110 protein-coding genes, 1 pseudogene, 2 riboswitches and 2 other annotated features (2 of these 115 cut by a window edge) are annotated in these 115,343 nt (G+C 45.5%); of the genes and pseudogenes, 24 read left to right on the top strand and 87 right to left on the bottom strand.

Features of this window, described 5'->3' with window-relative positions:
* On the bottom strand, positions 1-216 hold the beginning of the coding sequence (locus M3221_RS06565; RefSeq protein WP_251270717.1) for a cation diffusion facilitator family transporter. It extends 750 nt beyond the left edge of the window; the window shows 216 of its 966 coding nt (coding positions 1-216); the start codon lies at positions 214-216; its stop codon lies beyond the left edge, outside the window.
* A gap of 347 nt (positions 217-563) precedes the next feature.
* Here M3221_RS06565 and M3221_RS06570 point away from each other — a divergent pair, with 347 nt between their 5' ends.
* The gene (locus M3221_RS06570) at positions 564-1,298 is read left to right on the top strand and encodes a hypothetical protein (RefSeq protein WP_251270718.1); all 735 of its coding nucleotides are present in this window, start codon (positions 564-566) and stop codon (positions 1,296-1,298) included.
* A gap of 75 nt (positions 1,299-1,373) precedes the next feature.
* Here the strand turns inward: M3221_RS06570 and M3221_RS06575 are convergent, their stop codons facing one another.
* From M3221_RS06575 to M3221_RS06615, 9 genes are all read right to left on the bottom strand, one after another.
* Entirely contained in the window at positions 1,374-1,541 is a 168-nt protein-coding gene (locus M3221_RS06575; protein ID WP_242232928.1) for a hypothetical protein, read from the bottom strand.
* 433 nt (positions 1,542-1,974) lie between these two features.
* The gene (locus M3221_RS06580) at positions 1,975-2,208 is read right to left on the bottom strand and encodes a hypothetical protein (protein ID WP_251270719.1); all 234 of its coding nucleotides are present in this window, start codon (positions 2,206-2,208) and stop codon (positions 1,975-1,977) included.
* A gap of 84 nt (positions 2,209-2,292) precedes the next feature.
* Positions 2,293-3,177, bottom strand: a complete 885-nt coding sequence (locus M3221_RS06585; protein WP_251270720.1) for a sulfite exporter TauE/SafE family protein — start codon at positions 3,175-3,177, stop codon at positions 2,293-2,295.
* A 17-nt stretch (positions 3,178-3,194) separates the two neighbouring features.
* On the bottom strand, positions 3,195-3,815 hold the full coding sequence (locus M3221_RS06590; protein ID WP_251270721.1) for a precorrin-2 dehydrogenase/sirohydrochlorin ferrochelatase family protein: 621 nt from the start codon (positions 3,813-3,815) through the stop codon (positions 3,195-3,197).
* Positions 3,800-4,549, bottom strand: a complete 750-nt coding sequence (locus M3221_RS06595) for a sirohydrochlorin chelatase (protein ID WP_251270722.1) — start codon at positions 4,547-4,549, stop codon at positions 3,800-3,802. The genes M3221_RS06590 and M3221_RS06595 overlap by 16 nt, the downstream gene beginning before the upstream one ends.
* Complete coding sequence (gene cobA, locus M3221_RS06600; RefSeq protein ID WP_251270723.1) at positions 4,546-5,319, bottom strand: uroporphyrinogen-III C-methyltransferase; 774 nt, start codon at positions 5,317-5,319, stop codon at positions 4,546-4,548. Before cobA ends, M3221_RS06595 begins: the two co-directional genes overlap by 4 nt.
* Positions 5,320-5,406: 87 nt before the next feature.
* Positions 5,407-6,003, bottom strand: a complete 597-nt coding sequence (cysC, locus tag M3221_RS06605; RefSeq protein ID WP_251270724.1) for an adenylyl-sulfate kinase — start codon at positions 6,001-6,003, stop codon at positions 5,407-5,409.
* Positions 6,004-6,017: 14 nt separating this feature from the next.
* A complete protein-coding gene (gene sat, locus M3221_RS06610; protein ID WP_251270725.1) occupies positions 6,018-7,157 on the bottom strand; it encodes a sulfate adenylyltransferase in 1,140 nt (379 codons plus the stop codon).
* Positions 7,158-7,229: 72 nt separating this feature from the next.
* Positions 7,230-7,949: a phosphoadenylyl-sulfate reductase gene (locus M3221_RS06615; protein ID WP_251270726.1), complete on the bottom strand. Its 720-nt coding sequence runs from the start codon at positions 7,947-7,949 to the stop codon at positions 7,230-7,232.
* Positions 7,950-8,142: 193 nt separating this feature from the next.
* Between M3221_RS06615 and M3221_RS06620 the strand changes: the two genes are divergently transcribed.
* A complete protein-coding gene (locus M3221_RS06620; RefSeq protein ID WP_251270727.1) occupies positions 8,143-9,765 on the top strand; it encodes an ABC-F family ATP-binding cassette domain-containing protein in 1,623 nt (540 codons plus the stop codon).
* A 38-nt stretch (positions 9,766-9,803) separates the two neighbouring features.
* Here the strand turns inward: M3221_RS06620 and M3221_RS06625 are convergent, their stop codons facing one another.
* From M3221_RS06625 to M3221_RS06635, 3 genes are read right to left on the bottom strand one after another with little or no spacing between them, the layout of a single operon-like run.
* On the bottom strand, positions 9,804-10,223 hold the full coding sequence (locus M3221_RS06625; RefSeq protein ID WP_251270728.1) for a universal stress protein: 420 nt from the start codon (positions 10,221-10,223) through the stop codon (positions 9,804-9,806).
* 17 nt (positions 10,224-10,240) lie between these two features.
* A complete protein-coding gene (locus M3221_RS06630) occupies positions 10,241-11,563 on the bottom strand; it encodes an FAD-dependent oxidoreductase (RefSeq protein ID WP_251270729.1) in 1,323 nt (440 codons plus the stop codon).
* Positions 11,560-11,841, bottom strand: coding sequence for a GNAT family N-acetyltransferase (locus M3221_RS06635; protein WP_251270730.1), 282 nt, complete (start codon positions 11,839-11,841; stop codon positions 11,560-11,562). The genes M3221_RS06630 and M3221_RS06635 overlap by 4 nt, the downstream gene beginning before the upstream one ends.
* A 151-nt stretch (positions 11,842-11,992) precedes the next feature.
* Between M3221_RS06635 and trhA the strand changes: the two genes are divergently transcribed.
* Entirely contained in the window at positions 11,993-12,649 is a 657-nt protein-coding gene (gene trhA / locus M3221_RS06640; protein ID WP_251270731.1) for a PAQR family membrane homeostasis protein TrhA, read from the top strand.
* Between the two features lie 29 nt (positions 12,650-12,678).
* Here trhA and M3221_RS06645 read toward each other — a convergent pair whose 3' ends face one another.
* The 9 genes from M3221_RS06645 to M3221_RS06685 all read right to left on the bottom strand — a co-directional run bounded on the left by M3221_RS06645 (position 12,679) and on the right by M3221_RS06685 (position 22,281).
* The gene (locus tag M3221_RS06645; protein WP_251270732.1) at positions 12,679-13,626 is read right to left on the bottom strand and encodes a tripartite tricarboxylate transporter substrate-binding protein; all 948 of its coding nucleotides are present in this window, start codon (positions 13,624-13,626) and stop codon (positions 12,679-12,681) included.
* Entirely contained in the window at positions 13,623-14,303 is a 681-nt protein-coding gene (locus M3221_RS06650; RefSeq protein ID WP_251270733.1) for a response regulator, read from the bottom strand. Before M3221_RS06650 ends, M3221_RS06645 begins: the two co-directional genes overlap by 4 nt.
* Positions 14,300-15,583: an ATP-binding protein gene (locus M3221_RS06655; protein ID WP_251270734.1), complete on the bottom strand. Its 1,284-nt coding sequence runs from the start codon at positions 15,581-15,583 to the stop codon at positions 14,300-14,302. Before M3221_RS06655 ends, M3221_RS06650 begins: the two co-directional genes overlap by 4 nt.
* 93 nt (positions 15,584-15,676) lie before the next feature.
* On the bottom strand, positions 15,677-17,002 hold the full coding sequence (locus tag M3221_RS06660; protein ID WP_251271112.1) for a CitMHS family transporter: 1,326 nt from the start codon (positions 17,000-17,002) through the stop codon (positions 15,677-15,679).
* A gap of 257 nt (positions 17,003-17,259) precedes the next feature.
* A complete protein-coding gene (locus tag M3221_RS06665; RefSeq protein WP_242232899.1) occupies positions 17,260-17,619 on the bottom strand; it encodes a helix-turn-helix transcriptional regulator in 360 nt (119 codons plus the stop codon).
* A gap of 100 nt (positions 17,620-17,719) precedes the next feature.
* Complete coding sequence (locus M3221_RS06670) at positions 17,720-19,159, bottom strand: phospholipase D family protein (protein WP_251270735.1); 1,440 nt, start codon at positions 19,157-19,159, stop codon at positions 17,720-17,722.
* Between the two features lie 71 nt (positions 19,160-19,230).
* On the bottom strand, positions 19,231-20,295 hold the full coding sequence (locus M3221_RS06675; protein ID WP_251270736.1) for an acetyl-CoA C-acyltransferase: 1,065 nt from the start codon (positions 20,293-20,295) through the stop codon (positions 19,231-19,233).
* Entirely contained in the window at positions 20,292-21,695 is a 1,404-nt protein-coding gene (locus tag M3221_RS06680; RefSeq protein WP_251270737.1) for an AMP-binding protein, read from the bottom strand. Before M3221_RS06680 ends, M3221_RS06675 begins: the two co-directional genes overlap by 4 nt.
* Before the next feature lie 31 nt (positions 21,696-21,726).
* Positions 21,727-22,281: a biotin transporter BioY gene (locus tag M3221_RS06685; protein ID WP_251270738.1), complete on the bottom strand. Its 555-nt coding sequence runs from the start codon at positions 22,279-22,281 to the stop codon at positions 21,727-21,729.
* A 164-nt stretch (positions 22,282-22,445) separates the two neighbouring features.
* Here M3221_RS06685 and M3221_RS06690 point away from each other — a divergent pair, with 164 nt between their 5' ends.
* Together M3221_RS06690 and M3221_RS06695 are read left to right on the top strand one after the other, a co-directional pair.
* Positions 22,446-23,609: an aminotransferase class I/II-fold pyridoxal phosphate-dependent enzyme gene (locus M3221_RS06690; protein WP_251270739.1), complete on the top strand. Its 1,164-nt coding sequence runs from the start codon at positions 22,446-22,448 to the stop codon at positions 23,607-23,609.
* Between the two features lie 22 nt (positions 23,610-23,631).
* Entirely contained in the window at positions 23,632-24,987 is a 1,356-nt protein-coding gene (locus M3221_RS06695) for a TrkH family potassium uptake protein (RefSeq protein WP_285879747.1), read from the top strand.
* Positions 24,988-25,000: 13 nt separating this feature from the next.
* Here M3221_RS06695 and M3221_RS06700 read toward each other — a convergent pair whose 3' ends face one another.
* The 6 genes from M3221_RS06700 to bioB all read right to left on the bottom strand — a co-directional run bounded on the left by M3221_RS06700 (position 25,001) and on the right by bioB (position 29,049).
* Positions 25,001-25,843 carry a formate/nitrite transporter family protein gene (locus M3221_RS06700; protein WP_251270740.1) on the bottom strand — a complete coding sequence of 281 codons (843 nt, stop codon included), beginning with the start codon at positions 25,841-25,843 and terminating at the stop codon, positions 25,001-25,003.
* 351 nt (positions 25,844-26,194) lie between these two features.
* Complete coding sequence (locus M3221_RS06705; protein WP_311316127.1) at positions 26,195-26,893, bottom strand: LrgB family protein; 699 nt, start codon at positions 26,891-26,893, stop codon at positions 26,195-26,197.
* Positions 26,848-27,231 carry a CidA/LrgA family protein gene (locus M3221_RS06710; protein WP_251270742.1) on the bottom strand — a complete coding sequence of 128 codons (384 nt, stop codon included), beginning with the start codon at positions 27,229-27,231 and terminating at the stop codon, positions 26,848-26,850. The genes M3221_RS06705 and M3221_RS06710 overlap by 46 nt, the downstream gene beginning before the upstream one ends.
* Before the next feature lie 6 nt (positions 27,232-27,237).
* The gene (locus tag M3221_RS06715) at positions 27,238-27,588 is read right to left on the bottom strand and encodes a MaoC family dehydratase (protein ID WP_251270743.1); all 351 of its coding nucleotides are present in this window, start codon (positions 27,586-27,588) and stop codon (positions 27,238-27,240) included.
* A complete protein-coding gene (locus M3221_RS06720) occupies positions 27,581-27,976 on the bottom strand; it encodes an FAS1-like dehydratase domain-containing protein (RefSeq protein ID WP_251270744.1) in 396 nt (131 codons plus the stop codon). Before M3221_RS06720 ends, M3221_RS06715 begins: the two co-directional genes overlap by 8 nt.
* An 80-nt stretch (positions 27,977-28,056) precedes the next feature.
* Entirely contained in the window at positions 28,057-29,049 is a 993-nt protein-coding gene (gene bioB / locus M3221_RS06725; protein WP_251270745.1) for a biotin synthase BioB, read from the bottom strand.
* A gap of 173 nt (positions 29,050-29,222) precedes the next feature.
* On the opposite strand from bioB, the gene yidC reads away from it, so the two are divergent.
* The 3 genes from yidC to M3221_RS06740 all read left to right on the top strand — a co-directional run bounded on the left by yidC (position 29,223) and on the right by M3221_RS06740 (position 31,962).
* Entirely contained in the window at positions 29,223-29,984 is a 762-nt protein-coding gene (yidC, locus tag M3221_RS06730; protein WP_251270746.1) for a membrane protein insertase YidC, read from the top strand.
* A 150-nt stretch (positions 29,985-30,134) separates the two neighbouring features.
* On the top strand, positions 30,135-30,836 hold the full coding sequence (locus M3221_RS06735) for a 5-bromo-4-chloroindolyl phosphate hydrolysis family protein (protein WP_251270747.1): 702 nt from the start codon (positions 30,135-30,137) through the stop codon (positions 30,834-30,836).
* Positions 30,781-31,962 carry a toxic anion resistance protein gene (locus tag M3221_RS06740; protein WP_251270748.1) on the top strand — a complete coding sequence of 394 codons (1,182 nt, stop codon included), beginning with the start codon at positions 30,781-30,783 and terminating at the stop codon, positions 31,960-31,962. The genes M3221_RS06735 and M3221_RS06740 overlap by 56 nt, the downstream gene beginning before the upstream one ends.
* Positions 31,963-32,031: 69 nt before the next feature.
* Here M3221_RS06740 and M3221_RS06745 read toward each other — a convergent pair whose 3' ends face one another.
* The 5 genes from M3221_RS06745 to M3221_RS06765 all read right to left on the bottom strand — a co-directional run bounded on the left by M3221_RS06745 (position 32,032) and on the right by M3221_RS06765 (position 37,003).
* Positions 32,032-33,918 (bottom strand): vWA domain-containing protein, encoded by a 1,887-nt coding sequence (locus tag M3221_RS06745; RefSeq protein WP_251270749.1) that lies wholly within the window; start codon positions 33,916-33,918, stop codon positions 32,032-32,034.
* Position 33,919: 1 nt separating this feature from the next.
* Positions 33,920-34,795 carry an AAA family ATPase gene (locus M3221_RS06750; protein WP_396120262.1) on the bottom strand — a complete coding sequence of 292 codons (876 nt, stop codon included), beginning with the start codon at positions 34,793-34,795 and terminating at the stop codon, positions 33,920-33,922.
* A gap of 89 nt (positions 34,796-34,884) precedes the next feature.
* Positions 34,885-35,319, bottom strand: coding sequence for a Rok-like winged helix domain-containing protein (locus tag M3221_RS06755; protein ID WP_251270751.1), 435 nt, complete (start codon positions 35,317-35,319; stop codon positions 34,885-34,887).
* A gap of 29 nt (positions 35,320-35,348) precedes the next feature.
* Positions 35,349-35,558 carry a DUF6501 family protein gene (locus M3221_RS06760; RefSeq protein ID WP_251270752.1) on the bottom strand — a complete coding sequence of 70 codons (210 nt, stop codon included), beginning with the start codon at positions 35,556-35,558 and terminating at the stop codon, positions 35,349-35,351.
* On the bottom strand, positions 35,555-37,003 hold the full coding sequence (locus M3221_RS06765; protein WP_251270753.1) for an NAD(P)H-hydrate dehydratase: 1,449 nt from the start codon (positions 37,001-37,003) through the stop codon (positions 35,555-35,557). The genes M3221_RS06760 and M3221_RS06765 overlap by 4 nt, the downstream gene beginning before the upstream one ends.
* Positions 37,004-37,194: 191 nt before the next feature.
* On the opposite strand from M3221_RS06765, the gene sda reads away from it, so the two are divergent.
* Positions 37,195-37,332: a sporulation histidine kinase inhibitor Sda gene (sda, locus tag M3221_RS06770; protein WP_242232878.1), complete on the top strand. Its 138-nt coding sequence runs from the start codon at positions 37,195-37,197 to the stop codon at positions 37,330-37,332.
* Positions 37,333-37,372: 40 nt separating this feature from the next.
* Here the strand turns inward: sda and odhB are convergent, their stop codons facing one another.
* Together odhB and M3221_RS06780 are read right to left on the bottom strand one after the other, a co-directional pair.
* Positions 37,373-38,629 (bottom strand): 2-oxoglutarate dehydrogenase complex dihydrolipoyllysine-residue succinyltransferase, encoded by a 1,257-nt coding sequence (gene odhB, locus M3221_RS06775; RefSeq protein WP_251270754.1) that lies wholly within the window; start codon positions 38,627-38,629, stop codon positions 37,373-37,375.
* Positions 38,630-38,701: 72 nt separating this feature from the next.
* Entirely contained in the window at positions 38,702-41,521 is a 2,820-nt protein-coding gene (locus M3221_RS06780; protein WP_251270755.1) for a 2-oxoglutarate dehydrogenase E1 component, read from the bottom strand.
* A 501-nt stretch (positions 41,522-42,022) separates the two neighbouring features.
* On the opposite strand from M3221_RS06780, the gene M3221_RS06785 reads away from it, so the two are divergent.
* Entirely contained in the window at positions 42,023-42,811 is a 789-nt protein-coding gene (locus M3221_RS06785; RefSeq protein WP_251270756.1) for an ABC transporter ATP-binding protein, read from the top strand.
* 70 nt (positions 42,812-42,881) lie between these two features.
* Here M3221_RS06785 and trpA read toward each other — a convergent pair whose 3' ends face one another.
* The 13 genes from trpA to M3221_RS06850 all read right to left on the bottom strand — a co-directional run bounded on the left by trpA (position 42,882) and on the right by M3221_RS06850 (position 57,272).
* A complete protein-coding gene (trpA, locus tag M3221_RS06790) occupies positions 42,882-43,646 on the bottom strand; it encodes a tryptophan synthase subunit alpha (RefSeq protein ID WP_251270757.1) in 765 nt (254 codons plus the stop codon).
* Positions 43,643-44,854 carry a tryptophan synthase subunit beta gene (gene trpB / locus M3221_RS06795; protein ID WP_251270758.1) on the bottom strand — a complete coding sequence of 404 codons (1,212 nt, stop codon included), beginning with the start codon at positions 44,852-44,854 and terminating at the stop codon, positions 43,643-43,645. The genes trpA and trpB overlap by 4 nt, the downstream gene beginning before the upstream one ends.
* The gene (locus M3221_RS06800) at positions 44,851-45,465 is read right to left on the bottom strand and encodes a phosphoribosylanthranilate isomerase (RefSeq protein WP_251270759.1); all 615 of its coding nucleotides are present in this window, start codon (positions 45,463-45,465) and stop codon (positions 44,851-44,853) included. The genes trpB and M3221_RS06800 overlap by 4 nt, the downstream gene beginning before the upstream one ends.
* A complete protein-coding gene (gene trpC, locus M3221_RS06805) occupies positions 45,466-46,236 on the bottom strand; it encodes an indole-3-glycerol phosphate synthase TrpC (RefSeq protein ID WP_251270760.1) in 771 nt (256 codons plus the stop codon).
* Positions 46,233-47,849 (bottom strand): bifunctional anthranilate synthase component II/anthranilate phosphoribosyltransferase, encoded by a 1,617-nt coding sequence (locus tag M3221_RS06810; protein WP_251270761.1) that lies wholly within the window; start codon positions 47,847-47,849, stop codon positions 46,233-46,235. Before M3221_RS06810 ends, trpC begins: the two co-directional genes overlap by 4 nt.
* Complete coding sequence (trpE, locus tag M3221_RS06815) at positions 47,846-49,240, bottom strand: anthranilate synthase component I (protein ID WP_251270762.1); 1,395 nt, start codon at positions 49,238-49,240, stop codon at positions 47,846-47,848. Before trpE ends, M3221_RS06810 begins: the two co-directional genes overlap by 4 nt.
* 51 nt (positions 49,241-49,291) lie before the next feature.
* Positions 49,292-49,500: a binding site (T-box leader), on the bottom strand.
* A 25-nt stretch (positions 49,501-49,525) separates the two neighbouring features.
* Positions 49,526-49,759 (bottom strand) — a binding site (T-box leader).
* Positions 49,760-49,799: 40 nt separating this feature from the next.
* Positions 49,800-50,468: a GNAT family N-acetyltransferase gene (locus M3221_RS06820; protein ID WP_251270763.1), complete on the bottom strand. Its 669-nt coding sequence runs from the start codon at positions 50,466-50,468 to the stop codon at positions 49,800-49,802.
* Positions 50,465-51,334, bottom strand: a complete 870-nt coding sequence (locus M3221_RS06825; RefSeq protein ID WP_251270764.1) for a carbon-nitrogen hydrolase family protein — start codon at positions 51,332-51,334, stop codon at positions 50,465-50,467. Before M3221_RS06825 ends, M3221_RS06820 begins: the two co-directional genes overlap by 4 nt.
* Positions 51,335-51,560: 226 nt before the next feature.
* Positions 51,561-52,451, bottom strand: a complete 891-nt coding sequence (gene thrB / locus M3221_RS06830; protein ID WP_251270765.1) for a homoserine kinase — start codon at positions 52,449-52,451, stop codon at positions 51,561-51,563.
* Positions 52,448-53,512 (bottom strand): threonine synthase, encoded by a 1,065-nt coding sequence (gene thrC, locus M3221_RS06835; protein ID WP_251270766.1) that lies wholly within the window; start codon positions 53,510-53,512, stop codon positions 52,448-52,450. The genes thrB and thrC overlap by 4 nt, the downstream gene beginning before the upstream one ends.
* Positions 53,513-53,514: 2 nt before the next feature.
* The gene (locus M3221_RS06840; protein WP_251270767.1) at positions 53,515-54,813 is read right to left on the bottom strand and encodes a homoserine dehydrogenase; all 1,299 of its coding nucleotides are present in this window, start codon (positions 54,811-54,813) and stop codon (positions 53,515-53,517) included.
* 178 nt (positions 54,814-54,991) lie between these two features.
* On the bottom strand, positions 54,992-56,482 hold the full coding sequence (locus tag M3221_RS06845) for a glycosyl hydrolase family 28-related protein (RefSeq protein WP_251270768.1): 1,491 nt from the start codon (positions 56,480-56,482) through the stop codon (positions 54,992-54,994).
* A 40-nt stretch (positions 56,483-56,522) separates the two neighbouring features.
* Positions 56,523-57,272 (bottom strand): NRDE family protein, encoded by a 750-nt coding sequence (locus M3221_RS06850; protein ID WP_251270769.1) that lies wholly within the window; start codon positions 57,270-57,272, stop codon positions 56,523-56,525.
* A gap of 83 nt (positions 57,273-57,355) precedes the next feature.
* On the opposite strand from M3221_RS06850, the gene M3221_RS06855 reads away from it, so the two are divergent.
* Genes M3221_RS06855 through M3221_RS06865 form a run of 3 tightly spaced genes read left to right on the top strand, consistent with a single transcriptional unit; the run spans position 57,356 to position 61,505 of the window.
* Entirely contained in the window at positions 57,356-58,501 is a 1,146-nt protein-coding gene (locus M3221_RS06855; protein ID WP_285879427.1) for an iron-containing alcohol dehydrogenase, read from the top strand.
* Positions 58,498-60,093, top strand: coding sequence for a GAF domain-containing sensor histidine kinase (locus M3221_RS06860; protein WP_251270771.1), 1,596 nt, complete (start codon positions 58,498-58,500; stop codon positions 60,091-60,093). Before M3221_RS06855 ends, M3221_RS06860 begins: the two co-directional genes overlap by 4 nt.
* 5 nt (positions 60,094-60,098) lie before the next feature.
* Positions 60,099-61,505: a sigma-54-dependent transcriptional regulator gene (locus M3221_RS06865; RefSeq protein WP_251270772.1), complete on the top strand. Its 1,407-nt coding sequence runs from the start codon at positions 60,099-60,101 to the stop codon at positions 61,503-61,505.
* Between the two features lie 54 nt (positions 61,506-61,559).
* On the opposite strand, the gene M3221_RS06870 is transcribed toward M3221_RS06865, so the two are convergent.
* The 14 genes from M3221_RS06870 to M3221_RS26780 form a co-directional block, all read right to left on the bottom strand.
* Complete coding sequence (locus M3221_RS06870) at positions 61,560-61,748, bottom strand: hypothetical protein (protein ID WP_251270773.1); 189 nt, start codon at positions 61,746-61,748, stop codon at positions 61,560-61,562.
* A gap of 105 nt (positions 61,749-61,853) precedes the next feature.
* The gene (locus M3221_RS06875) at positions 61,854-62,210 is read right to left on the bottom strand and encodes a DUF779 domain-containing protein (protein ID WP_251270774.1); all 357 of its coding nucleotides are present in this window, start codon (positions 62,208-62,210) and stop codon (positions 61,854-61,856) included.
* A gap of 57 nt (positions 62,211-62,267) precedes the next feature.
* Entirely contained in the window at positions 62,268-63,785 is a 1,518-nt protein-coding gene (gene adh, locus M3221_RS06880; RefSeq protein WP_251270775.1) for an aldehyde dehydrogenase, read from the bottom strand.
* Positions 63,786-63,877: 92 nt separating this feature from the next.
* Positions 63,878-64,888, bottom strand: coding sequence for an alcohol dehydrogenase AdhP (adhP, locus tag M3221_RS06885; protein WP_251271114.1), 1,011 nt, complete (start codon positions 64,886-64,888; stop codon positions 63,878-63,880).
* Between the two features lie 211 nt (positions 64,889-65,099).
* Positions 65,100-65,768, bottom strand: a complete 669-nt coding sequence (locus M3221_RS06890; RefSeq protein ID WP_251270776.1) for a phosphatase PAP2 family protein — start codon at positions 65,766-65,768, stop codon at positions 65,100-65,102.
* Positions 65,769-65,843: 75 nt separating this feature from the next.
* Complete coding sequence (gene dapF / locus M3221_RS06895) at positions 65,844-66,830, bottom strand: diaminopimelate epimerase (RefSeq protein WP_251271116.1); 987 nt, start codon at positions 66,828-66,830, stop codon at positions 65,844-65,846.
* A gap of 128 nt (positions 66,831-66,958) precedes the next feature.
* Positions 66,959-68,176, bottom strand: a complete 1,218-nt coding sequence (locus M3221_RS06900; protein WP_251270777.1) for an NCS2 family permease — start codon at positions 68,174-68,176, stop codon at positions 66,959-66,961.
* Positions 68,177-68,265: 89 nt separating this feature from the next.
* The gene (gene ribH / locus M3221_RS06905; protein ID WP_251270778.1) at positions 68,266-68,736 is read right to left on the bottom strand and encodes a 6,7-dimethyl-8-ribityllumazine synthase; all 471 of its coding nucleotides are present in this window, start codon (positions 68,734-68,736) and stop codon (positions 68,266-68,268) included.
* Positions 68,736-69,944: a bifunctional 3,4-dihydroxy-2-butanone-4-phosphate synthase/GTP cyclohydrolase II gene (locus M3221_RS06910; RefSeq protein ID WP_251270779.1), complete on the bottom strand. Its 1,209-nt coding sequence runs from the start codon at positions 69,942-69,944 to the stop codon at positions 68,736-68,738. The genes ribH and M3221_RS06910 overlap by 1 nt, the downstream gene beginning before the upstream one ends.
* 12 nt (positions 69,945-69,956) lie before the next feature.
* Positions 69,957-70,601, bottom strand: coding sequence for a riboflavin synthase (ribE, locus tag M3221_RS06915; RefSeq protein WP_251270780.1), 645 nt, complete (start codon positions 70,599-70,601; stop codon positions 69,957-69,959).
* 4 nt (positions 70,602-70,605) lie between these two features.
* Positions 70,606-71,682 (bottom strand): bifunctional diaminohydroxyphosphoribosylaminopyrimidine deaminase/5-amino-6-(5-phosphoribosylamino)uracil reductase RibD, encoded by a 1,077-nt coding sequence (gene ribD / locus M3221_RS06920; protein ID WP_251270781.1) that lies wholly within the window; start codon positions 71,680-71,682, stop codon positions 70,606-70,608.
* A gap of 250 nt (positions 71,683-71,932) precedes the next feature.
* A riboswitch (FMN riboswitch) is annotated at positions 71,933-72,075 on the bottom strand.
* A gap of 43 nt (positions 72,076-72,118) precedes the next feature.
* Positions 72,119-72,796, bottom strand: a complete 678-nt coding sequence (locus M3221_RS06925; RefSeq protein ID WP_251270782.1) for an FTR1 family protein — start codon at positions 72,794-72,796, stop codon at positions 72,119-72,121.
* A gap of 71 nt (positions 72,797-72,867) precedes the next feature.
* Positions 72,868-73,332 carry a Dyp-type peroxidase gene (locus tag M3221_RS06930; RefSeq protein ID WP_251270783.1) on the bottom strand — a complete coding sequence of 155 codons (465 nt, stop codon included), beginning with the start codon at positions 73,330-73,332 and terminating at the stop codon, positions 72,868-72,870.
* A gap of 171 nt (positions 73,333-73,503) precedes the next feature.
* A complete protein-coding gene (locus M3221_RS26780) occupies positions 73,504-73,746 on the bottom strand; it encodes an imelysin family protein (protein WP_396120258.1) in 243 nt (80 codons plus the stop codon).
* A gap of 503 nt (positions 73,747-74,249) precedes the next feature.
* Between M3221_RS26780 and M3221_RS06940 the strand changes: the two genes are divergently transcribed.
* Complete coding sequence (locus M3221_RS06940; RefSeq protein ID WP_251270784.1) at positions 74,250-74,801, top strand: GNAT family N-acetyltransferase; 552 nt, start codon at positions 74,250-74,252, stop codon at positions 74,799-74,801.
* A gap of 129 nt (positions 74,802-74,930) precedes the next feature.
* Here M3221_RS06940 and M3221_RS06945 read toward each other — a convergent pair whose 3' ends face one another.
* Together M3221_RS06945 and M3221_RS06950 are read right to left on the bottom strand one after the other, a co-directional pair.
* Complete coding sequence (locus tag M3221_RS06945; protein ID WP_251270785.1) at positions 74,931-76,631, bottom strand: glycoside hydrolase family 13 protein; 1,701 nt, start codon at positions 76,629-76,631, stop codon at positions 74,931-74,933.
* 407 nt (positions 76,632-77,038) lie between these two features.
* Entirely contained in the window at positions 77,039-77,158 is a 120-nt protein-coding gene (locus tag M3221_RS06950) for an NAD(P)-binding protein (RefSeq protein ID WP_251270786.1), read from the bottom strand.
* A gap of 76 nt (positions 77,159-77,234) precedes the next feature.
* Here M3221_RS06950 and M3221_RS06955 point away from each other — a divergent pair, with 76 nt between their 5' ends.
* On the top strand, positions 77,235-78,035 hold the full coding sequence (locus tag M3221_RS06955) for an NAD kinase (RefSeq protein ID WP_251270787.1): 801 nt from the start codon (positions 77,235-77,237) through the stop codon (positions 78,033-78,035).
* 48 nt (positions 78,036-78,083) lie between these two features.
* On the opposite strand, the gene M3221_RS06960 is transcribed toward M3221_RS06955, so the two are convergent.
* From M3221_RS06960 to gerD, 8 genes are all read right to left on the bottom strand, one after another.
* A complete protein-coding gene (locus M3221_RS06960; RefSeq protein WP_251270788.1) occupies positions 78,084-78,323 on the bottom strand; it encodes a hypothetical protein in 240 nt (79 codons plus the stop codon).
* A gap of 151 nt (positions 78,324-78,474) precedes the next feature.
* Entirely contained in the window at positions 78,475-78,654 is a 180-nt protein-coding gene (locus tag M3221_RS06965) for a YjzC family protein (RefSeq protein ID WP_251270789.1), read from the bottom strand.
* Positions 78,655-78,681: 27 nt separating this feature from the next.
* Positions 78,682-78,840, bottom strand: coding sequence for a hypothetical protein (locus M3221_RS06970; RefSeq protein WP_242233181.1), 159 nt, complete (start codon positions 78,838-78,840; stop codon positions 78,682-78,684).
* Between the two features lie 760 nt (positions 78,841-79,600).
* Entirely contained in the window at positions 79,601-81,724 is a 2,124-nt protein-coding gene (locus M3221_RS06975) for an EAL domain-containing protein (protein ID WP_251270790.1), read from the bottom strand.
* A gap of 28 nt (positions 81,725-81,752) precedes the next feature.
* A complete protein-coding gene (locus M3221_RS06980) occupies positions 81,753-82,577 on the bottom strand; it encodes a CheR family methyltransferase (protein WP_251270791.1) in 825 nt (274 codons plus the stop codon).
* Positions 82,567-85,782: a response regulator gene (locus M3221_RS06985; protein WP_251270792.1), complete on the bottom strand. Its 3,216-nt coding sequence runs from the start codon at positions 85,780-85,782 to the stop codon at positions 82,567-82,569. Before M3221_RS06985 ends, M3221_RS06980 begins: the two co-directional genes overlap by 11 nt.
* Positions 85,783-85,956: 174 nt before the next feature.
* A riboswitch (cyclic di-GMP riboswitch) is annotated at positions 85,957-86,039 on the bottom strand.
* A gap of 996 nt (positions 86,040-87,035) precedes the next feature.
* On the bottom strand, positions 87,036-88,523 hold the full coding sequence (locus M3221_RS06990; protein ID WP_251270793.1) for a sugar porter family MFS transporter: 1,488 nt from the start codon (positions 88,521-88,523) through the stop codon (positions 87,036-87,038).
* A 210-nt stretch (positions 88,524-88,733) separates the two neighbouring features.
* Positions 88,734-89,309: a spore germination lipoprotein GerD gene (gene gerD, locus M3221_RS06995; protein WP_251270794.1), complete on the bottom strand. Its 576-nt coding sequence runs from the start codon at positions 89,307-89,309 to the stop codon at positions 88,734-88,736.
* Between the two features lie 821 nt (positions 89,310-90,130).
* Here gerD and M3221_RS07000 point away from each other — a divergent pair.
* Positions 90,131-90,406, top strand: a complete 276-nt coding sequence (locus M3221_RS07000; RefSeq protein ID WP_251270795.1) for an LSM domain-containing protein — start codon at positions 90,131-90,133, stop codon at positions 90,404-90,406.
* A 718-nt stretch (positions 90,407-91,124) separates the two neighbouring features.
* Here the strand turns inward: M3221_RS07000 and M3221_RS26255 are convergent.
* Positions 91,125-91,253: a hypothetical protein gene (locus tag M3221_RS26255; protein ID WP_285879443.1), complete on the bottom strand. Its 129-nt coding sequence runs from the start codon at positions 91,251-91,253 to the stop codon at positions 91,125-91,127.
* A 141-nt stretch (positions 91,254-91,394) separates the two neighbouring features.
* Positions 91,395-91,613, bottom strand: a complete 219-nt coding sequence (locus tag M3221_RS07005) for a hypothetical protein (RefSeq protein ID WP_251270796.1) — start codon at positions 91,611-91,613, stop codon at positions 91,395-91,397.
* Between the two features lie 143 nt (positions 91,614-91,756).
* Here M3221_RS07005 and M3221_RS07010 point away from each other — a divergent pair, with 143 nt between their 5' ends.
* Positions 91,757-92,527 (top strand): SDR family oxidoreductase, encoded by a 771-nt coding sequence (locus tag M3221_RS07010; RefSeq protein ID WP_251271118.1) that lies wholly within the window; start codon positions 91,757-91,759, stop codon positions 92,525-92,527.
* 189 nt (positions 92,528-92,716) lie between these two features.
* On the opposite strand, the gene M3221_RS07015 is transcribed toward M3221_RS07010, so the two are convergent.
* From M3221_RS07015 to M3221_RS07060, 10 genes and pseudogenes are all read right to left on the bottom strand, one after another.
* On the bottom strand, positions 92,717-92,887 hold the full coding sequence (locus M3221_RS07015; RefSeq protein WP_251270797.1) for a hypothetical protein: 171 nt from the start codon (positions 92,885-92,887) through the stop codon (positions 92,717-92,719).
* Positions 92,888-93,262: 375 nt separating this feature from the next.
* Entirely contained in the window at positions 93,263-94,096 is an 834-nt protein-coding gene (locus tag M3221_RS07020) for a 3'-5' exonuclease (protein WP_251270798.1), read from the bottom strand.
* Positions 94,097-94,977: 881 nt separating this feature from the next.
* Positions 94,978-95,991: an S-layer homology domain-containing protein gene (locus M3221_RS07025; protein WP_251270799.1), complete on the bottom strand. Its 1,014-nt coding sequence runs from the start codon at positions 95,989-95,991 to the stop codon at positions 94,978-94,980.
* Between the two features lie 343 nt (positions 95,992-96,334).
* A complete protein-coding gene (locus M3221_RS07030) occupies positions 96,335-98,116 on the bottom strand; it encodes a GDSL-type esterase/lipase family protein (RefSeq protein ID WP_251270800.1) in 1,782 nt (593 codons plus the stop codon).
* 206 nt (positions 98,117-98,322) lie between these two features.
* Positions 98,323-98,448 (bottom strand): annotated as a pseudogene (locus tag M3221_RS07035) (hypothetical protein); the annotation flags it as partial.
* A gap of 5 nt (positions 98,449-98,453) precedes the next feature.
* Positions 98,454-99,620, bottom strand: coding sequence for an aminotransferase class I/II-fold pyridoxal phosphate-dependent enzyme (locus tag M3221_RS07040; RefSeq protein WP_251270801.1), 1,167 nt, complete (start codon positions 99,618-99,620; stop codon positions 98,454-98,456).
* A 1,331-nt stretch (positions 99,621-100,951) separates the two neighbouring features.
* Positions 100,952-101,395 (bottom strand): HEAT repeat domain-containing protein, encoded by a 444-nt coding sequence (locus M3221_RS07045; RefSeq protein ID WP_251270802.1) that lies wholly within the window; start codon positions 101,393-101,395, stop codon positions 100,952-100,954.
* A gap of 182 nt (positions 101,396-101,577) precedes the next feature.
* A complete protein-coding gene (locus tag M3221_RS07050) occupies positions 101,578-101,769 on the bottom strand; it encodes a hypothetical protein (protein ID WP_242233738.1) in 192 nt (63 codons plus the stop codon).
* 282 nt (positions 101,770-102,051) lie between these two features.
* On the bottom strand, positions 102,052-103,059 hold the full coding sequence (locus M3221_RS07055) for a tyrosine-type recombinase/integrase (RefSeq protein ID WP_251270803.1): 1,008 nt from the start codon (positions 103,057-103,059) through the stop codon (positions 102,052-102,054).
* A 146-nt stretch (positions 103,060-103,205) separates the two neighbouring features.
* Positions 103,206-104,399 carry an acetate kinase gene (locus tag M3221_RS07060; RefSeq protein WP_251270804.1) on the bottom strand — a complete coding sequence of 398 codons (1,194 nt, stop codon included), beginning with the start codon at positions 104,397-104,399 and terminating at the stop codon, positions 103,206-103,208.
* Between the two features lie 272 nt (positions 104,400-104,671).
* Here M3221_RS07060 and M3221_RS07065 point away from each other — a divergent pair, with 272 nt between their 5' ends.
* The 7 genes from M3221_RS07065 (at position 104,672) to nirD (ending at position 112,749) form a co-directional block, all read left to right on the top strand.
* Complete coding sequence (locus M3221_RS07065) at positions 104,672-105,970, top strand: globin-coupled sensor protein (RefSeq protein ID WP_251270805.1); 1,299 nt, start codon at positions 104,672-104,674, stop codon at positions 105,968-105,970.
* A gap of 79 nt (positions 105,971-106,049) precedes the next feature.
* The gene (locus M3221_RS07070) at positions 106,050-106,304 is read left to right on the top strand and encodes a hypothetical protein (RefSeq protein WP_251270806.1); all 255 of its coding nucleotides are present in this window, start codon (positions 106,050-106,052) and stop codon (positions 106,302-106,304) included.
* A complete protein-coding gene (locus M3221_RS07075) occupies positions 106,301-106,882 on the top strand; it encodes an HAD hydrolase-like protein (RefSeq protein WP_251270807.1) in 582 nt (193 codons plus the stop codon). The genes M3221_RS07070 and M3221_RS07075 overlap by 4 nt, the downstream gene beginning before the upstream one ends.
* A gap of 130 nt (positions 106,883-107,012) precedes the next feature.
* Entirely contained in the window at positions 107,013-108,971 is a 1,959-nt protein-coding gene (locus M3221_RS07080; protein WP_251270808.1) for a methyl-accepting chemotaxis protein, read from the top strand.
* 552 nt (positions 108,972-109,523) lie between these two features.
* Complete coding sequence (locus tag M3221_RS07085) at positions 109,524-109,883, top strand: DoxX family protein (protein WP_251270809.1); 360 nt, start codon at positions 109,524-109,526, stop codon at positions 109,881-109,883.
* A gap of 144 nt (positions 109,884-110,027) precedes the next feature.
* Positions 110,028-112,439 (top strand): nitrite reductase large subunit NirB, encoded by a 2,412-nt coding sequence (gene nirB, locus M3221_RS07090; RefSeq protein ID WP_251270810.1) that lies wholly within the window; start codon positions 110,028-110,030, stop codon positions 112,437-112,439.
* Position 112,440: 1 nt separating this feature from the next.
* Positions 112,441-112,749 (top strand): nitrite reductase small subunit NirD, encoded by a 309-nt coding sequence (gene nirD / locus M3221_RS07095; RefSeq protein ID WP_251270811.1) that lies wholly within the window; start codon positions 112,441-112,443, stop codon positions 112,747-112,749.
* Positions 112,750-112,858: 109 nt separating this feature from the next.
* Here nirD and M3221_RS07100 read toward each other — a convergent pair whose 3' ends face one another.
* From M3221_RS07100 to M3221_RS07110, 3 genes are all read right to left on the bottom strand, one after another.
* Positions 112,859-114,298 carry a DEAD/DEAH box helicase gene (locus tag M3221_RS07100; protein WP_251270812.1) on the bottom strand — a complete coding sequence of 480 codons (1,440 nt, stop codon included), beginning with the start codon at positions 114,296-114,298 and terminating at the stop codon, positions 112,859-112,861.
* A gap of 74 nt (positions 114,299-114,372) precedes the next feature.
* The gene (locus M3221_RS07105) at positions 114,373-114,567 is read right to left on the bottom strand and encodes a tautomerase family protein (protein WP_242233731.1); all 195 of its coding nucleotides are present in this window, start codon (positions 114,565-114,567) and stop codon (positions 114,373-114,375) included.
* Between the two features lie 19 nt (positions 114,568-114,586).
* A protein-coding gene (locus M3221_RS07110; RefSeq protein WP_251270813.1) for an NADH-dependent flavin oxidoreductase crosses the window boundary here: on the bottom strand, positions 114,587-115,343 show its 3' portion. 347 nt of this gene lie beyond the right edge of the window; 757 of the gene's 1,104 nt are visible here — the last part of the coding sequence; its start codon lies beyond the right edge, outside the window — the gene reads right to left on this strand; it ends in the stop codon at positions 114,587-114,589.

A 115,343-nucleotide genomic window follows, 5' to 3' on the forward strand; every position in this document is an offset into this window, starting at 1 on the left:
AAATCTTTTTGAAGGCCGCATTTCAGCCAGTGCGCTTCCGAAATAAACAAATCCTTGATTAATGGCGTCTGCCAGTGAATGCATAGCAGAAGCAAACATCGTTCCGCTTCCGCTGAAAGCAGCGGCAATAAATTTCAAAACCGCTAACACCGTATTGCCCAGTGCTGCAATACCCGATGACGTGTTTCCTTTTCGCATTAAAGAACCAATTCCCATAAGCTGCCTCCTTTTTTCTATATCTATACCCGATAAAAAGGATACCTACTCTTGAAAGATAAACAGCACACTTCCATCCTTTCTTCTTTAGAGAAATGATTTTTACGGACATATAATAGCCGGCCACCGGCGTTGCAAAATCGAAAATAAATTTCCTGCATTCTTTTTTCATTTCATATCCCCGCCATTCTCATGAGTCAACATCCGTATACGAGCTTTTGATGAAAAGGAAGGGCCATTCTGAAAGAACCAAGCCTCCATTCTTTTAAAAAGGACAGCGTTTGAGTGGAGTTCTTTAAGGTAATAGGGTAAGAAATAAAGAGCTTTGAGAAGAAAGAAGGGATAGGATGTTTTTTTGGTGGAGTTTCGTTTTGGCCATTGGATTGGCCCTCCTTCACTTTTTTTCGAAAAACATGGCGTTTCTATCAGTGAAGCCGCGCAGCCGGTTTCTTTCTATTGCTGGCGGAATTGCCGTCGCGTATGTGTTTATTCATCTTCTTCCCGAATTACACCGCTACCAAAATGAAATCGAAGAAGAGGTGAAACAGGGCGTGCTCGGCTATATGGATAACCATATTCTGTTCGTTTCCCTGCTGGGCCTTGTCGTTTTTTATGGATTGGAGCGCCTCGTGAAAGTGTCCAAACGGAAAGGAGCAGGCAGGGAAGCGAATAAAGCGTCTGCCGGTGTATTTTGGCTTCATATGGCTTCATTTTTTCTTTATAACATGGTGATTGGCTATCTTTTAATTCGTGAGGAGTATGACAGCACTTGGGGGATGTTCTTTTTCTTTTTAGCCATGGGTGTTCACTTCGTTATTAATGACCACAGCCTTCGTGAAGCCCATGAAGCTGTTTATGATCGATATGGAAGGCTGCTTTTAACAGCTGCTATCCTGATCGGATGGTGCATCGGCGCCGTAGCAGAGGTGAATGAATTAATCATTTCGCTCCTTGTTGCTTTTATTGCCGGAGGCGTGATTTTAAACGTAATGAAAGAAGAGCTGCCAGAGGAAAGAGAAAGCAGCTTCGGTGCTTTCAGCATGGGGATCGCAGCGTATACTGCGCTTTTACTGCTCATTTAAGGAAGCAAAGCCGCCGGGTCATTTCTTTTGGACGTGATCCAGGCGGACACAAAAAAGCCGGGAAAACCCGGCTTTTTATTTTACGATATTTGCTTTTTCCAGCGTGTTCATCATACTTTGTATGTAGCTTGCCTGCTGCTTTCTTGCCTGTTCTTCCTTGCTGCTTGTACTAAAAGCAGCGTACATTGCGACCTCGTCATTCACAGCGTCCTTTAGTTCTTCCCACATTTTTTTGTAATCCATTTTCGAACCACCTTTTGTATGGTAATAAACTGTTAACTTATTTTATAACGGACCCCCTTATGCTCGCAATCCCTTTTTACTGTTTATGCCAGATTTCTTTCCTGTTTTTTTATAAAAATGCTCGTTAAAATAAGCTTTCTTAGCGGGTGTCAGCCGTTTCCCCAGGGGTGGATAATTGGGTGTATTTTACGATTAGAGTTCGGGAAAATGGAAAGGTACATACAGAACCTATACCATCTGTCCAACCACTGGAAATAAAATCAATATCGTGTGTCGTGTAATGGTTTAGCGTATATAGTTCTACCGCCAGCCCGCTGACGACTACAGGCTTAATCCGAATGCACTCATATATTCCGTTACAAGGCCCGCAAATTCAAATATGCGCTCACGGATCGGCAGCTGCTTTAAAGTCTCTAATTGGACGCGCAAGACATCAATAGGCATCCAAATAAATCTTCCCCACTTCTTTAATAACAAAAGTGCCTTCCTGCACAGCCTGTTGTTTTTTGGCCAAAACAAGAGCGGTAAGCGCCTCTGATTCCCCTTTAGAACGAACGCGGGATCGTTTAATAGAAGGACCGCTTTTTTGAGCTGTATACAGCTGTGCGTTCACCGAAGGGCATTTTTCATTGACAAACGACTCCAGTGCAGCAAACTGAATTTTCATGCAGCTCCTCCTTTGTTTACTTTTGGTATACCCGATTTTTCTGATTTGGTTATAAAAAAACAAGACCTATGACAGGTCTTGTTTTTAAGATACTCTTTTTTGTTCACTGCGGGCGATTTGCTTTTCTTTTCGAACCATATAAACCGTTAGTGGAACCCAAATAATAAGGAGCGCAATAAATACCGCCGATTGGGCTGAACCAGGGATATCCGTATATTTAAAAATGGCATTTAAATTTGTAAAAATCAGCATGCCGCTTACAATAACCGCTAACACACGTGTTGGCAGGCTTTTCACAATATAGGCAGCAATAGGCGCTGCGATAATACCGCCAAGCATAATCGCCCCTGCCCACAGCCAGTTGATTTTCTCAGGGCCAAGTGAAATCATGAATCCAATTGTGGCGGACATGGCAACAGCAAATTCACTGGCTGCTACTGTCCCAATAGCGATTCGGGGCTCCATGCCTTTTTGTGAAAGTAAAGCTGGTGTTGCAATAGGTCCCCAGCCTCCGCCTCCACTGGCGTCAAAAAAACCGCCGATAAGGCCTAGAGGGATAAAAAAGCGATTTGTTGGCGCTTTTGGTGCTTGCTTTTGTGCATTCTTTAATAAAAGGAAACGGCCTAATATAAATAGCCCGAGACAAAGCAGGAACGTAGAAACGTAAAGACGTACATATTCTCCCGTCAAGTTGCTTAGAAAAGTTGCACCGGCAAACGCACCAATAGAGCCAGGGATAATAAGTTTTTTCAGCATGGCTTTATCGACATTTCCAAATTTCCGGTGACTAATGCCCGATGCTGCCGTTGTCACGACCTCTGCCATGTGAACAGAAGCCGATGCAACCGCCGGAGCAATTCCCGCAGACAAAAGCAACGTTGTTGATGTCAGGCCGTAGCCCATTCCAAGGGCCCCGTCCACAAGCTGGGCAGCAAGCCCGACGAGTGCAAAAATGATAAAACGTTCCATACCGTTCCTCCTGTAGTCTACAAGGCGGGATACTCCTCTTTAAGATCCGCCATGTATTGTTTTCTTTTCTCTGGATATTCCAAATAATCATTCTCTACTGCCCTTTTCAGCCACTTTCGCCGTTCAGGGCGTTCAGGAATATGCCGTTTAATATACTGGCGGACCTCATACAAAAAATCTACATACGCTTCATAACGTTCGTCAAATTCTTCTTCCAGCTGATTACGGATTTGAGTGGAGAGAGATGGGCTTGCGCCGCTTGTAGACACACTGATCATAAGCTTTCCGCGCATCATGACAGCAGGAATCTGTGCATTGCCAAGATCATTATGCTCTGCATGGACAACGAGTTTTCCATGGCGGACAGCAAGCTCAGCCATTTTGGCATTTGCCTGCTTGTCGTCTGTGACAAGCATAATTAAAAACGCATCCTCAAGATCGCTCCACTCGACTTTCTTACGATGAAGCACTACTTTTCCTTCATGAGCCAATTGTTCAATAGACGGGTGAAAATCGGGGCTGACAATGTGCGGCTGTATGCCGAACCGAAGTAAATTCTCGGTTTTGTGAAAAGCGATCGGACCGCCGCCCGCAATCACAACCTTTTGTCCGCTCAAGTCAATCATGATGGGAAACATACAGGCTCCGATTGGGCAGCTTCTGCTACACGCTGTGCTAAAATACGGCCAATAACCGGATCATACCCGAGATGGCGGCAAAGATGAATCTCGCTGGTTGAATTCAGCTTTTTAACAGCTCGTTCCATCGTTTTCGTCAATATACCGGTAAAAAGCAGGTAAGGCACGATAAACAGCTGATGAGGCTGCTTGTCTACCGCCTGGCGAAGAGCGTCTTCAAAAGAAGGTTCACAAGCTGCCATATAACCAATAGTCACATCAGTTAACTTGGTTTTAGATTGAAAAAGATCGAGAATGTGGCCGAAGTCTTCCTTTGTTGCCGGATCACTGCTTCCCCGTCCTACAAGCAGAACCGACGCATTCGCTGAAATCGGCGCGGCTTCTTTCATCCGGTCGATTAACACATCGATAATTTGTTCCTGTACACCCAGCGGGCGTCCGTAACGAATCGCAACATCAGGGAAAAGCTTGGCTGCTTTTGCAAGCTCTTCTGGAATGTCTTCTTTTGCATGCCCTGCTGTCAGGAGGAGAAACGGAATCGCAGTGATATCCGTTGCTCCTCTTTCCACACAGGTACGAAGCCCTTCTTCAATAGAAGGGGCTGAAAGCTCAAGGTAGCAAATTTCCTGGATGGGCATGTCAACAAGCGGCATGGTTTCACGGATAAAATCCGCCGCCTGCTTGGCGCCTTCTTTTATGCGTGTTCCATGGCAAATGTAAAGAACTGCTTTCATCCTTTTGCGCCCCCCTGTACCTTTTCCGCATTTTCTTTAAACCATTGTAATTCCCCTCGCATTTTCACCACTTCACCAATGACGATCATGCTTGGATTGGTAATCCCTTCTTCTTGTGCAACATCATAAATGTTTTCGAGTGTGCCTGTTACCGTCTGCTGCTTTTCCGTTGTTCCCCAATGAATCAGAGCTGCCGGTGTTTCGGGCGATTTTCCATAGCGAATTAATTTTTCCTGAATGTAAGGAAGATTTTTGACACCCATATAAATGGCAATCGTGTCAATTCCTTTTGCAAGAGACGCCCATTTTGTTTCTTCATCTGCGCCTTCTTTGCGGTGGCCGGTTACGATGGCAAAAGATGCGCCGTAATCACGGTGAGTTACAGGAATACCGGCATACGCAGGCGCTGCGATACCAGATGTGATACCTGGAATCACTTCAAAGTCAACGCCGTTTTGTACAGCAAACGCCGCTTCCTCGCCGCCACGGCCAAATACGTATGGATCGCCGCCTTTTAGCCGGACAACCTGCTTGCCCTGCTTGGCATGCTCCACAAGAAGCTCGTTAATGTTTTCCTGCTGGACAAAATGACGATCTGGCAGCTTTCCGCAAAAAAGAAGCTCCGCTCCTTCTTTGGCATGGTCAAGAAGCTCCATGCTGATCAAGCGGTCGTATAAAATCACATCTGCCTCCTGTATTGCCCGTAACCCTTTTACCGTAATTAAATCCGGATCCCCCGGACCTGCACCGACAAGCCATATTTTGCCCATCGTGCCACCTCCGTTCATCATGCATTTCTCTCTATCTGCTGCTTTTTATCATAGCCTGAATGAAGAGCTCAGGCAAGGTGCTCTTTTTTACAGCCAGTTGTTTTTCTTTAAGTACTCAACAAGCTGCTCCACGCACTCTTCAACGGAATATTGATCCGTATTTAACACAAGCTCCGGTTTTTCCGGTGCTTCATACGGAGATGAAATGCCAGTAAACTCAGGAATCTCGCCTGCTCTTGCTTTTTTATACAAGCCTTTTGGATCGCGCTGTTCACATTTTTCAATCGGGCACTCAACGAATACTTCAATAAACTCGTCGTTTTCAAGCAGTGCGCGAACGGTATCACGATCTTCACGGAATGGAGAAATAAAAGCTGTGAATACAAGCTGGCCTGCATCTACAAACAGTTTAGATACTTCCCCAATACGGCGGATATTTTCTTTGCGTGCTTCATCTGAGAAACCAAGATCTTTATTTAAGCCGTGGCGCACATTGTCGCCGTCTAATACATACGTGCTTACGCCAAGATCAAACAAGCGGCGGGCCGCAGCATTTGCGACCGTTGACTTGCCGGAACCGGACAGCCCGGTAAACCATAATACCGCGCTGTGGTGTCCGCTTTTCTTGCGTCGTTCTTCTTTTGTTAGTGACTGTTCATGCCAGACGATATTGTTGTTCGTCATGTTTCTTCTCTCCCTTATGCGTTTGATGTTTCTTTCATTCCACGGATTAGAACTTCTACCACTTCTTTACGGCTGAATTCTGCCGGTGGAATTTCTCCTGCACGAAGCATTTCACGCACTTTCGTACCAGAAAGAATCACATGGTCTTCTTTTGAATGCGGGCATGTTTTGGAAGAAGCCATGTTTCCGCACTTTTTGCAGAAAAAGCTGTGTTCAAAGAACAGAAGCGTAATGCCGATTTCTTCTGCTGTGAAGTTTGAGAATATTTCTTGTGCTTCATACGTACCGTAGTAGTCACCAACACCTGCATGGTCACGGCCAACGATAAAGTGTGTGCAGCCATAGTTTTTGCGGACAATCGCATGGAAAATCGCTTCGCGCGGTCCAGCATAGCGCATAGCTGCCGGGAATACAGCAAGCTTCACACGGTCTGCCGGGTAATAATCGCGAAGAAGCACCTGATAGCTTTCCATACGGATATCAGCTGGAATATCATCGGATTTTGTTTCGCCAACAAGCGGATTTAAAAGAAGCGCGTCTACAATTTCAAGCGCTGATTTTTGAATGTATTCATGTGCACGGTGAACCGGGTTGCGTGTTTGGAAGCCGACAATTTTGTTCCAGCCATTTTCACGGAAGATACGGCGTGTTTCGGATGGATCAAAGTAAAACTCTGCGAATTGCTCGCGCTCAATGCGTTTCACAAGTGTAATCGGGCCGCCCAGGTAAACCGGACCGCGGCTGTATACTTTTTTCACGCCTGGATGTGCTTCTTCTGTTGTTTTATATACATTTTGTGCTTCAAGCTTTTGATCAGGCTCATAAATGTCTTCAATGTTCAGCACACCATATACCGTGCCGTTTTGTTTCAATAGGACTGTGTCCCCTTTTTCATATCCAGATGCATCCTGTACAGGGAGCGTAATCGGAATGCTCCAAACTGTGCCGTCTGCGAGGCGCATATCTTTTACGACGCTGTCATAGTCTTTTTGTGTAAGGAAGCCAGTAAGCGGGCTGAATGCGCCCGTGGCGATTAATTCAAGATCACTTAAAGCCGTCGCATCAAGTTCGACTTCTTTTGAAATGCCGGATAGGTCAAAATCCGGTTGGTATTGGTTGATAAGTTGGCCTCCATGGGCAGCAATGTTCGTCATGTATAGGTCCCTCCGAATAGGTTAAAATTCATAGATAAACACTTGGTATTATTTTTAAAAAAATTTAAGATCTTACGGATTGGTTGTATGAAGACCGCATTCTGTTTTACCGGATCCGCTCCAGCGTCCGGAACGAATGTCCTCCATTGAAAAAGCAGGCTTTGTGCATGGTTCGCAGCCAATGCTTGGGTAACCCTGGTCATGCAGTACATTATAGTCAAGCTCATGCTTTGTTACATAACGCCACACTTCTTTCCACGTCCAGTGAATCAGCGGGCACACTTTAATTTTTTGGAATCGGTTATCAAGATTTAAGTAATTTGTGTTTGCTCTTGATTCCGATTGCTCACGGCGCAGCCCGGAAATCCAAGCTGTTGACGGAGCCAATGCTTTTTGAAGCGGAATGATCTTCCGGATTTCGCAGCATTTATTCGGGTTTGTAGCAAACAAGTCTGGTCCAAACTTGGCCGCTTGTTCTTCAATCGTCATCTCTGGCTGCTGCATACGAATATTCAGCTGAGGATAACGAGCTTTTACTTTATCGATGGTCTCGTATGTTTCTTTAAAATGATAATGCGTATCAAGAAAAACGATTTCTGCATCCGGCTTCACTTGAGCAATCAAGTCAATTAAAACAATGCCTTCAATTCCGAAGCTGCAGGCATAAACAAGCTTGTCGCCATACGTATCATATGCCCACCGAAGCACTTCAAGTGCTCCTTTTGTTTCTGAATCAGCCGGAAAGTCAGGGATCTGATCCTGCATATCATTCCATGATTCAAAGGTAATCATTGATGTCCCCCTCTTTATTATCTGTTCTTTTCGAATGAGTTTAGTTTATCAGAAAATAATGCAAAGTCAATCCTATTTGCTTACTCGGAATTAAAAAAGATTTGCTCGCTTTTTCAATTTACTGTTTATTCTTTTTTTCTCCCAAGAATGATATAATCAGAGGTGATGAATTCATATTGGGAGGAAAAAACATTTGATTACAGTACAAGACGTCAGCCTGCGCTTTGGCGACAAAAAATTGTTTGAAGATATTAACTTAAAGTTCACACCGGGGAACTGCTACGGACTCATCGGCGCAAATGGTGCCGGCAAGTCTACATTTGTTAAAATTTTATCCGGTGACCTGGAGCCGCAGACCGGTCATGTGTCCATGCCAAAAGATGCGCGTCTTGCCGTATTAAAGCAGAACCACTTCGAATATGAAGAGTTCGGTGTAATGGAAACAGTTATTATGGGCCATGCCCGTCTTTATGAAGTAATGAAAGAAAAAGATGCGATCTACATGAAAGCTGATTTTACGGATGAAGACGGCATGCGCGCAGCGGAACTCGAAGGTGAGTTTGCTGAAATGAACGGCTGGGAAGCAGAATCCGAAGCCGCGATTCTCCTTTCTGGTTTAGGTGTTCAAGAAGCACTGCATGACAAAAAGATGTCAGAGCTTGATGGATCAGACAAAGTAAAAGTGCTTCTTGCCCAGGCCTTATTCGGCAAGCCGGACGTTCTTTTGCTGGATGAGCCGACCAACCACCTTGACATTGAAGCGATCCGCTGGCTGGAAGAATTTCTAATTAACTTTGAAAATACTGTTATTGTCGTATCCCATGACCGTCATTTCTTAAACAAGGTATGCACGCACACGGCAGATCTTGACTTTGGAAAAATTCAAATTTATGCCGGTAACTATGATTTCTGGTATGAGTCAAGCCAGCTTGCACAAAAATTACAGTCAGATGCGAACAAGAAAAAAGAAGAGAAAATCAAAGAACTTCAAGCATTTATCGCTCGCTTCAGCGCCAATGCTTCAAAGTCAAAACAAGCGACCTCACGGAAAAAGTCTTTGGATAAAATCACGCTCGATGATATCAAGCCTTCTTCCCGTCGTTACCCATATGTACAGTTTACGCCTGAGCGTGAAATTGGGAACGATGTCCTGCGTGTAGATGGATTGTCCAAAACAATTGATGGTGTGAAAGTGCTTGATAACGTAAGCTTTATTATGAACAGAGAAGATAAAATTGCGCTTGTCGGCACAAATGAAGCAGCCAAAACGGCGCTGTTTAAAATTTTAGCAGGCGAAATGGAGCCGGACGAAGGCTCATTCAAATGGGGCGTAACGACATCACAGGCTTACTTCCCGAAAGACAACTCCGAATACTTTGAGGGGTCAGAAATGACGCTTGTAGAATGGCTGCGCCAATTTTCGCCGGCGGATGAAAGCGAAAGCTTCCTGCGTGGATTCCTTGGCCGGATGCTTTTCTCTGGTGAAGAAGCATTGAAAAAAGCAAGCGTGCTGTCCGGGGGCGAAAAAGTCCGCTGCATGCTGTCTAAGATGATGCTGTCCAGTTCAAACGTTCTTTTATTGGATGAACCGACCAACCACTTGGACTTGGAATCTATTACGGCCCTTAACAACGGCTTGATTGCGTTTAAAGGCGCCATGATCTTCGCGTCTCATGACCATCAGTTTGTTCAGTCAACAGCGAACCGTATTATCGATCTTACACCGAAGGGAATCATCGATAAGATGATGACGTATGACGAGTTTTTAGAAGATACAGAGCTTCAAAAACGCGTAAAAGAGATGTATGCTTCCTAAATAAAAAAATGGCACCTCCCTATGGAGGTGCCATTTTTTTATTTTACGATCATCACGGGACAGTTCACCCGTTTCATCACTTTGTGGCTTACGCTGCCAAGAACGAACTGCTGAAGATGGTTCAGTCCCCTGCTGCCGAGAATAATCAGGTCCGCCTTTTGGGCATTGGCGTACTTCACAATAGCGGGACCTGGATCTCCTTCCCGTACCAAGACGGAATATGGAATTTCCTTTCCTGTAAAAAGGGCTTCGTGACGAGCCAGTTTGTCCCGCCGTTCCCACTGAACCGCATTCATGCGTTCCTGCTGCAAAGAAGCTCCTTTTGATTTATCAGGCCTTGGAACAAACACAATCGTAACCGTACATGAAGAAGAAGCACCCGCTATCGCCGCAGCATGCTCGGCAGCACGATACGAATGCTCTGAACCGTCCGCTGCCAAAATAATATGTGAATACATACGCGCTCCCTCCCGCTTTATCTGGCCCGGCGCGCCGCTTGCTGAATAGGATCCCATACACTGTTAACCGGCGGAGAATAGCTTAAATCCAAATCTTCCAGTTCCTCGATGGTCATGTTGTTAAACAGGGCAGCCGACAGCACATCTATATGCTTCTCCGCCCCACGCTCGCCCACAGCCTGGCCGCCAAGCAGCAGCCTGGACTCCGGATCATATAAAATTTTCACACGAAGAGGAGAAGCATCCGGGTAATAGCCGGCTCTGTTTTTTGTTTCAACCGCAGAGACCTGGTAGGAAACCCCTTCCCGCTTCGCTTCCCTCTCCGTTAAGCCGGTTGATGCAGCTACCAGGTTAAAAAATTTAAAAACGGACGTACCGGTAACGCCTTTAAAGGATCTTGTCCGGCCGGCCATGTTCAGTCCGGCAACTCTTCCCTGCTTGTTAGCAGTTGTGCCGAGCGGAATATAATCAGGTTTTCCTTTTACGAGATGAAAATGTGTGGCACAGTCACCGGCTGCGTATATACCGGGTACCGAGGTCTCCATTCGATCATTGACGATAAGCGCTCCGTTTTCAAACATATGGATGCCTGTTTTCTTTAAAAAAGCGGTATTAGGACGAATACCGACAGCAGCAATGACGAGATCAGCCGGATAAGCAGCGCTGCTCGTTACAACCTGTCCTGCTTCAATTGCCTCAACGTGTTCATTCAACGATAGAATCAGACCGTGCTGCTCGGCTTCCTGATGAAGCGCCTCGGTCATATCCGAATCAAGCATGCCGGCAATTTGGCTGCTTCTTTGAACAATCCGGACCCGCTTTTTGAGCCGGTGAATGTTTTCAGCCATTTCAAGGCCGATATATCCTGCTCCGATAATGACAACTTCGTTTACCTCTTTTGAGCTGAGATGGCACATTAAACGCTCGGTATCCGGAATGGTTTTGACGACGTGCACCCTTTCTACACCTGCTCCTTTCCAGGACGGCAGAACCGGGCTGGCTCCGGTTGCAATTAACAGCCGGTCATAGGAAACTGTAAACGTTTCTTTTGTTTCGTGATTCACGCCGGATACAGTCCGTTTTACCGGATCTACCGCTGTAGCTTCATGCAAAATGCGGGCATCGATCCCATACTTCGTGCGAAATGTTTCAATACTTCGGGCAATCACTTTATCCGTTGAGGGAATAAGACCGCCGACCACATAAGGAAGCCCGCACTGACCATAGGAATAAATAGATCCCTTTTCAAGCACAGTAACCTCTGCTTCGCTGTCATTACGCACGATTTGCATGGCAGCACTCATGCCGGCCGCGTCTCCTCCAATCACCACATATTTCATGTAGACAGGGCATTCACATCATCATATTTGCCGCCTCTTGCAAATTTTGCGACGACATAGGAGCAGGAAGGAATAATTTTAAGGTTTTCTTCTCTTGCATAATCGGCAAGCGTATCAAGCAGCTGTTCAGCTATACCACCGCCGCGAAGCTCGTTTGCGACATACGTATGGTTGGCATTGATTTTTCCTTCCCCAGCCGGGACGTAGGTAATTTCCGCAACACGCCGGCCGTCTTTCTCCATGTAAAAAATGCCGTTTTCATGTTTAATTGGTTCCATTTCAAAAAAACCCCTTTCATCCATTGTCTTTATCAGTATACCCGTTTTTCCGGTATGTCCTAACCTTTTTGAAAGGCGGAACGAGAATAATTCGAAATGAATATGCTACAATACGACTGTGACATTTACCCAATGGGAGGAGCTGCCGCATATGAAAGAATCTTCGACTACACATGTATTTTCCAGGGGTGAGGAAATTGCCAACTCCATTACCCACGGAATTGGCGCCCTGCTCAGCTTAGCCGCTCTTGTTTTATTGATTGTTTTTTCGGCCATTTACGGAACCGGCTGGCATTTAGCAGGATTTATGGTTTTTGGCATTACGATGCTGCTTTTATATGTGTCTTCTACGCTTGTTCATAGTTTTCCTCAAGGAAAAGTAAAAGACTTGTTTGAAATTTTTGATCATGCGTCTATTTATTTGTTTATAGCAGGTACGTATACGCCATTTTTATTTGTGGCCGTCCAGGGAGCGCTCGGCTGGACACTGTTTGGTTTAATATGGGGAATGGCCATAGCAGGCACGGTGTTTAAATGCTTTTTTGTAAAGCGGTTTGTCGGGCTGTCTACCCTTTTGTACGTGATGATGGGCTGGCTCATTGTTTTTGCCTGGGGGCCGCTTACAGCCGCTCTGTCACCCATGACGATTTCTTTTCTCGTTACCGGGGGGATTTTATACACAGCAGGCGCCATTTTTTACGTCTGGCGCGGTTTTCCGTATCATCACATGATCTGGCACTTGTTTGTACTGGCAGGCACCGTATTTCACTTTTTTGCGGTTCTTGGCCTTTTGCCGCAAACAGCGTAAAAGCTGTCTCTAATGATTAGAGACAGCTTTTATTTTTGATTCATTATATAGCGGTATTTTTTCGTTTCAGACCGGAGCAGTGCCTCTGTATCCTCGCTGTTCCGATAAAAGTGAGTCCAATGGTTTTTCTTCAGCTCTTCTTTCCAATAAGGAGAAGATTGAACCGCGTTTAAAAGTTCGCCCCACCATTTCTGCTCCGCTTCTGTTAAATCGCCAGGTCCCATCACTCCGCGCCAGTGCGGAAACACGACATTAATGCCTTGTTCCTTCCATGTTGGCACATCCGGGAGATGACCAAGCCGCTTTGGCGAGGAAATGGCGATAATGCGGACGTTTCCATTTGCCGCAAAATCTTCTGACTGAGAGGAAGACAGAGAAGCGGCAGCGATTTTGCCGGTTTGAAGCGCTTCGAGGAGCGCTTTTCCGTCAGGATAGCGAAAAAAACGAAGGGAAGCCGCCGATATGCCTTTTGTACGTGCTGCCTGGGCAAAAGCAATTTGATCATCGTTTCCAAATTGCGGCTCAATGCCAATGGGATAGCGCCCGGGCTCTCTTTTAAGCTTATCCATTAAGTCATTAATTGACTGGATAGAAGAATCACTAGAAACGATCACTGCCTGCCACTCGCTGGCCATCGTGGCAAGCGGCGTAAAATCTTCGTATTGAAGTTTGCTGTGCCCAAGCAAGTTGTTTGTGAGCAGCAGGCTTGAGTTAATGGCGATTGTACTGGAGTCTTCTTCGTTTAAGCGGGCCCAGCCGTCATTTCCGCCATCGCCTTCTTCGTACACAATATGTATGGGCTGTTTGATAAGCTGCTCCCTTTCAATAACCGTTTTAATCGATTTGGCGAGTGCATCCCAGCCGCCGTTTGGAGAGCCGGGGACAATAAAGGTCAGGTCCTTTTCTTCAAGCGGTGGAGAAGACGCCGTACAGCCGGCTGTAAAAAAAATCAGGACAAGCAAAAGAAGCTGCTTCATGACCCAACCTTGAAATAGCGGCGTTCCGGTCGCCCGACGATGCCGTATTCGTGTTCAACCCGGCATTTCCCCACTGTAACAAGGTATTCAAGATAGCGTCGTGCCGTCGTCCGGGAAGCGCCAATCCGGGTGCCCATTTCTTCAATCGATACGCCGTCCCGGAGGTTTTCTAATACTTCCGACACCCGGTTTAGTGTCACGCTGTCGATACCGGTCGGCAGCTGGGCCGCTTGAGGCGATGCTTGGACGTTCCCGGCAAAATAAGCGTCGACTATATCCTGGGTGACCTGGCTTGTGTCCTGGAGCAGCTGTTTTTTCTTTTTATACTCGTTTAACACGGATGTGAACTTCTCAAGCGAAACCGGCTTGATTAAATAATGAAAAACGCCGTAACGAAGTGCTTCTTCAAGCATTTCTTTTTCCGAAGCTGCGGTAACCATAATAATATCGATTTTCGGGAAACGGTTCTTTATGATCGGCAGCAGCTCCGTGCCGAGCATATCCGGCATATAAATATCCAGCAGCAAAACATCCACTCTCTTTTTTTGGAGCAAGGCAAGCGTATCTTCTGCATTCAATGCTTTTCCTGCAAGCGTAAACCCGGTTAATTGTTTAACAAACTCTTCTTGTATACTGGCAATGCGAAAGTCGTCTTCTGCGATCGCAACGTGTATCATCCACGTCCATCTCCTTTAACTGTGTTCTTCGGTATGTAAATCGTAAAAATAGTACCGGAAGGGTCATTTGGCAGCACCTCAATCACGCCTCCGTAAGCATCAACGGCTTCTTTTACATTATAAAGGCCAAACCCCCGGTTTTCCCCTTTTGTCGATACTCCTTTTTCAAACAGGGACGAAACCGTTTGTTCATCAATCCCAGTCCCATTGTCGGTCACTTCGATAATTAAAGTTGGACTCGCATCTGTGATCAAAAAAGAAACACCAGGGTTTTCTTTTTGCCTGACGGCTTCAAATGCATTATCAATTAAATTGCTGATAATGGTTAAAAGAGCATGGCCGTCCATATGGGAAGGAATGCCGGACAGCATGCTTTCCTGTTCGATCGTAAAGGAAATCTTTTTTTCTGATGCTTTAGCGGTTTTGCCGAGCAGCACAGCTTGAATCAAGTCGTCTTTAATTTGTTTAAAAACGATGTGCTGCTGCAGGGAAACACTATCTGCTTCCCTTTGAATAAATTCAAGAGCAGCTTCATGGCGGCCAAGCTGCAAAAGGCCGGATAAAACATACAGTTTGTTCATAAATTCATGTGTCTGAGCCCGGAGCTCGTCGGAATACAGCCGTATTTCATCAATCGTTTTTTTATACAGGGAGGCAATTTTTACAGGCTCAAATCCAAGTGTATCAGATAAAATGCTTCTCGTGAGCCATAAACCGCCGGCAATCCCGACTAAAAGTGCTAACGCGGCAGCAATCAGGATATTTCCCGTTTGGGAAGCAATTTGGGCCGCAATTGATTTTTTGGAAAACTCAACAGAGACGGTGCCAATCACTTCTGAACGGCCGTCCGCTGTTTGCACAATCGGTGCTTTTCCGATAATCGCTTCGCCGTCTGTTCCCTTTTCCTCTACGGTGTAGGAACCTCCGTAAATAAGAGACCGGCTGTCTGATTCATGAAGCGGCTGTGCTTCTTGAAACGTAGATAAAGCGGTTCCGTTTCGGCCCGCAATCGAAATGGACTGCGCAGCGGTTCTTTCCTGAATATGCTTTAAGACGGGAAGCAGCGTATCTGATTTGCGCTCGTCGGTTAAGAAAGCACTCGTTTCCGGCATAAAAGAAATTGTTTGAGCAGTCTGCAAAGAGAGCTGGTGTACCTGATCGGCGGTTTCTTTTGCCTGAATCCAGTAAAAGACTGCAGACATGCCGGCTACGATGAAAAAAAGCAGACAAAAAACGAGTATAAAAATTTTCGTTCGAAGCGGCACGGTTTTTCTTTTCATGTGAACTCCTATCTTCTTTTTACCAAATTGTACGAAAAAAAAGGACAGAATAAAAGAAAAAATCCCGGATTCGGTTTGATCCGGGATTTTTTCTTATAGAGAAATAACACCTAGCAAAATAGCAGCCACCGTCATGACAACGGCTGTTCCGACTGTCCATAAAAGCGTAAAGCGCTGATATTGTCCAAAATCTACTTTTGCCATTCCAACAAGCAGATACGTGGAAGCGACAAGCGGGCTGAGCAAGTGAACCGGCTGGCCTAAAAGTGAAGCACGTCCAATTTCAACAGCACTTACACCGTAATTGGAAGCAGCCTCTGCGATAATAGGCAGAACACCGAAGTAGAAAGCATCATTAGACATAAAGAATGTAAATGGCATACTCGCAAGCGCTGTGATAACAGGAAGATGCGGTCCCATTGAATCTGGAATAATGGCAATCAGGCTTTTCGCCATCGCATCAACCATTTCTGTTCCAGATAAAATGCCTGTGAAAATACCGGCTGCAAACACAAGTGATACGACGGCCAGCACATTACCTGCATGTGCCGCAATACGTTCTTTTTGATTGGCTACATTCGGATAGTTTACTGTGATGGCAACAGCAAAAGCAAGCATAAACAAGATTGGCAGCGGCATAACGCCTAGAATAAGCATCACCATAAGTGCAATAGTCAGCGCAAAGTTAAACCAAAGAAGCTTTGGACGCTTCCATTTTGCGTCTTCTTCTGAAACAGCGGCTGTTCCAAAAAATGTTAAATAGCTTTTTCCTTCAACTGGCTGATTGAGTTCTTCCAATGAAAGGACACCAAGGCGGTTCCGTTCTTTTTTCCCCATCCAGTAAGCAGCAGCAATTACCCAAAGAGCGCCGGCAGCCATAACTGGAATAAGCGGATTAAACAGCTCCTGCATATCAAGGCTCAGGGCACTTGCTGCACGGGCAGTCGGCCCACCCCAAGGCGTAAGGTTGGTTACCCCTACAGCCATAAGCGCTACAGCCGGAAGAATAAGCGGATTCATTTTTAAACGCTGGTAAAGCGGAAGCATAGCTGAGATCGTAATCATGTAGGTTGTTGTTCCGTCTCCGTCCAGTGAAACAATCATAGCCAGTACAGCGGTACCGACCACAATTTTCATTGGATCTCCTTTAACCGCTTTTAAAATTTTTCCTACTACAGGATCAAACAAGCCGGCATCGATCATAATTCCAAAGTAAAGAATCGCAAACATCAGCATAACACCGGTTGGTGCAAGATCCGTAATACCCGTTAAAGCCATTTCTCCAATCTTAGATCCAAATCCGGCAAAAAGAGCAAATGCAGCCGGGACAATCATCAGTGCGATCAACGCGGATAATCTTCCGCTCATTATCAGATACATAAAAACAGCTACCATAGAAAATCCGAGAATGGCGAGCATTGTCATGGAAACCAACTCCTTTTTTTCTTTTTCTCATTTTTTTCATTTTTTACATTCGCTTTTTTGAAAACGCTTTATTAATGAATAATTTAAATAATTTAACTAGAAACGTATATAAAAAGAAAAATAAAAACATTTTATTTTTAAAGTGAATTGTGTTCATAAAATCCAAAATAGATCACTTTTCCTGCTAAAATACGACAAAAAACCGCTTCTCTCTTTAAAAGAAGCGGTTTTTTAACAGATCGTTATTCAGCTTAATAAACATCCTCCAGCGCTTTCCGTAACAAAGACATGCTGCGGTCGAGGTCGGTTTTCACTTGTTTCTTATATAACTTTGCTTTTTCATAGTCGGCAAATTGATAGATGACGATTTCTTTGTATTTTGCCCCTTCCTGCACTTTTTTCTGGCGCTTTAAAATGCCATCATCAATCAGTTCATGAAGAGAACGGTAAATTTCCGAATGGTTTGGCTCGTATCCAAATGCTTTAAACGATGCTTTCAGTTCATCCATTGCCTGCATACCGTACATTTTATGTTCTTCCACAAAACGAATCATATACAGTTTTAAGAATGCACGCTGCTTGATTAAAAACTTCCCTTCACCTCTTGGCATTTTGTCACGACCTTTTTTCTTTTATTTTAATTCTTTCTTTTAAAAATGTCAAATTTGAATTTTGCACATAGTGTAATTATTCAAAAATTTTGTTTTCTTCTTAAAAGGTTGTAAAATGAAGCAGTTTTTGAAATGAATAAATGGTTCGTTTCATAATAGATATTTTTTCGTTATGCTTTTCATATGGATCTGTGTAAATAGCTCCTTTATTTTCCCAAAGCATATGCATATACGCATCTACTTCTTTTATAATAGGTTGACTGTGAGCAGCTCTTATTTTCAGGTCTGTTTCCGGATTATAATTGTTTAAGTTGCGGGACGTATGATTGGCGGACCCGCTGATGACAACCGATTCATTTTCATGCCTTATGTACATCATTTTTGAATGAAATTGCTCCGGCGACTGGGCGAACCAGCGCACTTTTACCCTGTTATGTGTGTCTTCACGCAGTTCAGCTGCCATTGGAATATTGGGCAGGCCTGTTTTTTTGCGTCCAAACGAATTTTTATTTGTATCTAAAATTAAGCGGATATCTGCTCCCCGCTCTGCCGCGTCTGTCAGTCCTTCAATCACATTCCGGTCGGCTAAGTAAAACATAGCCAGCCAAATTTCGTCTCCTTTTTGGGCACGATCCAATTCTTGTTCAATTGCTTCTTGTATTTTTCCTTCCGTTAAAAGCTGGACACGAACTTCCCCACCTTTTTCGGCCGCATTCGTCCATTTTGGAAAAGAGATGTTCCCGCTTGTATCGGCAACGGCTTTTTCGCTTTGCAGCATATCTCCAACGAGCGCTCCTTTTACTTCAAACGCTGTATTCGCGAAATAATAGCTTGCGTCATGCGGGTTTGCTGAACTGATCAAGGTCGTTTTTTCGGTTGTAATGGTTTTTCGGTGATTCGCTTTTACATTCATTAGCTTCAAGTAGGAACGCACCGTCATATCCGGCGCCATATCCGTTAATCCATTCGGCAGCCAGCCTTCTTTGCTCTCACCCCACCACGTAAACAGCATGCGGTAAAATCCGCTGTAAATGGGATTCGGGTCCCGGAACGCATCTAAGTTTGTTTCAACAACCTCGATCCCTGCTTTTTTCATCGCTTCAAACTCGGGTACGGTATGAGAGCCATACGATGAATTTACTTCATCTGTAATAAAGATAATCGGCATGTCCGGATTTTCCGCTCTTTTTGCCAGCAGTGCATCCGTTGTTTTCTTTGTTATAGTTGGGTATTCTTTTTCTTTTTCATGGTAGGAATTAAATAAAAAGAAGTCCAAAACGATAAATTGTTCTGCTTCGTCTATAATGTCGAGGGTCCTTGTGAAAATTTCTTCCTTATAAAATTTCTCCCCGTTTTTTTCACCGGACAGGTTGTAGAAAAAATCAACATCTTCACTTGGAACGGCCCATTCTTTGCCCGCATACGAAATATGTTCCGGCAGCGGCTGGTATACGTTATACAGCATGATCACTACATATAAAGACAAAAAAAGAATGGCGAACAAGCGCCATTTCCCTCTCCGATCCAGCTCTTTTTTCATCCTTCTTTCCTCCTTCTCTTTTTTCTCGTTTTATACCCGTGCATGTACTGGTAAAAACCGATTTGGAGGTTTTAAACGCGTTCAAAAAGCATGGCTACTCCGATGCCGCCTGCACTTCCTACTGCGGCAATGCCGAATTGTTCATTCCGCCGCTGCATGCCGTAAAACAGCCGCAGTGCAAGCATGGCGCCGGATGCTCCGTACGGATGGCCAAGTGCCAATCCGCCCCCGTCCGGATTTATTTTCTCAAAAGGAATACCGAGCTTTCGTGCTGAGTAAATGATTTTCACAGCGAATGCTTCGTTTATTTCCCATACATCAATATCTGATACAGAGAGCCCCGTTTTCATCAGCAGCTTTTCAACCGCTGGCACAGGCGAAGCGGCTGGAAAGTTCGGATCGGCCCCACTGGCAGCGCTGGCTATCACTTTCAAGCCTGGTGCTTCTACAGACGTCATAAATATTGCACAAGCCGCATCATTAAAAGCAGATGCATTCAATGCGGTTACCGTTCCCCCTGGCTGAAAAGCTGCTTTTGCCCGCGGAGCCATTCTTTCAATCGGCCGTTTTTTTAAAGCTGCCTCATCTACTGAGTATCCGCCGACCGGGACGATTTCATGAGTGAACCGCGCTGCCGCGATCGATTCGGCAAACCGCCGATAACTTAATACAGCGTAATCATCCTGCTCCTTTCTTGAAATTTCTTCTCGACCAGCAAGCCATTCTGCTGCTATGCCCATTTCCGGATCTCCAATCGATTGCGGAGAAAACACCGCTTTTTCCGGGCGCAATGAGGTACTGGAGCTTTCACAGCCGCCGGCAATCACGTGCTGTGCCTCGCCGGAAGCAATCAATGCGGCACCAAGCCGAATCGCTTCCAGCCCTGATGAACACTGCCTGTCCACTGTGAAGCCGGGTACCGACTGGGGAAGCCCGGCTAACAGAGACGACAAGCGCGCAATATTTCCGCCCGGCCCCGTGACATTGCCTAAAATCACTTCGTCGGGCAAAGCAGCGGAGCAGTCTGCCAGCGTTTTGATAACAGGTGCTGCAAGATGGGCTGCTTCTATTGTTGAAAAAATCCCATTCTTTACTCCTACCGGCGTTCTTTTCGCATTCGTAATGTAAACAGTCACTGCAGGACCTCCTTTGCTTTTTCCTGAAGGGCTTTCCGGTCGATTTTCCCATTCGATGTGAGTGGAAGACTGTTTGTTTGAATCCAGTGTCTTGGCAGTTTTTGGACAGATAGAAACTGCTTGGTAAAAAAGCGGACGGCTCCCTTGTCTGCCCCGCCTGTATAAAAGCAGACAATCCGGTCGCCAAGGTGCACATCTTCAATAGACGTAACCGCTGCCGCATGTACATCCGGACATCTTACAACGATCCGCTCTATTTCTTCCGGATAAACATTTACGCCGCCTGTAATCATCATAAACTGCTCTCTGCCCACCACGTATAAACAGCCATCTTCATCCACATAGCCCGCATCTCCGACCGTATAAAAGCCGTCTTGATCGATATCAAGCTCGTACCGGCCTTCGTGCACATAGCCGCTGAACAGCATCGGGCTTTTCACATAAATGGTCCCGATCTGTCCGGGAGAAAGACTTTTACCTCCTGACCGGATATCGATCGTTACACCAGTGCTCGGTTTTCCGGAAGAAGCAGGCCTCACTCTGTAATCCTCTGGTGTCATATAAGACACAAAGCTGAGCTCGGAGGCACCGTAAAACTCATAAAGCGGTGCCGCTGGATATGTATCAGTCCATTGCTGTTTCCGCTCCGCTGTCCACCCTGCACCGGATAAAAAAACAATTCCTTTCGAAGCAAAGTGAAAGCGATTGTACAGCGCTTCAAGCATCGTCGGAACCGCGTAAAAAACAAATGAATCCAGACGGCTTAATGCTTGAGCCGTGTGCTGCGGCACAAACTTATCCATTAAAAGAATCGGCTGTCCGCTAAAAAAAGCAAATGCGGCTCCATATAAAAACAGTGAATGGTGAATAGGACCGGCAATCACGGCCGTTTCCTGCCCCGTTAGCGGAAAATCGGCCATCCCTGCTTCAAAACTTTTCAGCCAGGACCGCTGGCTGCGGATAAATTGCTTTGGCGTACCGCTTGAACCAGAAGTGAATCCAGAGTAAAACATACAATGAACATCTTCATGGCAATACGAAGAAGGGGTGGTTTGCTCGATCAAAGAACCGGTTTTTTCAAGCTGCTCTGCCGGAATGAACAGCACCGGCTTTGCGAGCCGAAGCCGCTCGGCCCGTTCTGCTTCTGTCATCCGCGGATCAAGCGGCATAAAAACAAAACCGGCCCGCACCGTACCACAAAATAAAGCAAGCGTTTCCCATCTGTTTCGAGCGGTTAACGCAACAGTCTCTCCCGGCTGCCCATGTGATAAAAGCCAGGCGGCAGCGCGCATCGTTATCTCCTCCCACTCCCAGTATGTAAAGGTTCGATTCGGCGTTTGTAAACAAATATGCTCCGGACACGAATGTGCCCGGAGCGATTGTGTGGACGTTAAATTCATCTTTTATCCCCCCACTGTACTATAGCAAAATTTATGCGGCGCGGCGAAAAGACGGTACAGCCTGCAGGGCGGTACGCAGTCTCGGAACAAGAAGTGCCGCCGCCGCTGCTTTTAGCAGGTCACCCGGAATAAAAGCGGCACTTGCCAGCACGACTTCTTTCAGCCCGACTCCTGTCACAAGTGACTGAACGGGAATACCAATGATATATAAAACAAGAACGCCTCCGATGACGTTAGCAGCAAACGTGCGCTTAGCTGATAATTTTGCGGCGCGTTCAACCAGGAAGCCGACAACAAATGCGCCCGCAATCCAGGAAATCAGAAAACCGGCACTTGGTCCTGCAAAAACAGCGAGACCGCCCCGCCCTCCGGCAAGAATAGGAGCTCCTGCTGCGACAGCGAGCAGAAAAATAACCTGGCTGAGTGCACCCAGCCGGGCACCGAGTATGCCCCCTGCAATCATTACACCGATTGTTTGAAAGGAAATCGGCACAGGCGTAAAAGAAAGCGGAATAGGCGGCAGGAATCCAAGCACAGCCATAATAGCAGCAAACATAGCCGCCTGCATCCAGTGAACTGTTTTCATATATGTAACCCTCCAGTGAATTGTTTTTTTCATTGTAAAAGGAGGCTTCCCTTATTGTCAACCTGTTTTTAATATAGTTAACAAATCAGGCCGCATACTTTTTTGATTTGATGTGGTAAAATAGGGCGCATACATACATATTTTCATGCAACGAGGTGCTTGTCTTGAAGATTCAACCTTCTAAAAGAATGGCGGCCTTTGGCCCATCCATTTTTAGTGACTTAAAAGCCTATACGGATCAAAAAAAGCAGCAAGGCGATATTTTAATTGATCTAAGCCTTGGCAGCCCGGACTTACCGCCGGATGAACGCGTTCGGACCGTTCTAGCCGATGAAAGTGCGAAAGCGGATGCCTACGGCTATACACTAGGCGGAACCACGCAGTTTTATCAATCCGTAGCCGATTATTACAAGCGGCGCACACGCGTCCTTTTAAACCCGCAAACAGAAATCGTTCAAACGATGGGATCTCAGGAAGGACTTGTGCATCTTCCTCTGGCTTTTTGTGATCCCGGTGATATCGTGTTAACGACAAATCCTGCTTATGTTGCGTATGAAGCCGGCATTTCTCTTGCTGGTGCGGTGCCGTACTTTATGCCGCTTCTGCCTGAAAATCAATTTCTGCCGGATTTATCTCTTATTCCAGAAGATATCGCTCAAAAAGCAAAGCTGATGCTGCTCAATCTGCCTGGCAATCCTGTACCGGCGATGCCGAATCGCGCATTTTTTGAGCAGGTCATTGATTTTGCCAAAAAGTATCATATCATTGTGCTGCATGACGCAGCTTATTCAGAGTTTTACTTTGAAGGCGGGGAACCGTTTAGTTTTCTTTCCATTTCCGGTGCAATGGAGGTAGGGATGGAAATCAATTCTCTTTCTAAAACCTTCAGTCTGGCCGGGGCACGCATTGCGTATATTGCCGGAAATGCTGACATGATTCGTGTGCTGAAGCAGCTCAAATCCAATTTGGATTACGGGGTGTTCGCTCCGGTTCAGAAAGCAGCTATTTTTGCCCTCGATCATGCGGAGGAAATCACAAACAAGCTCCGGATAGAATTCCGGGCACGGGCTGAAGCACTCTCATCAGGGCTTCAACAGATCGGATGGCCCGTTGAGCAGCCTGGGGGCGGCATGTTTTTATGGACGAAAATTCCGTCCGGCAGCGATGACCGCGCCTTTGTTTTCGAAGCGATTGATAAAGCCGGCGTTGTAATGGTGCCGGGAAGCGCATTTGGCACAGCGGGCAAAGGCTACGTGCGTATCGCCCTTGTACAGCCTGTTCCCTTATTAAAGCAGGCAGCAGAGAGGCTTAAAAAGGTGATTGTATGACGAAGAGAAGCACACAATGGGGATGGTGCCGGGCATGAAGTTAAAACAGCTGCGGCTTTCTCCTTTCCAGGTTATTTTCCTGCTTTATTTAAGCGGTGCTGTGTTTGCCAGTATTTTATTGCTGCTGCCGGCCGCTCACAAACCAGGCGTAGACATTTCGTTTATAGATGCGGTTTTTGTAGCTGTTAGTGCCCTCAGTGTAACGGGCTTGACCCCGGTTAGCACCATTGACACCTTCAGCACGACCGGGTACTTTTTTATCCTGCTTATCTTACAGGTAGGCGGTGTCGGCATTATGACGTTTAGTTCCATGGTGTGGCTCCTTTTTGGTAAACGGATTGGCATGCGGGAGCGGCAGCTCATTATGGCAGACCAAAATCGGACCGATTTAAGCGGCCTCGTTAAACTAATGAGGGAAATTTTTCTCCTTATTCTTGCTATTGAAGCAGTTGGAGCTCTCGTACTCGGCATTCATTTTATTCAGTACTACCCGACGATTAGCGAAGCGTTCCTGCACGGCCTGTTCGCTTCGGTCAGTGCGACAACCAATGGCGGCTTTGATATTACCGGCGCTTCCCTTATTCCGTACGCAAATGACTATTTTGTTCAAGTTGTGAATATGGTGCTGATTATTCTTGGGGCGATCGGATTTCCCGTATTGGTTGAAATCAAAGATTTTTTAACCTACCGCGGATCGCGTAAATTTACGTTCAGCTTGTTTACAAAATTAACCGTTACCATGTATGTGCTGCTGGCTGCCATCGGCACAGCGGGACTGCTTTTGTTTGAGCGAAACCATTTCTTAGCGGATAAAGTATGGCACGAATCGTTTTTCTATGCTCTTTTTCAATCTGTTGCCTCGAGAAGCGGCGGTTTGGCCACATTGGATTTAAATGACTTTTCGCCGCCGTCACTGCTGCTTTTGTCGGTACTGATGTTTATCGGCGCCTCACCTTCAAGTGTAGGCGGCGGTTTGCGAACCACGACCGTCGCAATTGCAGCACTCAGTGTATTCACATTTGCACGCGGAAAAAACACCATTAAAGTGTTTCACCGGGAAGTACATCCCATTGACGCGCACCGGTCGTTTGTCGTTCTTGTGACCGGAACGTTTATCTGGGCTGTTTCCGTTATTGCTCTTTCTTATTTAGAGCCGGAGCTTGCACTGCTTCCTATTATTTATGAGGTTTCATCCGCATTTGGTACAACGGGTTCAACTCTTGGCGTGACAAGCGTGATTGGCACACCGGCTAAAATGATTTTAATTATGCTCATGTTTATCGGCCGGGTAGGGCTGTTTTCCCTTCTTTTCCTCATTCGCGGCAAAGAAATTAAAGACCCTTACCATTATCCGAAAGAACGCATTTTAATTGGTTAAAAAAAGCCGTCGCTCAGCGACGGCTTTTATTCATCTCAAGAAGTTTAACAGTAATGCGTTCTTTTGCTTCTCCCGGTATGCTTTTTTGGACCGGCTTTGCCAGGTACATGTATACCATGCCGACAAATACGCTGCCGCCAATGATGTTTCCTAAAGTAACAGGAATTAAATTATGAACAGCGCTCGCTACAGAAATTGCTTCAGGATGCGGCACCGCCAGAGCCAGGCTGAACAGAACCATATTAGCCACACTGTGTTCAAAGCCGGCCACAACAAATGTCATAACGAACAGCAGCATTGTCACGATTTTCGCCATGTCCCCTTTCATCTGCATAGGAATCCAGACAGCGAGACAGACGATCCAGTTACACAAAATGGCTTTAAAAAACAATTGAGACGCAGGGTAATGCATTTTATGAGAAACAACATCCATTAAATATTGAGAATTCGCCGGATCATTATAAATTCCTGCCCCACTGATAAATAGGGCGAAGCATAAAGCGCCAAGCAGATTCCCTGTATAGCACGCTCCAAGAACGGCCAGTGCTTCTTTCCAATTTGTTTTGCCGCTCATTGTACTCATTGTGAAATACATAGTATTGCCAGTAAACAGCTCCGCTCCTCCGTAAAGAATTAACACAAGGGCAATGCCGAAAAACGCACCGAGCATTAAGACTGTGGCCGGTGATCCTGCATCAAAAAAAGGTTCCGCCAGTTTAAAGGAAAGCATAATGCCAAAGCCGATAAAAAAGCTGGCCAGCATCGCTTTTACAATATATTGAAGGGGGTTATGGCGCAAAATCGCTGATTTTTTAACCGCCCATGCATTTATTTCCTCATACGCTTCTTTATTCATTGTTCTCACTCACCATTCAGAGTAATTTGTGAAATATTTCACAATTGATTTATACTTTTATTATACGCCCTCTTTATGGAAAGTCTATAGAAAAGTTGTCACAACTTTTTGTCTGTTTTTAAAGCGTTGTCACCTTTATCAGATAAAAAAAGATGACGAGCATAGCTCGTCATCTGAGAGTGTAGACAAAGTAAGAAAGCAGGCTGGTTGAAAACACTTGTCTTTCCAGGAACGCCGCCGGCTGGGAAGCGGAGTGACCTTTTCGGGTCATGAGCATTCGCAGACGGCAAGTGACGCCGAAAGCGAGCGTTTGCGGGCAGCCTGAGATGACGAGCATGGCTCGTCATCTTGTTAAAGAAAAGGAAACATCCAGGGCAGAACAAGCGAGGTAATAATGGCAGAGACGCCCATTGCAGCGCTGGACACCGTTCCTTGAATGGGTCCTTCCTGTACAGCCTGGCTTGTTCCGATACCGTGGGAAATGGTGCCGATACCGAGGCCTCTTGAAAAAGGATCATGTATGTTAAACATCGTTAACAAAGGCGGGCCAAATACAGCTCCGAAAATACCGGCTGTGCTGACAAAAGCCGCGGCCAGGGCCGGATCTCCGCCAATAATCACAGCGGCTTCCATCGCCACGGTCGTTGTTACAGCTTTTACAGCAGCGGTCGCTTGAATAGTTCGGGAGAGGCCAAATGCAGAAGCCATCCAAACAGCCGATACAATCGTTGCGAATGTACCAACAATCAAGCCAATGGCAGCTGAAAGAAAGCGCTCACGCAGTACAGCCCGGTTATGATACAGCGGCAGGGCCAGTGCTACGGTTGCCGGACCGAGCAAAAAGGTCATGATCTCTTTTGCCGGTGTATATTCTTTATACGATACGCCCGAGGCAGCCAGCAGGCTGATGATCACCACAGTCGATGTAAAAGAGGGTGTTGTGAAAGGGGATGGAAACCGCAAAGCGGCCCATCGCGCCAGTCGATAAACAGCAATGGTTACAATTATGTAAATAATAGTCCTGCTTTTTCCCTGCTTCTCTTCGCCAATGCACTAGACAGTCCAGAGGTAATCAGAAGGCCCATAACCGAACTGCCGGCAATTACTGCCATAAGAGCAGCACCGTCTGATCGGATCAGATCCCCGTATGTGATTAATCCGGCTGCAATTGGAATAAAAAAGAAAGCTAAATGCTTGTTTAAAAAAGCAGCTCCACTTTGAATGATTTGAACAGGCACCCAGCCTTTTGATAAAAGAAAAAGCAGGATCACCATGCCGGTAACACTGGCTGGAATCGGGATATGCAGCCAGGAAACAAGAAACTCAGATCCATAATACAAAGCGGACAGAAACGCAAGCTGAATAAGAAAAGCGGCCGCTTTTTTCATCTTTCTTCACTTCACTGTAAAGGTGCCTTTCATTTTTATTTCGCCTTTCTCGTTTTGGACTGTTACACTGCCTTTGCCTGCTTCCTCATCCATCCAGCTGCCTTTGACCACAAGCGGCTCGTCGGGATATGTCATAGCCTGAAAGCGGGCCTCGTAGGAGGTTAAATTGCCTGTCCCCCATTCACGGATCGCACGGCTTCCAAGCGCCATTACAAGCATTCCGTGTGCAATACAGCCCTTCAGACCGGCTTTTTGTGCATAATCAGGGTCCGTATGAATCGGGTTAAAATCACCTGAAGCGGCTGCATACTCACGAATTTCTTCTGCGGTAATTGTCCAGTAAAGGGGTTTAAACATGGGTTGCTCCTTTCTGTTCAATCAAGGTCGAACGCGATATAACGGCTGGATGGTTTTCTTTTAAATAAACCGTTTCAAGCTTTGCAAACGCCATGCCTCTTTTGGACGTCCGTCCTGTCATATACACAACGGCTTCAATGCGGTCACCTGGGAAAATCGGTTTTATGTATTCATAAGACTGGCTGCCGTGCAGCACACAAGCGGGGTCAAATTCGAGAAGCTCTGTTAATTTTTGAAAAGACAACCCGCCGTGAAAATCGAGTACAGTGGTGAACGTCGGCGGGACCTCACTCCCCGTATCGGCTGCCGAAATCGCTTGTTTAAATACAAAAACTTTCTTCTCATCCACCGTGCAGGAATACCGGTACAGCTCTTGTTTTTCTTTCATACTCTCACCCTTTCTTTGAATGATTTTACCATATCTGTATGTAAAAAAGGTCCATGAATTCATGGACCTTTTTTGGTCTATTAAACAGGAGCCTGCTCGTGCGCCTGCTCTACTTCAAATCCCATATCCTCAATCATTTTATGATCTGCTGTGACCTCCTGGCCGGGAGTCGTCAAATAGCTTCCTAAAAAAATAGAATTGGCAGCGTACAAGCCAAGCGGCTGGACGGAACGCAAATTCACTTCCCGGCCGCCTGAAATCCGGATTTCTTTTGATGGATTGATAAAACGGAACAACGCAAGTACTTTTAAGCAAAAAAGAGGCGTAAGCGGCTTGGCGTCCTCAAGCTTTGTACCCGGTATGGCATGCAGGAAATTAACCGGAATCGAGTCGGCATCAAGCTCCCTCAGGCTAAAAGCCATATTGATAATATCTTCATTCGTTTCACCCATGCCGATAATGACGCCAGAGCATGGTGACATGCCGCTTTCTTTTACGCGGCCGACTGTTTCTGTACGATCGTTGTATGTATGAGTAGTCGTAATCGACTCGTGATGGTTTTTGGATGTATTTATATTATGGTTGTACCGGTCCACTCCTGCTTCTTTCAGTTGTACAGCCTGCTCCGGTTTTAGGAGTCCCAGGCATGCACAAATGCGCATTCCATATTTGCTCTTTATCTCTTTTACCGCATCTGTGACAGTGTCGAGTTCTTTTTTAGAGGGTCCTCTTCCGCTCGCCACGATGCAGTAGGTATTTGCGCCAAGGGAATGGGCTTTTTCGGCACCGGCCACAATTTGTTCACGGTTCATCATCCGGTATTTTTGGATTGGAGCCGTTGACCGGGATGATTGAGAACAATAGCCGCAATCCTCCGGACATAAGCCGGATTTTGTATTGATGATCATATTCAGTTTAACTTTCTTTCCGTAATAATGGCGCCGAAGATGAAAAGCGCCCTCGAGCAGCTGCAAAACCTCCTCATCGGGACACGTTAAAATATTCTCTGCTTCCCCTTCTGAAAGCTTGTAACCTCCTAAAATCTGTACAGCTAATTGAGTCCATGTTGACATGGTAACCCCTCCTTTTTTTCCAGATTAAAGGATTGGCCTTCACTTTGTCAACCTAATAAAATTAAAGGTTTACATTTCGCCTTATAATTGATTAATTGTTTTTGCAGGAAAAAAGGAGTATACTTTTTTTGTCTAAAGCAACTAGCCTGCTAGCAGGCGCAGGAGGAACGAATTTGAAAAAACAATTAACGATTGCGCTTACTGCTTTATCGGCCGTTTTGTTATCCGGCTGTCAAAGCGCACAAACAGAAGGCCATTTTTTCCATGATTACCTCGTGAATCCGTTCGTTGAACTGATTCACTGGCTCGGCGAAATGTTTGGCAGTTATGGAATGGCAATCATCGTCATTACTATTGCGGTACGATTGATTCTGATGCCGCTTATGCTGAATTCGATGAAAAAGCAGGCCGCCATGCGCCACAAGATGGAAAAAGTAAAACCGCAGATGACTGATATTCAAGCACGATTAAAAGCGGCTAAAACACAGGAAGAACAGCGGAAGATTCAAATGGAAATGATGACTCTTTACAAAGAAAATGACATCAATCCAATGGCCATGGGCTGCCTGCCGATGCTTTTACAGCTGCCGGTCTGGACAGGCCTTTATTACGCCATTACCGTCTCAGAAGATATAAAAACGCATGAATTCCTTTGGTTCCGTCTGGGACAGCCTGACATTGCCATGGCGGTTATTGCGGGTATTATGTACTATGTTCAATTCCGTCTGTCCATGCAGACAATGCCGGCTGAACAGCAGCAGCAAATGAAATTTATCGGCCTGCTGTCGCCGATTATGATTTTAATTTTCTCTTTTAACGCACCAGCTGCCCTTCCTATTTACTGGAGTGTCAGCGGACTGATCCTTATTTTCCAATCATGGATCGGGCGCAAATATTATCAGAACCACCCGCCGGCTGAAGAATCAGCAAAATAAGAAATGCCCCTTTTTTCAAAAAGGGGTTTTTTCATAGAAAAAAACGTAAACAATGGACTATAGATGAAACTTTTTCTGCAGCTTGTCCGTATAAAGAAACAAAACACGCTCATGTAAAAGAGCAAAATGATAAAATGGAGTGGATGAACGATGCGATATTCTTTTTATTGGTCCCGCCGCCTGGCCGTTTCACTCGCAGCAGCTCTCTTGCTGACAATGCCGTTTGATGGCTGGCTGGCATGGGCGGCATTCGCAGCCGGTTTTGCAGGAATGTTTATGCTGTATACCAATTTCGGCAACAGACGAATCCAAAAAAAATATGGATTAAGCCGTAGAGAATATTACTATATACTTGATCAGCTAAAAGAAGCGAAAGCGAAGCTGTCCCGGCTGCAGCATTTGTTTTTAAAGGTACGGAGCCTTCGTTCCCTTAAACAAATGATTGAATTAAACAGTCTGGTAAAGCGTATTTATTCGGTTGTCAAAAAAGAACCGAAGCGATTTTACGAGATTGAGCCTTTTTTCTATTCTCATCTGGATTCAGTGGTGGAGCTGGCTGAAAAATCAGCGCTTCTCTCAAGCAAAAAAGTAAAAGGCCCGGACATGAAACGATCCTTGCTTGAAACGACTGAAACACTTGGTGATCTGTCCCAGACATTAGAAGCGGATCTTCGTCAAGTGCTCGCCCGTGATATTGAGCATTTAACAATCGAACTTGATGTTGCCCGGCAGCGCACGACTCAAACGAAGAAACTAATCGAACCTGAACAACCTGCTTTGAAAGGAGACAACGAAGATGAACAACGAACTACAGTCACAACAGGCACCCGTTACGGGCGCAAAAAACGATGATTTATTAAATGACCTGCTTGCCGATCCATTTGGGGACATGCCTTCTGCCCCAAGCGCAGCTGCCCCTTCTCCACAATCTAAACGGCTTGTCGATCTGCTTCCGGCTGAACACCGCCAGAAAGCAGAGCAGCTGGCTTCGCAAATTGAAGCTGGAAATCAGCAGGCCGTTTTTTCCTTCGGGACTGCAGCCCAAACAAAGCTGTCTGATTTCTCACACCATATGCTTGATCACGTACAGCGCAAGGATATCGGGCCGGTTGGCGATATTTTAAATGATTTGATGAAAAACTTAAAAAATGTAAATCCAGATGAACTGCGGGAGGAAAAGCGAAATGTATTTTCCCGTATGTTTGGCAAAGTATCGGATTCAGTACAGGAAGTGATGACGCGCTACCAAAAAGTCGGTGCTCAAATCGACCGCATCGGGGTCAAGCTTGAGCATTCCAAGCGCGGACTCATCGAAGATATCCGGATGCTTGAACAGCTCTATGAAAAAAACAAAGAATATTTTCAGGCGCTCAATATTTACATTGCCGCTGGAGAATTAAAGCTCGAAGAAATCGAAACGAAAACGATCCCGGCACTGCGCCAAAAAGCAGAACAGACGGGTGATCAAATGGATTTCCAGGAAGTCAATGATATGATCGCTTTTGCGGACCGGCTTGAAAAGCGCCTGCACGACTTGAAGCTGAGCCGCCAGATTACGATTCAAAGCGCGCCGCAAATCCGTTTGATTCAAAATACAAACCAGGCACTGGCTGAAAAAATCCAGTCTTCCATTTTAACGGCTGTGCCGCTCTGGAAAAACCAAATCGCCATTGCTTTAACGCTGGTCCGCCAGCAAAAAGCCGTAAAGGCACAAAAAGAAGTATCGAAAACCACGAATAACCTGCTTCTGAAAAACTCTGAAATGCTGAAAGTCAACTCGATCGAGACAGCTCGTGAAAATGAGCGCGGCCTTGTTGATATTGAAACATTAAAGAAAACACAGGAAAACTTGATTACAACGCTTGAAGAAACAATCCGCATCCAGCAGGACGGGCGTGCAAAACGAAAAGCAGCGGAAGACGAATTACTTGTGATGGAAGACGATTTAAAACAACAGCTGCTGCGTTTAAAACAATAAATTCAAATACAAAAAAGCTGCCCCATTATGGAGCAGCTTTTTTGTATTTAAATTTAATCAAACGATGGCTTAAATACTTTCAAACAGCAGCTTTTTTAAAATAGGCGTTAACACGTGTGGAAGCTCTGACACATCAGGAGCCATGATAGAGCCGTGCCCGTAAATGGTCTTCATTGTCTGGCGGCGTGCTTCATCAAGCGCCTCTTCTCCAATGAACAGATTAAACACGGTCATCCCTTTTTTGCGTGCCATCATTACGGCTTCATGGGTATCAAGTACACCGTTTTTATCGTAATCAGCAGCGGACGGCTCTCCGTCTGAGAAAACAATGAGGAATTTTCGCGCTTCACTCCGGCGTTCCATTTTTTCAATGGCCAGTCGGAGGGCAAAGCCATCCCGGTTGTCTTCTTCAGGCCGAAGCTGCATAATGGCATAGCCTGCATCCTTTTGGTGGGATGCTTGAAAAGGCACAGCCGTTAAGAAATAATTCGGCTTCACTTCTTTTGATAGAGGAGACGTATCCTCCCAAAAACCGGTAATTTCATGCGGCACTCGAAGAGAAGACAACGTTTCATGAAACAGTACGGCACTTTTTTTCACATCATCCATTTTATCGTACATAGACGCAGAACTATCAATCAATAAATAAAAAGCAGCATCAATTTCACGGGACGGCTCCTGCTTTTTGTAAAACAGCCGTGGATTCTCATCGGTAAAATAGCGCGTCAGCTTACGTCCCAGGCGTCCTGTTAACAAATCCGTACGCGGACTTGTTTTTTTCTTTTCAATCGATTTTTGAATCATCCGTTTCAGCGTCTGGACAACAGGTGCCGTTTCATCTCTCATCCGGCGGTACTCTTCCCGTTCTGTATCACTTGCTGTACGCGGCTTTTCGTAAATCGCTTTGGCGCCAATGTTTTCTTTTCCATAATGGGCTTCATCTGCCTTGCTTTCTTCGTCGCGCCGCTCGGCAAGCAGCCGGTTATATTGCTCACGCGAGGACTTCTTAGAGCGTCCCTGCACGGAAGCAAGGGCTGCATCCCCTTCGTCTCCTTCACGTGCTGTGTTGCCCATCATCGGTGTTTTCGTTCCCTGGTCAAGATCAAACTGCATAAAAGTACCGCGTGTTTCCTCTGATTCGCGGTGCCAGGTAGAGAACTGTTCGTCAAACTGCTCGTTTTCTTTTTCATCTGCCTCATCATCATTTACAAGCGGATCCTGCCGCTTTCCTGGATCCACCACGGCTTCATCCGCCGACGGCTCCCGGTAATCCGGAAGATGGCTGTACTTATTTACCATGCTGCGCAGCTCGAGCTCTTCTAATACCTCCGCGATCTCCCCGGCCACTCTGGCTGCATCTTTTGTCGACCGTGCATCAAACAGCTCTCTGGCAGTACGATCGATAAACGGCACGGCACGGTCTACAGCTGGATGAATAGCCGGCCATTCAAAAGGTGCATCTGCCTGCCATAAAACAAACAGAGCATTAAAAACGGCATCCATGTAAAAGCCTTTGGATTGATTTACCGACAGCTGTACTTCATGGTAACGCCGCAGCACCTGGCGGCGGATATGAAAAGCTCTTTTTGTTCCAGGGCGCGCCCCTGTACACATAGGCTCTAAGCGAATATCTTCGGCAGCTGCAAGCAGCTGCCGGGCGAAATCTCCTTTAAACCGAGCCATGAATGACCGGATGACCGCTTCGTCCGTCCACTGAATCGTGCCAAGTGCACGCAGGTAAACGTCCGTTTTTAATCCCGCTGTTTCTTCTTCTTTGGAACGATGGTGCCAGAAATGGCTGGCAAACAGAACGGCCGGCGTTTTTTGCAAATAAGCAAGCGGGCCAAATTCCACTTTTAAATCCGGATTTTGAGACAGAGCCGCAGCAAGGTCAGACAGTTCCATCCAAAAAGCGGAGTTGACTGTTTCGTCATTAAACTGTATGAACCGTTCCATGTTAGGCGAACCATGTTTCCGCCGCGTTTAGGACTGCAGCTTTTTCGCGTTCATCGTCAAGCTTGCCGGCAATCGCGCTTTCCACGGCCCGCATTGGCGGCATGTAAAGAGCCAGGTCGCATGCATCCACCAGTGCGCGGATCGAAGAAGCTTCTTCCGGCAGACGGCCGCTTTCGACAAGTGTCGTTAAGTCACCGGACAGAGAAACGAATTTCTCAAGCATCGCCTGATCCTGGAGAACAGACTGCTGCTTTAATACCTGCAGCAGGACATCTCCTGAAATGTACGGAATCTCAAATACGATAAAACGGTTTTTCAGCGCTTCATTCATCGGTGCTGTACCTGCATACCCTTCATTCACAGCGGCAATAACACTGAATGTCGGCTTTGCAGTCACGACTTCTCCTGTGAACGGATTCGTGATTTGACGGCGATAGTCCAATACACCGTTTAAGATCGGCAGCGTTTCCGGCTTCGCCATATTAATTTCATCAATATATAAAAGATGTCCTTTTTTCATCGCTTGAATAACAGGACCTTCCACAAAATCAATTTGTGTTTTGCCATCTGCCTCGACAATCGTTTTAAAGCCAAGCATCGCCTCGGCGTCCAGATCAATGGAACAGTTAATACTGTGAACCGGCTGGCCAAAAAATGCAGCAAGTGATTCTGACAGTTTTGTTTTTCCGGAGCCTGTTGGCCCTTTCAACAAAATGTTTTTGCCAAGCGCTAAAGAAATCACCGTATCTGATACGATCTCTTCACTTTCGGCTATATAAGAATTGGACTGTGTATCTTCTTCGAGTCCAAACTGTTTTTTTCTTTCATGAATGATCGACTGAATCGATTCTGGCAAGGTTGTAATGTTCAAAAAAATCTTCCTTTCTCATAACTGTGCACGCTTTATCATACACCTGAAAAGGCATACAACGCAAAAAAGCGGACTGTCCGTCCGCTTTTTTTGCATTATAAATCATATTCGTAAATGTAAAGACCCCGCCCAAGCTTGCGGACATGTGCATTTTCGCGCTCAAGACTATTCATAAAAGTGGTCATGTTTGCAATTTTCTTGCCGGACTGCTCCTCTACATAACGCTGCAGCTCGATGCCGCGAATAGGCGTATTCTGCTTTTTCAAAATGCGGATGGTTGTATCGCGAAGCTCCGTTAACCCTTCGCTCCGGCGTCCTCTCCGTACTTTTGGCGGTGCCCCAACTGTCGTAACAGCTGTTATATCAGCCGCAGCTGTTATGTCAGGCGTGTGATTCTCTTCTGTTTCATCCAGCTCCTGAAGCCGCGCAAAAATCGCTTCCCGTTCTTTTTTAAATTCCTGCATTACTCGAACTTCCGCATCCGCTAATTGATCCAGCCTGATCTTTAAGGCCATGCGCTCGTTAAACATTTTTCTGCCCCCTTACAGCTAGCATTCGTTTATCCCGTTACTTCTTCAAAATAATCTTTGTAAAAGCCGGAAACACGGCCTTTATTATCTACTACAAAATAAAATTCCTCGGTTTCGTTTTTTACCTCATAAACGTTTCCTTTTGTCAGCGCATTTTCAACAACATACTTTTTGGCGTCTGTATGAACGCATTTTACCTGTTTAATCGTTTTTGTTTTGTCCCAGTTTAAATGAATCATGTTTCGTTGGTCTCCTTTATTATTTCATTTATTGCATTCGGAATCAGCTCGTGAATACCAAGGGGGCGCATCGCTTGGGCCGGACGAAACTGTTTCCAATGATCCGCACATTTTCCGTGCAGATAAACAGCATCCGCGACAGCGGCCTTAAGATCAGGATTACGCATGATAAGCGCCAGCATCACACCTGTCAGTGTATCGCCACTTCCGCCTTTAGACAACCCTTCATTTCCTGTTTGATTAACAAAGCCGCTTCCATCCGCGAATGCTATGACGGTATATTCCCCTTTTAACACAACCGTTACGCCGTGTTCGACTGCATATGCCGAGGCTTCCTGCAGCCGATTTTTTTGAATAAAGCCAACCGGTTTTCCGGTTATCCGCGCAAACTCACCAGGATGCGGCGTTACTACTACCGGGCACCTTGCTTCCTTGTAGCTCCGCGGCCCCAGTGCACCTGCATCTAAAATGACCGGCTTCTCCTGCTGCAATAAATGCTGAACGATCTCTTCCATTTCTCCGTCTGCTGCTCTGCCACAGCCGGCAGCAATCGCCTCGTATGGATGATTGTCGTCTATTCCTTTTTTAAAATGATACATTGCTTCTGGCACATGAGAAGCAATGACCGGGACTGCTTCTTGATCCGTCTGCACGGTCAGCTTTCCTGCTCCGCATGACACAGCTCCTAATGCAGCAAGCGCTGCACTCCCAGGCATTTCACCGGTTCCGGCTACCAGGAGGCCATGGCCAAATTTGCCTTTATGGGTATTATGCGCAGGATGATAAAAAGAACGGGAACGAGGAGCCGGCTCGTACACCTTCCAATTTGATGTGTGTATGAGTCCAATGTCGACAATTTCAGTTTCTCCATAACAAGCCGCCGCCGGGTATAAAAACCGGGATGGCTTATACCCGTGAAGGACGTACGTTTTGTGTGCATGAAGGACGGATTCATCACAGTCTCCATTATCAGAAGCTGTACCCGTCGGCAGGTCAATCGAGATAACATGCGCCTTTTGCGCATTTATCCAATCCACACAATCCCGGATTGATTTTGATAGCGGCAGCCGCGTGCCAGCGCCTAAGAGCGCATCGACGACAATAGAGGCCGAAGTAGCCGGCAGACCCGTTTCATAGGAGTAGCCGCATGTTTCGTAATACGTTAAATGCTGCTTTGCCGCACCCGTTTTTGGCAGTCCGTCTGGAAAGAAAAGATGACAGGCAGCCCCAGCCCGTTTCAAGTAACGTGCGAGCACAATACCATCACCGCCGTTGTTTCCTTTCCCGGCTAAAATAAGAAATGAATGATCATTTATTTTGTAAGAAGAAGCTATTTTTTGCCATAAACCAGCTCCGGCAAGTTCCATTAACGTAAAAAAAGACATCCCATTTTCATCGGCCAACTGGTCTGTTTTGCTTATATCACTACTCTTATAAATATACAACAAAATACCTCCTTTATCATGGTTTTACTTAAAAATTTTCAAAAACTAGTATATTATTTAGGAATATTATAGCGTTTTTTCTCCTTTGACTGTTATCATTTGCCTTTTATTCTATTGCTAGTATAATAATCAGAAAATAAAGAGAAACTCTTTTCTCTTTATTTAAACACCATATCCAAGGAGGTCATATAATGAAAATTATGAGTGACGAGATGCTGGTGGCTGCTTACAGGGATGCATTGAAACAGGACCGAAACAAATCTGAAATTGAAACATTAAAAACAGAAGTGAATAAGCGAGGCCTTTCTCCTAAACTTGAAAAGAGCTAATAAATAAGAAAAACCCGCAGCAGGCGCTGCGGGTTTTTTCTTATCCTTCAAGAAGAAGGTCTTCTGGATTTTCAATTAACTCTTTAACCATTTTCAAGAATCCAACCGCTTCTTTTCCATCAATAATGCGGTGATCGTATGAAAGAGCCACATACATCATCGGACGGATTTCGACCGCGTCACCAATCGCAACCGGGCGTCTTTGAATCGTATGCATACCAAGAATACCCACTTGCGAGCCGTTTAAAATTGGTGTTGATAGAAGGGAACCGAATACACCGCCGTTCGTGATTGTAAACGAACCGCCCTGCAGGTCACCAAGCGCCAGCTTGTTGTCGCGTGCTTTCAAGGCCATATCCATAATAGAGCCTTCGATTTCTGCAAAGTTTTTGCGGTCACAGTCACGCACGACCGGTACAACTAAGCCATCGTCTGTTGATACGGCAACGCCGATATCATAAAACTTCTTCAAGACAATTTCGTCTCCGTCAATTTCCGCATTTACATATGGATACTTTTTCAGCGCCGCTACAACTGCTTTTGTAAAGAACGACATAAAGCCCAGGCGAACATCATGATCATCAAAGAATTTGTCTTTTTTACGTTTACGAAGGTCCATAATATTCGTCATATCGATTTCGTTAAACGTTGTCAGCATCGCTGCTGTCTGCTGTACTTCCACCAGGCGTTTTGCAATCGTCTGACGGCGGCGGCTCATGCGCTCGCGCTCAACCGGCTTGCCGTTGTCCTGTGCTTTCGGTGCGGCAGCAGCTTGTTTTTGTGGAGCAGCCTGCTTTGGTGCCGAAGCCGGTGTGTTTTGATGTGATTCTACATCCTGCACGCGTACACGTCCAAGTGGATCAACCGTTTTAACAGCATTTAAATCGATGCCTTTTTCACGTGCAAGCTTACGAGCAGCTGGTGAAGCAACCGTACGGCTTGCTGCTTCTTCCTGTTTTTGAGCAGGCTCTTCTTTTACGATATCTTCTTTTGCTTTCGCCTCTGTTTGAACAGGCGCAGCTTCCGTTTCAGCTGGTGCAGACGTTCCTGCAGAACTGCCCGCTCCTGCTTCTACGATGGCGATTACCTGGCCTACTTCGACCGTGTCGCCTTCTGCCGCTTGCAATTCTTTGATAGTTCCTGCTTCTTCAGAAATAACTTCTACATTGACTTTGTCCGTTTCAAGCTCAACAATATATTCGCCTTTTTCAACGTAATCACCCGGTTGTTTCAGCCATTGCGCAATTGTACCTTCTGTAATTGATTCTGCTAGTTCAGGAACTCTAATTTCAGCCACGATAAAATCCTCCTCAGTAATTTCCATGTCGTTTTATGTACATTTCCGGCTCCAGAGTGGAGCCGGTTATTTTTACTGTTCTTTCGTTAATACAGTACGCAGAATACGAGCTTGTTCTTTCTTGTGAACAATCGCATCGCCTTCTGATGGACTAGAACGGCGGCGGCGGCCTACGTAACGGACGGTTGCGCCTTCTGGAACTGTATCACGCAGTCTTGGATCCATATATGTCCACGCGCCCATATTTTGCGGTTCTTCTTGAAGCCAGATGACTTCTTTTACATTCGGGAAGCGTTCGAGAATAGCCGTAATTTCTTCTTTCGGGAACGGATATAACTCTTCTACCCGTAATACGTGAAGCCAATCAAGATTTTCTTCTGACTTCTCGATCTGCTCAGCAAGGTCAATAGACACTTTCCCGCTGCAAAGTACAATGCGCTCTACTTTCTTCTGCTTGCTGCCTGTTCTCGGCTCTTCCACAATAATGTTGAAGTTTCCATTTGAAAACTCGGAAGCTTTAGATGCAGCCAGCGGATGACGAAGCAAGCTTTTCGGTGTCATAATGACAAGCGGGCGAACTTCTTCTTTTTGCAGGATAGAAGCCTGACGGCGCAAAATATGGAAATATTGGGCCGTTGATGACAAATTCGCTACCGTCCAGTTGTTTTCAGCTGCAGACTGCAGGAAGCGCTCTATACGGCCGCTTGAATGCTCAGGTCCCTGGCCTTCATAGCCATGCGGCAGAAGCATAACCAAGCCTGATTTTTGCCCCCATTTCGCCCGTCCTGAGGAAACAAACTGATCGAACATTACCTGGGCCATATTGGCAAAATCTCCAAACTGCGCTTCCCAAAGAACGAGTGTTTCCGGAGAAAATACGTTATAGCCATATTCAAATCCGACAACAGCTGTTTCTGTTAAAGGCGAGTTAATGACATCAAATGAAGCGGATACGTTGCTTAAACCATGCAGCGTATTGTATTCTTTGCCATTGTTTTCATCATGCAAAACAAGATTACGGTGCGCAAATGTTCCGCGCTGTGAATCTTGACCTGTTAGTCTGATCGGTGTGCCTTCTTTTAGGATAGAAGCAAATGCCAGTGTTTCAGCATGACCCCAGTCAACCTGGCCGTCTTCCACAAACAGCTGCTCACGGCGTTTTAAAATCCGTTCAAGCTTTTTAAACGGCTGGAATCCTTCCGGCCATTGAAGAAGCTCTTGATTGATCGCTTTTAAGTCTTCTTCACTTACACCTGTTTTATGGCACGGCAGGTCCTGCTCCACGACTTGCGGCGGATTCATAATAATATCCGGATTATCGTCTTTTTTCGGAACCGTTTCAAACAGGTCTTTCAGCTTTTGCTCGTTTTCTTGGTACACTTCATCTGCATACCCGTTTTCAATAACTCCGCGGTCAGCGAGTTTTTGTGCATACAGTTCACGAACTGTTTTATGTTTATGAATAATATTGTACATGTTTGGATTTGTTGTCATCGGCTCATCCATTTCGTTATGGCCGAAACGACGGTATCCAATCAAGTCAATTACAAAGTCTTTACCGAAGCGTGACCGGTAGTTGACCGCCATAAATGCCGCAGCCACACATGCTTCCGGGTCATCCGCGTTTACATGGACGATTGGCACTTCAAAGCCTTTGGCTACATCGGACGCATACCGTGTAGAACGTGAGTCATAGCTTTCCGTTGTGAAGCCGATCATGTTATTCGCAATAATATGAATCGATCCGCCCGTTTTATAGCCATTAATCTGGCTCATATTGAACGTTTCACCGACAATTCCCTGTCCAGGGAATGCTGCGTCTCCGTGGATGATAATAGACATCGCTTTAGAAACATCTAACGCTGGTTTTCCATTTTGTGTACGGTCTTCCTGTGCGGCGCGTGTATAACCGGCGACAATTGGACTAACTACCTCAAGGTGGCTCGGATTGTTCGCAAGGGTAATACGCGCTGTTTGTGTATCTTCTTCTTTATAACTGCGATCTGCACCAAGGTGATACTTTACGTCACCTGTCCAGCCGTAATAGTTCATTTTCATAGAACCAAGCGGCAGCATTTTTTTGCTTGGTGCGTGAGCAAATTCCGCAAAAATCATTTCGTATGGTTTACCGAGAATGTGGGCAAGGACGTTTAAGCGGCCGCGGTGAGCCATCCCGATATTAATCGTTTGTGCGCCTTTTACGGCCGAATGGTGAACAAGCTCATCTAAAAGCGGCACCATGGCATCTAAGCCTTCAATAGAAAAACGCTTTTGGCCGACAAATGTTTTATGAATGAATTTCTCAAATCCTTCAACCTGTGTAAGGCGTTTTAACAGCTTTTTCTTGTCACTGTCTGTAAACGTTGGATAGTAATCTGTCGATTCGATTTGCTGGCGAAGCCATTGTTTCTCTTCCAGATCATGTACTTGCGCAAATTCAAAAGCCACTTTATCCGTGTATACTTTTTTCAAGTGCATAATGGCATCATATCCGTTTTGAACGTGTGCCGGGGCGCCTGGACAAATATACTCTACCGGTATTTGACGAAGATCCGCTTCTGTGAGTTCATATGTTTCAAGATCAATACGACGCGTGTCTTTTTTGCTGTCATCCAGCGGATTAATGTCTGCTGCCAAATGACCATAAATACGAATGCTGTCTGCAAGCTTAACTGCACGGAACAGCTTGTCAAGATCACCCGCCGATGCGGTATGCTGCGCTGTATTTCCAGTTAACGACTCCGGGGGACCCCATTGATCAAATAACTGGCGCAGCTCCTGGTCGATTACATCTGGATCGGCCAAATACTGTTCGTACACTTCCATTACATACCCAAGGTTTGGACCCGAAAAGTTTTTCCACGGGTTGCCCTGGCTAATCTGCATGTTCATACTGAAAAACCTCCACCTGTTGCCCATTTGATTTTCGTGTATACGTTCGCTTTTACCAAAATATGTACAAAAAAATCTAAAAACGCTTTCAGAACATCCTTACCACTCTGAATGCAATTTAAACGAAAAAGGCTGATTTTGTTGACAAGTTCCATTTGACTGGAGACTGCCTTTTTCAAGTACAATCTTACTACTGTTTTTTCAAAAATCCAAGCTTTTTTGCAAATTTACTTAATTATTTTTCATATTTTATGAAAACGCTCCAATAGGCGCCGTTATGCGGTTTTTTTCGCCTCAAACCGATAAAAAAGTGTTATAGAATACCCTCTGTTCATTAGTGAAATCTTATACTAAAATCCTTTCAATTTCGGCATCAATTTGATGCCGAAACAGCATATCAAAGCATCTTGAAAATTCCTGTATGAGATAACCGGGTTTCTTCTTTTACTGTTTATAGCATCCATTTTTTTCTGTTACAATAAAAAATGGGAGTGATACATAATGACAGAATTAATTTCATATGAGCAAGTGCGCTTCGTCCGGCAGGACAAAGTCATTTTAAACCATGTAAACTGGACCGTAAAAGAGGGTGAGCATTGGGCTGTTTTAGGGTTAAATGGATCAGGCAAGTCAACGATGCTGAATATGATGGGCGGGTATGAATTTCCTACAAGCGGCACAATTCGGGTTTTTGGGCACGAATATGGGCGTTATAACTGGGAGTATGTGAAAAAGCGCCTCGGCTTCGTCGGCAATACATTAAACCGTTTTTTAGAAACGCTGAATACGGAGAGCGCCCGGGAGATTGTCGTGAGCGGCCGTTTTAATTCCATTGGCCTTTATGAAAAAACAGAAGCTGCAGATTGGGAAAAAGCAGATGAACTGCTGGCATCGCTTCGTTTATCTTATTTAGCGGACAAGCCGTACCGGTTTATGTCCCAGGGAGAACAGCGGCGGGTGCTTATTGCCCGGGCTTTTATGGCTGAACCCGATGCGATGATTTTAGATGAGCCATGCTCCGGCCTGGATGTAAGAGCGCGGGAAGAGCTTCTCACGGCGCTCGAACAACAGGCCGGACGGCATCATACGTCTCTTTTATACGTTACGCATCATATTGAGGAAATTTTTCCGGCTATTACACATGTTGCTGTTTTAAAAGAAGGAAGAATGCTCGCAGCTGGCGAGAAAAAAAGGGTGCTTACCAGCCGTATCCTTTCCGAGGCATTCGGCCTGCCGGTTGAGCTTGAGTGGCAGAACGAGCGATGCTGGCTGAAAGTGCTATCCAATTAAAAAAACCACCCTTTTTCGGAGGAAAAAGGGTGGTTTTTGATTGCTTGCTGTCCTGCTTCTAAAAAGGGATTTAAGGGATAAGCTGTTTGATTTCCTCGCCTTTTCCTTCATGAAGCAGCTGGACAATTTTACTGCCGACGATGACGCCGCCGCATGCTGCGCCCAGCGTTTCTGCTTGTTCTTTTGATGATACACCAAATCCGGCCAGAACCGGGACAGGGCTTTGCTCCGCAATACGGGACAGATGAACACTGAGATCGTCTGCAAAGCCGGCACGTGCGCCGGTAATGCCATTAACGGTGACCGCGTAAATAAACCCTTCTGCATCTTTTACCGTTTGGGCGATGCGCTCGTCTGAGCTGGTTAGTGTCACAAAGCGGATCATCGCGATGTCCCGCTTCGCCAGCGGCTCCCGAAACTCCGCTTCTTCCTCCATTGGCACGTCCGGAATAATCACGCCTGATACACCTGCTTGTTCGCACAATTCGGCAAAACGCTCCGCCCCTACTTTAAACACTGGATTTGCATAGGTCATAATCACAATCGGTACGCTGATTTCTTCTTTAAAAGAAGCAAGCTCTCCCAAAATTTGAGTAAGGGTGACTTTTTCTTTGAGCGCCCGTTTGCCGGCTTCCTGAATAACAGGGCCATCGGCGACAGGATCGGAGAACGGTATACCCAGCTCAATCACGGTTACGCCGGACTTCTCTAAAAGCAAAATGGTATCTTTTAGTGTATGAAGCCCGCCATCACCCGCCATAATGTAAGCGGTGAATGCTTTTTTTCCTTCTTGCTCTACTTTTTCAAATGCTTCGGCCATTTTAAACTTGGTCATGCCTGCTTGCCCTCTCTTTCAAACCGCTCTTTAATTTGCGCCACGTCTTTGTCGCCGCGGCCGGATAAACAAATGGCAATAATCTCATCTTGATTCATTTTCGGTGCAAGCTTCAGGGCGTACGCAATCGCATGAGAGCTTTCAAGTGCCGGGATAATGCCTTCTGTTTTTGTCAGTGCTTTAAATCCTTCAAGTGCTTCTTCATCAGTAATATGTTCATAGATGACCCGTCCGGAATCTTTTAAAAAGCTATGTTCCGGTCCAACACCCGGATAATCAAGACCGGCTGAAATTGAATGAGCTTCCTGGATTTGGCCCGCTTCATCCTGCAGCAAATACATTTTACTGCCATGCAGGACGCCGACGCTGCCCATCGTCATAGATGCGGCATGCTTGTCTGTATCGATTCCGCTGCCGGATGCTTCAACACCGTACATTTTCACACTTTTATCTTCAATAAATGGATAGAACATACCCATCGCGTTGCTGCCGCCGCCAATGCAGGCTACAACAGCATCCGGAAGACGCCCTTCTTTTTCCTGCAGCTGTTTTTTTGTTTCCTGCCCAATGACCGCCTGGAAATCACGCACAATCTGCGGGAATGGATGCGGACCCAGCACCGATCCCATAATGTAATGGGTATCTTCAACGTTCGTTACCCAGTAGCGAAGCGCTTCATTAACAGCGTCTTTCAGTGTGCCGCTGCCCTGGGAAACACTTTCAACGCGCGCGCCAAGAAGCTCCATGCGGAACACGTTTAGCTCCTGGCGGCGGATGTCTTCTTCACCCATAAAAATGACGCACTCGAGGTTTAAAAGCGCACATACAGTTGCTGTTGCGACTCCGTGCTGGCCGGCACCGGTTTCGGCTACGACTTTTTTCTTGCCCATTCTTACAGCAAGCAAAGCTTGTCCGATCGTGTTATTGATTTTGTGGGCGCCTGTATGATTTAAATCTTCCCGCTTCAAATAGATTTTCGCGCCGCCTGCTGCTTTCGTTAGATTTTCGGCAAAATAAAGCGGATTTTCGCGTCCGACATAGTCAGTTAAATAGCGGTTAAGCTCCGATAAAAACGCTTCGTCTTTCATCGCTGACTGGTAAGCTTCCTCTAATTCTTTTACGGCACGCATAAGAGATTCCGGTACGTACCGGCCTCCATATTCTCCAAAATGCCCTTTTTCATCCGGCTGGTTATATACGTTACTCATGATTGATGGGCTCCTTTCGCACGCTCTACAAATTGAAATATTTTTGTTTCATCTTTTCGTCCATCGGTTTCGACCCCGCTTGATATATCAACAGCAAATGGACCAACCGACTGGACCGCTTCCTTAATATTATCAGGATGCAGACCGCCTGCCAAAATCAAGCGGGATTTATCTACACCTGGGTTCTCTAAAATGGACCAGTCAAACGTCCGGCCGCTTCCACCCCGGAACGCTGCAGGCGGGCTGTCGACTAAAATTAAGTCGGCCGGGAAGGCGAACATCTCTTCAAAAGAAAGATCATCTTTGGCAGAAAAAGCTTTAATGACGGGCACCGGCATCCGGCGCGCAAATTCCGCTGTTTCGTCGCCATGCAGCTGTACATAATCAAGTCCAACTTCTTCGACAATCGAGCGAATCGTTTCTTCGGATTCATTTACAAAAACGCCGACTTTCTTTACATCCGAACCTACTGCTTCTGCAAGCTGGCGTGCAAATTCGGAAGGAATTTTCCGGCTGCTTTCCGCAAAAACAAAGCCGATCATATCCGCACCCGCTTCCCTGGCCCAGCTTGCTGCTTCAAATGATTGAATGCCGCAAATTTTTACGTTCATTTACAGCCCCACTTTCAGTGAGCGGACCGTTTCCGCAACATTACCCGCTCTCATTAATGTTTCCCCTACAAGCAGGGCGCGTGCCCCTGCTTCTTTCATGCGAACGGCATCATCCGCTGTCTGAATGCCGCTTTCGGAAACAAAAAAGGCGTTTTCCCGTCCATATGAACGAAGCAGCCGCTCTGTCACAGCCAAATCAATATCAAATGTTTTTAAATTCCGGTTGTTAATCCCAATCAAGTTTGCGCCAAGGCGGAGCGCCCGTTCCATTTCGGCTTCATCGTGTACTTCTACAAGCACATCAAGCGATTTTTCCTTTGCATGTGTGTACAGACGCTTCATATCGTCGTCTTCAAGCGCCGCTGCAATTAATAGAATAATATCCCCGCCTGATGCAAAAGCACGGTCGATCTGGATAGGGTCAATGATAAAGTCTTTGTTCAGTACAGGAATCTCAATACTTGCTTTTACCGCTTCTAAATCGTTCATCGTTCCTTTGAAAAAGGGCGTATCCGTTAAAACCGATACAGCATCTGCACCGTTTTCGGCATAAATAGATGCTTGTTGGACAGGATCCACACCGATATTTATATCCCCTTTTGAAGGCGATGCTCTCTTTACTTCCGCGATCAGTGCCATTGTCTTGGAAGCGGCAATTCGTTCGTAAAATGAAACCGGCTTCCGGTCCGCCACATAGGACAGACCGGCTGTTTTCAGCAGGGTCACTTCTTCTCTTTTTTTATCAATAATTTTATCTAAAATGGTTGTCATCCGAATACCGCTTCTTTCTGTCTGGATTTTGAGTAGTTAACAAGGTAGTTCAGCTTCGAGAGTGCAGCACCCGAGTCAATGCTTTCTCTCGCCATATCTACACCTTCCTTCACCGTTTTCGCTTTTCCGCAGGCAAACAATCCAATGCCGGCATTGAGGAGAACCGTATCCCGGCAGGCACCCTGTTCTTCCCCTTCTAAAATACGCTTTAAAATTTGTGCATTTTCAACCGCTTCGCCGCCTTTGATTTCATCGAGTGAATAAACAGGCAGGCCGACAGATTCCGGTGTAATAATCATTTTGTTCACCGCGCCGTTTTCAAGCACAACCAGATGGTTTTCCCCTGCTAAAGACGCTTCGTCCATGTAGCCGGCACCGTTCAGCACAACGGCCCGCTTGCGTCCAAGCCGGTTTAATACATCTGCCATCATCTCAAGCATATCACGACGGTAAATGCCGAGCAGCTGTGTATCAAGCTGAACCGGATTCGTTAACGGTCCGATCAAGTTGAAAATGGTCGGAATTTTCAAATCGCGCCGTACTTTCATAATCCGTTTCATTTTCGGATGAACGTGCGGGGCAAACAAGAAAGTAATCCCGTTTTCATCTAAAAGTTTATCGGTTTCACCCGCTACAAAGTCCAGTGACACGCCAAGGTGCTCAAGCACGTCGGCACTTCCAGTTTTGCTCGATACGCTCCGGTTGCCGTGTTTCGCCACTGTGACGCCCGCACCAGCCAGGACAAAAGCGGAAGTCGTCGAAATATTAAAACTTTGAGAGCCATCGCCCCCCGTTCCACAGTTGTCCATGACATTTTTCCAGGCGGTGCGAGTGGATACGGCATTTTGGCGAAGCACGTGCACAAGTGCAGCAATTTCGTCGACCGTTTCGCCTTTTGCTTTCAGCGCCATTAAAAATGCAGCGATTTCACTGTCAGAAATATCTTCCTGTAAAATTTCCTCAACCGCATCCGTCATTTCATCAAATGAAAGAGACTGGCCTTCCGCAAGCTGCAATAAATATTTTTTCATATTTTTCTCTTTTCGGTAAGAACGGAAAAATTCAGCAATCAGCTCATCCCCGATTTCCGTACCGATTGATTCCGGATGGAACTGCAGGCCAAATACCGGATATTCCTTGTGGCGGAGAGCCATAATTTCATTGTCATCGACCGATTCCGCGATCACTTCAAGTTTTGGGCTGAGCGTTTTCGGGTCTGCAACTAAAGAATGGTAGCGCATGACTGGTACCGGGCCCTGTACAGCCGCAAACAACCCTTTTCCTTCATGGCGGACCATGGATAGTTTGCCGTGTTTAATTGTTTTTGCTTGAATAATATCCGTTCCAAATGCCGCCGCAATCGCCTGGTGTCCAAGGCAGATGCCGAGTATTGGAATGCGGTGGTAAAAAGCATGAACCACATCAATTGAGATGCCCGCTTCTTCCGGTGTGCCAGGTCCAGGAGAAATGACGATCGCTTCCGGCTCAAGAGCTTCAATTTCATCAATCGTTATTTCATCGTTTCGCACAACCCGGACGTTTTTGCCGATCCGGCTGATTTGCTGATATAGGTTATAAGTAAAAGAGTCATAATTATCAATCAATAAAATCATTTTTGCACCTCCAGTAATGCTTTTGCTTTGTGCATTGTTTCTTCGTATTCGGTTTCCGGCACTGAATCATACACAATTCCTGCGCCAGCCTGTACGTGCGCTTTGCCGTCTTTAATGACCATCGTACGGATCGCCAGCGCAAAGTCCATGCTGCCGGTTGCGGATAAATAGCCGACTGCACCCGAGTAAACGCCTCGTTTTACCGGCTCCAAATCGTTAATAATCTGCATCGCGCGGATTTTTGGTGCACCACTTACAGTTCCTGCAGGCAGGCAGGCGGTTAAAGCATCAAGCGGATGATAGTCTTCTTTTAATTCGCCCGATACTTCAGACACGATATGCATGACGTGCTTATATCTTTCAATCTTCATATATTTATCGAGTGTAACAGAACCAATTTCAGAAATTTTTCCTACATCGTTACGGCCAAGGTCTACAAGCATACGGTGCTCGGCGATTTCTTTTTCATCTGCGAGCAGCTCTTCTGCCAGGCGCGCATCTTCTTCCGGCGAACTGCCGCGCGGGCGTGTGCCGGCAATTGGATTGGTTGTAACCGTCCGGCCGCTTACCTTTACAAGGCTTTCTGGTGACGTCCCAAGAACGGTATAGCCTTCAAAATCAATATAAAACATATACGGCGACGGATTAGACGTCCGCAGACGGCGGTAAAGCGTAAACGGATCGCCTTCGAACGGAGAAGATAAGCGCTGAGAAAGAACGACTTGGAAAATGTCTCCGCGAATAATATGCTCTTTCGCCCGTTCAACCATTTGGCAGAAGGTATTCCGCTCAAGGCTTGAGCGGAACATAAGTGCCTGTGTTTCTTGCCCGTTATCCGGCTTTTGTCCGGTATGAATATCATTGTAAATCGTCTCGATCGCCGTTTCCATTTCTTCTTCTGTCCGGCCGCCGAACAAGTCAACTGCAGCAATCGTTACACGCTGCATCAAGTGATCGTAGACGACGAATGTATCGTAAAACATCATGTGCACATCCGGCATGCCGAGCTCATCTGTGAGCGGCTCACCAATTTTTTCTTCAAAGAAAACCGTATCATAGCCAATGTAGCCGGCTGCTCCTCCGAAGAATGGGAACGGATACGGCTGCTCTTCCTGAACAGGCATAATAGACTTGAGCTTGTCCATAAATTTGCCCGACCCGGTTTCCTTTGTTCCATCTTTTTTGCTCAATTCATATCCGGCTGCATCCGCTTTGAACTCGGCGATTGGATCTACTGCAATAAAAGAGTAGCGCCCGCTTTCTTCATGTTTAGCCGATGATTCAAACAGCATTTTTTTAGAGCCGGAAAGCAAACGATAAATAGAGATCGGTGTAATCATATCCCCTTCTATTTCTTTTAGTTTGTAGGCTAGCGTTGTTTGTAAATTCATCTTCCATTCTCCTTTCAAGGCATAAAAAAACTCCATAGATGATCATCATCTATGGAGGACGGTTTCCCGCGGTGCCACCTCTCGTTGAAGCAAATGCTTCCCCTTAAAATCCGGTTAACGGCCGGCTGCCGGGCGCTCTACTTTCTCGTTCAAGCTGCCACTCACGGACCCATTCAAGCAGAGGCTTCGTACCGGTTTCCACCATCCCGGCTCTCTTTAACGCGCTTTTCTGCTTTACTTTTTCCGATCAACGTATTTTTATATACAAAAAGGCCCCCTCATCACTAAAAGGACGGGGAGCCGTGGTACCACCTTTATTGGCCGCAAACTGCAGCCCACTTTAACAGCAGAATTCATTTCTGCCTGTTCCTTGTAACGTAAGACGGACGCCGGAGCCTACTCATCATGTTCGGTCCGGAGCTCAGAAGCCCATTCACACTGTTTCCCGCACCGGCTTGCACCAACCGCCGGCTCTCTTTAGCATTTCACAGCGCTACTCTTCTTCTTCAACGCTTTGTTATTTGACTGATTATTATCATAATACAATCAATTTAAAATATCAACCCTTTCGGAAAGGATTTTTCCATTCCATAAGAGCTGCACAGTTTTTGGATTCCTCATCATCCAGGTAATTGTGCAGAACGCCGATAGGCACGCGGCCGGCACGCATCAAAAACGTAACGACTGTGTCATAAATCTCTCCGGAGACGACTTTTTGGAGATACTGCTCCGGTGTGAGCGTATCTGCATAAAGATGATAGCCGGGCATCCGTCCGCCGCCAAGCAGCCGTTCAAGATTTAAGTGAACAACGGTTTGGTACATGGCCTCGACCATTTTTTTCGCGAGGCCCAGCTTTCGAAAAGCCGGCTTGACGCAAATATCGACAACATACAGCGTATTGCCGTCTGGATTATGATTACGGATATATCCATTGTCCGTTACCTTTTCCCATGAATGTGTATCGCCGGGCTCGTATTGAATGATCAATGCGGTCATCGAACCGGCTATCTCTCCTTCGATCTCGACACAAAGTGCTCCTTCCGGAAACAGGTCAACATGATTTTGCAATTGCTCGGTATTCCACCATAGCTCCGGCGGGAATGGCGGCGGAAAAGCCGCTCTTTGCACATTAAGCAGTCCGTTAAAGTCCTGCTTCGTATAATTACGGAGAATGGCTTTTATCGGCTTTTTATCCTGAAATGCAAAATATTCCTGGTAATAGGTCAATCCTGATCCCACCAATCTGGATATAAGTCTGTCCGCCGGTCACGCCATGTAGTAACGGACCCTCTTTTGCGTACTTCGTACAAAAGCGCTAAATCCAGATCAGCTGTAATAATCATATCATCATTCATAATCCCTTCTGCGACAATGCCGCCCGGCGGGAATGGAATGTCGTTCGGTGAAATCACGACCGCCTGCCCGACATTCGACCGCATTAAGTCAACCGTTGGCAGTGAGCCGACCGTGCCGGCGCCAACCACATAAATTTGGTTTTCAACCGCCCGGGCGTGGCTCGTATAGCGGACACGGTGAAAACCGTGCATGTCATCTGTACAAGACGGGCAAAAAACCACATCTGCACCCTTCGCTTTTGCCATGCGGACCACTTCAGGAAATTCAATATCATAGCAGGTCAGGATGGCAATCGTTCCTTTTTCCGTTTCGAAAATACGGAACGTTTCACCCTGCTGCATATTCCAGCCTTCTACTTCGGCCGGTGTAATATGCAATTTCGACTGCATTTGATACGAACCGTCCGGATAAAACAAATACGCCGTATTTTGAATGCCGCCTTTCCATTCTGTTACGTGCGTGCCGCCGATAATATGGACGTCATATTCTTTGGCAAAACCTGAAAACAGCCGCTCATACCTTTCTGTAAACAGCGGCAGATCGGTAATTTTAAGCGCTTCACCCGTTTTCTCATCGCCGATGGACAAAAGCTGTGTTGTAAAGAACTCCGGAAACAGGATAAATTCTGCTTCAAATTCCATCGCTGTTTTTATGTAGTGTTCGCATTGTTTTGCAAACTCATCAAATGAATCAATGGTGTGCAGGTGATACTGCACGGCCGATACTCTCATTTTCATGCTCGTCGCTCCTTTCATCTTTTTCTACGGTAGTAGAAATGGGCGTTTTTTGCAAGAAAAAAAGACGGCTCGAAAGCCGTCACAAGTCGGATGTTTAATTCATACTCATAAGAGGGGGTTAATGAGAATGAATCTCAATTTCAATTATAAAGTGTTTTATGAAAATGTCAACTTCTTTGTCTGCCCTTTTTCATGCAAAAAACCGGCGGAACACTCCGCCGGTTTTTTACTGCCACACTGGGCCATTTGCTTCTACATTTAACTGTAAAACATCACAGTCTGAAAACTGCTCCCGGAATGCCGCCGCAATGCTTTCACCTTTGCCGCGCGGGGCAAGTGTCAGCACGGTTGGGCCTGCACCGCTGATCACCGTTGCGTAAGCACCTAATGATTTCGCCAATGTACGTGCCGGGTGAAATTCTTTAATGAGTGCAGCACGGTACGGCTCATGAAAAACATCACGCTCCATCATGCGTCCGGCTGTTTCGTAATCGTGCTGCATAAAAGCCGCGACAAGCATGTTTGAAACCGCGCTCGCTAAAACCGCATCTTTACGGCTGAACGAATCCGGCAGCGCATTACGTGCATCCTCGGTTTTCAGCTCATACGGCGGCACAAGTGCAACCAGATCTACATCTGGTGCAGGAAGTGTTAATAGTTCGGCATGCTCGCCAAGAGACACCCCGCATACCATTCCGCCAAACAAAGACGCACCAATATTATCAGGATGCCCTTCAAATTGATCGCCAATGTTTAATTTTTCTTCATCTGATAACCCCAGGTTTGCAAAACGGTCTGCAATTTCAATACCTGCCGCAATCGCTGCCGCACTGCTTCCAAGCCCGCGTGCAAGCGGAATTTCACTTTTCAGCACAGCTTCTACCGGTGTCATCTCGACGCCGCGCAGGGCGGCTGTTTTCTTCGCTACGACCGCAATTAAATGGCGGTCATCTTCCGGAAGACCGGCAAGCAGATCGGATTCGTGGGAGAATGCCCACTCTTCCGCCTGCTTGACGTCCACCGTTAAATAAAGGTTAAAAGCCAGGCCGATCGAGTCAAATCCAGGCCCTAAATTGGCCGTTGATGCCGGCACTTTCAAAGAGCCGGAAAACATCATGCTTCGACCACTCCACGGATAAAGTTGAACACCGCTTCTTCATTGTTTGGCAGAACTGTTGGTTTTTTCTCGATTTGAGAAATCGCTGTTTGCGGATCTTTCAAGCCGTTTCCAGTCAGTACAGCGACAATGTTTGCTCCCTGCTCGATTTCACCTGATTTTACGTGTTTGATGATACCGGCGATAGAAGCATTTGAAGCCGGCTCAGCAAAGATTCCTTCTTCGCGTGTCATCATTTCATACGCTTCTAGAATTTCTGCATCTGTTACAAAATCGATTTTACCGCCAGACTCATCCCGCGCTGCTTCTGCAAATTTCCAGCTGGCCGGGTTACCGATACGGATTGCCGTTGCGACTGTTTCCGGCTGTGCAATTGGTGCACCCTGAACGATCGCTGCCGCTCCTTCAGCTTCAAATCCGTGCATGCGTGGAAGACCTGTGCCGAATTTTTCATTGTATTCTTTAAAGCCTTTCCAGTATGCCGTAATATTGCCGGCATTTCCAACTGGAATCGCTAAAACGTCCGGTGCTTGTCCAAGCTGGTCGCATACTTCAAACGCCGCTGTTTTTTGTCCTTCGATCCGGTACGGGTTTACTGAGTTTACAAGCGTAATCGGTGATTTTTCACTGATACTGCGGACCATCGCCAGTGCTTCATCGAAGTTTCCTTCAATCGCAACAATTTCTGCTCCGTACATCATCGCCTGCGCTAATTTACCAAGCGCAATTTTGCCATCCGGAATAACTACGATTGTTTTCATTCCGGCGCGGGATGCATAAGCAGCTGCTGCCGCTGATGTATTCCCTGTTGACGCGCAGATGACCGTGTTGCTTCCTTCTTCTTTTGCTTTGGCTACAGCCATAACCATACCGCGGTCTTTAAAGGAGCCGGTCGGGTTGGCACCTTCTACTTTAACATGAATGTTCACACCTAATTTTTTAGAAATGTTCACAAGTGGAATAAGCGGTGTGTTTCCTTCCATTAATGAAAGTGCCGGTGTATTTTCGGTAACCGGTAAGAATTCTTTGTACTGGTGTAATAAACCTTCCCATTTTGCCATGATTATGCTCCTTCTCCTTCAACGCGGTAGAAACTTTCAATTGAACGAACAACCGCCAAATCTTTAATTTGTTCCTGCATTTTTTGATAGCTTTCATCTGATGCTTTATGTGTCACAATCACAATTTCAGCTACACCCTCTTCTTCAAGCGGCAGCTGAAGAATTTTCTCGAAGCTGATGCCGTTGGCTGAAAACAGCTTTGTAAGCTCAGAAAACGCGCCCACTTCATCCTGTACATGAAGACGTACAAAGTATTTTGCAAACTTTTCTTCTGATGATTTCAGCTGCTTTTCAAATTGCGGCACCGTAATGCTTTTTCCGTTTACACCAAGTCTCATGTTGGTAATAACGGCAACCAGGTCACTTACGATTGATGTTGCTGTTGGAAGTCCGCCGGCCCCTGGCCCGTAGAACATTGTTTCACCGACTGCATCTCCGTATACGTAAACGGCATTATACTCATCATTTACCGATGCAAGCGGATGATTGTTTGATAGGAACGTTGGCTGCACGCTCACTTCAGCTCCGCCGTTTTGCTGATCTGCATATCCAATTAGTTTCATTGTATAGCCTAGTGTCTGGCCGTGCTTTAAATCGCTGTCTGATACTTTTGAGATGCCGCTCACATCTACATCTTCAAGTTCAATATCCATTGAGAAAGCAAGGCGCGCTAGAATCGCCATTTTACGTGCGGCATCAAGCCCTTCTACGTCAGAAGTCGGATCTGCTTCTGCAAAGCCAAGATCCTGTGCTTCTTGAAGTGCGGCTTCATAAGACATGCCTTCTTTGTTCATTTTCGTCAGGATAAAGTTCGTTGTACCGTTCACGATTCCCATCATCGTTCTAATTTTATCAGAAGCAAGTCCGTCTGCAAGGCCGCGGATAATTGGAATACCGCCGGCTACGCTTGCTTCGTAGTAAAAGTCACAGCCGTTTTCAGCCGCTGCTTTCATCAGCTCTGATCCGTACAGCGCGACAAGGTCTTTGTTGGCAGTGACCACGTGTTTTTTCTGATGAAATGCATCAAGCAGCAATTTTCTCGTTTCATCTACGCCGCCCATTACTTCCACGATCACATCTACGTTCGGATCGTTAATCACTTCATATGGATCAAGTGTGAGGGACTCTTTTGGCAATTCTACTTCACGTTTTTTATCTACGTTTTTAACCAATACTTTTGTTACTTCAACCGAGCAGCCAACGCGGTGAGCAAGCTGCTCCTGATGATCCTGAATCATCTTGACAACACCTGTTCCGACTGTCCCGAGACCGAGTAATCCTACCTTTACATTCTCCTTCATCCTAAACGTCACCTCAACTATGTATTTTTCTGATGTACATTTGTTTTTGTATAGTAGACATTATATCGGTCTTTCGAGTGGAATACAACCCTCTCTTTTGGAAAATTAAACGGAATTGTTTTTTTAATAAAACAATATTTTCATACTATTCTTATATTATAGAAAACAACCGCTTGTTTCAAGCGGTTGTCGTGTTTTTCGGAGAAGCACTTTTCATATCCACTGCAATCGAGAGCGGGCATGCTCCGCAATTCGCAAAGCGGGCATTCTCTATCGTTACATAATCCGCTCTGTTGTCGCCGCCAAATACTTTCAGCGCAGCCCCGGCCGTCGCAAAGTCACGCATCTCTATGTCCCGAATATGCACATATTTTGCTTTATATTGAATACCCGCGACAGGCAGATTTTGATAATCATAAGCCGGATCACCGACTGCACGCAGTCCGTTTACGACAACATGCCGGTAAGCGGACACAGTCAAAACACGCGGCTTTGATACAGTATACAGCTCTGTGTAAACAGGCCGAATGGAAACGATACGTGTGGCAGTGATAAAGCGGGCTGTTTTAGAATCCGGGTCTTCTGCTGTATGATGGCCGATATGCCGGAAATTAAATGACCGGTTATCATTCTCAGACAGGTGGCCGATAATATGAACATTCGCTGCTGCTGAACTTGTTGCATGGGCTTTAATTTCAACGCCGCCGAAGCAGCGGGCCGACACATTATTAATAAGCCAGACGGTGCGTGAGCCGTCATCGACTTCAAAGCCATTCGAATTGGAAACACCTTTTTTATGACTTCGTCCGGACGGGTCACACATAAAGCAATTAGAGATTAAAATATAGTCACTATGGTGAGTTGTAATACCGTCATCCCCAAAGCCAGAACCCGTACACCCGTCAATCCAGACAAAACGGCTGCCGCCCCGGGCACGGTGTCCGTCCCCTGAATAATCATATAACGTTGAAGACACATCATAGCAGTGAAGGCCGGGATTGATGGCGTCACAGTTTCGTATCCAGCCATAGGCCACATTCGCAAAAGTTACGCAGCTTGAGCGGTTATTGCCGCTTGCTGATTTTTCATCCGGATGCAGCCGTTCAAGCGACCAATCGAGCGTCATGCCTTCTATTAATATGTGATGATTGCCTTTTACATGATTTTCATTTGTGATCACAAAGCTTCTTTTTGGCGCCGTATCCCGCAGCTTTAAAATCGTTTTGCCTGCTCCAGCCCCCTTGACGATGGTATTAGACGGCACATGCAGTTCATCCACAATGTACGTGCCTTCTGAGAGTTTAACGGTTTTGCCCCCTCCGCCCAGAGCTGCTTGAATATCCTCTCCCGGTTTTACGTAAACGGTATGGGCGGCCCGTTCTTCAAGTACTCCGTATTCCCGGTCTAATACCGGTTTCCAGTCCGGATAGGCTCCTGTCTCATCAACAAGCGTGTGATGAAGTTTCAGCGGCTCTTCACCTCTGGTCCATAACCGTTTGAGCCGGTCGAACAGCGATCTTCTTTCTTCAACTGGCTTCCACCCTGCCGCTGAAGCGAAAAAAAGCGTATCTGTTTCCCGGACAGCTTCTGACAGCGGGACACAGCCTTTAAAATAGGAGTCAATAAGCTGGGCATTCATCCTCGGATCATGGTTTCTTTTAAGAGACATTCTTTTTATCCTTTCTATTTGAATTTTGCACATTTTGTTATTAGTAAAAATCAAATGTAAAGGTCCGTTCTTCAAATGGCTTGCCCGGTGTAAAGGTCCGTTCTGTCCAAACGGCTCGCTTACGGCTGTTTACTTCAAGAACGGTGGAGCAGCGTGTGCCGTAGTGGGCACTTTCAATAAAAATAGAAGACAGCAGCCGTTCCCATTCGAGAGATACGCCGGTATTGGGAAGGTCTTCGTCTGCTGCTGCCCTTCCATCCTGCAGCATCGAAAACAGCTTCTCTTTACTGTCCATTGATTGGGCCATTTTTTTCTTGATTCTTACGGTTTTTGGCCACGGTGTATTTAAAAAGGCATTGCTGATCGCATGAATTCCCGGCGGCAGCCGAAATGGACGGCTTCCGGAGCGGCTGCTGTACACCCATATTGCTTCAGCCGTACCGGCAATCACATTAAAACCTGGATAACGATTTTTTTCCCGGTCAAGTTCATTCAAAAACAACTCTGTTTTCAGGTTGCTTTCTAGAAACGAACGGACAATATGGCCGCGTGACCGCTTTTCTCCTCCTTCTTCCCCCGGGTCGCGGTAATTGGTGAGTGCGCAGAAGCGCCCGGTTTTAGAAATCCCCATCCAGGTCCCGCCCCTTTCTACATCACGGCCGGCTAATATGGGCGCTTCTTCCCACCAGTGAGAAGGCAGAGCAGGCCGCTCCCAAAACTCATCCCGGTTTGCTGCTACAACGAGTGGTTTATCCCTGTTCACCTGATGAGCAATGGCAATTAAACACATGCACTTTCCTCATTTCCTTTTTCTTCATTATACGCAGGAGTGTTACAATAGAACAAACAAGGAAAGAAACGGATGTGAACTGCATGTACAAATTTGTGATGCCCGAAGTGATTTTTGGAAGCGGATCCATTTCACAGGCAGGTGAAAGCTGCCAGCGGCTTGGTGCCCGTCATGTTCTTGTCGTAACAGACCGCGGCGTCGTGGACGCCGGCTGGGCAGAGCCTGTGATAGCGAGCTGTCACAACGCAGGACTTGCAGCTGTTTTATTTGATGAAGTATCTGTAAATCCAACCGATACCGAAGCGGCTGCCTGTGCCCGTGTTTATAAAGAGCATGGGTGTGATGCCATTATGTGCGTAGGCGGCGGAAGTCCGATTGATGTGGGAAAAGCAGCAGCCGCTCTTGTAACAAACGGAGGGCATATTCGAGATTATGAGGGAGTGGACCGCATCCTGCATCCTCTTCCCCCGCTTGTGATGATACCAACAACTGCGGGTTCCGGATCAGAAGTTTCCCAATTTTCCGTCATTGTGGACAGTGAACGCCAGAAAAAAATGACGATTGTCTCGAAGTCGCTCGTTCCCGATATTGCCCTGATCGATCCGGACGTTCTGGCCACCAAAAGTGCGCGCCTGACCGCAACCACGGGCCTTGATGTGATTACGCATGCGATTGAATCTTATGTGAGTATGGCGGCTACTCCCATGACAGATGTGCAGGCGAAAAATGCCCTGTTTCTTGCATCTCAGTATTTGCGCCCGTCCGTTGCTTCAAAATACAGCAAAGAAGCAAAAGAAAAAATGGCGATGGCCAGTCTCCAGGCAGGGCTTGCTTTTTCCAATGCCATCCTCGGCGCCGCCCATGCGATGAGCCACACGATCGGCGGCCGCTATCCGTTTTTGCATGGTGACATTAACGCCGTTCTGCTCCCCCACGTGATGGAATTTAATTTAATTGCCTGCCCGAAAAAGTTTCGGGAGATGGCCGTTTTAATGGGAGAAGACGTAACCGGACTTTCTGATATCGCCGCCGGCGAAAGGGCCATCCAGTCCGTTCGAAAGCTTGCCGTTGATATCGGGGCTCCGCTTTCTCTTTCAGAGATGGGATTTGAAGAAAAAGCCATCGCGGAAATGAGTGAAATTGCCCTGACGGACGCCTGTATGATTACCAATCCACGCGATATTTCAGCGGAGGAAGTGGCCGCTCTGTTAAGAAGGGCCCTGTCATGAACCGGCCTGATATGATCCGGCTGCTGACGGGCGTCCAATCATCCAAACGGAATTATTATACAGAGTTAAAGCGGACCGTTGACGAGCTACAAAAGAAAAACAGCCAGCTTGAAGTCATCAATGAGATGATGCGCAGCTTTAATGTTGATATGTCCGTTCAAACGATGCTGAAGCATACGCAGGAAAAGCTGGAGAAAGTATACCGGATTGACCGGCTCAGTCTGGCTGTCTGGGAGGATGGCTCGCTTCGAATAGCCGATGTACACCCGGAACAAGCCGCTTTTTTGCCGGAAGGAACGGCTTTTCCAGCTGATGGCTCGCTTTATTCAAAAGTATTTTTAAGCGGACAGGATGTTCTTTACGTCCCAAGTGATGCAGATTCCTTTTTTGAATGTGAAGCGTTTCAAGCGCTCTCGCTTCGCTCTGTCTGGCTGTTTCCGCTCAGAAGCCGCGGCGTGATAACCGGCGTCATCGGGCTTGCCTCACGTGAACCGGCAGCTTTCTGTCAGGAGGACCGGGCTTTTTTCAGTCATTTATCCGGACAAATCGCCGTTTGTATTGAAAATGCCCGGCTTTACCATGAGGTGCTGCTCAGCAAGTCCAGGTGGGAATCGACTTTTCGCGCGGTAGCGGACTCTATTGTCATAACCGACCTGAACGGAACCATTTTAACGAAAAATGACAGTGCCGCTGCGAACTGGCCCCAAGCCAAAAGCGTCTTCTCTTTTTTAGCAGCGGAGCTTTTTGAACAAACCGTTCAGGAAGTAAAACCTCATATGGAGGAAGTATCGATCGGAAGCCAGATGTTTGAATGTGCCCTTTATCCGCTGCTTGACGATGGACAAATAGACGGTGTGATTGTGTATTTAAAAAACATTACAGAAAAACAGCTGATGCAGGCGCAAATTATTCATTCCGGCCAGCTGGCGGCAATCGGCGAAATGGCTGCGGGCGTAGCCCATGAATTAAACAATCCGTTAACCGCAATTATTGGCAATACCCAGCTTTTACTTCGGCTTTCCACGAATGAAACAAAGCCGCTTCTTGCAGACATCGAGGAATGCGGCAAGCGGTGCCGGTCGATTATTCGCAGCCTTCTTGCTTTTTCCCGCCAGGAACCCGCTTCTTTTATTCCCTGCTCCTTAAATGATGCCTTGTATGAAGCATTGCGCCTGACCGGCCGGCAAATGGAAAAGCAGCGGATTGAATTAACGGTTGAGCTGGATGAACAGCTGCCTCTTATCGATGGAAGCATTCAGCAGCTCAGCCAGATCGCCGTTAATCTGCTCCTAAACGCGAAGGACGCCTGTTTAGAAAGAGAAACGGCGAAACAAGTGTCTGTCTGGACTGAGTCCGATGAGCATTCAGTTTATATGCGGGTGGCAGACAATGGCTGTGGCATCCCGGCCCAAAAATTGGATGATATTTTCCATCCGTTTTTCACCACTAAATCCGCCCATCAAGGAACCGGGCTCGGGTTATCGGTGAGCCTTGGTATTGCCGAATCACACGGCGGAACGTTAACGGTGACAAGCAGGCTGCATGAAGGCAGCACATTTACCCTGGCCATTCCAAGAAGAAAGGGGAGGTAGACAGCATGGGTCATATTTTGGTTGTCGATGATGAGCAGGAAATCGGCCGCTTTTTAACAAGGCTTTTTAAAATGAAAGGAATGGAGGTGACGTATGCAGAAAGCGGCGCTGCTTTTGACCGGCTTTCCCGCCTTGACCAGTTTGATGTGGCTTTTTTAGATGTACGGCTGCCCGACCGGAATGGCCTTGAGCTTTTAAAAGAATTGAAAAAGCGAGCTCCGCTCTGCAAAGCGGTGATCATGACGGGCTACAGCACTGTCAGGATGGCAGTAGAAGCCATCCTGCTTGGTGCAGAAGATTTTTTGGAAAAACCGTTTGAACATATTGAAGCCCTAGATGAGCTGCTTGATAAGTTAACGGCACAAAAAGAGGAAGAAGATTACATACAGGCTGCACTGGCCGCCGGTGCTTTTTTAGGAACAAGTTCAGACATGCATGATTTGTACCGCCTCGCTTTTAAACTCGCTGCCAAACAGATTACCATTTTAATTGAAGGAGAAACCGGCACCGGCAAAGAAGTGCTGGCCCGCTTTCTGCATCAATCCGGCAGCCGGGCTGAGGCACCTTTTATCGGTGTGAACTGCGGGGCCATTTCCGAGTCACTGCTTGAAAGTGAGTTGTTTGGCCATACAAAAGGCGCTTTTACCGGTGCCGCCTCCGACCGGGCGGGATACGTGGAAACGGCGGGAAGCGGAACGCTGTTTTTAGATGAAATTGCCGAGGCCTCCCTTGCGACGCAAGTAAAGCTGCTGCGCGTACTGGAAACAGGCGAATTTTTTAAAATCGGCGACCCGGCACCAAAGCGTACAAATGCCCGCATCATTGCCGCGAGCCATACGAATTTAGAGCAAGCGGTGGCAGATGGCGCTTTCCGGGAAGATTTGCTGTACAGGCTCGACGTTGTGAAACTACTGATCCCTCCGCTGCGTAAACGGCAGTCAGATATTCCGCTTCTTATCGAAGCATACAAACAAAAACAACGCCTCCCTTTTTCTTTTTCACCAGAAGCGATGGAGGTATGCATGCGGTATAACTGGCCCGGCAATATGCGCGAGCTGGTGAATCTTCTGCAGCGTTTGGCGGCGCTTTATCCAGAGGAGCCGTTTGTTACGCCAGAGATGCTGCCTCAAAAAATGACAAAAACGCTTTCTCTGAAAAGAATGGCTGCGGTCCCCGCGCCGTCATTCGACCAGGAATGGCGCCGGTTTTCTGATTACATAGCCCATTTATATGCGGGAAACGATCCCATTTCGCTTGATGAACTAATACAGGAAATGAAAGGGATGGAAAAAAGAGTGGCTGAAGCGTTTATCCAAAAAACGCTCCGGGAGACGGCCGGAAGCCGGGCACAGACCGCTGAGCGGCTCGGTATTTCCAAACGGAAAATCCGCTATTATTTAAATGAAACGTAACATCGTCAATGGCTCAGCAGCCAAAACCCCAAAAGCCTCCTTTCTATGGGGGCTTCAGACTTTGGACAAATGATATGGATGACCGTGCACATAAATGGAATGGATCGGCGGCGTCCAGGCAGCTCCGCTTTCCATGGGGCAGGCGCTAAGCCCGACTCCGCCTGGCGGCTCCACCGGTCTCAGCTGCCCGCTCGTCCCATAGGAGTCTGCGCTGCCCTCCCGCCGCCAAGTGGCTTGCGACAAGATGGTATAGTGCTGATAAGGTCGTATCTATCTATTTAAAAAGAGAAAATTTCTATTCGATCTTTGCTTATTGGTCTTCCATTTCTATGGAGGCTTTTTCTTCATTTATTGATTCAGTTCCCGTCTCTCTTCTTCTGTAAATACGCGTGACCTTGTCAGAAATCTTTTTCCTTCCGGTCCTTCGAGAGAAAACATGCCTCCCCGCCCGTCTACAACATCGATAATAAGCTGGGTATGTTTCCAGTATTCGTACTGGGCTTCGCTAATATAAAAGGGTGCCCCGCCAATTTCACCAAGCTTTTTATCCGCATCACCCGTTATAAATTCCCCGTCCGGGTAGCACATCGGCGAGCTGCCGTCGCAGCACCCGCCAGACTGATGAAACATAAGCGGTCCGTATTTTGCCCTCAATTGATCTATTAAAGCCAGAGCAGCCGGTGTTGCGGTAACACGGTTAACCATCCTGTTTTTCCTCCTACGAAAGAAACGCCGCCGCTAAAGCGGCAGCGCCTTTTTAATTTAAAAGAATCCAAGGGCATCTTCTGAGTAGCTGACAAGCAGGTTTTTCGTCTGCTGGTAATGATTCAGCATCATCAAATGATTTTCACGGCCAATACCGGACATCTTGTATCCGCCGAACGCCGCATGTGCCGGGTACTGGTGGTAACAGTTTGTCCAAACGCGGCCCGCTTGAATGTTCCGGCCAAACCGGTATGCCCGGTTTTGATGGCGGGACCAAACGCCGGCACCCAGTCCGTACAACGTGTCATTGGCGATTTCAAGCGCCTCTGCTTCATCTTTAAACGTTGTCACCGATACAACAGGCCCAAAAATTTCTTCCTGGAATATGCGCATTTTATTGTTGCCTTTAAAAACAGTCGGTTTGATATAATAGCCGTTTTCTAGTCCCTCAACCGTATTTCGCTCACCGCCCGCCAGGCACTCAGCACCTTCCTGCTTGCCGATATCCAGGTAAGAAAGGATTTTTTCCATCTGCTCGTTTGAAGCCTGTGCCCCCATCATCGTATCCGTATCAAGCGGGTTGCCTGTTTTAATTTCATTCACCCGCTTGATGACCCGCTCCATAAACTGGTCATAAATGTTTTCATGAACAAGTGCACGGGATGGACATGTACACACTTCTCCCTGATTGAGCGCAAACATAACAAACCCTTCAACCGCTTTGTTTAAAAACGCATCATCTTTTTCCATAATGTCTTCAAAGAAAATATTCGGTGATTTCCCGCCGAGTTCGAGCGTAACTGGAATCAAGTTTTGCGATGCATACTGCATAATCAAGCGTCCGGTTGTTGTCTCGCCGGTAAAAGCAATTTTAGCAATTCGTTTGTTCGAGGCCAGCGGTTTTCCGGCTTCAAGTCCAAAGCCGTTGACAATGTTTACGACTCCAGGCGGGAGCAGATCTTCAATCAGCTCCATAAATACAAGAATAGACGCTGGAGTCTGTTCAGCTGGCTTTAAGACTACACAGTTTCCAGCAGCTAGAGCTGGTGCAAGCTTCCACACACCCATGAGGAGCGGAAAATTCCACGGAATAATCTGCCCGACTACACCAAGCGGCTCGTGGAAATGATACGCAACGGTATCGTTGTCGATTTGTGACAAGGACCCTTCCTGAGCCCGGATTGCTCCGGCAAAGTAACGGAAGTGGTCAATGGCCAGCGGTAAATCAGCATTTAATGTTTCACGAACCGCTTTTCCGTTGTCCCATGTTTCCGCAACCGCCAGCATTTCCAAGTTTTCTTCAAGACGATCGGCAATTTTATTTAAAATGTTGGCACGCTCGGCCACCGACGTTTTCCCCCACGCATCTTTTGCGGCATGGGCGGCATCCAAAGCCAGCTCAATATCCTCAGCCTGGGAGCGGGCGACTTCACAAAATACTTCACCTGTAACAGGCGTGATATTTTCAAAGTATTGGCCGCTGAGCGGCGCTGTCCACTCTCCATTAATATAATTCTCGTATCTTTTCTTGAATGTAACCTTTGATCCTTCCTGCCCTGGATTTGCGTAAATCATATACCCTTCCCCCTTTGAATGATGGAAACCGTTATATAAAACGCTTACATTTCCAAAATAACGGTTCCCAACTTGAATGTCAACCAAGACGCTTACAAAGTCAGCACAATGCGGCCGTTGATTTTTCCTTGTGTCATTTTATCGAAGACGGTGTTAATCTCATCAAGCGGCGCCGTTTCCACCTGCGCTTTTACTTTACCGCGTGCCGCAAACTCAAGCGCTTCTTTCATATCGAGACGTGTTCCGACAATGGAGCCTTTCACGGATACACCATTTAAAACCGTGTTAAAAATAGGAATTGGCAATTCATCATTTGGAAGGCCGACGACAACAAGTGTGCCTCCGCGTTTAACAGAACGGTATGCCTGCTCAAATGCTTTTTTCGTCACCGCTACACTGATGGCCGCCTGTACACCGCCCACTTTCTCCTGTATGGCATCGGCAGGATCTTCGTTCATACCGTTTACTACCTCATCCGCTCCTAAGCTTTGGGCGAGCTCTAGCTTTTCATCTGCAATATCGACGGCAATGACGTTAAAGCCCATTGCTTTCGCATATTGAAGCGCAATATGGCCGAGGCCGCCAATTCCGTAAATCGCAACCCAGTCGCCTGGCTTTGCTCCTGATACTTTTAAGGCTTTGTACGTTGTTACACCTGCACACAAGATAGGAGCTACTTCGACTGGATCGAGGCCATCTGGAATTTTGGCTACATAATCAGCGGGTGCGACACAATATTCAGCATAGCCGCCATCAACTGAATAGCCGCCATTTTCCTGATGAGGGCAAAGCGTTTCTTGTCCCTGCAGACAGTACTCACATTCGCCGCATGCGGAAAACAGCCAGGGGATACCGACCCGGTCTCCTGTTTTTAAAGAGGTGACCCCTTCACCAATTTCTTCGATAATCCCTACACCTTCATGGCCTGGAATAAGCGGCAGCTTTGGCTTGACCGGCCAGTCGCCATGGGCTGCGTGGAGGTCGGTATGACATACACCGCATGCTTCAATTTTAACCAGCACCTCTCCGCGTTTTGGCGAGGGCTTGGGTACGTCTTTTACTTCGAGCTGCTGGTTAAATTCATTTACGACAGCTGCTTTCATATTTGTTGTTGCTTCAGGCTGCTGGTTCGGTTCATTTACGGCTGTTGTTTTCATTTTACTTCCTCCTTTTAATTGGCCATTCGTTTATTTTATTGCAAGCACTGTGCCAACGATGAAAACGCTGACATAGAAGGGAGTTGTTTGGATATCAGCCGATTTTTCGGCCCATTCAGCCAAAAGATTGGCTCTTATAAACGAAAAAACGGCTTTCTCAATGAGGAGAAAGCCGGCGGGCCAGCCGATATTCAGTAAAATGAAACAGCATAATCCAAAAAAACAGCCAGGCAGCGCCTATGGAGAAGCCGGCCGCTACGTCACTTGGATAATGAACACCGAGATAAATGCGCGATAAGCCGATTAAAAAAATCATAGAGCCGGCCGCAAGCGCCGATACGGTTTTTTTCCACTTTCCATCTAAAAGCCGGAACAGCATAAAAGAAAGTGCCCCGTAAAAAATAAAAGATCCCATGGAATGACCGCTTGGAAAACTGTAGCCGCCCTGTTCAATTAACGGCAGAATATCCGGCCGCTGACGCTGAAACAGCTCTTTTAAAAAATGATTAAACGCGCCGCCAAGGCCATTTACCAGTACAAAAAACAGCGCCCATCCATATCGTCTGCGGATCACGAGAAAAAGAGAAATAACCCCGGTTGCCACACTGAAAAACATGACGGAACCAAGATTGGTGAAAAAGATCATCCGCGCTGTCCGGCCTTCGTTGATCCATGACTGTACCTCGTTGATGATTTTCGTGTCAAACGCCGCCACTTCATTTCTTTGAAGGGCCTCGACCACTTCGAAAAATCCCCACGTAAACAGGACGAGAAACAGCACAAGTGAGCCGTAATAAGCGTAGGCGCGCCGGTTTTTTTGCTGCAATCGCAATCTTCCTTTCTTAGCTGTAAAGGTTTTTCAAGCCTCGTCCGTTCAAAAAATCCAGGAAACCTTCCTGGATTAAAAAACGGTTGAAGCCAGATACAATTCTACTTCCTCGCGCAATTGCTCATAGGCGTTTTGTTCAGCGAACGCCTCCTGGTTATGAACGGTAAAATGAGCCGGCGTATCAAGATCAATGCTGATTGTACCCCCGAACATATACGTTCCGTTTCCGATTAAATCAATAGAGTATTGTCCGTCTTCATGCACATGTACTTCGCAGCGGACTTTTCCCCCGTTGTTGTATACATCAATAGGCGTTTCCATTTCATTTAAACCGAGCTGGCATGTGGTCAGCGTAGAAGCGGACATCGCTGTACCGCATGCATTGGTGAAGCCAACGCCGCGCTCAAACGTCCGCACATACAGCGTTCCTTTTTGGATTGGATACACAAAGCTGACGTTTACACCATCTGGCGTAATGTCGTTTTTCCCGTTCAGCATTTCTGAAATCCGTTTTTGCTCATCTGAAGCAATGAGCTCCCGGTCTGCCACAACAATTAAGTGAGGGTTCGGTACGGCGAGCGCAGAGAACCGGATAGAATCAGACAGTTCAGGCACCACTTCATTAAACAAATGTTCTTTTCCGATCGTCATTGGCAAATCCGCAAGATTAAATAGGACCGGTGAAATTTGAACACGGTATGCCGGCACGCCTTCATAAATATCGCCGTCCCTCTTTACATAAAGATCGGCTTTGTTTGTCTCAACGATAATCTCATTTTCTCCAAGTTTATCCAGCACATACCGTCCATGCAAACGCAGCCCGTTGCCGCACATAGACGCTTCCGAACCGTCACTGTTAAAAATACGCATTTTCGCATCGGCATGCGCGCTTTCCATCACAAATACAATTCCATCCGCTCCAATGCCCTTTTCCCGATCGCAAAGCGCTAAAGCGAGATCGCGGCGGTTCTCTTCTGTAAATGTATATGCATTCGTCCACTCATCGATCAAAATAAAATCATTTCCCGACCCATGGCCTTTAATATACGAAATCTCCAACATAACTCCCTCTTTCACAGCTGATTTGTTGTTTAGTATAGCAGATTTGAACCCATTGGTGTTGCATTTCGAAAGGGTTTGTGTCATTTTTAACAAAAGAAAAAACCCGCCTCCTGCAGGCGGGTTTTTTAGTGAACAATTGTATTCATTAGGAAAAGCACCGCGATAATATACATCGAAACAGGCACTTCGCGGAATCGCCCGCGGGTCACTTTTAAAATAGGATACAAAATGAAGCCAGCCGCAATACCATCTGCAATGCTTGAGGTAAGCGGTATGATAGCGATAATCGCCAAGGCTGGAATCCATTCAGTCCAGTCTGAAACAGACAGGCGGCGGATGTTCATCGCCATCAGCGTACCGATAATGATCAAAATCGGGGCAACCGCAGAGCCCGGTACCATATTTAAGTATGGCGCTGCGATAAAAGCGAGCGGAAACAGCAGTCCAGCCGTCAGCGGCACTAAACCTGTCCGCCCGCCGGATGCAATCGACGCTGCGCTTTCCACAGCCGATACATTCGCGCTTGATCCGGCCAGACCGCTTGCCACAACAGAAGCAGCATTGGCCTGGATAGCACGCTTGAATTTTTCCGGCTGCCGGGCCAAATTCAAATGCCCGTGCACAAGCCCGATGTTTTCAAACACCAGCACCATCGTCAACGAAAAAACCGCTGGTATAAAAACAAACGGGGACAGGCCTTGAATCGTCCAGGCACCCCATACCTCCCCATAGCTTTTGATCCCAACACTTCCCGATGCCTCCGGGAGACTGCCGAACAGCCAGGCAATGCCGGTTCCGGCTGCAATCACCCAGATGAATGTTCCCGGCACCTTGCGCAAATAAAGAATTACTGCTACAAGAAGCGTCAGCAGAGCAGCCCAGGAAAATCCGGCTTTCTCGACGCCGATCACAATCAGAAACAAACCGAGGCCGATCGTAATCGCTTCTTTTAAGGATGCCGGCACCACGCTGTTTAACTTGGCGGCAAGCGGCGTGAATGTCACGACGGCAAATAAAAGACCCGATGTAACAGTAACGCCAAGTGCCTGCTGCCATGTCATGCCCATCTCCTGGACAAACGTATACGTGAACATGGCATTAATCCCCATGCCCGGCACGATAATGATCGGGGCATTTGCCCAGAGCGCCATAATCAAGCATCCTACAGCCGCTGACACGATTGTTGCGGCAGCAGCAGCCTCAAATGGCATACCTGCTTCAGATAAAATGAGCCCATTCACTGCGATAATGTAAATAACGGTTAAAAAACCCGTTACACCCGCAGACCATTCCTTCGCGAAGGTTGTTCCGTGCTCGCGAAGCTTAAAAATTCCTCCATTCATTGTTAAAACCTGCTTACTGTGAAGCGCCCTCTCCCTACCCGCTGTGCTGTCAGATGAATGTCTGGCAGCCAGCCACAAAGGCCATTATATCACGCGTCAAATGAGCGGAGCAAGTTCGCCATTTCAATAGCAGACATCGCTGAGTCCCAGCCTTTATTGCCCGCTTTTGTACCGGCGCGTTCAATCGCCTGCTCAATCGTATCTGTTGTTAAAAGGCCAAAAATTACAGGTACTCCCGTTTGCATGCCAGCCTGGGCAGTTCCTTTTGCTGCTTCATTGCAGACATAATCAAAGTGAGCAGTGGCTCCGCGAATAACAGCACCGAGTGTAATGACAGCGTCATATTTTCCGCTTTCCGCCATTTTTTTTGCAACGAGCGGCAATTCAAATGCCCCCGGCACCCAGGCGATGTCAATGTTGTCTGCGTCTACACCATGGCGGATAAATCCATCTTCTGCTCCTGCGATGAGTTTGCTTGTAATAAATTCATTAAAACGGCCGGCAACGATGCCTACTTTCAATCCTGCTCCAATTAAATGTCCTTCAAATGTTTTTCCCATTATTTATTCCCCTCTTCTACATGTAATAAATGGCCAAGCTTTGAGATTTTCGTTTTTAAATAACTGCGGTTATCATCATTGGCCGGCATTTCAATCGGCACACGCTCGACAATATCAAGACCGTACCCGTTTAAGCCGGTAACTTTGCGCGGGTTGTTTGTTAACAGCCGCATTTTGGAAATGCCAAGGTCACGCAAAATCTGGGCGCCAATGCCGTAATCACGCAGATCGTCTTTAAATCCGAGTTTTACGTTTGCTTCGACCGTGTCATAGCCCTGCTCCTGAAGCTCGTATGCTTTCAGCTTGTTAATCAGCCCGATACCCCGGCCTTCCTGACGCATATAAAGCAGCACGCCGCGGCCTTCTTCTTCGATCTGTGCAAGGGCAGCATGAAGCTGCGGTCCGCAGTCGCAGCGGTGTGAGCCGAAGATATCGCCTGTCAGGCATTCTGAATGAACACGGACAAGCACCGGCTCATCACCGGAAATATCTCCTTTTACGAGAGCTACATGATCCTGGCCTGTTAAATCTTCCTCATAGCCAACTGCGCGGAACTGCCCAAAATCCGTTGGAAGCTGAATATCCGCTTCGCGGCGGACAAGCGTTTCACGACCGCGGCGGTAAGCAACAAGCTGCTCAATCGTGATCATTTTTAGGCCGAATTTTTCCGCCATTACTTCAAGCTCCGGCAGGCGGGCCATCGTTCCATCATCATTCATCACTTCGCATATCACACCAGCCGGCTTGTGTCCGGCAAGCTTGGCAAGGTCTACGGCAGCTTCGGTATGGCCGGTTCTGCGCAGCACACCGCCTGACTTGGCAATCAGCGGGAAAATATGTCCCGGCCGTTTAAAGTCAGCAGGCACAGCCGCATCGTCCACAATCGCTTTTACGGTATCCGCTCGTTCAAATGCACTGATGCCGGTTGTCGTATTGATATGGTCAACACTCACTGTAAACGCCGTGCCATGGCTGTCCGTGTTGCGTTCCACCATAGAGTGGAAATGAAGCCGGTTCGCAATTTGTTCTTCAACCGGCACGCAAATAAGGCCGCGGCCCTCTTTTGCCATAAAATTAATCATGGCACCGTCCACAAGTTCGGCGATGCCGACAAGGTCGCCCTCGTTTTCACGGTCTTCATCGTCTACTACAATGATGACTTTACCTTCTTTTAAATCCGCAATCGCTTCTTCAATTGTCGAAAACATGGATATTCCTCCTTACAAATAACCGTTCTCTTTTAATAAATCCATCGTAACGCCGCGTTTCGGCGCTTCTTTTTTCTCCAGCATACTGCCGACATATTTCGCGAGCATGTCGCACTCGATATTCACTGGATCACCCACACTTTTAGAAGCTAAAATGGTCTCGTCCTGTGTGTGCGGGATAAGAGATACGGTAATTCCTTCGTCTGTCACCCCAAAAAGTGTTAAAGAAGTACCATCCAGAGCGACGGAGCCTTTATACAAAAAGTAGCGGCTCAGCTCTTCTGGATACGAGATCGTCACGTACAGGGCATTTTCTTCGTGCTTTTTTGAAACAATATGACCGACACCATCCACATGTCCGGAGACGAAATGTCCGCCAAACCGGCCATTGGCCGCCATCGCTCTCTCTAAATTCACACGCGCTCCCGGCGTAAGAGCAGCAAGAGCGGTAGATGTAAAGGTTTCAGGCATTACATCGGCGCTAAAGTGAGTTTTTGTAAAAGTCGTAACGGTTAAACAAACACCGCTGACTGAAATACTGTCGCCAAGGTGAACATCCTCCAGCACTTTTTTGGCAGCAATGGTAAGCTGCAGCGACCGGCCGCCGCGCACAATTCGTTCGACTGTGCCAAGTTCTTCTATAATTCCTGTAAACATAGGATCACCTTTTTTCCATGACAATTTTCAAGTCCGGCCCTACTTGCTCCATTGAAACAAAAGCAAGGTCGAGTGCTTCATCCATCGACGATCCGCCCAATCCTCCAAACGAAGATGGAGCCGATTTGCCGCCGATCAGTTTTGGCGCCATATACATAATGAGCCGGTTAAACGCACCGATGTCTAAAAAGGAGGCGTTCATTTCAGCCCCTGCTTCTACAAACAGTGTCATAATGTTCATTTTGCCGAGCTCATCCAGCACCGCATCAATCGACATATGAGGCAGGCGGATTACCGTAACCCCTTCATCTTCTAATGCACGCTGTTTTTTTGTCTGGGCATCGGACGCACAGAAAATAATCGTTTTTGCTTCTTTGTTTTGAACAATGTGAAAATCAAGCGGAACGCGCAAATGCGTATCCAGTAAAATTCGAATCGGGTTTTTTCCTCCCTGGGGCAGTCGGGAAGTCAAGAGCGGGTTGTCAAGCAGGACCGTGCCGATACCTGTTAGGATGGCATCATGACGGCTTCTGAGAAGGTGTACGTCTTCTCTGGCGGCTTCACTTGTGATCCAGCGGCTGTGCCCGGTATGGGCAGCCGTTTTGCCGTCGGCGGTAACAGCAGTTTTAATCGTCACATAAGGCCGTTTTGTTTGGATAAAATGAAAAAATGGTGTTAATACTTCAAGTGCCCGTTGTTCACAAACTCCAGTTTCAACTTCAATACCAGCTTCCTGAAGCTTTTGAATACCCTTGCCGCCTACAAGCGGATTGGGGTCAACCGCAGCAATAAACACACGGCGCAAACCTTTTTTAATAATAAGATCTGCACAAGGCGGTGTTTTGCCAAAATGAGCACACGGTTCAAGTGTTACATAAATATCTGCTCCCTGTGCCGCATCACCCGCCTGCATGAGCGCATTCACTTCTGCATGAGCTTCTCCTGCTTTTAAATGAGCACCCATTCCGAGAATCCGGCCGTCTTTGACGACAACGGCGCCCACAGGAGGATTTGGTGATGTTTGGTAAGCCGCGCTTTCGGCGAGCGAAAGAGCAAGATTCATATATTGTTCTTTATTCACGAGAAGAGCCATCCTCCTTAGTCAAAATACCGCCTGTACACAAGAAAAGCACAAGGCGCCCGCTTATCGGCGACCAGCATAAGGCGAGCACTGAAGGAGGCGCTTTTTGCCTCCAGCAGAGCTTGACTTATGACCTTGAGCCGATGGCGCCTGGAGCTAGACAAAAATAAGCCCCGCATTGACAGTCAATACGGGGCTTTTAGCATCAAGAAATAAACGTTTCCCTTCCAAAAATTCAGAAAACGTACACTGTCCTTTCCTCCCATCCAGACTTTCACTGTCGGCTCCGGAATCACACCAGATCCACCGCATGCACGTGATGCGGGTCACGGACTGAGGGCCTCAAGGCCCAACACCGCCGGTCGGGAGTTGCACCCTGCCCCGGAAAGGTTTATTCGAATGTTGTTACCATTATGAACTTTGTTTCGATCTACTGTCAAGCAGCTGATTCCTGTTTTTTAAACCAAAGCGCCGAAATGCCAATGATAATAAGTAGAATAACTTGTGGCAGCATCGTTTCAAGCGTCGGGTACAAGCCAATTATATCAATAAACGGCACAGCTGGAGCTGTATGAGTATCAATGACTCCTGCCACCTGCAGGGAATGAATGCTTTTACCCAAAATTTTAAAAGCCAATATATAGATTAACAGAGCTGCGCCTGTGAAAAAAAGACGTATCGGCACGCGAACGCTGTATTTGATCACGATCAGCCCAACGGCTGACACAATGAGAAAAGCAAGAGCAATACCGGCGGCAAGTGCCCCTGCACTCATATCCGGCGCCATTCCGGCATAAAAAATAATCGTTTCGGCACTCTTTCTAAATACCGATAAAAAGCTGATAAACGCAAATGACAGGATGCTTCCTGACGCTGCGGCTTTTCCCATCGACTGCTTCACAAAAGCGTTCCACTTTGCAATATTTGACTTTCCATGCAGCCAGGTGCCAACCCCCATCATCACAACAGCGGCGATGCCCGTCAGCCCTTTTATCATCGCCTCGCCAACCGGCACAAATAAAGCGTCCGCATCGGTTGCTGCCGATGCACTTTGTATCTCTATTCCGCATATAATAACGAAAACAGCAGCCCCTTTAAGAAAGAAACGTTTCACCGAGCCCGCCTCCCTTTTTCACACCAGGCAGGCAAATATGGCAATCCCTCGGCGGATCGTCGTTTATTCATTCAGCTTATTGCTATTTGCCAGGCTTGTTTCGATGGCCTGAATTGCTTTCGAATGCTCCGCTGAAAACCCATAAACAAAAGCCCTGCGTCAAAGCTGCCTGTTTTTGGATCCAATCTATCCACGTACGAATACGGTCGGCGCAAAATTTTGATGCTTCCATCTCCATGCGCAAGCGCTGTATGGGAATTCGGCGGTATTTGCTTTTGCCCTGTTTCGTCTCTTTTAGAAAGATTCATTTTTTCAAATTCGTCTTTCCCTCCCAGCGGTGCACCGCTGGAGCGGCGGCGCCCAAATGTCGCTTCCTGTTCTTTCAATGTTGTCCGAACCCACACTTCGATAAACATCTGTACACGGCGCACAACTATATAGGTGCCTCCAGCCATCCAGCCATCTGCTGCCCCTGTATCTTCAGGCGGCATAGGTGCATTTTCAGCCGGCCGGCTGATCGATTTCCCTGCGTCCATTCACTTCTGCCCGCTCTGTTGTGGTTAAGGTTTTGGTCAGGCGTTGTAATGCCCGTCTGGTGTGTTCCGTAAAAGGGCACTGTGCCTGTGCTTTTTTCTGATTGTTGGGCAGAGTATATACGTCATCGAATTTTGGTTCGGTTTCAGTCGACGGCGCTTCATCTTTTTTCTTCAGTTCCGGCTGCAGCAGGGAAAAGATTTTTCCGCTCCCTCTACATTTGCTGCAAAATCATACAAATCCGTATGTGAATACCAGTCTTCTTCACCTGTTACTTTTGATGTCGACACTTCATTTAATAAATCGACGGCTCCTGTAATGAAAAGATCCGGCGTTACTTCAACCGTTTTCACTTTTGCACGAAGCAGCTTCGTGTTACCAATCAGCTGCTTGGCGTATTGTGCGCAGCCTTTCATTGTACCATCAACCTACAGTCCTTTTTCAATCCGTTGATAACCTGCCAAATCGGTTTCGGGATCATCACCTTCACTCTCATCCATTTTCGGGTCGGTATCACCAAGCACTTCGGCAATCGGATCTGCATATTCCTAGTGCATACGAGCCGGTGCATACTTGATTTTCCTATCATCACAGGGTAAAGAAAATCATTTTCAATTAAAATTTAAAATCGTGTCGAAAAAATTTTTAATTTGCGGTTAAAATCTATTTTCAAATGGGTAAAAATTTTATATGATGTGATTAACGACGACATTTTAATGCTAGTTGTATTGGGAAGGCAAATGGTGCGCCACCGGTTTCTTCTATCGGTTCTAATGGGTTCGATTCCCATCCCGGAATTTTTTTATGGACAGGCTGCAGTTGTGACGGTCTTGTTTGTTTTTTAAAAAATTTCGAGGGTGGATCGGGACACGTATGAACCGCTATGCCCTCGTTTTGTAAAACAGAGGAGGGAAAGAAAATGTTGAAGAAACGCGATGTTCATGAAAGTCATGCTTTATTTGATTTGATGACGCACCCGGATGTGTTCCCTTTTGTGCGCCAAAAAGTCCACTCATACGAGGAGTTTGTGTTTGCCACCAAGCAAACGATTGAAGCGGAAGAACGGGGTGAACTGATTTCGCGGACGATTCTTGACGAATGGGGCAGCCCAATCGGCACAATCAACTTGTATGATATTGAAAATGGCGCCGGCTTTCTCGGCACGTGGCTCGGCAAGCCTTATCACGGCAAAGGCTACAATGCACCAGCCAAAGAAGAGTTTTTCAGAGAGCTGTTTTATGAAATGGGCATTGAATCGGTTTACATGTCCATTCGCAAAGTCAATATCCGCTCGCGCAAAGCGGCAGAAAAACTGCCTTATGTTGTTTTGGCTAACGAAACACGGCCCGATGTGTATGCTAAATTAAATCAAAACGAAGCTGTATTCGATTTGTATGAAGTACCGAAAGACCTCTTCACGCTTTATTTAATGCGCAACGATCAGGAAAACGAACAGGCAATGGAAGCGTAACAAACAATTCCAATTATCCTCGTCCACATACTCCTTCACTAGTAAAGCGTTGAGTTTTTACCGTGACGCTCATTCAACTGAGACAATTTAAAATCCCAAAAAAAGCCGGCTGCATCAGCAGCCGGCTTTTTATCGTTCTTTTTCCCTTTCTTTAAACAGATAAATTCTTGTTTCATACGGACGCAGCTCAATAGGCTTCTCCAGGACTGACACGTCGTCCTCCACTTTGTAATTAGATAAAAGCAGGTGACCCGACAGGCCGCTTATCTGCTCCCTGTCTACTGCAAAAGAAACCGGATTTTTGCCAAAATGACTAATGACGAGCAGTACTTCGCCCCCTCCTGTCCGCGTATAAGCAAACACCGACGGATGATCCGGCGCCATTAAACCAAAGGTTCCTTCGGTCACAACCGATTTTGTTTTCCGAATGTGAATCAGTTTATGGTAAAACCAGAAAACCGATTCCGGGTCGTCCAGGTTCTGCTCTACATTCACACTTAAATAGTTATCATTGACCTTAATCCACGGCTCTCCCTCCGTAAAGCCGGCATTTTTTCCGTCATTCCACTGCATGGGCGTTCTTGCCTGATCACGGCTTCTTTTATTTAAGTCGGCCAGCACGCTTTCTTTGTCCTCATTTTGTTCATAATGGCGCTGGTGAAATTCAGTAATGGACTTGCTGTCGCGAAACTCGTCTATTCCTTCAAAATCTGCATTTATCATGCCGATTTCTTCTCCCTGGTAAATATACGGTGTTCCTTTCATCATATGTAGTGTTGCGGCCAGCATTTTAGCAGACGCTGCACGATGCTCGCCTTCGTCTCCAAAACGTGTGACAATGCGCGGCTCATCGTGATTGCACCAAAACAGCGTATTCCAGCCCTTTTCCTCCAAGGTTTTCTGCCATTTTTCCATTACTTTTTTTAACTGGACCACATTTACTTTTACATCGGATTCCGGGTCCTCTTCCTCAACCTGCAGGTGGTCAAAGGAAAACACCATATTCACTTCGCGCCGATCCGGATCGGTATACAAAAGCGCTTCTTCCGGCGTAGCCGAGCCGCTTTCTCCAACCGTCATTACGCCGTATTTTGAAAAAACGGCTTTGTTTAAATGATGGACGTACGGATGGGCTCCTTCATCTTTAATAATTTCAAAATGGGGATCCGCTTTTTTGTCTACATATTGTTCGTATGACGGCAGTGATTTCTTTTTGTTAATGTGGCCAAGCTGGTCGATCCGAAATCCCGAAACGCCTTTTCGGATCCAGAAAATCATCATTTCTTTTACTTCATGGATGACATTCGGGTTTTCCCAGTTTAAATCCACCTGCCGCCGGCTGTTCATATGCAGATAATACTCACCCGTTTTTTCATCAAATTCCCATGCACTTGTATGATAGGTAGACATCCAGTCGGACGGCGGGCCATCGGGAGTGCCGGGGCGCCAATGATAAAAATCGCGAAACCGGCTCGTTTTCGACTTTTTCGCTTCTAAAAACCAGCGATGCTGATCTGATGTATGATTGTAGACAATGTCTAAAATCACTTTTAGCCCGCGTTGATTTGCTTCAAAAATCAATTCCTCCATATCCGTCATCGTGCCATAGTCTTCTGATATGGAACGGTGATCCGATACATCATATCCATAGTCGACATTCGGCGACTTGTATACCGGTGAAAGCCAAATTGCATCCACTCCCAGCTTTTTCACATAATCCAGCCTCGAAATGATGCCCTGTAAATCACCAATCCCATCTCCGTTACTGTCTTGAAAACTGCGGGGATATATGTGGTAAATGACTGCCCTTTTCCACCATTCGTTTGCCAAGCTGTTTCCCTCCTGCGCTTACTTGTTTAGTAGAAACGTTCCCTTTCCATTCTTTTCTAAACGCGTATGCAGCGCATTACCTGGCGGGATGACAGGGTCGGCAGGCAAAGTCATTTCTTCCTTTTTCTTAAAAAGCTTTAATAAAGATAAACGTCTTCTGCTGAAACCGGAGCATGCATTTTACTGTCCGTCCCTTTACGGGTACGGGTGAAACCATTTTTAGAGAGAGGACTTTTCCGTTCTCCGTTAACACATGGATGCCTATGTGTTCCAGAGCCATCTTTCCGATTCTCAGTAATGGTTTTTGGAACATTTAATGAAAAGGCACATTCAGTCCGCTTAGCGTAACCGCCCGGGTGGGTCGTACCTCCGGTATAGTAAATGAAAGCCTTTTGCATCGACACTCGTCATTTTGCCGCCTGCGTGCGGTTTTCGTCAAAAAACGTTGTATGTATGCCTCTTGACTGTAATGTAACAGCGGCAGCCAGGCCCCCGATTCCAGCACCGATCACAATTGCTTTTTTCACCTGGCGTCCTCCTTTACTATTGCCGCCCTTATACATTAGAATGGAAGTATCTTGTACGATAAAGGAGTTTTAGCCAATGGAATCAAGAAGAAACATGTTTTTTTCGTATAAAAAAAATCCTGAAAAACTGCCTGACATTCAAAAGCTGATTACACTTGCTGAAGAACAGGGATTTGTCGTAGTGGATGATTATAAAGAAGCCAATATTATTGTGGGGGTTGGCGGCGACGGAGCGTTTTTGCAGGCGGTCCGCAAATCCGGATTTCGTGATGACTGCTTATACGTCGGTGTAACAGACGAAGTGGAAGCAAGCTTGTATTGTGATTTTCACATTCACGATACGGAAAAAATGATCGAAGCGATTCAAACGGCAGGAGTGGAAGTGCGCCGCTATCCAGTGATAGATGTGCATATCGACGGTGAATCCCATTTCAAATGCTTGAACGAGCTGTCAGTCCGCTCTTCCATTATTAAAACACTAGTCATGGACGTACATATTGATGACCTTCACTTTGAAACGTTCCGCGGTGACGGCATTGTTGTTTCTACACCAACGGGAAGCACAGCTTACAACCGGTCCTTAAACGGAGCTGTTGTAGACCCTCGCATTCCGTGTATGCAGGTGAATGAAATGGCATCTCTAAACAATAACCAATTCCGTACGCTCGGTTCATCATTTATCTTACACAGCGACCGCAAGCTGACGCTGAGCATCGCACAAGACGGCAATAACTACCCGGTGATCGGCCTGGACAATGAAGCGCTCAGCATCCAAAACATTCAAAACATTGAAGTAGAAATGACCGGCAGCATTATTAAAACGGTTAAATTAAAAAACAATTCATTCTGGCATAAAGTACAGCGAACATTCCTTTAATCAAAAACGGATCCCATAAAGGATCCGTTTTTAATTGCTTGTCCCCCGCTACTTGTTGGCAATGGAAGAGAGCGTCTCATATTCTGACTTCTTGGCTGGAGGCGGATTGTTTCTGCCCGCTTTATCTCCTTTTTGAATCGACTGGCTGAGCAGACTTTGAAGGCCGATAGCAAAGGTTAATTCCACTTTAGGGCTGAGCGTCCCGCCCATTTCAATCACGTCATTTAATTCCTCAATCTTATCTACCATAATATCACTTATAAATTGAATGTCTTCTTTCATCTCCATTCCCGTCCCCTCTCCTCTTAAAAAACATTTGCTTCTCATGATCAAATGTATGCGGCTTGTCCCTTTTATATGCAAACAAAGTAATAAAGGCTTCTTTTTTCACACGCCAAAAAGCCCTCTTAGAGAAGAAATCTAAGAAGGGCTGCTCGCTTTATGATTTTGTATGCCTTGTCCAAATTCGATCTTTATTCTTTGTATCTGGAAAATCATCGCCTGCTTTAAGCTCAACTTTTTGAGGATCGTTGACCGAAGAACCTGTTTCACCGATTTCAATGTAAACACCATTATTCGGCGCTTTTTGTCCCGGCTTAAATTGGTTGTTTTGTGACAATACCCTTTTCCTCCTCTTTTCTTATGGTTAGCTTCTGCCTTTTCGTCCCAATTTTGAATTGCGGTTTGCCCCTTTCATCGGGTCCTCCCCGCGGGCAAATTCAACGGAATAATCGGTTTCTTCAACGTTTTTCTTTGGTGTTTTCGCATATTTTTCCACCGCATCTTTTGTGGCTTTCCGCTTCATGTTCTCTCTCCTTTCGCCTTGCCAGCAATCATCGACAGTTTCCCCGGATTTGTGCTTTGTATACACGTTCGGTCGATTCCAGCGTTTTAAAAAGCGCTTTTAGAGTACACGATCCATACAAAAGTGAAGTACAAACAAATGTAAAAAACACAAATCAAAAAACGCGCTGAATCAATAGAGCAATGGCTATGGAATGGTGAAATACGAATATAATGAATAAATGAAAGCGAACAATAACTAAAAGAAAAAGAACGCCTATTTAGGCGTTCTCAGTGTGTAGAAAAAGCCTTTCGCTTTAAAAAAGAGCCGATAAGTGAAGCCGGCCGGACTTCGCGTTCCGCGGGCAGTGCGGAAGCCTCCTCGGCTGCGCCTGCGGGGTCTCCCGACTCACTGTACTTCCCGCAGGAGTCTTCGTCCGGCAGGCTTCACTAAGTGGTGTGGAAGATCCATAAGCAAGGACTGAATAGACGTTTTCTCTTTTTCAAACAAAAAGATACGACCTTATTCGCTTTATACCATCTTGTCGCAAGCCACTTGGCGGCGGGAAGGCGGCGCAGACTCCTATGGGACTAGCAGGCAGCTGAGACCGGTGGAGCCGCCAGGCGGAGTCGGGCTCAGCGCCTGCCTCATGGAAAGCGGAGCTGCCTGGACGCCGCCGGTCTATCCCATTCATGTGCACGGTCATCCCTATCATTTGTCTACAGTCTGAAAGAATGCCTGTTCAAGCTTTCTTTTTCTCCCTGTTTGTATACAGTGTCTATTATATTAAATTCACTTTTCTCACTTTCCAAGACGATTTTTCCAGTGATTGAAAAATCTGATCGGCAGGCAAAGGCTTGGTGATGAAATACCCTTGGGCTGTATCGCATTCAAACTCTCGAAGCTTTTCTAGTATTTCCCCGTTTTCTACTCCTTCTGCGGTTACCCTTAACGATAGGTTATGCGCTAGATGGATAATGGATTTAACAATAATCATATCATTCCCATCATGCATCATATCCATCACAAATGATTTATCGACTTTAATTTCATTAACAGGCAAATGCTTTAAGTAAGCTAAAGAAGAGTAGCCGGTACCAAAATCATCGATAGACAGCACTACCCCCATATGATGTAATTGTGTCAGTACCTGCATCGCTCTCTCGGGGTTCGTCATAATCATGCTTTCTGTAATTTCAAGGGTAAAACATTGAGGAGGCACTTGGTACTTATCTAAAACCGCTTTGAGCTTTTCTGGAAGCCCCTCATCCTGGAGATTGCGGGCAGAGAGGTTGACGGAAATAGTGAGATTTAATCCATTATCCAGCCATTGTCGAATTTGGCAGGCAGCCTGGTCAAACACATTAAGAGTAAGCGAATGAATTAATCCTGTTTGCTCCGCCAGTGGAATAAATTCATCAGGAAAAACCAATCCTAATTTCGGATGCTTCCATCGAACAAGCGCTTCCACCCCTACTACCATATTCAATTGAATATCCACTTTAGCTTGATAGTACAACTGCAGCTCTTTATTTTGAATAGCAGAGCTCAATTCCCCCATCAGCATCACTTGATTAAGATTCGATTGCTGCTGTTGATCGTCCGTATAAAAAGAATAGCCGCTGCCGTTTGTTTTAGCTGTATACATAGCGATATCTGCTTTACGGAGCAGAGTTTCTTCATCAATCCCATGTTCAGGAAACAGAGCAATCCCTGCACTGTAATGAACGGTAAGAGGTTTTCCTTCAATCATAAATGGCTGAGATAAAACGCGCTGGATGCGCTGAATAACTGCCATTATATTGTCCTTGGACGCATCCTTCACCAGCAGGGCAAACTCATCACCGCCAAGCCGGGCCACAATGTCTCCGGTGCTGCTTACATGTCGGAGGCAATATCCTACTTCTTTTAAAAGCTGGTCGCCCATGTGATGGCCAAGCGTATCATTAATCGTTTTAAACTGGTCCAAGTCCAATAAGATAAGGGCAAACGATGGTTCTTCCGCATAATTCCCCTTAACCATTTCTTTTAAATATTTGTATAAAAAATACCGATTGGGCAAGTTTGTTAAAGAATCGTGTGTAGCCTGGTATTCTAATTTTGCCACTTGCTCTTTTCTTTCCGTGATATCACGCATGGCACAAACGAAAATTCGCTCTTTTCCCTGCTCCACATATGCCTGTGCCACTTGCAATTCAGTTGAAAAAGTACTGCTGTCGCGTTTCTTCCCCTTTTTTTCAACTAATTTTTCTGTTTGTCTATACCCCTCTGCTTGAAAAAACGGAAGGAGCATTTCAATCGGCTGACCTGCCAGCTTCATCCCTTCATACTGAAAAATCTGGTGGGCGGCAGGATTTGCCATGATAATTTTGCCTTTTTCATTAAAAACAATAATGGCATCTAAATGGGTTTCACTGATTACCTCATATAAGGATTTTGTTTTTTCCAATTCTTTAGCCAGAGACGAAAGCTCCATGTGGGCTTGCTGCAATTCTTCATTTTTCTTTTTCAGCACTTTCTGGTTTTGATAAATATCCACAAAGCGGCTGACTTTAGCCCGGAGTGTTTCCGGTTCAAACGGTTTAAACATATAATCAATGGCACCCACAGAGTAACCCGTATAAACATGTTCGACCTCTTTATTAATAGCTGTCACAAAAATAATGGGAATATGTTTCGTTTTTTCCCGCATTTTAATAATCTTGGCTGTTTCAAAGCCATTTATCCCGGGCATTTGCACATCCAGCAAAATAGCGGCGTATTCTTCCTTCAATAACAGCTTTAAGGCTTCTTCTCCGGAATACGCACTCATAAGCTCATAAGAATCATTTTCTAAAACAGATTTCAAGGCAAATAAATTTTCTGGACGATCATCAACTAATAAAATTTTAATTTTCTTATCCACGTTAATTTCCCCACCTTCTTGTCTGCATTTACCTTATTTTTCGATAGATCTTTTCTTGAACATCCACGTCCCCATACTGCTGTGCATGTTTTGTAAAGCGGATGCTTTCTTTGTTTCCCAAGCCTAAAAATCCAAAAGGGCTTAAGCTGTTGTAAAACAAATCATGAACCTCCTCCTGGAGCGTCCGGTTAAAATAAATCAAAACATTCCGGCACAAAATAAGGTGAAATTCATTAAAAGACTTGTCTGTCACTAAATTGTGCTGGGCAAACACAAGGCATTCTCTAATCCGCGAATGAAACACCGCTTCGTTTGATCTCACCGTATAGTACTCAGAAAATGCCCGTTTTCCGCCTGCTTTAATATAGTTATCTGTGTTATCTTTCATTGTTTTCAGTGAAAACTGCCCTTCCGCAGCTTGCTTTAAGACGCGGGCATTCATATCTGTGGCATAAATTCTAGACTTCGCGAGCAAACCCTCTTCCTCTAACAAAATAGCCAGCGAATAAACTTCCTCGCCGGTCGAGCATCCCGCCACCCAAATGCGGATAAAAGGATAGGTCCGTAGCAGCGGCATCACGTTTTCACGCATAGAAAGAAAAAATAATGGATCGCGGAACATTTCTGTCACATTGATGGAAAAATCATAAAACAGCCGGTTCATACAGGACGGATCATGAATCACTTTTTCTTGAAGCGCCGCGATACCCGTCAGTTTTTCTGCAGCAATTCGATGCCAGGTACGCCGTTTAATCGATGGATATGAATAATTCCGGAAATCATATCCGTATCTTCGAAAAATCGCTTCTAGCAGGAGCTCTATTTCCAGCTTTTCTATTTCCTCATGCCTCATGCTGCTTTTCACCCTGTCCGTATAGCCAAACTTTCAACAGCGAAATGAGCTGTTCCGGGTCGATCGGCTTTGCTATATAATCAGATGCTCCGGCTTCTATGCATTTTTCCCTGTCATCCTTCATCGCTTTAGCCGTTAAAGCGATCATTGGCAGTGACCGCCAGGTTACTTTCCGGCGGATATGCTGCATCGTTTCATATCCGTCCATTTCCGGCATCATAATATCTATTAAAATCAAGTCAAATGACAGGCCTTCTTCCAGCAGTCGGAGAGCTTCCTTTCCATTTTCTGCAAAAGTCACATTCATATCATGATCTTCTAAAATGCTCGATACAGCAAACAAATTGCGAACGTCATCGTCTACTAGTAAAACCTTTTTCTCTTTTAACACATTGTCTGTTATGGAAGCTGCGGCAGATGGTACTTTCTGCGGCAGGGAATCCGCCGGCAGCTGAAAGATGGCTGCCGTTTCTTGAAGAAGTCTTTCAGGCGACATCGTGTCTTTGATAATAATCGTGTTTGTATACTTGTTTAAATGTATTTCTTCTTTTATCGTTACCTCCCTGCCTGTATAAATGATCATATGGGCAGGTTTGAAGACCGGCTGTTTTTCTAGTTGTTGAAGAAGGTCAAGCCCTGAGACATCCGCAAGTTGTAAATCTAAAATCATGCAGTCAAAACGAGTGGCTGCTAAGGACTGCATCGCGTCCGCTCCAGTTCCCGCTGTATAGATATCAATTGGATAAACGCTCATCAGCTCTTTTATGCTCATCCTCTGCCCCTCTTCATCCTCTACAATGAGAAGCTTTTTTCTTATCGAGTTGTCCTGTTCCTTTTCCAGTATGCCAGCCGGTTTTTCCCTTACTGGCACAGCCGCCTCAGCTGCGGATGCCAGCTGTCCCTCTGTCATTAACAATGATGCAGGTACTTGAATTGTTTGGATCTCGTTTGCTTCTTCATACGGCAAAGACAAACGGAATGTGCTTCCTTTTCCTTCTTCACTTTCTACATGAATTTCTCCAGAAAGCAGGCGGGCCAGCTCAAGGCTTATGGATAATCCAAGTCCTGTGCCTCCATATTTGCGGCTTGTCGTGCCGTCTACCTGCTGAAAAGCCTCGAAAATTAACGACAGCTTATCTTTAGGGATCCCGATTCCTGAATCACTGACAATAAACGAGATATGGTCATCCTCCCGTTTTATGTTTACTGTTACATGTCCCTCCTCTGTAAACTTCAAGGCGTTGCTGATCAAATTGTTTAATATTTGATGCAGGCGCATAGGATCTGTGAATACGTGAGCAGGAACGTTTTCCTCTACTGCTACTTTAAAATCAATTTCTTTCTGTTCAGCCATAAAAGAAAACTTGGCATGAAGCGTTTCAGCCACTTGGGCGAGGGGAACCGATTTCGCATCTGTTTCAATTTTCCCTGATTCGATCTTGGCTAAATCCAGGATTTCATTGATTAAATGAAGGAGATCCGTTCCCGAAGAGTGGATCGTACGGGCAAATTGCAGCTGCTTTTCTGTCAGGTTATGCTGTGGATTATCAAGCAGCAGTTGGGATAAAATAAGCAAACTGTTTAACGGCGTCCGCAATTCATGAGACATGTTAGCTAAAAATTCTGACTTGTATTTTGAGCTCAGGGCAAGCTGCTCTGCTTTTTGCTCCAAATCCGCCTTCGCCATTTCCACTTCTCTGTTTTTCTGTTCATATTTGCTGTTTTGTTCTTCCAGGTCTGCATTCATATACTCGAGTTCCTGCTGCTGCTGCTGAAGAGATTCCTCCGACGCTTTTAATTCCATTGCCTGCGCTTCTAGTTCTTCATTTAACTTCCGCAGTTCTTCCTGCTGCACTTGCAGCTCTTCTGTTTGAACCTGCAGCTCTTCTGTCATTACTTGGGATTCTTCAAGAAGTTTGGCTAATTGCGTTCTGCTGTAGATGCTGTCCAGAATGATTCCGAGCGTCTGTGCGGTTTCTGTCAGCAATGATTGCTGAATGGCTGTAAAACCTTCGAAAGAAGCAATCTCTGCCACCCCCCACAGTTTTCCTTCAAATACAACGGGAAGAGCCATAATGGAAAGAGGAGCTGACTCCCCGAGCCCTGACCGGATTGTGATATAGTCAGATGGTACTTTTTTCAGCAGAATGGTCTGCTGTTCAAGAGCGCACTGACCGATAATGCCTTCGCCAACAGAAAACCGATTCTCCATATGCTTTCTTTCCTTAAAAGCATAAGAGCCGGCCAGCTGCAGATCCTCCTGCTCCTCCTCTTTTAAATAAAATACTCCTTGAACTCCCCCAACAAGCGGTGTAATGGTTTGGATATAGGTATTGGCTACACTGAAAACAGACTCCATCCCTTGCAGTTTCGTCGCGATTTCAGCCAGGTTGGCTTTTAACCATCCTTGCTTTTCAATTTCTTGTACATGTTCCTCCAGTGATTGAGCCATTGTATTAAACGCTTTGGCTGCATCGCCAATTTCGTCTTTGCGTTTCAGGTGAATTCTCGTTGAGAGACCGGCTTTTCCATCCGCAAAGCTCAACATTACATTTGAGACATGTTTTAAACCGCCTGTAAGCGTGCGCTGCATCCAGGTCAGAAATCCAAGCACGACGATTAAAGCGGACAAGCTAAGATAGCCCATGTAACGTAAAGCCTTGTTGTATTCATTTAAAGACGCATTCAATTTTTCTTCCATTCCTGTTTCATATAAATCATTTAACTCGTTAATATTTTCAAAAAAGCTTTTTTCGATCTGCGCTCCTGTTCCTGCTAAATAACTCGAAGCTTCCGCCATTCTGCCAGCTTCAACATCCGACATGATTTGGTTGCTCAGGCCAATAAAAGATGCATAGTTCTTTTCAAGGTTTTCAGCGGCAGCTTTTGTATCATTCTTTGTCGTAATAGAAGCTAATTCGGATAGGTTTGTATCCATTTTTCTTTGCGTGTCCTCGATTTTATTTATGAGCTGCTCTTTCGTGGCAGAAGAATCAACGAGAAGCAGATCACGCATAGATTTCGCAATGGCATTTCCTTCACTTCGAATCGTGGTCGTTAAATCGAGTTTCTTGTATTGGCTGCCGGTTAAATCGTGCAGTGTATCCTTAAACTGAAAAAACTGTCCAAAGCCTAATAAAACAATGATACTGACAAAAACAAGTCCTATACTAAACCCTGTCCATAGTTTCGCTCCAATTTTCAACGATTCTCTACTCCTTGCTGGTATGAATTTAAACGAAGCCGGCCCTGTAAAGATGCATAAAAGTCAGAATGCAAAAAAAGCTTCCTAAAAAGATTAGGAAGCGTCAATAAATAAAGAGTTTTATCTGCTATAAGCATGATATGATACCCTGTTGACTTCAATAATCCAATCCTTTTCGGTAACCGGCTGTCATAGTTTAAAACGTTAGACCCTTGGCTTTGCGTCCTTGCCTTTCGGAAAGTTTGCCTTTATCGGAGATTTTGATTCTATTGCTCATTTACAGCAAACCGCACACAAATGATACAATGGTATTGTGATCATTATATCATATTTTTCAGAAACGCTCCCATTAAATAGGAATATTTATTTATTTCCCGGCTATATGAATGGCTTTTCAATAGCTATTTCATTTAATTCTCTATTCAACTTTCAGCATGTAAACATAAAAAGAAAATGTCCCGCTGAAAAAACATATGGGAATCAATTAGGTAATCAAAACAAAAAGCAGACAAAAATGAAAGAAGGCCGCCGGTGCATAAACACCAACGGCCTTCCGATAGAGTTTTGTTCAAGAGGGTCTAATGATGAGCTGGTTAAAAAGTAAACGAAAGAATCTTCATCCCTTGATAATGATTCTTTGAAGAAAACGAGGATGTTTTATGCAGCAGGATAAAAAGCAGGAAGCTGCTAATAGAGATTTTCTTTCACAGCAATCTTTGTGTTTATAAAACCTTTTCATCAACACATTATATTAGTCTGCGGCCATTCCCATTTATATTTCGGATAAAAAGCGCTTAAAAGCAGCATCATCTGCTCTCTCAATAAAGCATGTGTTTCTTTATCTCTTTTGCTTTGGCCTGCGGCTGTTTTGTTCAACATATTTTAAAAGTCTCTCTTTCTTTTTCATCCGCCTTTCTATGCATTTTCATTTTAAAAAACGATTTCTGATGCAGCTTGCATATATCGCTTCCTCTGGTATCAGCCCCGCCTACGCTAAATACCGTGATGGCCACGCGTGCCATCCAACCCAAGTTCTACTATAAAAGAAAGCGTTTACATAATCAATCTTTTTCGGTCGTCAAATAACGACAATCACATGAATCCACTCTTTTTGCTCGAAATAGCACGAAGCGCCTGCTTGTATACTATTCCGCTTTATTGCCCCTATCTACATATGGACGCGACTACAAGTAGAGAGAAATGAAAAAACCCCTCCTACCTTTTGAAAAGGCATGAAGGGGAAAACGGTGCGTTTATTTTCTTTTTGCTTTAGCCAGATAACGTTCTTCCGATACTTGGAAGGAATGCTCAATTTCCTCAAGTGTACGCCCTTTTGTTTCCGGTACAAACCGCTTAATAAACAAAAGAGATAAAATACCGAGTCCAACAAAAACGAAGAACGTATTCGATAATCCAAATGCGTCAAACAAAACCGGAAACAGCAGTCCCACAAGGAAATTCATCGTGAAAAGACAAAAAACAGTAATCCCCATTGCCAGCCCTCTCAAATGAAGCGGGAAGATTTCCGACTGCATCAGCCAGGTAACCGGAGAAACCGCAGCCTGCTGAAAAGCAAGGAAAACAACGGTGAGTCCAAGAATAATGTACGGCAGCATGCTGCTGTCTTTCAGCACCATTGACAGAATTCCAATTAACAGCAGGGATGTACTTGTTCCCGCCATGCCGGTAAACAGCATCGGGCGTCTTCCTACTTTATCAAGCAGTGCAATACCGACAAAAGTTGCTAAAACAGAAATCACACCGTTGGCGATATTGCCGACCAGAGCCGCTTCTGTGGAAAATCCTGCATCTTTTAAAATTTCGGTTCCGTAATACATAATCGAATTGACGCCTGTTAACTGCTGAATCATCGCAATACCAATTCCAATCAAAACGAGTCTGCGGACGTGAGGCAGCTTCAAATCTTTAAAAGTCGCTTTTTTGATTTTGCCCTCTTCCTGAATCGTATGTTCAATTTCATTAAATTCCGTTTTTGCCCGCTGCGCTTCTCGAATTTTTTTCAGTACATTCAATGCCTCGACTGATCTTCCTTTTGAAGCGAGCCAGCGCGGGCTTTCCGGAACTATCAGCATCCCGATCCATAGAGCCACCGCTGGTAAAGTCGCAATGACAAGCATATATCTCCACACATGAGCAAGTTCACCGAAAGAATTGGCTAAAACGGCATTAAATATGTATGCAAGCAATTGGCCTGTGACAATCATCAACTCGTTTTGGGTAACCACTCGCCCCCTGCGTTCAGCAGGTGCCATTTCCACTAAAAAAGCCGGAACGGTAACCGAAGTGGCTCCAACAGCGAGACCCAATACAATCCGGCAAAAAACCATTATTTCCACGTTTGGTGCAACGGCGCAGCCGATTGTAGCAAGTAAAAAAACAAACGCAACACTTAAAATGGTTTTTCGTCTTCCTTTTTTATCAGACATTCTTCCGCCAAATATGGCTCCAAACGCGGCTCCAAGAAGCAGTGAGCTGGTCACAAGCCCTTGCGTAAACGGCGTTAAATTCAACTGGTCTTCCCTGGACATAAAAGGAAGTGCTCCATTCACCACGCCTGTATCGTATCCGTACAGAAGACCACCGAATGTTGAAATGAGCGTAATGAGCTTTAAATAAGCTTTTTGAGACAATGACTGTTTTTTCTGCGGCACTTCCGTTTCGACAGAAGCGCCATCCGCAGATACAAGCCTTCCCGTACTATTTTCTTTCGTTGTCTTCATTTTATCCCTTCTCCCTTTCATGATCATTCTTGTTTATATGTACCTAGGTGCAAAGAAGTGCAGGAGGTAAAAAACATCTACCTCTCTTTTTCCTTGTATAAACATGCCCAAAATGGAAAAGAAGAGATTAAATCGCTTACATTTGTAAATAAGAAAAAAGCCCCTTTAAAAAGGGACTTTACGGCAAAAAAAACAGGAAGCTAAAATTTCTTAGCTCCCGCCCTGCTCTTTTTTCTGCGCTTCTTCCGCCGCTTTCTTAATCGCTTCTTCCATTTTTGCTTTATACAAAGGACTGGCCAGCGTTTCCTCTACGACCCCTTGGAGATATTTTCTGAATTCCTGGCTTTTCATCGCTGTCTGCATCGTTTTCTGCATTTCAGGGTCTTTCATAACGTCGATCAGCATTTTTTGATAATCCGGGTCCTTCATCAGCTCTTTGAGGAGTGCTTCATGTTCCTTTTTCATGCTTTTGGCGAACGTTGCGGCAAATTGGGGATCTTCAAATGCTTTTTGCCAGAACTCCTTGCCTTTATCAGACGTTAACGTCGTTTGAACCGTTTCTTTGATCACTTTTTCATCCATGATCACTTCCTGCCGGACTTCTTTGTCTTTTATGGCTTCCTGCAGCGCTTTTTTTCCTTCATCGGTTTTTAATATATCCACAACCATTTTTTTCGTTTCTTCATAATCGAGTTGGTGAGCCTCTTCATTTTGATTGGCACAGCCGGCAGCCAGCATGACCACAACTGATAATAACATCATCCTAAGAAGTGCATGTTTCTTCATCTTGCCCAGCTCCTTTCGCTTTACAGTCCGCTCTTTATATTTTGAATGAGCCAGGCGAATGTATACGCGGAAAATGCTGGCGCCGCAAAAAGCCCCTTCCTTTTGTGTGGCGATTTGCTTTACAAATAAAAGGGGCTGAATGAATATGTCGTAAAGGTGAACGGGATACCAGCTAACTGAAGCACGCCGTGAGTGACCTCGACCTTCGTGTTAATCAGAATAACTTTTTTAAAATGATTTTACTTTTTGATTTTCTTTTGGCTTCTTGCTTTATGGTGCATAATTTCGATCAAATTATCCCTATAATATTTGTGTAGTCTCAATCATCACTGATCCAATTTAATTTGATGTTATTCCTTTTTTGTTTTCTTATCTTCATACATATTTTTTATCAGCTTCAGCAAATAAACTTTCCATTTCTCCTATAGAATGGCACTAACTTCATACCCAATCGAGATTTTGATTTTTACGTCTCTTTTTTTATATTATATTCTTTCATTTCTTCAGGAAGCTTTTTACAAAGGATTCAACTTGTGCTTGATCTGTATTTACTAAAATGACAGCGGACTCGTTCCCGCCAATCCATGAAACAATAGCACTCTCCAAGAAATATTACTTTAGTAATTTAACGGTTTCTTTTATTAAAGCCTCGCCTTTTTTATGGCTATAGTTATCCTTCAAATATTGTAATTCATCCATGGCCCCTCAAATAATGCCTGCGGATACATCTATATCTTCAAAAAACAATTTAAATCTAGGTAATTATCGTTACAAACCTAAACACTTCTTCATAAGTTATTAAAGAAAGGAGTGTTTAAGGTATGTCTTCCTCTTCACACGAAGATCAAAATATGGAGCAACAAGAGAAACGGTGTGACTGCTGCTGCATCCCCGGACTCGAGAGTGAATTAAAAAAATTAGAAAGCCAAGTTATTTCGGTCATCACTAAAAGTGATATTGAATTTACCGGTAGATTAATAAGGGTGGATTCCCATATCCTTGTACTGAAAGATATAGATGAACCTACTCCTACATTCATTTATATTTCGTTGTGTGAAATTAGTGCCTTCATCTTTATAACACCGCTTAATTCTTAATTTAGCACGTTGAGGTCGGGTTAATATTTTCCGGCTTCTTTACATTTATCCGAGCTTTCATTTTGGGGTTAGCCGGTGTGTCTTCGTTCTCCATAAGTATACGATTCTGTTCGCCGAGTACATAACGGTCCAGCATCCTATTCAGCAAGCTGCTGAAGAAGCCTGGCAGCTTGTGAAGGCGCTTCTTTTTTTGTCGTCATCACAGACGTATACAAAGCGGAGAAAGTGATGTTTTTGACCAACGATTTGCTAACGTATTGAATACCTCATCAATCGTTGCACCATATCCAGCTGGTTTTTGGTTTTGCTGCGGATTTTCCGCAGCTTTTTTTATATATTTGGTTTAAATTCTCGCCGTAGCGGGTAAAGGATTAACCGTGGTAACCCTACCACCTCCTAATTTCTCTACATACGTGTCACTATTTGCTGCGGATTTTCCGCGGCTTTTTTTATGTATAGCGCCCGTTGTAGCTTTATTTCGCAAATTTCATACTTGCTGTTTATCGTTTTGTAGAGCGGGTAACAATAAGCAAGGTTCTTACCACCTATCCTTCATCACTCATCTGTCTTTTGCTGCGGAGTCGCGTCCGCAGCTTTTTTTGTATGCGGTTTATTTTATTGCCAAAACGGGTAGCGATAAACATAGTTTTTGCATTAACTAATTACCCCCTATTTCTTTCCGCTGCGGATTCATCTCCGCGGCTTTTTTTTGTGCGATTCACGACGCTGCTTCCGCAAGCATACGCTGACTATCTTCATACACAAAATGGTCCAGCATCCGATCGCCGTTACCATATCCAGCTAAATTCCGAATCTGCTTCCTCTTAGCCGTCATTACAGCTGCCAATAACGCTTCATATCTGGCATGTTCAACGTCTGCCTGTTCGAAATGCTCCGTACTTAGCCAGAGCGTAGAATGTGTCTTGTATGTACCATATAATCGGCTGAAAACGCCTGGTGATCTCCGATTGCTGATGAAATCGGCTCTTTACATTTGCAGCAACATGGACGGCACAGTGAACACGTATACTCCGGGCCCCTTTCCGCCGGGTTTACCATCTAAACACTTTATCTTGTAAACGCCAACTGGCTCGTATAGTTCTTTTTCGTAGAATCGATTCACTTGTTTTATAATTTCATGGAAGGCTGTCCAGCCTCTGGCAAAACATGTTAGAGGTGTATCCATTTCTGCTTTGCTGCCGGTCATTTACACACCTCATAATATAATTTTTTATAAAGGCTCTGTTACATGTTGCGGCTGATTTTCTTGTTGAACAAGCGGGGCAGATTAACTGAATAAAGCTCCCGACATCTGAATATTACAATACAAAGATAATCCAGAAAATGGGGGTGTTGCAATTGAGGATATTAGTTACAGGTGCAACAGGACAACTGGGTACAGCTTTGCTAAATCAACTTAAAGGTTCTGATTATAAAGTTAAAATAACTTCGAGAAGAAAACCTGAAGAAACAGGACATTTCGAGTGGGTTTATAGCGATTTATTGTCTTTTGAAGGTATAGAAGAAGCAGTAAATGAAGTAGATGTCATTATTCACGCAGCAACAAGCCCGATTAAAAATTCAAAAAACGTTGAGGTTTCAGGTTTTGAGGAATTTTTAAGAAAGATTCAACACATAAAACATTTTATTTACCCATCAATTGTGGGCATAGATGAAATACCATTCAATTATTATAAGCTAAAATATGAAGCAGAAGGTTTATTAAAGAATAGTTCTATCCCTTATACAATTGTACGTGCGACTCAGTTCCATCACTTCGTTGAAAATTTATTTTTATCAAAACCTTTCTTTAAAAGATATATTGTCCCTGGAAACATTAAATGTCAAAGTGTCGATGTAAGTGAATTTGCCAGTCATTTAATAGGTTTAGTCGATAAAGGTCCACAAGGAAGAGCGAATGATTTTGGCGGCCCGGATATAATGACATTAAAAGAAATGGCTGAACTCAAAATCAAAGTAAATAATGAAACAAATAAAATTTTAAACATTTCCTTACCAGGAAAACTATATAGATCTTTCCTCGATGGAAAAAATACTAATACTATTCAAAAAGCAGGGAAAATTACATTCGAAGAATATTTAAGTAATAAGATAGAGTGAGGATGTTTTATATGTGAGGTTGTTGAGGCTTTCTTAAAAATTGTGAAGAAATCTACTCAAATAAACGGGGGCCTTAGTTAAAGAAGAGGTAAACAAAGGGACCCAAGAACAGTCCTTTTTCTTTTGATCAACTATCAACACTATCGTTTAACGAGCCTTTATATAAAAAGAACTAACTCCTCAAAAGAGTCAGCTCTTTATTTCAACAACTTTATGGATTGTATAGTGCCCTACATCGAGCTGGTTATCAAGCCTGTCCATTGCTACTTCTTTGGCTTTAGCAGCAGTTTCTTCTGCGACCTCAATGGTTTTTAAGTCTAATGGTATTTTTTCATAGTATTGAACTTTGTAATTGGGCATTTCTGTCCCTCCTTTTTTAAGGATATTACCACAACCAATCACAATGAAACATTACGTTATGTAACACTGCGCTGCTCCATTTTGGCGACTTTCTTCGATTGGCTTTATCCAGATATACTCTGAGGTCCATAAACGCTAACCGGCTTGTACAGCCCCTTTTCGTGTAATCGAGTCAATGAGTAGTTAAAAGTTTAGAGGCTAGAAAGTTAATGAATAAAACTTCTTCTTTAGAGCATTCATTCATTTCATGAAATAGGGGAGCTGGCTTTTACAAGTAAATTCCAAAAATGCGGCTGTAAGGCGCATAAGCGTGACCAGCAAAAAGAGATGCCTTATTAGGACACCTCTTTTTAAGCAGACTATCGTTTTGACATTTCATCTTTTGGTAAGCAGCAATGCTTTGTGGGATACATATTTCTCGGATGCCTTTTGTTTTTGCGCGTCAAAATCAGTTTTAAAAACCGCCGTTACGTGTTCATTCAGATCAAGTGCAGCGGCCCGCTCCAGCCAGATGGGGCTCGTAAAGAAGGCATCGAATGCCACATCGTCTACGTCATGCTTTTTCATATACGCGAAGATGCATTTCATTAATTGCTTTTTTCCGCTGGATTTCAGTGTATCCTCATGTAGATACCGTTCTTCAGGTGTTTTGTTTGATTTGTACGTCGCATGAACATCCAGTTTTCCGTGAAGATAGCGAAACACTTTTAAGGTATTCATCGAATCATCTAAGCTGTTGTGTGCCTGCCCGTCTGCTTCGATTTGGAACACCTCCATGGTTTTAGTCAGGCTGGGGGTGTTGCCGTTAAAGGTATCATACAGGCCAAACTGAAGAATCGGCAATATGTCAATATAGGTGGACAGGTTCAGGGAAGGAAGCCGGTAACGTTTGCATTCCTTTTCCAAGAACCGAAAATCTTCTTTCCCCCATGTCACAAAACAAGATTCCTCCGTTCCAAGAAACACCTTAAATTTCTTTAATACATGCGGAAAAGACGGGGCTGAAGACACATCCCGCTCCGTGATGCCTGTTAGTTTTTTCGTAAACGGTGTTAACCGTTCTGCCGGCTTCACCAGGGATGAAAAGACATCGACCACGTCCAATGTAGCGGGCGACACTTTCAGAGCCGAGATTTCGATAATTTCTTCCAGGTGGTGTGGATTCCATTTTGACGCATTCCATTCAATATCAAGTACGATGTAATTCACAGTATCCTGCCTCTCTCATTGTCTATTTCTCATTATACAGCCATTTGAGAAAAGAAACAGGGATACAAATAAAAAAGCAGAACTGCATCAGATAAAATTGAAAAATACGTGAACGAAATAAAACGTCTGATATCTGGCCTTGTGGCAGCGTGTTTGTTAGCGTACCTGCAAGGGCAGACCCTGTTTGCCAAGATTGCGGAAACATGGAAAGCCCTTATAGATGCAATTCTCTTCTTCGTCTCTCCGTATGAACACGCTCTTTCCCCTGCCCCTTGTCGATTGTCCACTGCCTTTGGATACAAGTCATGGTTCATCATCCGCAAGTCAATAAGATATTTTATGAAATAGAGTCCTGTTTTGCCAAAAATAAATATATGTGGATAACTTTTCAGTTGGTAACGCAAGAAGATTTCTAGAATGGCAGCTTACAGAAAAACAGCAGTTCCAAGGCGTAAGGTGGGAAAGAGAAAAGAAGACAGGTGTTTCAAGGGGTTCTGCCAACTCATACTTGCGCTGGCAAAGCGAGCATTCTCAAAAAAAAAGGACGAACTTCACAAGTAGGTTCAAAAAAGAACATAAGGGACTCTAGGTTATGAAATAACTTGTTGTAATTGGAAATGGTATGTTCAGATAGTCTCTCCATTTTCTTTACCCTTACCACAATTTTCCTCACTTTCTCAACAGACAACCCGCTTTGAATTTTTGTTTTTTTAGCCACAATAAAAAACCTCTTTTCAGTGTGGAAACTCACACATCCAAGAGGGCAAGGGGTCAAATTCAGTTATCGCTGCTGATGACCCAAATGTTTAATTTAAATGGATAATTAGCCTTATAAACGACTTATGATTTGAATGCTGCCTAATAACTCACTTTTCTATCCTTTATTCTGGAATTGTAAAGTAAACTGCTACTTTAACTTTAGATGGATTTGCATCAGCTTTAGGAAAAACTCCGTGGGTAACTCTGTACTCTCCTGCTGTAAGAGGATCTCGGAAGTATTCTTGCTCAAGAATGACGCTATACTTAAATTTCTCGCCTGGATTTATTATTTCAACGACTGTAGGGAAATAAAGGTTGCTCCGAATGGGTTTCCATTTGCCCCCAAATTTCTTTGCCAGCGAGAAGCTATAACCAGTTCCAACCGGGTTCTCTGAGTTATTAGTAATCGTGTACGCCACGCCTTCACCCATTTTGTAACTTGTCCTGTCAGACTCAATTACAATGCCGTCTTTTGAAGATGGGATTTCCTCCACAAGATTAGCAAACAGCCCAATTCTTGCCAGGGTAATGGCAAAGTCTCCTCTTGTAATGCGAAAGCTTGTTCCAAATGTAGTCGCCGTCATTCCGTTTGTAATCCCACTGGCTTGCAGTCTGTAAATGGCTGTTTCATAGCGACCTGTAGCATCTGTAAACTTGGCAGTAGCCGCTTCTGCTGGCTTTAGTATCCCGTCATATGCCCTTGACGCCATGATCGCAAATTCTCCTCTTGTGATCGGATCGTTTGCACCGAATGAAGCAGATGTTTTGCCATTGACAATCCCTTCAGCTTGAAGAGTTGATACAGCTGTAACAGCACGAGATGGAAGGTCTTTAAACGTTGTTTTTTCATTGGATGGTTCAAGACCTAAAGCATTATAAAGAGCGACTGCGGCATCTACACGTTTGATTTGATAGCCGAATCCAAATAGATCAGATTTAATTCCACTCATAATCTTTTCCCCGTAAACATACTCGATTCCCTCCTTGCGATCTACCGGGACGTCAGTAAATGGGAATTCAGCTGTAGGTTTTGCATAAATCGGCATGAAATCTGCCGCCTGTGCTGCTGGAAGTGCCGCTGAGAATACTGCTCCTGCAAGCAGAGTCGTTGCTAAAAGTTTACAAGGCAATTTCATGTCTTTTTTCTCCTCTTCTGTAATTTAATACAATTAAATTATAACAGATGAATATTGATAAACTTATCCTCCAATAAACTTTTGCAAAGAGGCTACCACGATCTTGAGATTAATAGAGACAAAAAAGTTGCTTGATTAAGACATCTCTTTTTCTTCGCAGATTACCGTCGTCCTATTACACTCTCTTTCCTGCTTCTTGTGACTATTTATTGTCTTGCCGTGTGCAGATCGATACAAACGCTGCCTCACAATGTGAACTTGTCCCGCTAACATTCCAGTGTGTTGAGGTAAACCTTTACGAATAGTTGAATTTAATACAAAAAGCGGCCTATAGCCGCTCTCCTTATTCCGGAATATTTGTGATATTAAAGTAGTCCGTTGACAGCTTTACGCGGCCTTCCTTGCTCTCAAATTCCTGAATGATACGGTACCTTCCTTCTGTAACAGGAAGATACATTTTTAACGATATATTTTTTGATGCACTTTTGTTTGCTTCAATAGAATACATCTCTTTCTGGGGAACAAATCCGGGACTGTAATCAAGCGTAACCCAGTCAGATCCTGTCAGTTTTTGAATGGTGAATGCAGGCTGGTAACGATACGTGACGTCACTTTCATTTTTAATCGTAACCTTTATCGGCATAGCTCGGATCTCGCTAAGTTGATAGGATGTTTTTTCTATGTTCATGGATAAACCATCCTGTTTCGATGGAAAATATTCATCCACGGCTAAGACCTTTTTTACTTCTCTCGCAACGATGTCATTAGCCTTTGGCGTCATGTGAATACCTGTTACACCATCAAGGTATCCGCTCTTGATTAGCGCTGAATCCGTTGATGCTCCCGCTTTGGCAACTAAGATATTGTGAACGTCTACAACTGGAACATACAGCTTTTGGCCAACCTCACGGATAATGTCATTGTAGCTGTTAACCCAGCTGCGCAAGCCGCCCAGCTTTGCATATAAAGGAGCAACGTTTCTCCCATCCTCTAGCTCAAGAGCATAATACGTTTTTTCAACAATTGGTGTGTTGGTCATCAGAACAACCTTTATATCTCTTACTCGGAGCTGCTCAATCATATAGGTAAGATTCTGTTTAAACTTCTCTTTGTCTACCTGTGGCTGACCATTAGGCTTCAGCAGGGCATCGTTGATTCCAAACATGAGTGTGACGGATTGAGGTTTTGCGTCAAGTACTTTCGCTTTGAAGCGCGCCATTGCATCGTCCGTCTCGTCTCCGCTGGCCCCTGCATTATATACCTTATCATCCCTTCCATCTCCATAAACAGACGCTACCTGGTCTGTCCACTTTTTCCCTAAAGACGCTGGAAACTGTGCGTCAAAGTATGAGCCAGATGTATTGCTGTCTCCAAACGCAACAAATCCGGATTTCTTTTCATTGCGCAGTTTTTGCTCCTGCTGAAAAATCCGATGAATTAACATGGCAAATTGACCACGAGTAATGCTGTCGTTTGTGCCAAACTTAGTGCTGCTGATGCCTTTGATGATTCCAGCTCCATGCAGGACACGAACAGGCTCTGCATAACGAGACACAGCGTCTGTAAATGGATTTTTAATTGCTTCAGAATCATCGAAATAGCCCTTAAACGCATTGTATAGCATGACAGCCGCTTCCCCACGAGTGATGCTTTCTGCAGCACCAAAATATGTAGCAGTCTTACCGTTGGCAATTCCTTTATATTTAAGCGCTGATACGATCCTCACAGCACGCGCCGGAAGGTCTCTGAAGCCAGCATTCGGAACACCTGTGTCAATTGGCATATATGTACCAAGAATCACAGCGAAATCCACCCGTTTAATCGGATCGTTTACTCCGAATACTGTCTGGTAGTCTTTTGTGTAGCCCCTTGCAATCCCGTTCTGGTCAAGAAACTGTACAGCATAAGCCAGCTCTGTTTTAGAGGGTACATCTGTAAATCTTGTAACCCCTATACCTAAATCCAATGGCGGCAGGTCATCTGTCGGCTGTGACGGTTGTGGTGCATTTTCCTCTGGTACAGGAACAATGTCCTCTTCTGTTTCTGCAAATGCTGGAGACATGGACGATGCGAAAACTACCCCTGCTACCAGGGATGCAGCTAAAACATTTAATGGCTTTTTCATGGTTTCTTTCTCCTCTTATGTAAATTAATAGATTTCCCTTCATTATATCAAAAGAATACCAAACAAATTTATCTTTTCAGAAAACCTTCTAAAAAGTATGTATCACCATCCCAAGGCTGATAAAAAGAAAAGAGATGCCCTATTAGGACATCTCTTCTTAAGCAGACTATCGTGGTCACACTTCGGCCAATTTTGTGTGACCACATTCATTTCTGCGCCTCTTGCCGGTTATCTACCGTCTCCGGATACAGGTCATGGTTCATTGTGCGGCACTCCGCCATTTTCTCGTATTTTATACCAGGCTTCCCGTAGTTCATATACGAGTGAATGGATTCTGTTAAATGCCTTTTTTATTTGTTTTTAAGTATTGCTCGATTCTATTCATCGCTTCATTCAATTTTTCCATTGAATAAGCAAAGGAGATACGCAGTCGATCCGATCCTCCTTTTGTAAAAACGGTACTGGGCAGAAGACCTACTTTTGCTTGCTCCAACAGTTCCATGCTGAATGCATAGGAATCATGATGAAATCTCGTTATACTTGGAAACGCATAAAACGTTCCATCAGGCACAATTGTATCAAATCCCAGGGCATTTAATCGTTTACACAAATAATCTCTCCGTTTTTGATATTCACGTTTCATTTGTGCCACTTCTTTTTCTCCGTGATTGAGGGCATAGGCAGCGGCTTCTTGTGAGATAGAAGAGATACTTGTATTGAGGTATTCATGAACTTTAAACAGTTCATTGGTGATATAGGAAGGCGCAAGCGTAAATCCGATTCTCCATCCCGTCATCGCATGAGACTTGGACACGCCATTAATAACAATCACTTTTTCTCTTATAGAAGGAAATGAAGCGATGGATTGATGAGGTTGATCAAAAACCAATTCACTGTACAATTCATCTGAAATGACGAAAACATTATGTTTTTCGATGACTTTCGCCAAATCCATTAACTCATCTTTTGTTAGGATGGCGCCTGTTGGATTAGAGGGGAAGGTTAGAATGATTGCTTTTGTTTTAGGTGTAATGGCTTGCTCCAGTTGTTCTTTTGTTAACTTAAAACGTGTACCGCTAACATCAATAGGCACGAGCACACCGCCGCATAACTTGATAACGGGCTCATACCCTGGATAAGCGGGTGTGGCAAGGATCACTTCATCACCTGGTGACAAAAGGGTCTTCAACGTAAGAAACACGGCTTCCGTTGTCCCATTCGTGACAACAATTTCAGTGTCGGGGCTATACGATAAATGGTATCTCCGTTCCATAAATGATGATACTGCTTTTCGCAGTGCGGGTTCCCCCGCCGTTGGTGCATAAAACGTGCGATTGTTGTCTATGGCAGCCTTTCCTGCTTCTTTTATTAAAAAGGGCGTTTGAAAATCAGGTTCGCCTATTGTTAATGCCACGACACCATCGTATGTTTTAATTATTTCAGACATTTTTATGATCCCAGAAATTCCGAGTGACTGCACATCTTGATTGAATAAATTTTTCATAAAATCCACTCACTCACTTCCAAATTTTTCTGTATTTTAAAAGAAGAAAAATAAGCCCTTTGAGTGAAAAAAATATTACACATAAACAAATCTTTTTTGTTCATTTTTATCTCCGCAAAATGACTACATGGATTTCACTTGTGCTTTGTTTGAATAAATTCGACATTGGCACCATTCCGACACTCTTTCCATCTCTCCAAAAGCATTTTTGGTTATTCTTATTATATTATTTTTATATTTATTGGTTTAAAACAATAAACGTCAATTTAAATCATGACGGAAGGCACATTAGCTGAACCGATCGAGGCACCAATTTTCTTATCCTGTCTGAACCGCACTTCTTTGAATGGCTCTTTTTCATTCAATTGCCGTCAATACACCGCCTGGCATCTTCAATGGTAAAGTTAGAAACAAGCTTTCTTTTGGAAAAGCAGCGTTCAAGGTCATTAAACAGCTTCTGATAGTTCTCCAGAATATACTTTGATAGACCCTCAAGCTTCTTAATTCTTGTGACAACCTCTCTTGCTGTTTCAACCGACAGTGTTTCCTGAGCCTATGTTTTTCGTTTCTTTTTTAAAAATGAAAAAACCCCCTTAGTGTGTAATGGTTTCAACACATAAGAGGGTTTTAAAGTGAAATTCAGGTCATGGTTTTATTTCACCAACTATTTGATTGAAAAGCCCATTTCTCGACCTGTAACCATCACCAGGCACTCACGCAAAACGCTGCTGCAGCGCCTTACACGCCAGCCAAACGAGAAACGTCACGCGCGATCATGACTTCTTCGTTTGTTGGAATAACGATTCGCTAATTATCACATCCAAAGCCCTTTAGATGTGTGCTTATCTTGATAATAGCATAAATCAGTTATTGTTTCATGCTATTTTGAGTTTCATTTTCATCTTAGTCACTTAAATAAGTTTCCTCATTGAGCGCTACCCTGTCAAGGTAGCGCTCTCCCAGCTGAGCTAAGGAATCTTTGGAGGTTAATGCACAACTTTTTAATCAATATTATTGAATTGGTCACAGGCTCGTGACCAAATCTGTGACCAATTCTTTTAAAACACAAAAAAAGACCACCTCCAAAGAGATGATCTTCTTTCCCGGAAACCCTTCTCCTATAAGAGTTACGCTAGGTTTTAACACCTTATGATTCCTACTGGTGCAAAAAGAGGGATGAAACCGGCAAACGGGAAAAGACAGACCGGTTTTGCAGGAGTGGGAACAATATCCGGATAATCAGGAAAAAGACCATAGCTCAATTCTCTATGGTCTTTAGCTAAATTAAAAAACTCATGTTTTTGTTTTATTCAGCTCTTATTCAATGGAGCTTACCTAGCCGGCAGCGATACCCATGTTTCTTGAAGCCACTTGTCAAAGTCTGCTCCTTTTTCGCCTTCATACGTATCGTATACATCAAGCCGCATCTTTTTCAATTTTTCTTCAAATTCTTTAAATGTGTGGCCTTCCGGCAAACTTTTCTTAATGCGCAGCAAAATCTTATTTACATCTTTTATCGCACCGCTTTTTTTCTGCGGTGGCATTTGAACGTCTTCCCCTAGCTTTTTCAGCTGTCGGAACGCCGCTTCTTGTACTTTATATACTGTATCGGCGGCCATAATCCGCTTTAACAGCTTAATGGTTTGGTCGTTTTTCCACTGGCCCAGCTCTTCCACCGCATCTAAACGTTCTCTCCAGTTAGACGTCCGGTCGGCCGACTTTTTTAATTCCTTAAAATTTGGGGGCAGCTCACTTTTTACTTCTTTATGATTCAAACGATCCGATCTCCTTTTGATTAAACATCTTTTTAGTCAAGATAAAAACAAACAACCTTGCTTCAACAGCTATTGTACCATGATTTAATCAAGTACATACCTTTTTGGCTCAACTAAACTGATTCAGTCTGCCTTATGACCAGCACTGCTGATAAGCCAAGCCCCTTGAATGAAAAAATGACTTACCTTTTTGGCAAGTCAAGGGCTTGGTAAGCAAACTGAAACTTTCCGCCGTCCGCTACTTCTGCATGGTACAGTGCTTTAAGAGCAAAGTTTTTTTCAAGGTTGTGTTCCTTCATCAGTTCTTTTAAACGCAGCTGCAATTCTTCATTTTCTTTAACAAGCTGTTTCATCTGTGGTTTTAAATATTTCATAAGCCGGTGAACCCCTTTCTAAAACCATTCATCTAGTATATCATCCAGCAAACGATTTGTGGGGAAATAACCGGCTTGCTTTTGAAGGCGGAGTTTATGAAAGTCAGGATCCCCGGCTTTTTTCGCTGTTTGTTTTAACTCCTCTATATCTTCGTAAACAGATACAACCCGCCCTGCATAATCATTTAGTTCTCCTGCTGCCATATAATAAGCAAAAGGTAGCGACTACGACTCTAAAACTTATTACAGGGAGAATTCACACAGAATGTGAAGCCTTTACGTTCACCTCTTGAATTCGGTTTGTGAAGTTCGTGTTTTTTGCTTTCTTCCATCGTTTAAATGTCTTATAGGACTGAATTTTTCATGTTGTTCCTTAATTGTGTCGTCAAGTACATGTGAATAAATCAGAGTTGTTTTTATATCAGCATGTCCGAGGATTTTCTGTAAAATTCGAATAGAACCGCCGTTTTTGAGAAACATCATACTACTTGTATGCCGGAAAATGTGTGGATGTATTCTCCTGTTAATTCCTGCCCGCCTTGCAATTTCATGAATATGCTTTCTTGCTGCATCTGTACCTAGTTTATTGCCTGCATGTGTCAGAAAAATGTATTCACTTTCCCAGTCATCACATTCTTCAATTAACTTTTCTAAAAGGTTCAATGTCTTTTTTGTTACTGGCACAATTCTAAACAAGCTGTTTTTTGTTTCATTAAAGGTTATTGAGCCGTTTTGAAAGTCAATATCTTGCTTTTTTAATGCTAAAACTTCTCCTATTCTCCCAAACGAATCGAGCAGCACATGAATTAAAACTGCTGATCTAAAATCAGCGAACCAAGAGTGGTCAAGTGATTTCAATATTTTCTGTATTTCTTCCTCAGTCAAAGTTTCAACCTGCTTTTTCTGAAATTTAATATTTTTAATTTCCATAAAAGGATTTTCTTCAAGGTGTCCTTCATTAATGAGTGTTGAAAATGCTCCTTTCGCCAGCCGCAAGTATGAATTTGCAGAACTGACGGAAACACCTATCTTTTTCTCTCTTCCCCATCTTACTCCTTGAAATTGCTGTTTTTCAGTTAGCTGCCATTCCAAAAACCTTCTTGCATCGCTGATTGAGAAATTCTCCATATATTTATTTTTAGCAAAACACCGCTCCAAGTCATTGAATAACTTGTTATAATTCTCAATTGTATGTTTTGATAGTCCCTCCATTTTCTTTACTCTTATCACAATTTCCCGTGCTTTCTCAACAGACAATCCACTTTGAATTTTTGTTTTTCTTCTGGCCATAAAAAAACCCTCTTTTCCGTGTTAAAATTCACACATCTAAGAGGGTAAAGGGTCAAAATCAGTTATGGTTGCTGATGACCCAAAATGTTTTATTTAAATGGATAATTCGCTCACCATAAACCAGCCAAAAACACTGCTGCAGCGCTTTAAACGCCAGCCAAACGAGAAACGTCACGCGCGATCATGACTTCTTCGTTTGTCGGAATAACGATGACTTTAACTGGTGAGTGCGGGTAGCTGATAAACTGCTCTTTACCGCGCGTATTGTTCAGTGCTGGATCCCAGTAAACGCCCATAAATTCAAGGCCGTTCAAAATACGGGCACGAGAAGCAATATCGTTTTCACCGATACCAGCAGTGAAAATAATCGCATCTACGCCAGACATACGAGCTGCATATGAACCGATGTATTTGTGAATACGGCTTGCAAATACTTCAAGGGCTGTGATTGCACGCTCGTTGCCTTCTTCTGCTGCTTTAGACAAGTCACGAAGGTCGCTTGATACACCAGAAACGCCAAGCATACCGCTTTTTTTGTTTAAGATATCGAGTACTTCGTCCGCTGTCTGGCCTGTTTTCTCCATGATAAATGGAATCAAGGCCGGGTCGATGTTTCCGGAGCGTGTTCCCATTGCTACACCGGCAAGCGGCGTGAAGCCCATAGATGTGTCAATAGATTTTCCGCCTTCAATGGCAGCGATGCTGGCGCCGTTTCCAAGGTGGCAGGAAATTAAGCGAAGCTGGTCGATTGGACGGCCAAGCAGGGCTGCAGCACGCTCAGATACGTATTTGTGAGACGTACCGTGGAAGCCGTATTTCCGGATGCCGTATTCTTTGTAATATTCGTACGGCAGGCTGTATAGGAATGATTTCTCCGGCATTGTTTGGTGGAACGCTGTATCAAATACCGCTACAGCTGGCACGTTTGGCAATACCGATTGGAACGCTCGAATACCTGTTACGTTCGCCGGGTTATGAAGCGGTGCAAGTTCTGACAATTCTTCGATTTGCGCTAAAGTTGCGTCATCGATCAAAGCAGAGTCGCTGAATTTTTCGCCGCCGTGCACGACGCGATGGCCGATACCGTCGATTTCGTCAAGTGACGACACGATGCCGTGTGATACAAGTTTTGACAAAAGCATTTGTACGGCAACAGAATGATCCGGAATATCCGTTACTTCTGTGTCTGTTGTGCCGTCTGGCTTTGTAATAGAGAAAACAGAATCTTTTAATCCAATTCTTTCTACAAGGCCTTTTGTCAGTACCGTTTCCTCCGGCATTTCAAAAAGCTGAAATTTTAATGATGAACTTCCTGCGTTAATCGCAATTACTTTAGACATTATATCCTCCTAGGTTTCGAACAATTTATCTCTCTATATAGAGATAACGCGTTCCGAACAAAATAGCAAGCACTCTTCCTTAATAAACCGTTTTCATCTAAAAATAAGTATTTTCTGACAAATCTGCTTCGTGTTTCGAATCCGCTTTTTCTTGTTTGTTTTCTGTACTTCGTGTATAAATAAGTCAAATTATTTTAAAAAAATATGGTTTTCCCAATAAAAAACATATACACTATTTCCATCAAATAAACACTGAAAAAGGAGCAGTACTTTTGTTTGGATTTTCTCGCTCTTTTAAAAAAGAACCTGATGCACTTTTTACGCATACATCTGGTGAAATCAAAATAGACATTTCAGCCAGTTCCGATCTGGCTGATCAAATGAGCATGATTGGATTGACTCAACAAGACTTGCGTTATATTAAAGCCATGAAACCGGTCGTCGATGAACACCTTGACCAGATGATTGATACGTTTTACGCGGGAATTGTGAAACAGCCCGGACTCGTAAACATCATCCAGAGCCATAGCTCTGTTGACCGGCTGAAAGGAACGCTTCGTTCTCATAATGCTGAATTGTTCCACGGTCAAATTAACGGTGAGTTTTTGAAAAAACGATACCGAATCGCTCATGTGCATGTTCGGATCGGACTGCAGACAAAATGGTACATGTCTGCTTTTCAAAATCTGCTTAATTCTTTAACAGCCTTGATTTTGGAGCAGCCCTGGACGCCGGCAGACCAAGCAGCGGCCATTCAAGCCGTTACAAAAATGTTAAATTTAGAGCAGCAGATTGTACTTGAAGCCTACGAGCAGGAACATGACCGAATCCGCCTTCAAGACACGGAGCAAAAAGCGCAGCTGGCAGGGCATATTTCCGCGGTTTCACAGGAGCTGGCTGCTATTTCTGAAGAAACAAGCACCTCCTTGCAGGCACTTGCCAAGCAATCTGATTCAATCACCGATTTAACAAAAAAAGGCCTTGTGCAGGCGGATCAGTCGGAAGCCCATTCCAAAGAAGGCCAAAAACAGCTGCGGGCTCAAAATGATAAACTGATGGCCATTCAGTCCGCCATAAACGATATTCACCTTTATTCAAATGAATTAAACGATATCTCCCAGCGGATTGTAGATGTCATTACGATTGTCGGAAACATTGCCGGCCAGACAAATCTGCTCGCTTTAAATGCTTCAATTGAAGCAGCCCGTGCCGCTGAACATGGAAAAGGATTTGCGGTGGTCGCCGAAGAAATCCGCAAGCTGTCTGACCAAACAAAAGAGTCAACGGTAAATGTCTCTGCTCATATTACGAAAACACATGATTTAATCCGGCAGATGAGCGAATCCGTCGGCGCCGTCAACCAGGTTGTAAAAGAAGGCATTTCCGGCATGGCCAAAACGGATGAGGATTTTTCCACTCTTCTTTCCCTCATCAGCGATACGAAAGAAAAAAATGTAGACATCGATCACAAAATGCAGCAGTTTTTCGACGTGATTCAAGAAATCGAGCGGGCCTCCAAGCAAGTAGCAGGCTCGGCTGCCACTTTAAACAGTGTCACGGAATCATTTTAAATTTTATAGAACCGCCATCAGAGCGGTTCTTTTTTGTGATAAAATATGAAATACACTGCTTGAAATGGGGGACAGCTAGTTGATTAAGCGATACCTTGTTTTTATTTTGTTTATCACAGCCATTTATTATGTATGGCTTTTTTCGTTTGAAAACGACGAATGGGCGAAAACGCTTGGCAGCAAGATTTTGTCGATTGTGGCTCCTGGGATTGCCCTTTATCCGCAGCCGGAGCAGCTGATTCAAAAAGCAGACGCGGCCATGTATGCGGTAAAGCAAAGCGGCAAGGGTGCTTACCAGTTTTATACGAAAGAAAAAAGGAGAATGACAACATGAGACTACTTTGGGATTTAGATGGAACAATTTTCGATACATACCCGGCTATTTTGGCCAGCTTTGCAACGGTTCACGAAGCGGCACACGGCACACCTGTTGACCGGGATGAGGCGCTTCGCTGGCTGAAAAAAAATTCAAAGCTCGCTTTTGCGCACTATGGCATTTCAGAGGATTTTCGCGCCATGTTTGCAGAGCTGGATCATAAACAGGCAGAGTCGGCCTGCCTTCCTTTCGAAGGAATTGACCGCGTGCTTGCTGCTGCAGAATTAAATGTGATTGTAACTCACCGAACGAAAGAATCAACGAAAAACCTGTTAACAAAGTTTGGCCTGCTTGAGTACTTCACCGAAATTATCAGCCCGGAGGAAGACGGGTTCCCGCGCAAGCCGGATGCCGCCGCTTATAAATATCTGCATGAAAAATACGGGCTCGACTGGGCGATCGGCGACCGTTCACTCGACTTGATTCCTGCGCGGGAAGCTGGCATGAAAACTGCTGCTTTTCAAAACGAAGATATCGAAGCCGATGTTCATTTGAATGTCTACGACGACTCTTTTTTCGAAAAAATAACAAAATAAAAAAAGCGGACCTAAGACACAGGTCCGTTTTTTTATTTGTTAAAAAAGACTTATTTTTTTCATAAAAAAAGGATTGATTCCCTGCATTTAAGCGATAAAATAATAGCATCATCTAAAAAGGAGCAACACCATGAAATGGACTATACGTAAAAAACTCATTCTTTCATTTTTAGCCGTCCTGCTGATTCCTTCTCTTTTAATCGGCTTTTCCGCATACAACAGCGCGAAAAATGAAATCAAGCAGCAGATGATGGCCTCTGCCAATGAAAATATCTCCTCGCTTGACCGGCTCATTACCGACCAAATCGGAAAGAAAACACATGACGCAGAAATTTACAGCAGTCTCGTAACGGCCAAATCGATTCAAGGAGAAGAAAGCCCGGCTCTTCGCCTCCGCCTTGACCAATACGCGAAGCTTCACCCGGAGGCAGTCAGCATTTATGTCGGCACAACAAACGGCATCATGATACAAGAGCCGCGCCAGGAGCTGGCAGCCGATTATGATCCGAGAGACCGTCCTTGGTACAAGCAGGCGGTTGAAGCAAACGGTGAAACGGTGATTACGCCTCCTTATGTTTCTTCCTCCGGCTCAAACGTCGTGACAATTGCCCGCCAGACAGCCGACAAAAGCGGTGTAATCGGGATCAATTTAACGCTTGATTCTATTACAGCCATGACAGACCCGATCAAAGTCGGCAAGGAAGGCTATGCCATCCTGCTTGACGGTGAACGCCACTTTATCGTTCACCCAACCGAAGAATTTGGAGCAGAAGCAACAGACGCCCTTTACGACCGGCTGTATGATGCCCAATCAGGCTCATTTAATTACACACTCGACAATGACAGCAAGTTTATGACCTTCATGACAAATGAAGCGACTGGCTGGAAAATCGGCGGTACCATGTATTCAAGTGAAATAACGGAAGCGGCCAAGCCGATTTTATGGAAAACAGCCCTTACCATTCTTCTTTCCCTGCTTGCGGGCGCTGCACTTGTTTGGGCCATTATCCGGTCTATTACGCGGCCGCTTTACTCATTAAAACAAAGCGCTGATACATTGAGCCAGGGCGATCTGACTCAAGCGATTGAAGCGGACCGCCGCAGGGATGAGATTGGTGATTTATCACGTGCCTTCAGCTTGATGGCACAAAATTTGCGTGAGCTGATTGGTCAGGTAGACCGCAACACAGAGCAGGTGGCAGCGGCTTCTGAAGAGTTAACTGCTTCTGCAGACGAAACAACGGCTGCAACCGGCCATGTGGCCGATTCTATTCAAAAAGTAGCTGCCGGAGCCGATCAGCAGACAAGCGCGATTACAACTATTGTAAATGATATGGAAGAACTGCGTGTGGGTGCCGGAAAAATTGTCGACAGTGCCGGCATCATGGCTGCATCTGCAGCTGATACGATGTCCCATGCCGCTGAAGGAGAAGAATCCGTCCGCCGTACAGTGGCACAAATGAACGAAATTCAAGAGCATGTGCAGGCGTCTGATGAAATGATTAAATCGTTAAGCGGGCGGTCAGCCGAAATTAATACCATCATTGATGTGATTTCTTCGATTGCTGATCAAACAAACCTGCTGGCTCTTAATGCGGCGATTGAAGCAGCCCGCGCCGGCGAGCACGGCAAAGGCTTTTCAGTGGTAGCCGGTGAAGTAAGAAAGCTGGCTGAGCAGTCACAAGCGTCTGCCGGACAAATTGCTGGATTAATTGATGTCATTCAAAAAGATACGCAGCGTTCGGTTGAGCTGATGAGCCAGGCGTCTCAAAGCGTCCAAACCGGTATTTCCCTGTCGGATGATACCTCTGAAAAGTTTACCGGCATTTTAAACGGCATGGAGCAGATTACCCCACACGTGCAGGATGTGACATCGATCGCTGCACAGGTAGCCGCCATTGTGAACCAGCTGACATCCTCCATTCATTCCGTTTCGGATGTGGCGCAAAACAATGCGTCGAGTGCTGAACAAGTGGCAGCAGCAACGCAGGAGCAGCTTGCTTCTTTAGAGGAAGTGAATATGGCTGCGAAATCCCTGTCTGTCATGGCAGAAGAACTGCAGCAGGTTGTCCGTCAGTTTACTGTTTAATAGATGCGAAGCACCGCCTTTGAGCGGTGCTTTAAACTGTCGACAAATGATATGGATGACCGTGCACATAAATGGGATAGATCGGCGGCGTCCAGGCAGCTCCGCTTTCCATGGGGCAGGCGCTGAGCCCGACTTTGCCTGGCGGCTCCGCCGGTCTCCGCTGCCCGCTCGTCCCATAGGAGTCTGCGCCGCCTTCCCGCCGCCAAGTGCTTGCGACAAGATTGTATAGAAATCATAGGGTCATATCTTTCTATTTAAAAAAGAGAAAATATCTATTCATTCTTTGCTTATTGATCTTCGATACCATTTAGTGAAGCCTGCCGGACGAAGACTCCTGCGGGAAGTACAGTGAGTCGGGAGACCCCGCAGGCGCAGCCGAGGAGGCTCCCGCACTGCCCGCGGAACGCGAAGTCCGGCAGGCTTCACTTATCGGCTCTTTTTTAAAAGCCGAAAGACCTTGTCTACACACTTAAGCAGCGCCTGAGGGCGGTGCTTTTTTATTTGACAGGCCTCCCTTCCTTTCCTATGGTAGAAAAAAAGGAGTGTGTCAGGATGAAAACATTGATTCGCTTATTTTACGGAGCTGGTTTTTTAGCAGCAGGCATCGCGCACTTCAAACGGCCCAACGGCTTTAAAGCGATTGTGCCTGCTTTTCTTCCATTTAAACAAGCAATTGTCGCTGTCTCTGGCATCATTGAAGTGATATACGGAGCCGCCCTGCTGTTGAACCGCGGAACGTCTTTTGTCACAAAAACGATGTCGGCTTTTTTAGCCGCTGTTTTTCCAGCTAATGTGTATATGGGAATGAAAAACATTCCACTCGGCGAGAAAAAGCTTCCCGCAGGGGTGCTGTGGGCCCGCCTTCCTCTTCAATGGCTGCTGATCCAGGGCTCCAAAAGAATTGATTCCTAAAACCGGTCATGCCTGCCGGTTTTTTTCTTTTTCACTGTCCACAAAGCTGCCACAGTTTTCCGCTTTTATTGTGATGTTTTTCACATTTATATTCTGTTTTCTCCTTTATCCTTTTAAACAACAGGAATAAAAGGAGAGGTATCCATGAAAGAAAAAGTGGTGTTAGTTGGTAACGGCATGGCAGGTATTCGCTGTTTGGAAGAAATCATTGCGCATGATCCAGAGCGTTTCGATATTACCGTCCTTGGAGATGAACCGCATCCGAATTACAACCGGATTATGCTGTCAAAAGTGCTGCAGGGCAACACAAAAATGGAGGAAATTGTGTTAAATGATTTTGACTGGTATGCCAAAAACCGCATTCACCTTCATACAGGAGATGCGGTTGTACAGGTAGACCCAGCCGAAAAAACGGTCACGAGCGCGTCTGGAAAATTCATTTCCTATGATCATCTGATCCTGGCGACCGGCTCAAACCCATTTATCCTCCCTCTTCCCGGCGCTGATCAAAATGGCGTAATCGGCTTTCGAAACATGGAAGACTGTGAAACGATGATCGATTATGCAAACCGCAAAAAGCGCGCGGTCGTCATTGGAGGCGGCTTGCTGGGGCTGGAAGCTGCCCGCGGACTGCTCAATTTAAACATGGAGGTATATGTGGTACACGTGCTTGATTCGTTAATGGAAGCCCAGCTCAATGCACAGGCATCCAGAATGCTGAAAGAAGAACTTGAACAGCAGGGCATGACCTTTTTAATGAACAAGCAGACTGTCCGGCTGAACGGTGATGGGCATGTGAGCGGACTCACTTTCAAAGACGGCTCAGAGCTTGCTGCCGACCTTGTGGTAATGGCGGTTGGTATTCGCCCGAACATCGACCTGGCTGTCAAAATCGGACTGCAGACAAACCGGGCCATCGTCGTTAATGATTTCATGGAAACAAGCCTGCCCGATATTTATGCCGTCGGGGAATGTGCGGAACACCGGGGCACAGCGTACGGTCTTGTCGCCCCTCTTTACGAACAAGGAAAAACATTGGCGGCACGTCTTGTAACCGGCAGCCGGGACGGTGTAACGCCCTATACAGGTTCTGTTGTTTTTACACAGCTCAAGGTATCCGGTGTGGACGTTTTTTCAGCCGGTGACTTCCATGAAACAGACGACACAAAATCAATTCGTGTGCATGATGAGTTTGACCGCGTTTATAAAAAAGTGGTTATTGAAGGAAACCGGGTTCGCGGAGCCGTCCTGTTTGGTGATACATCCGATGCGCCGCGCCTGTTAGACTTAATGCGTAAAGGAACCAATATTTCGGCGATGAGCAAAGTGGAAATTCTGCCGGCGGAAAACAGTACACCGGGAGAGCATCCGGTTGTATCCATGGCCGCTGACGAAGTCGTATGCGGATGCAACGGTGTGACAAAAGGGCGGATCGTGCGGGCGATTGCCGAGGAAGGTGCCGATACACTGGATGGTGTGAAGCAAACGACGAATGCCTGCCGGTCATGCGGCGGCTGTAAACCAATGATTGAAGCGCTTCTGGCCCATACACTCGGTGACGGTTTTGAAGCGAAAACAGCTGATAACCTTTGCGGATGCACCGATTTATCCCATGAGCAGGTATCGGCAGAAATCCGGGAAAAAGGACTGCAGACCACAAAAGAAGTGATGAATGTACTCGGCTGGAAAAATGAAGAAGGCTGCTCCAAATGCCGTCCGGCCCTGAACTATTATCTGGGCATGATTCATCCGCTTGACCACGAAGACGAGCCGGCTTCACGGTTTGTGAATGAACGGCTTCATGCAAACATTAATAAAGACGGCACATTTTCAGTGGTTCCGCGTATGTATGGCGGTGTTACAACGGTTGAGCAGCTTCGAAAAATTGCCGATGTAGCCGAAAAATACAACGTGCCGCTCCTGAAGGTAACCGGCGGCCAGCGGATCGACTTGTTTGGTGTCCGCCAGGAAGACTTGCCGAGTGTATGGCAGGAACTTGATATGCCGTCCGGCTATGCATACGGAAAAACATTGCGCACTGTGAAAACGTGTGTTGGAGAACGATTCTGCCGGTTTGGCACACAGGATTCCGTTGGTTTTGGCGTCCGGCTCGAGAAAAAGCTAGAAGGCATGACCTCTCCTCACAAAGTAAAGCTCGGACTTTCTGCCTGCCCGCGTAATTGTGCCGAATCACTGATTAAAGATGTTGGGCTTGTCGGGCTTGAAGGCGGCTGGGACATTTATGTCGGCGGCAACGGCGGTGTGGATCTTCGCCAGGGTGAACTGCTCGGTCGGGTTTCAAGCGATGACGAAGCAGAAGCGATGATTCTTGCTTTCTTACAGCTGTATCGTGAAAATGCCCGCTACTTAGAACGCACATCTGCCTGGATCGAGCGAGTCGGCTTAGAGTGGGTAAAAGAACGCGTGTTTACACAGCAGCGTGAGCTTGCCGAGCGGCTTGAAACGGCACTTTCCACTTTTACAGAACCATGGAAGGCCATTGTGGAAAATGAACAAATGAAGAAGCAATTATTCGAAACGGAAGGAGCCCATTAAGATGAATGAATCTATTTGTATTGGCCAGGTTAATGATTTTCCGCTGCAGCTCGGCAAAAAAGTCGAAGCCGGCGGCCACATGCTTGCCGTGTTTAAACTGAGTGATGGTACATTCCGGGCGGCCGCCAATTCGTGTCCAGCCAAGCAGGGTCCCCTCTCAGCCGGTATGGTAAGCGGCCATCATTTGTTCTGCCCGCTTCACGATGAAAAAATCAATCTTGATACCGGTTCAGTGGAAGCCCCTGATACCGGCCAGGTGAAAACATTTGAAGTACTTGTAAACGAAGAAAACGTTTTTGTGGTGATTTAAAAAAGCACGCCCGGCTTATTACCGGGCGTGCTTTTGGATTTTCTGCCATCATCATGACCTAATAGCCATGAATAAACAGCAGAGACTTTCAGTTATGATCGGCCCAAGGTCAGTTTCTTGCTTTTTGCACTTTCAGCTGCTTTCCTTTAACGGTCGTTGTTTTCATCGCCCGCAGCACATCCGGCCCTTTTCCATTTAAAATCTCCACATAGGTAACGTTGTCCTGAATAGTAATAATGCCGATATCAGCCGCTTCGATACCCGGGAGATTTGAAATGGTGCCGACAAAGTCAACCGCACGCAGCTTTTTCTTTTTGCCGCCGTTAAAATACAGCTTCATAATGTCTTTGTTTAAACGCTCTCCCTTATCCCTTTTCCGTTCGGGACGCTGGGCCATTTTGGCTGTGAAGGAAGGCTTTGCTGCCCTCACTGCTTCTTGAGCCGGCTGCTCCACTCGCTTCAAAGAAAAGCCAATTAATTCTTCAATGGGTTCAATGAATTTTTCTTCAAACGGGGCCATAAGTGCAATGGCTTTTCCGGAATGACCGGCACGTCCAGTACGGCCGGTACGGTGCACATATGCTTCCTTCTCCATCGGCACGTCGAAATGAATCACAAGCGGAATATGTTCTACATCAATGCCCCTGGCGGCAACATCTGTCGCACACAAGTAGCGGAAATCCGCCCGTTTAAATTTATTCATCACGATAAACCGGTCTTCCTGCGCCATTCCGCCATGCAGCATGCCTGATGATATTCCAGCGGCATCAAGCGCGTCAAACAGCGCTTCCACCCGCTCCTGTGTCCGGCAAAACAGAATGGCGCTGTCCGGATTTTCTACAGTCAGCACGCTTTGCAGCACGCGCGTTTTTTCTTCTTCCGCCACCTGAATAAGCTCGTGGGTAATCGACGGGGCAGCGATTTCCTGCGCCATTTCAATTCGCTTGGGCGCTTTCATATAGGTGTCTGCCAGGCGGACAATGTCTTCCGGAAATGTAGCGGAAAACAACATCGTGACGCGCTCCGCCGGAAGACGCTCAATAATCGATGAAACTTGCTCGATAAAGCCCATATTGAGCATTTCATCCGCTTCATCAATGACAAGAAAACGAATGCTGCCGGTTTCCAGCGTCCCTTTTTCCATATGATCGAGCACACGGCCCGGTGTCCCAACCACAATATGCGTTTTCTGCTTGAGCTCCAGCTTCTGACGGGCAAATGGAGATTTCCCGTACACCGCTGCTGCTTTTGTTCGTTTAAACCGGCCGATGTTGGTAATGTCTTCTTTCACCTGTACAGCCAGCTCCCGTGTCGGTGTTAAAACAAGCGCCTGTGGCTTGTTTTCCTCCCATTCGGTCAGCTGAACGAGCGGAATCGCAAAAGAAGCCGTTTTGCCGCTCCCGGTTTGTGACTTAACAATCAAGTCTGCTCCTTTAAGTGCTTCGGGGATTACAGCGGCCTGAACCGGGGTTGGATCGTCATAGCCAAGTGTATCAAGCGCCCGCATAATATCTTTGGTTAATGAAAATGATTGAAATGTTTCGGTCATAATGACTCCTTTTTTTTGTTTGGTATTCTGCTTATTATACAGAAAAACAGCCCGGATCACTCCGGGCTGCCCGATTATTTTTCCTCTTTAAACGATTGCAATTCGCCTTGCTTGCCGTAATCCTCCGGCTTTAAGTCTTCAAAAAAGATGAATACTTTATCCGCGTCTACATCGAATGATTCTTTGACAGCTGCCGTCATCCGCTGGACAAGATCACGTTTTTGTTCAGGTGTTTTTCCTTCTAACACTTTTACTGTGATAAACGGCATGTAAAAAGCACCCTTTCTTTTAAACGCCCGGGAACCAGCCTGGTGTATGAATAATCGCCTTCCAGAGCGGATCTGGCACCACAAGCTGTTCCTGCGCTTCTTTATCAATTTTGACGGCAATGGTTTCTTCCTGGCCGCTCTCTACTTTTTGTACCCAGTCCGGCTCAATAATAAGCCCGCGGCCGATCGCAATTAAATCCACACCCGTTCCGAGTGCTTTCACTGCATCATCTGCTGTGTAAATCGAACCGACACCAATAACTGGCACGGCATCCCCCGCACGCTCCTTAATGATTTCAAGACGTGTGCGCGTATCATCGACGCCTCGTCTTGGCTCGGACCAAAATTCCATTAGAGATACGTGCAGATAATCGAGTTCTTTTTCTTTTAACGCATCGATCAGCTCAAGCGTGTCTGCCATTGTAATCCCCGGTGTTTCCGGCTCTTCCGGTGAAAAGCGATAGCCGACTGCAAACGGGCGATCTGCTTTTGCAGCGGCTTGTTTCACCGCATCTACAACGGCAAGCGGAAACGCCAGGCGTTCTCCCCACCGATCTTCCCGGCGGTTTGAATGAGGAGAGAAAAATTGCTGAATCAAGTAGCCATTCGCGCCGTGAATTTCTACGCCGTCAAAGCCGGCTTCCACTGCCCGGCGGGTTGTTTCCCCGAAAGCAGCAACGATTTCTTCTACTTCCGCAGCAGATAATTCGCGCGGCACAGGGCTTCCTTCCGCTTCAGCCGGTACGCTGCTGGCGCTGACCACGTCTCCATCCACT

It is taken from the genome of Domibacillus indicus, from assembly GCF_023715895.1.
GTDB classification, from domain to species: Bacteria; Bacillota; Bacilli; order Bacillales; family Domibacillaceae; genus Domibacillus; species Domibacillus indicus_A.

What these genes read in the sequence shown, in the direction of transcription:
- M3221_RS06570 (WP_251270718.1), top strand. Translation starts at nt 564, where the DNA reads ATGTTTTTTTGGTGGAGTTTCGTTTTGGCCATTGGATTGGCCCTCCTT.
- M3221_RS06575 (WP_242232928.1), bottom strand. Translation starts at nt 1,541, where the DNA reads ATGGATTACAAAAAAATGTGGGAAGAACTAAAGGACGCTGTGAATGAC.
- M3221_RS06580 (WP_251270719.1), bottom strand. Translation starts at nt 2,208, where the DNA reads ATGAAAATTCAGTTTGCTGCACTGGAGTCGTTTGTCAATGAAAAATGC.
- M3221_RS06585 (WP_251270720.1), bottom strand. Translation starts at nt 3,177, where the DNA reads ATGGAACGTTTTATCATTTTTGCACTCGTCGGGCTTGCTGCCCAGCTT.
- M3221_RS06590 (WP_251270721.1), bottom strand. Translation starts at nt 3,815, where the DNA reads ATGTTTCCCATCATGATTGACTTGAGCGGACAAAAGGTTGTGATTGCG.
- M3221_RS06595 (WP_251270722.1), bottom strand. Translation starts at nt 4,549, where the DNA reads ATGAAAGCAGTTCTTTACATTTGCCATGGAACACGCATAAAAGAAGGC.
- cobA (WP_251270723.1), bottom strand. Translation starts at nt 5,319, where the DNA reads ATGGGCAAAATATGGCTTGTCGGTGCAGGTCCGGGGGATCCGGATTTA.
- cysC (WP_251270724.1), bottom strand. Translation starts at nt 6,003, where the DNA reads ATGACGAACAACAATATCGTCTGGCATGAACAGTCACTAACAAAAGAA.
- sat (WP_251270725.1), bottom strand. Translation starts at nt 7,157, where the DNA reads ATGACGAACATTGCTGCCCATGGAGGCCAACTTATCAACCAATACCAA.
- M3221_RS06615 (WP_251270726.1), bottom strand. Translation starts at nt 7,949, where the DNA reads ATGATTACCTTTGAATCATGGAATGATATGCAGGATCAGATCCCTGAC.
- M3221_RS06625 (WP_251270728.1), bottom strand. Translation starts at nt 10,223, where the DNA reads ATGTATTCACATATTATTTTGGCAGCGGACGGTTCAGAGCATTCGTAT.
- M3221_RS06630 (WP_251270729.1), bottom strand. Translation starts at nt 11,563, where the DNA reads ATGAAATATGTGGTGATTGGAGGAGACGCGGCCGGCATGAGTGCTGCC.
- M3221_RS06635 (WP_251270730.1), bottom strand. Translation starts at nt 11,841, where the DNA reads ATGGAACCAATTAAACATGAAAACGGCATTTTTTACATGGAGAAAGAC.
- trhA (WP_251270731.1), top strand. Translation starts at nt 11,993, where the DNA reads ATGAAAGAATCTTCGACTACACATGTATTTTCCAGGGGTGAGGAAATT.
- M3221_RS06645 (WP_251270732.1), bottom strand. Translation starts at nt 13,626, where the DNA reads ATGAAGCAGCTTCTTTTGCTTGTCCTGATTTTTTTTACAGCCGGCTGT.
- M3221_RS06650 (WP_251270733.1), bottom strand. Translation starts at nt 14,303, where the DNA reads ATGATACACGTTGCGATCGCAGAAGACGACTTTCGCATTGCCAGTATA.
- M3221_RS06655 (WP_251270734.1), bottom strand. Translation starts at nt 15,583, where the DNA reads ATGAAAAGAAAAACCGTGCCGCTTCGAACGAAAATTTTTATACTCGTT.
- M3221_RS06660 (WP_251271112.1), bottom strand. Translation starts at nt 17,002, where the DNA reads ATGCTCGCCATTCTCGGATTTTCTATGGTAGCTGTTTTTATGTATCTG.
- M3221_RS06665 (WP_242232899.1), bottom strand. Translation starts at nt 17,619, where the DNA reads ATGCCAAGAGGTGAAGGGAAGTTTTTAATCAAGCAGCGTGCATTCTTA.
- M3221_RS06670 (WP_251270735.1), bottom strand. Translation starts at nt 19,159, where the DNA reads ATGAAAAAAGAGCTGGATCGGAGAGGGAAATGGCGCTTGTTCGCCATT.
- M3221_RS06680 (WP_251270737.1), bottom strand. Translation starts at nt 21,695, where the DNA reads ATGAATTTAACGTCCACACAATCGCTCCGGGCACATTCGTGTCCGGAG.
- M3221_RS06685 (WP_251270738.1), bottom strand. Translation starts at nt 22,281, where the DNA reads ATGAAAACAGTTCACTGGATGCAGGCGGCTATGTTTGCTGCTATTATG.
- M3221_RS06695 (WP_285879747.1), top strand. Translation starts at nt 23,632, where the DNA reads ATGGTGCCGGGCATGAAGTTAAAACAGCTGCGGCTTTCTCCTTTCCAG.
- M3221_RS06700 (WP_251270740.1), bottom strand. Translation starts at nt 25,843, where the DNA reads ATGAATAAAGAAGCGTATGAGGAAATAAATGCATGGGCGGTTAAAAAA.
- M3221_RS06710 (WP_251270742.1), bottom strand. Translation starts at nt 27,231, where the DNA reads ATGAAAAAAGCGGCCGCTTTTCTTATTCAGCTTGCGTTTCTGTCCGCT.
- M3221_RS06715 (WP_251270743.1), bottom strand. Translation starts at nt 27,588, where the DNA reads ATGTTTAAACCCCTTTACTGGACAATTACCGCAGAAGAAATTCGTGAG.
- M3221_RS06720 (WP_251270744.1), bottom strand. Translation starts at nt 27,976, where the DNA reads ATGAAAGAAAAACAAGAGCTGTACCGGTATTCCTGCACGGTGGATGAG.
- bioB (WP_251270745.1), bottom strand. Translation starts at nt 29,049, where the DNA reads ATGTCAACATGGACTCAATTAGCTGTACAGATTTTAGGAGGTTACAAG.
- M3221_RS06735 (WP_251270747.1), top strand. Translation starts at nt 30,135, where the DNA reads ATGCGATATTCTTTTTATTGGTCCCGCCGCCTGGCCGTTTCACTCGCA.
- M3221_RS06740 (WP_251270748.1), top strand. Translation starts at nt 30,781, where the DNA reads ATGAACAACGAACTACAGTCACAACAGGCACCCGTTACGGGCGCAAAA.
- M3221_RS06745 (WP_251270749.1), bottom strand. Translation starts at nt 33,918, where the DNA reads ATGGAACGGTTCATACAGTTTAATGACGAAACAGTCAACTCCGCTTTT.
- M3221_RS06755 (WP_251270751.1), bottom strand. Translation starts at nt 35,319, where the DNA reads ATGTTTAACGAGCGCATGGCCTTAAAGATCAGGCTGGATCAATTAGCG.
- M3221_RS06760 (WP_251270752.1), bottom strand. Translation starts at nt 35,558, where the DNA reads ATGATTCATTTAAACTGGGACAAAACAAAAACGATTAAACAGGTAAAA.
- sda (WP_242232878.1), top strand. Translation starts at nt 37,195, where the DNA reads ATGAAAATTATGAGTGACGAGATGCTGGTGGCTGCTTACAGGGATGCA.
- M3221_RS06780 (WP_251270755.1), bottom strand. Translation starts at nt 41,521, where the DNA reads ATGAACATGCAGATTAGCCAGGGCAACCCGTGGAAAAACTTTTCGGGT.
- M3221_RS06785 (WP_251270756.1), top strand. Translation starts at nt 42,023, where the DNA reads ATGACAGAATTAATTTCATATGAGCAAGTGCGCTTCGTCCGGCAGGAC.
- trpA (WP_251270757.1), bottom strand. Translation starts at nt 43,646, where the DNA reads ATGACCAAGTTTAAAATGGCCGAAGCATTTGAAAAAGTAGAGCAAGAA.
- trpB (WP_251270758.1), bottom strand. Translation starts at nt 44,854, where the DNA reads ATGAGTAACGTATATAACCAGCCGGATGAAAAAGGGCATTTTGGAGAA.
- M3221_RS06800 (WP_251270759.1), bottom strand. Translation starts at nt 45,465, where the DNA reads ATGAACGTAAAAATTTGCGGCATTCAATCATTTGAAGCAGCAAGCTGG.
- trpC (WP_251270760.1), bottom strand. Translation starts at nt 46,236, where the DNA reads ATGACAACCATTTTAGATAAAATTATTGATAAAAAAAGAGAAGAAGTG.
- M3221_RS06810 (WP_251270761.1), bottom strand. Translation starts at nt 47,849, where the DNA reads ATGATTTTATTGATTGATAATTATGACTCTTTTACTTATAACCTATAT.
- trpE (WP_251270762.1), bottom strand. Translation starts at nt 49,240, where the DNA reads ATGAATTTACAAACAACGCTAGCCTACAAACTAAAAGAAATAGAAGGG.
- M3221_RS06825 (WP_251270764.1), bottom strand. Translation starts at nt 51,334, where the DNA reads ATGAAAATGAGAGTATCGGCCGTGCAGTATCACCTGCACACCATTGAT.
- thrB (WP_251270765.1), bottom strand. Translation starts at nt 52,451, where the DNA reads ATGATGTTTTCCGGCTCTTTGAAAGTGCCGGCATCAACGGCCAATTTA.
- thrC (WP_251270766.1), bottom strand. Translation starts at nt 53,512, where the DNA reads ATGGCAAAATGGGAAGGTTTATTACACCAGTACAAAGAATTCTTACCG.
- M3221_RS06840 (WP_251270767.1), bottom strand. Translation starts at nt 54,813, where the DNA reads ATGAAGGAGAATGTAAAGGTAGGATTACTCGGTCTCGGGACAGTCGGA.
- M3221_RS06845 (WP_251270768.1), bottom strand. Translation starts at nt 56,482, where the DNA reads ATGTCTCTTAAAAGAAACCATGATCCGAGGATGAATGCCCAGCTTATT.
- M3221_RS06850 (WP_251270769.1), bottom strand. Translation starts at nt 57,272, where the DNA reads ATGTGTTTAATTGCCATTGCTCATCAGGTGAACAGGGATAAACCACTC.
- M3221_RS06855 (WP_285879427.1), top strand. Translation starts at nt 57,356, where the DNA reads ATGTACAAATTTGTGATGCCCGAAGTGATTTTTGGAAGCGGATCCATT.
- M3221_RS06860 (WP_251270771.1), top strand. Translation starts at nt 58,498, where the DNA reads ATGAACCGGCCTGATATGATCCGGCTGCTGACGGGCGTCCAATCATCC.
- M3221_RS06865 (WP_251270772.1), top strand. Translation starts at nt 60,099, where the DNA reads ATGGGTCATATTTTGGTTGTCGATGATGAGCAGGAAATCGGCCGCTTT.
- M3221_RS06875 (WP_251270774.1), bottom strand. Translation starts at nt 62,210, where the DNA reads ATGGTTAACCGTGTTACCGCAACACCGGCTGCTCTGGCTTTAATAGAT.
- adh (WP_251270775.1), bottom strand. Translation starts at nt 63,785, where the DNA reads ATGATTTACGCAAATCCAGGGCAGGAAGGATCAAAGGTTACATTCAAG.
- adhP (WP_251271114.1), bottom strand. Translation starts at nt 64,888, where the DNA reads ATGAAAGCAGCTGTCGTAAATGAATTTAACCAGCAGCTCGAAGTAAAA.
- M3221_RS06900 (WP_251270777.1), bottom strand. Translation starts at nt 68,176, where the DNA reads ATGAATGGAGGAATTTTTAAGCTTCGCGAGCACGGAACAACCTTCGCG.
- ribH (WP_251270778.1), bottom strand. Translation starts at nt 68,736, where the DNA reads ATGGGAAAAACATTTGAAGGACATTTAATTGGAGCAGGATTGAAAGTA.
- M3221_RS06910 (WP_251270779.1), bottom strand. Translation starts at nt 69,944, where the DNA reads ATGTTTTCGACAATTGAAGAAGCGATTGCGGATTTAAAAGAAGGTAAA.
- ribE (WP_251270780.1), bottom strand. Translation starts at nt 70,601, where the DNA reads ATGTTTACAGGAATTATAGAAGAACTTGGCACAGTCGAACGAATTGTG.
- M3221_RS06930 (WP_251270783.1), bottom strand. Translation starts at nt 73,332, where the DNA reads ATGGACGCAGGGAAATCGATCAGCCGGCCGGCTGAAAATGCACCTATG.
- M3221_RS26780 (WP_396120258.1), bottom strand. Translation starts at nt 73,746, where the DNA reads ATGAAAGGCTGCGCACAATACGCCAAGCAGCTGATTGGTAACACGAAG.
- M3221_RS06940 (WP_251270784.1), top strand. Translation starts at nt 74,250, where the DNA reads ATGTTGAAGAAACGCGATGTTCATGAAAGTCATGCTTTATTTGATTTG.
- M3221_RS06955 (WP_251270787.1), top strand. Translation starts at nt 77,235, where the DNA reads ATGGAATCAAGAAGAAACATGTTTTTTTCGTATAAAAAAAATCCTGAA.
- M3221_RS06960 (WP_251270788.1), bottom strand. Translation starts at nt 78,323, where the DNA reads ATGGAGATGAAAGAAGACATTCAATTTATAAGTGATATTATGGTAGAT.
- M3221_RS06970 (WP_242233181.1), bottom strand. Translation starts at nt 78,840, where the DNA reads ATGAAGCGGAAAGCCACAAAAGATGCGGTGGAAAAATATGCGAAAACA.
- M3221_RS06980 (WP_251270791.1), bottom strand. Translation starts at nt 82,577, where the DNA reads ATGAGGCATGAGGAAATAGAAAAGCTGGAAATAGAGCTCCTGCTAGAA.
- M3221_RS06990 (WP_251270793.1), bottom strand. Translation starts at nt 88,523, where the DNA reads ATGAAGACAACGAAAGAAAATAGTACGGGAAGGCTTGTATCTGCGGAT.
- gerD (WP_251270794.1), bottom strand. Translation starts at nt 89,309, where the DNA reads ATGAAGAAACATGCACTTCTTAGGATGATGTTATTATCAGTTGTGGTC.
- M3221_RS07000 (WP_251270795.1), top strand. Translation starts at nt 90,131, where the DNA reads ATGTCTTCCTCTTCACACGAAGATCAAAATATGGAGCAACAAGAGAAA.
- M3221_RS07005 (WP_251270796.1), bottom strand. Translation starts at nt 91,613, where the DNA reads ATGACCGGCAGCAAAGCAGAAATGGATACACCTCTAACATGTTTTGCC.
- M3221_RS07015 (WP_251270797.1), bottom strand. Translation starts at nt 92,887, where the DNA reads ATGCCCAATTACAAAGTTCAATACTATGAAAAAATACCATTAGACTTA.
- M3221_RS07025 (WP_251270799.1), bottom strand. Translation starts at nt 95,991, where the DNA reads ATGAAATTGCCTTGTAAACTTTTAGCAACGACTCTGCTTGCAGGAGCA.
- M3221_RS07030 (WP_251270800.1), bottom strand. Translation starts at nt 98,116, where the DNA reads ATGAAAAAGCCATTAAATGTTTTAGCTGCATCCCTGGTAGCAGGGGTA.
- M3221_RS07040 (WP_251270801.1), bottom strand. Translation starts at nt 99,620, where the DNA reads ATGAAAAATTTATTCAATCAAGATGTGCAGTCACTCGGAATTTCTGGG.
- M3221_RS07050 (WP_242233738.1), bottom strand. Translation starts at nt 101,769, where the DNA reads ATGAAATATTTAAAACCACAGATGAAACAGCTTGTTAAAGAAAATGAA.
- M3221_RS07055 (WP_251270803.1), bottom strand. Translation starts at nt 103,059, where the DNA reads ATGGCCAGAAGAAAAACAAAAATTCAAAGTGGATTGTCTGTTGAGAAA.
- M3221_RS07060 (WP_251270804.1), bottom strand. Translation starts at nt 104,399, where the DNA reads ATGTCTAAAGTAATTGCGATTAACGCAGGAAGTTCATCATTAAAATTT.
- M3221_RS07075 (WP_251270807.1), top strand. Translation starts at nt 106,301, where the DNA reads ATGAGACTACTTTGGGATTTAGATGGAACAATTTTCGATACATACCCG.
- M3221_RS07080 (WP_251270808.1), top strand. Translation starts at nt 107,013, where the DNA reads ATGAAATGGACTATACGTAAAAAACTCATTCTTTCATTTTTAGCCGTC.
- M3221_RS07085 (WP_251270809.1), top strand. Translation starts at nt 109,524, where the DNA reads ATGAAAACATTGATTCGCTTATTTTACGGAGCTGGTTTTTTAGCAGCA.
- nirB (WP_251270810.1), top strand. Translation starts at nt 110,028, where the DNA reads ATGAAAGAAAAAGTGGTGTTAGTTGGTAACGGCATGGCAGGTATTCGC.
- nirD (WP_251270811.1), top strand. Translation starts at nt 112,441, where the DNA reads ATGAATGAATCTATTTGTATTGGCCAGGTTAATGATTTTCCGCTGCAG.
- M3221_RS07100 (WP_251270812.1), bottom strand. Translation starts at nt 114,298, where the DNA reads ATGACCGAAACATTTCAATCATTTTCATTAACCAAAGATATTATGCGG.
- M3221_RS07105 (WP_242233731.1), bottom strand. Translation starts at nt 114,567, where the DNA reads ATGCCGTTTATCACAGTAAAAGTGTTAGAAGGAAAAACACCTGAACAA.